At 67.6% G+C, this 115,343-nt stretch carries 93 protein-coding genes, 1 pseudogene and 1 riboswitch (2 of these 95 running past the window's edge); of the genes and pseudogenes, 47 read left to right on the top strand and 47 right to left on the bottom strand.

Features of this window, described 5'->3' with window-relative positions:
- On the top strand, nucleotides 1–131 hold the end of the coding sequence (locus AC6IW9_RS00860; protein ID WP_497767967.1) for an Hsp70 family protein. The gene continues 1,921 nt to the left of window position 1, outside the view; 131 of the gene's 2,052 nt are visible here — the last part of the coding sequence; the start codon falls outside the window, past its left edge; its stop codon occupies nucleotides 129–131.
- A gap of 49 nt (nucleotides 132–180) precedes the next feature.
- On the top strand, nucleotides 181–567 hold the full coding sequence (locus AC6IW9_RS00865; RefSeq protein WP_497772586.1) for a DUF423 domain-containing protein: 387 nt from the start codon (nucleotides 181–183) through the stop codon (nucleotides 565–567).
- A gap of 21 nt (nucleotides 568–588) precedes the next feature.
- On the opposite strand, the gene AC6IW9_RS00870 is transcribed toward AC6IW9_RS00865, so the two are convergent.
- Entirely contained in the window at nucleotides 589–1,890 is a 1,302-nt protein-coding gene (locus AC6IW9_RS00870; protein ID WP_497767970.1) for a DEAD/DEAH box helicase, read from the bottom strand.
- Between the two features lie 547 nt (nucleotides 1,891–2,437).
- Here AC6IW9_RS00870 and AC6IW9_RS00875 point away from each other — a divergent pair.
- Both AC6IW9_RS00875 and AC6IW9_RS00880 read left to right on the top strand, forming a co-directional pair.
- Nucleotides 2,438–2,683, top strand: a complete 246-nt coding sequence (locus tag AC6IW9_RS00875) for a hypothetical protein (RefSeq protein WP_497767973.1) — start codon at nucleotides 2,438–2,440, stop codon at nucleotides 2,681–2,683.
- An 84-nt stretch (nucleotides 2,684–2,767) separates the two neighbouring features.
- Complete coding sequence (locus AC6IW9_RS00880) at nucleotides 2,768–4,396, top strand: SulP family inorganic anion transporter (RefSeq protein WP_497767975.1); 1,629 nt, start codon at nucleotides 2,768–2,770, stop codon at nucleotides 4,394–4,396.
- Nucleotides 4,397–4,477: 81 nt separating this feature from the next.
- Here AC6IW9_RS00880 and AC6IW9_RS00885 read toward each other — a convergent pair whose 3' ends face one another.
- A complete protein-coding gene (locus tag AC6IW9_RS00885) occupies nucleotides 4,478–5,374 on the bottom strand; it encodes a LysR family transcriptional regulator (RefSeq protein WP_497767977.1) in 897 nt (298 codons plus the stop codon).
- Between the two features lie 442 nt (nucleotides 5,375–5,816).
- Here AC6IW9_RS00885 and AC6IW9_RS00890 point away from each other — a divergent pair, with 442 nt between their 5' ends.
- Nucleotides 5,817–6,221: a response regulator gene (locus AC6IW9_RS00890; RefSeq protein ID WP_497767980.1), complete on the top strand. Its 405-nt coding sequence runs from the start codon at nucleotides 5,817–5,819 to the stop codon at nucleotides 6,219–6,221.
- A gap of 103 nt (nucleotides 6,222–6,324) precedes the next feature.
- Nucleotides 6,325–7,212 carry a DUF2865 domain-containing protein gene (locus tag AC6IW9_RS00895; protein ID WP_497767982.1) on the top strand — a complete coding sequence of 296 codons (888 nt, stop codon included), beginning with the start codon at nucleotides 6,325–6,327 and terminating at the stop codon, nucleotides 7,210–7,212.
- A 6-nt stretch (nucleotides 7,213–7,218) separates the two neighbouring features.
- Here AC6IW9_RS00895 and AC6IW9_RS00900 read toward each other — a convergent pair whose 3' ends face one another.
- Nucleotides 7,219–9,426 (bottom strand): ComEC/Rec2 family competence protein, encoded by a 2,208-nt coding sequence (locus AC6IW9_RS00900; protein ID WP_497767985.1) that lies wholly within the window; start codon nucleotides 9,424–9,426, stop codon nucleotides 7,219–7,221.
- 876 nt (nucleotides 9,427–10,302) lie between these two features.
- Here AC6IW9_RS00900 and uvrA point away from each other — a divergent pair.
- The gene (gene uvrA, locus AC6IW9_RS00905; RefSeq protein WP_497767988.1) at nucleotides 10,303–13,317 is read left to right on the top strand and encodes an excinuclease ABC subunit UvrA; all 3,015 of its coding nucleotides are present in this window, start codon (nucleotides 10,303–10,305) and stop codon (nucleotides 13,315–13,317) included.
- A 5-nt stretch (nucleotides 13,318–13,322) separates the two neighbouring features.
- On the opposite strand, the gene AC6IW9_RS00910 is transcribed toward uvrA, so the two are convergent.
- The 3 genes from AC6IW9_RS00910 to clpS form a co-directional block, all read right to left on the bottom strand.
- Nucleotides 13,323–14,447: a glycosyltransferase gene (locus AC6IW9_RS00910; protein ID WP_497767991.1), complete on the bottom strand. Its 1,125-nt coding sequence runs from the start codon at nucleotides 14,445–14,447 to the stop codon at nucleotides 13,323–13,325.
- A 168-nt stretch (nucleotides 14,448–14,615) separates the two neighbouring features.
- Complete coding sequence (gene clpA, locus AC6IW9_RS00915; protein WP_497767994.1) at nucleotides 14,616–17,087, bottom strand: ATP-dependent Clp protease ATP-binding subunit ClpA; 2,472 nt, start codon at nucleotides 17,085–17,087, stop codon at nucleotides 14,616–14,618.
- Between the two features lie 15 nt (nucleotides 17,088–17,102).
- On the bottom strand, nucleotides 17,103–17,516 hold the full coding sequence (gene clpS / locus AC6IW9_RS00920; RefSeq protein ID WP_497772587.1) for an ATP-dependent Clp protease adapter ClpS: 414 nt from the start codon (nucleotides 17,514–17,516) through the stop codon (nucleotides 17,103–17,105).
- Between the two features lie 396 nt (nucleotides 17,517–17,912).
- On the opposite strand from clpS, the gene AC6IW9_RS00925 reads away from it, so the two are divergent.
- Together AC6IW9_RS00925 and AC6IW9_RS00930 are read left to right on the top strand one after the other, a co-directional pair.
- Entirely contained in the window at nucleotides 17,913–18,200 is a 288-nt protein-coding gene (locus AC6IW9_RS00925) for a hypothetical protein (RefSeq protein WP_497767997.1), read from the top strand.
- Nucleotides 18,201–18,448: 248 nt separating this feature from the next.
- Nucleotides 18,449–19,858, top strand: a complete 1,410-nt coding sequence (locus tag AC6IW9_RS00930; RefSeq protein WP_497767999.1) for a DEAD/DEAH box helicase — start codon at nucleotides 18,449–18,451, stop codon at nucleotides 19,856–19,858.
- A 7-nt stretch (nucleotides 19,859–19,865) separates the two neighbouring features.
- Here the strand turns inward: AC6IW9_RS00930 and AC6IW9_RS00935 are convergent, their stop codons facing one another.
- On the bottom strand, nucleotides 19,866–20,150 hold the full coding sequence (locus AC6IW9_RS00935; protein ID WP_497768002.1) for a (2Fe-2S) ferredoxin domain-containing protein: 285 nt from the start codon (nucleotides 20,148–20,150) through the stop codon (nucleotides 19,866–19,868).
- A gap of 279 nt (nucleotides 20,151–20,429) precedes the next feature.
- Here AC6IW9_RS00935 and AC6IW9_RS00940 point away from each other — a divergent pair, with 279 nt between their 5' ends.
- From AC6IW9_RS00940 to AC6IW9_RS00950, 3 genes are all read left to right on the top strand, one after another.
- Complete coding sequence (locus tag AC6IW9_RS00940) at nucleotides 20,430–20,606, top strand: hypothetical protein (RefSeq protein ID WP_497768004.1); 177 nt, start codon at nucleotides 20,430–20,432, stop codon at nucleotides 20,604–20,606.
- 113 nt (nucleotides 20,607–20,719) lie between these two features.
- Nucleotides 20,720–20,950 (top strand): hypothetical protein, encoded by a 231-nt coding sequence (locus AC6IW9_RS00945; RefSeq protein ID WP_497768007.1) that lies wholly within the window; start codon nucleotides 20,720–20,722, stop codon nucleotides 20,948–20,950.
- A gap of 88 nt (nucleotides 20,951–21,038) precedes the next feature.
- Nucleotides 21,039–22,619, top strand: a complete 1,581-nt coding sequence (locus AC6IW9_RS00950) for an OpgD/OpgG family glucan biosynthesis protein (protein WP_497768010.1) — start codon at nucleotides 21,039–21,041, stop codon at nucleotides 22,617–22,619.
- Between the two features lie 32 nt (nucleotides 22,620–22,651).
- Here the strand turns inward: AC6IW9_RS00950 and AC6IW9_RS00955 are convergent, their stop codons facing one another.
- The 3 genes and pseudogenes from AC6IW9_RS00955 to AC6IW9_RS00965 all read right to left on the bottom strand — a co-directional run bounded on the left by AC6IW9_RS00955 (nucleotide 22,652) and on the right by AC6IW9_RS00965 (nucleotide 26,458).
- Nucleotides 22,652–23,431, bottom strand: a complete 780-nt coding sequence (locus AC6IW9_RS00955) for a class I SAM-dependent methyltransferase (RefSeq protein WP_497772588.1) — start codon at nucleotides 23,429–23,431, stop codon at nucleotides 22,652–22,654.
- Between the two features lie 63 nt (nucleotides 23,432–23,494).
- A pseudogene (gene purD, locus AC6IW9_RS00960) lies at nucleotides 23,495–24,763 on the bottom strand (phosphoribosylamine--glycine ligase); the annotation flags it as partial.
- 108 nt (nucleotides 24,764–24,871) lie between these two features.
- Nucleotides 24,872–26,458, bottom strand: a complete 1,587-nt coding sequence (locus AC6IW9_RS00965) for a CYTH and CHAD domain-containing protein (RefSeq protein WP_497768013.1) — start codon at nucleotides 26,456–26,458, stop codon at nucleotides 24,872–24,874.
- A gap of 222 nt (nucleotides 26,459–26,680) precedes the next feature.
- On the opposite strand from AC6IW9_RS00965, the gene AC6IW9_RS00970 reads away from it, so the two are divergent.
- Nucleotides 26,681–27,511 carry a nickel/cobalt efflux transporter gene (locus AC6IW9_RS00970; RefSeq protein WP_497768016.1) on the top strand — a complete coding sequence of 277 codons (831 nt, stop codon included), beginning with the start codon at nucleotides 26,681–26,683 and terminating at the stop codon, nucleotides 27,509–27,511.
- Here the strand turns inward: AC6IW9_RS00970 and AC6IW9_RS00975 are convergent.
- From AC6IW9_RS00975 to AC6IW9_RS00990, 4 genes are all read right to left on the bottom strand, one after another.
- A complete protein-coding gene (locus tag AC6IW9_RS00975; RefSeq protein ID WP_497768019.1) occupies nucleotides 27,484–28,380 on the bottom strand; it encodes an SDR family oxidoreductase in 897 nt (298 codons plus the stop codon). The two genes, AC6IW9_RS00970 and AC6IW9_RS00975, sit on opposite strands and share 28 nt — an antisense overlap.
- Before the next feature lie 15 nt (nucleotides 28,381–28,395).
- Nucleotides 28,396–31,143, bottom strand: coding sequence for a heavy metal translocating P-type ATPase (locus AC6IW9_RS00980; RefSeq protein WP_497768022.1), 2,748 nt, complete (start codon nucleotides 31,141–31,143; stop codon nucleotides 28,396–28,398).
- A 28-nt stretch (nucleotides 31,144–31,171) separates the two neighbouring features.
- A complete protein-coding gene (locus AC6IW9_RS00985; RefSeq protein ID WP_497768025.1) occupies nucleotides 31,172–31,648 on the bottom strand; it encodes a methyltransferase family protein in 477 nt (158 codons plus the stop codon).
- 221 nt (nucleotides 31,649–31,869) lie between these two features.
- Nucleotides 31,870–32,139: a hypothetical protein gene (locus tag AC6IW9_RS00990; protein ID WP_497768028.1), complete on the bottom strand. Its 270-nt coding sequence runs from the start codon at nucleotides 32,137–32,139 to the stop codon at nucleotides 31,870–31,872.
- A 29-nt stretch (nucleotides 32,140–32,168) separates the two neighbouring features.
- Here AC6IW9_RS00990 and AC6IW9_RS00995 point away from each other — a divergent pair, with 29 nt between their 5' ends.
- The 5 genes from AC6IW9_RS00995 to AC6IW9_RS01015 all read left to right on the top strand — a co-directional run bounded on the left by AC6IW9_RS00995 (nucleotide 32,169) and on the right by AC6IW9_RS01015 (nucleotide 43,784).
- The gene (locus AC6IW9_RS00995; RefSeq protein ID WP_497768030.1) at nucleotides 32,169–32,405 is read left to right on the top strand and encodes a hypothetical protein; all 237 of its coding nucleotides are present in this window, start codon (nucleotides 32,169–32,171) and stop codon (nucleotides 32,403–32,405) included.
- A gap of 21 nt (nucleotides 32,406–32,426) precedes the next feature.
- Nucleotides 32,427–34,697, top strand: coding sequence for a TonB-dependent receptor (locus tag AC6IW9_RS01000; RefSeq protein WP_497768032.1), 2,271 nt, complete (start codon nucleotides 32,427–32,429; stop codon nucleotides 34,695–34,697).
- 17 nt (nucleotides 34,698–34,714) lie between these two features.
- Nucleotides 34,715–36,259, top strand: a complete 1,545-nt coding sequence (locus AC6IW9_RS01005) for a PepSY domain-containing protein (RefSeq protein ID WP_497768036.1) — start codon at nucleotides 34,715–34,717, stop codon at nucleotides 36,257–36,259.
- A gap of 127 nt (nucleotides 36,260–36,386) precedes the next feature.
- A riboswitch (TPP riboswitch) is annotated at nucleotides 36,387–36,486 on the top strand.
- 57 nt (nucleotides 36,487–36,543) lie between these two features.
- Complete coding sequence (gene thiC / locus AC6IW9_RS01010; protein WP_497768039.1) at nucleotides 36,544–38,376, top strand: phosphomethylpyrimidine synthase ThiC; 1,833 nt, start codon at nucleotides 36,544–36,546, stop codon at nucleotides 38,374–38,376.
- A 125-nt stretch (nucleotides 38,377–38,501) separates the two neighbouring features.
- Complete coding sequence (locus AC6IW9_RS01015) at nucleotides 38,502–43,784, top strand: beta strand repeat-containing protein (RefSeq protein ID WP_497768042.1); 5,283 nt, start codon at nucleotides 38,502–38,504, stop codon at nucleotides 43,782–43,784.
- Nucleotides 43,785–43,797: 13 nt separating this feature from the next.
- Here the strand turns inward: AC6IW9_RS01015 and AC6IW9_RS01020 are convergent, their stop codons facing one another.
- The 3 genes from AC6IW9_RS01020 to AC6IW9_RS01030 form a co-directional block, all read right to left on the bottom strand.
- Entirely contained in the window at nucleotides 43,798–44,790 is a 993-nt protein-coding gene (locus AC6IW9_RS01020) for a TonB family protein (protein WP_497768045.1), read from the bottom strand.
- Nucleotides 44,791–45,109: 319 nt separating this feature from the next.
- Entirely contained in the window at nucleotides 45,110–45,376 is a 267-nt protein-coding gene (locus AC6IW9_RS01025) for a hypothetical protein (RefSeq protein ID WP_497768049.1), read from the bottom strand.
- Complete coding sequence (locus AC6IW9_RS01030; RefSeq protein ID WP_497768052.1) at nucleotides 45,373–47,187, bottom strand: aminopeptidase P family protein; 1,815 nt, start codon at nucleotides 47,185–47,187, stop codon at nucleotides 45,373–45,375. The genes AC6IW9_RS01025 and AC6IW9_RS01030 overlap by 4 nt, the downstream gene beginning before the upstream one ends.
- Before the next feature lie 289 nt (nucleotides 47,188–47,476).
- Here AC6IW9_RS01030 and AC6IW9_RS01035 point away from each other — a divergent pair, with 289 nt between their 5' ends.
- The 5 genes from AC6IW9_RS01035 (at nucleotide 47,477) to AC6IW9_RS01055 (ending at nucleotide 56,291) form a co-directional block, all read left to right on the top strand.
- Nucleotides 47,477–48,946, top strand: a complete 1,470-nt coding sequence (locus AC6IW9_RS01035; RefSeq protein WP_497768054.1) for a L,D-transpeptidase family protein — start codon at nucleotides 47,477–47,479, stop codon at nucleotides 48,944–48,946.
- A gap of 409 nt (nucleotides 48,947–49,355) precedes the next feature.
- Nucleotides 49,356–51,260 carry a DNA primase gene (dnaG, locus tag AC6IW9_RS01040; protein WP_497768057.1) on the top strand — a complete coding sequence of 635 codons (1,905 nt, stop codon included), beginning with the start codon at nucleotides 49,356–49,358 and terminating at the stop codon, nucleotides 51,258–51,260.
- A 231-nt stretch (nucleotides 51,261–51,491) separates the two neighbouring features.
- Nucleotides 51,492–53,498 (top strand): RNA polymerase sigma factor RpoD, encoded by a 2,007-nt coding sequence (gene rpoD, locus AC6IW9_RS01045; RefSeq protein ID WP_497768060.1) that lies wholly within the window; start codon nucleotides 51,492–51,494, stop codon nucleotides 53,496–53,498.
- Between the two features lie 281 nt (nucleotides 53,499–53,779).
- On the top strand, nucleotides 53,780–55,630 hold the full coding sequence (locus AC6IW9_RS01050) for an Eco57I restriction-modification methylase domain-containing protein (RefSeq protein ID WP_497768063.1): 1,851 nt from the start codon (nucleotides 53,780–53,782) through the stop codon (nucleotides 55,628–55,630).
- 100 nt (nucleotides 55,631–55,730) lie between these two features.
- A complete protein-coding gene (locus AC6IW9_RS01055; RefSeq protein WP_497768065.1) occupies nucleotides 55,731–56,291 on the top strand; it encodes a hypothetical protein in 561 nt (186 codons plus the stop codon).
- On the opposite strand, the gene AC6IW9_RS01060 is transcribed toward AC6IW9_RS01055, so the two are convergent.
- The 4 genes from AC6IW9_RS01060 to AC6IW9_RS01075 all read right to left on the bottom strand — a co-directional run bounded on the left by AC6IW9_RS01060 (nucleotide 56,292) and on the right by AC6IW9_RS01075 (nucleotide 61,755).
- The gene (locus tag AC6IW9_RS01060) at nucleotides 56,292–56,891 is read right to left on the bottom strand and encodes a TetR/AcrR family transcriptional regulator (RefSeq protein WP_497768067.1); all 600 of its coding nucleotides are present in this window, start codon (nucleotides 56,889–56,891) and stop codon (nucleotides 56,292–56,294) included. It lies immediately after the preceding gene.
- Nucleotides 56,888–60,007 carry an efflux RND transporter permease subunit gene (locus AC6IW9_RS01065; RefSeq protein ID WP_497768070.1) on the bottom strand — a complete coding sequence of 1,040 codons (3,120 nt, stop codon included), beginning with the start codon at nucleotides 60,005–60,007 and terminating at the stop codon, nucleotides 56,888–56,890. The genes AC6IW9_RS01060 and AC6IW9_RS01065 overlap by 4 nt, the downstream gene beginning before the upstream one ends.
- Before the next feature lie 9 nt (nucleotides 60,008–60,016).
- Nucleotides 60,017–61,096, bottom strand: a complete 1,080-nt coding sequence (locus AC6IW9_RS01070; protein WP_497768073.1) for an efflux RND transporter periplasmic adaptor subunit — start codon at nucleotides 61,094–61,096, stop codon at nucleotides 60,017–60,019.
- Between the two features lie 74 nt (nucleotides 61,097–61,170).
- Nucleotides 61,171–61,755 (bottom strand): phosphatase PAP2 family protein, encoded by a 585-nt coding sequence (locus tag AC6IW9_RS01075; RefSeq protein ID WP_497768076.1) that lies wholly within the window; start codon nucleotides 61,753–61,755, stop codon nucleotides 61,171–61,173.
- A 260-nt stretch (nucleotides 61,756–62,015) separates the two neighbouring features.
- Between AC6IW9_RS01075 and dnaK the strand changes: the two genes are divergently transcribed.
- The 6 genes from dnaK (at nucleotide 62,016) to pyrF (ending at nucleotide 68,425) form a co-directional block, all read left to right on the top strand.
- Nucleotides 62,016–63,920, top strand: a complete 1,905-nt coding sequence (gene dnaK / locus AC6IW9_RS01080; protein ID WP_497768079.1) for a molecular chaperone DnaK — start codon at nucleotides 62,016–62,018, stop codon at nucleotides 63,918–63,920.
- 488 nt (nucleotides 63,921–64,408) lie between these two features.
- Nucleotides 64,409–65,215 (top strand): aminotransferase class III-fold pyridoxal phosphate-dependent enzyme, encoded by an 807-nt coding sequence (locus tag AC6IW9_RS01085; RefSeq protein WP_497772356.1) that lies wholly within the window; start codon nucleotides 64,409–64,411, stop codon nucleotides 65,213–65,215.
- Nucleotides 65,216–65,479: 264 nt separating this feature from the next.
- Nucleotides 65,480–66,595 (top strand): molecular chaperone DnaJ, encoded by a 1,116-nt coding sequence (gene dnaJ, locus AC6IW9_RS01090; protein WP_497768082.1) that lies wholly within the window; start codon nucleotides 65,480–65,482, stop codon nucleotides 66,593–66,595.
- 75 nt (nucleotides 66,596–66,670) lie between these two features.
- Nucleotides 66,671–67,273 (top strand): class I SAM-dependent methyltransferase, encoded by a 603-nt coding sequence (locus AC6IW9_RS01095; protein WP_497768086.1) that lies wholly within the window; start codon nucleotides 66,671–66,673, stop codon nucleotides 67,271–67,273.
- Entirely contained in the window at nucleotides 67,273–67,608 is a 336-nt protein-coding gene (locus AC6IW9_RS01100) for a cupredoxin domain-containing protein (protein ID WP_497768089.1), read from the top strand. The genes AC6IW9_RS01095 and AC6IW9_RS01100 overlap by 1 nt, the downstream gene beginning before the upstream one ends.
- 97 nt (nucleotides 67,609–67,705) lie before the next feature.
- Nucleotides 67,706–68,425, top strand: coding sequence for an orotidine-5'-phosphate decarboxylase (gene pyrF / locus AC6IW9_RS01105; protein ID WP_497768092.1), 720 nt, complete (start codon nucleotides 67,706–67,708; stop codon nucleotides 68,423–68,425).
- A 4-nt stretch (nucleotides 68,426–68,429) separates the two neighbouring features.
- On the opposite strand, the gene AC6IW9_RS01110 is transcribed toward pyrF, so the two are convergent.
- Complete coding sequence (locus AC6IW9_RS01110; protein ID WP_497768095.1) at nucleotides 68,430–69,314, bottom strand: LysR family transcriptional regulator; 885 nt, start codon at nucleotides 69,312–69,314, stop codon at nucleotides 68,430–68,432.
- A gap of 109 nt (nucleotides 69,315–69,423) precedes the next feature.
- Between AC6IW9_RS01110 and AC6IW9_RS01115 the strand changes: the two genes are divergently transcribed.
- The 7 genes from AC6IW9_RS01115 to AC6IW9_RS01145 all read left to right on the top strand — a co-directional run bounded on the left by AC6IW9_RS01115 (nucleotide 69,424) and on the right by AC6IW9_RS01145 (nucleotide 74,935).
- Nucleotides 69,424–69,990, top strand: coding sequence for a flavodoxin family protein (locus tag AC6IW9_RS01115; protein WP_497768098.1), 567 nt, complete (start codon nucleotides 69,424–69,426; stop codon nucleotides 69,988–69,990).
- A gap of 64 nt (nucleotides 69,991–70,054) precedes the next feature.
- Complete coding sequence (gene xth, locus AC6IW9_RS01120) at nucleotides 70,055–70,831, top strand: exodeoxyribonuclease III (protein ID WP_497768101.1); 777 nt, start codon at nucleotides 70,055–70,057, stop codon at nucleotides 70,829–70,831.
- Nucleotides 70,832–70,982: 151 nt separating this feature from the next.
- Nucleotides 70,983–71,450, top strand: a complete 468-nt coding sequence (locus AC6IW9_RS01125) for a DNA polymerase III subunit chi (protein WP_497768104.1) — start codon at nucleotides 70,983–70,985, stop codon at nucleotides 71,448–71,450.
- On the top strand, nucleotides 71,432–72,139 hold the full coding sequence (locus tag AC6IW9_RS01130; RefSeq protein ID WP_497768106.1) for a class I SAM-dependent methyltransferase: 708 nt from the start codon (nucleotides 71,432–71,434) through the stop codon (nucleotides 72,137–72,139). The genes AC6IW9_RS01125 and AC6IW9_RS01130 overlap by 19 nt, the downstream gene beginning before the upstream one ends.
- Nucleotides 72,140–72,174: 35 nt before the next feature.
- Nucleotides 72,175–73,230 carry an ABC transporter ATP-binding protein gene (locus AC6IW9_RS01135; protein WP_497768109.1) on the top strand — a complete coding sequence of 352 codons (1,056 nt, stop codon included), beginning with the start codon at nucleotides 72,175–72,177 and terminating at the stop codon, nucleotides 73,228–73,230.
- Entirely contained in the window at nucleotides 73,227–74,147 is a 921-nt protein-coding gene (locus tag AC6IW9_RS01140) for an ABC transporter permease subunit (protein WP_497768112.1), read from the top strand. Before AC6IW9_RS01135 ends, AC6IW9_RS01140 begins: the two co-directional genes overlap by 4 nt.
- Nucleotides 74,144–74,935, top strand: coding sequence for an ABC transporter permease (locus tag AC6IW9_RS01145; RefSeq protein ID WP_497768115.1), 792 nt, complete (start codon nucleotides 74,144–74,146; stop codon nucleotides 74,933–74,935). Before AC6IW9_RS01140 ends, AC6IW9_RS01145 begins: the two co-directional genes overlap by 4 nt.
- Before the next feature lie 8 nt (nucleotides 74,936–74,943).
- Here AC6IW9_RS01145 and AC6IW9_RS01150 read toward each other — a convergent pair whose 3' ends face one another.
- Nucleotides 74,944–76,275, bottom strand: a complete 1,332-nt coding sequence (locus tag AC6IW9_RS01150; protein ID WP_497768118.1) for a dihydroorotase — start codon at nucleotides 76,273–76,275, stop codon at nucleotides 74,944–74,946.
- Nucleotides 76,276–76,395: 120 nt separating this feature from the next.
- On the opposite strand from AC6IW9_RS01150, the gene ygfZ reads away from it, so the two are divergent.
- The gene (gene ygfZ / locus AC6IW9_RS01155; protein WP_497772360.1) at nucleotides 76,396–77,295 is read left to right on the top strand and encodes a CAF17-like 4Fe-4S cluster assembly/insertion protein YgfZ; all 900 of its coding nucleotides are present in this window, start codon (nucleotides 76,396–76,398) and stop codon (nucleotides 77,293–77,295) included.
- A gap of 145 nt (nucleotides 77,296–77,440) precedes the next feature.
- Entirely contained in the window at nucleotides 77,441–78,190 is a 750-nt protein-coding gene (locus AC6IW9_RS01160; protein ID WP_497768121.1) for an outer membrane protein, read from the top strand.
- Nucleotides 78,191–78,369: 179 nt separating this feature from the next.
- On the opposite strand, the gene AC6IW9_RS01165 is transcribed toward AC6IW9_RS01160, so the two are convergent.
- The 3 genes from AC6IW9_RS01165 to epmA form a co-directional block, all read right to left on the bottom strand.
- Nucleotides 78,370–78,948 carry a hypothetical protein gene (locus tag AC6IW9_RS01165; protein WP_497768124.1) on the bottom strand — a complete coding sequence of 193 codons (579 nt, stop codon included), beginning with the start codon at nucleotides 78,946–78,948 and terminating at the stop codon, nucleotides 78,370–78,372.
- Between the two features lie 98 nt (nucleotides 78,949–79,046).
- Nucleotides 79,047–79,745 carry an HAD family hydrolase gene (locus AC6IW9_RS01170; RefSeq protein WP_497768127.1) on the bottom strand — a complete coding sequence of 233 codons (699 nt, stop codon included), beginning with the start codon at nucleotides 79,743–79,745 and terminating at the stop codon, nucleotides 79,047–79,049.
- An 83-nt stretch (nucleotides 79,746–79,828) separates the two neighbouring features.
- Entirely contained in the window at nucleotides 79,829–80,875 is a 1,047-nt protein-coding gene (epmA, locus tag AC6IW9_RS01175; protein ID WP_497768131.1) for an EF-P lysine aminoacylase EpmA, read from the bottom strand.
- A gap of 110 nt (nucleotides 80,876–80,985) precedes the next feature.
- Here epmA and efp point away from each other — a divergent pair, with 110 nt between their 5' ends.
- On the top strand, nucleotides 80,986–81,558 hold the full coding sequence (gene efp, locus AC6IW9_RS01180) for an elongation factor P (protein WP_497772363.1): 573 nt from the start codon (nucleotides 80,986–80,988) through the stop codon (nucleotides 81,556–81,558).
- 200 nt (nucleotides 81,559–81,758) lie between these two features.
- Here the strand turns inward: efp and AC6IW9_RS01185 are convergent, their stop codons facing one another.
- A complete protein-coding gene (locus tag AC6IW9_RS01185; RefSeq protein ID WP_497768132.1) occupies nucleotides 81,759–84,080 on the bottom strand; it encodes a transporter substrate-binding protein in 2,322 nt (773 codons plus the stop codon).
- A gap of 217 nt (nucleotides 84,081–84,297) precedes the next feature.
- On the opposite strand from AC6IW9_RS01185, the gene AC6IW9_RS01190 reads away from it, so the two are divergent.
- On the top strand, nucleotides 84,298–85,521 hold the full coding sequence (locus tag AC6IW9_RS01190; protein WP_497768133.1) for an alpha/beta hydrolase: 1,224 nt from the start codon (nucleotides 84,298–84,300) through the stop codon (nucleotides 85,519–85,521).
- A 7-nt stretch (nucleotides 85,522–85,528) separates the two neighbouring features.
- On the opposite strand, the gene AC6IW9_RS01195 is transcribed toward AC6IW9_RS01190, so the two are convergent.
- Nucleotides 85,529–86,221 (bottom strand): SDR family oxidoreductase, encoded by a 693-nt coding sequence (locus AC6IW9_RS01195; protein ID WP_497768134.1) that lies wholly within the window; start codon nucleotides 86,219–86,221, stop codon nucleotides 85,529–85,531.
- A 160-nt stretch (nucleotides 86,222–86,381) separates the two neighbouring features.
- Between AC6IW9_RS01195 and AC6IW9_RS01200 the strand changes: the two genes are divergently transcribed.
- Together AC6IW9_RS01200 and AC6IW9_RS01205 are read left to right on the top strand one after the other, a co-directional pair.
- Nucleotides 86,382–87,581 carry a YjgN family protein gene (locus AC6IW9_RS01200; protein ID WP_497768135.1) on the top strand — a complete coding sequence of 400 codons (1,200 nt, stop codon included), beginning with the start codon at nucleotides 86,382–86,384 and terminating at the stop codon, nucleotides 87,579–87,581.
- Nucleotides 87,582–87,592: 11 nt separating this feature from the next.
- Nucleotides 87,593–88,684: a M48 family metallopeptidase gene (locus AC6IW9_RS01205; RefSeq protein WP_497768136.1), complete on the top strand. Its 1,092-nt coding sequence runs from the start codon at nucleotides 87,593–87,595 to the stop codon at nucleotides 88,682–88,684.
- A 150-nt stretch (nucleotides 88,685–88,834) separates the two neighbouring features.
- Here AC6IW9_RS01205 and AC6IW9_RS01210 read toward each other — a convergent pair whose 3' ends face one another.
- The gene (locus AC6IW9_RS01210; protein WP_497768137.1) at nucleotides 88,835–89,638 is read right to left on the bottom strand and encodes a DUF72 domain-containing protein; all 804 of its coding nucleotides are present in this window, start codon (nucleotides 89,636–89,638) and stop codon (nucleotides 88,835–88,837) included.
- Between the two features lie 54 nt (nucleotides 89,639–89,692).
- Nucleotides 89,693–90,955, bottom strand: a complete 1,263-nt coding sequence (locus tag AC6IW9_RS01215) for a GNAT family N-acetyltransferase (protein ID WP_497768138.1) — start codon at nucleotides 90,953–90,955, stop codon at nucleotides 89,693–89,695.
- A 329-nt stretch (nucleotides 90,956–91,284) separates the two neighbouring features.
- Between AC6IW9_RS01215 and dxs the strand changes: the two genes are divergently transcribed.
- The 5 genes from dxs (at nucleotide 91,285) to AC6IW9_RS01240 (ending at nucleotide 96,226) form a co-directional block, all read left to right on the top strand.
- The gene (gene dxs, locus AC6IW9_RS01220) at nucleotides 91,285–93,216 is read left to right on the top strand and encodes a 1-deoxy-D-xylulose-5-phosphate synthase (protein WP_497768139.1); all 1,932 of its coding nucleotides are present in this window, start codon (nucleotides 91,285–91,287) and stop codon (nucleotides 93,214–93,216) included.
- 648 nt (nucleotides 93,217–93,864) lie between these two features.
- Nucleotides 93,865–94,170, top strand: coding sequence for a DUF6156 family protein (locus AC6IW9_RS01225; protein ID WP_497768140.1), 306 nt, complete (start codon nucleotides 93,865–93,867; stop codon nucleotides 94,168–94,170).
- Between the two features lie 82 nt (nucleotides 94,171–94,252).
- Nucleotides 94,253–94,486, top strand: coding sequence for an FmdB family zinc ribbon protein (locus AC6IW9_RS01230; RefSeq protein WP_497768141.1), 234 nt, complete (start codon nucleotides 94,253–94,255; stop codon nucleotides 94,484–94,486).
- 295 nt (nucleotides 94,487–94,781) lie between these two features.
- Nucleotides 94,782–95,309, top strand: a complete 528-nt coding sequence (infC, locus tag AC6IW9_RS01235; RefSeq protein WP_497768142.1) for a translation initiation factor IF-3 — start codon at nucleotides 94,782–94,784, stop codon at nucleotides 95,307–95,309.
- A gap of 65 nt (nucleotides 95,310–95,374) precedes the next feature.
- On the top strand, nucleotides 95,375–96,226 hold the full coding sequence (locus AC6IW9_RS01240) for a hypothetical protein (RefSeq protein ID WP_497768143.1): 852 nt from the start codon (nucleotides 95,375–95,377) through the stop codon (nucleotides 96,224–96,226).
- 3 nt (nucleotides 96,227–96,229) lie between these two features.
- Here the strand turns inward: AC6IW9_RS01240 and AC6IW9_RS01245 are convergent, their stop codons facing one another.
- The 17 genes from AC6IW9_RS01245 to rfbB form a co-directional block, all read right to left on the bottom strand.
- Nucleotides 96,230–97,048, bottom strand: a complete 819-nt coding sequence (locus tag AC6IW9_RS01245; protein WP_497768144.1) for an ABC transporter permease — start codon at nucleotides 97,046–97,048, stop codon at nucleotides 96,230–96,232.
- On the bottom strand, nucleotides 97,045–97,797 hold the full coding sequence (locus AC6IW9_RS01250; RefSeq protein WP_497768145.1) for an ATP-binding cassette domain-containing protein: 753 nt from the start codon (nucleotides 97,795–97,797) through the stop codon (nucleotides 97,045–97,047). The genes AC6IW9_RS01245 and AC6IW9_RS01250 overlap by 4 nt, the downstream gene beginning before the upstream one ends.
- A complete protein-coding gene (locus AC6IW9_RS01255; protein ID WP_497772366.1) occupies nucleotides 97,794–98,810 on the bottom strand; it encodes a YVTN family beta-propeller repeat protein in 1,017 nt (338 codons plus the stop codon). Before AC6IW9_RS01255 ends, AC6IW9_RS01250 begins: the two co-directional genes overlap by 4 nt.
- Before the next feature lie 2 nt (nucleotides 98,811–98,812).
- The gene (locus AC6IW9_RS01260; protein ID WP_497768147.1) at nucleotides 98,813–99,997 is read right to left on the bottom strand and encodes an ABC transporter substrate-binding protein; all 1,185 of its coding nucleotides are present in this window, start codon (nucleotides 99,995–99,997) and stop codon (nucleotides 98,813–98,815) included.
- A gap of 27 nt (nucleotides 99,998–100,024) precedes the next feature.
- Nucleotides 100,025–100,417 (bottom strand): lanmodulin LanM, encoded by a 393-nt coding sequence (lanM, locus tag AC6IW9_RS01265; protein ID WP_497768150.1) that lies wholly within the window; start codon nucleotides 100,415–100,417, stop codon nucleotides 100,025–100,027.
- A 154-nt stretch (nucleotides 100,418–100,571) separates the two neighbouring features.
- Nucleotides 100,572–102,269 (bottom strand): bifunctional protein-serine/threonine kinase/phosphatase, encoded by a 1,698-nt coding sequence (locus AC6IW9_RS01270; protein ID WP_497768152.1) that lies wholly within the window; start codon nucleotides 102,267–102,269, stop codon nucleotides 100,572–100,574.
- 12 nt (nucleotides 102,270–102,281) lie between these two features.
- Nucleotides 102,282–103,538 (bottom strand): MFS transporter, encoded by a 1,257-nt coding sequence (locus AC6IW9_RS01275; protein ID WP_497768155.1) that lies wholly within the window; start codon nucleotides 103,536–103,538, stop codon nucleotides 102,282–102,284.
- Nucleotides 103,539–103,569: 31 nt separating this feature from the next.
- Nucleotides 103,570–106,239 (bottom strand): molybdopterin-dependent oxidoreductase, encoded by a 2,670-nt coding sequence (locus AC6IW9_RS01280; protein ID WP_497768158.1) that lies wholly within the window; start codon nucleotides 106,237–106,239, stop codon nucleotides 103,570–103,572.
- On the bottom strand, nucleotides 106,236–106,574 hold the full coding sequence (gene nirD / locus AC6IW9_RS01285; RefSeq protein WP_497768160.1) for a nitrite reductase small subunit NirD: 339 nt from the start codon (nucleotides 106,572–106,574) through the stop codon (nucleotides 106,236–106,238). The genes AC6IW9_RS01280 and nirD overlap by 4 nt, the downstream gene beginning before the upstream one ends.
- 8 nt (nucleotides 106,575–106,582) lie before the next feature.
- Nucleotides 106,583–109,051, bottom strand: coding sequence for a nitrite reductase large subunit NirB (nirB, locus tag AC6IW9_RS01290; RefSeq protein ID WP_497768163.1), 2,469 nt, complete (start codon nucleotides 109,049–109,051; stop codon nucleotides 106,583–106,585).
- A gap of 440 nt (nucleotides 109,052–109,491) precedes the next feature.
- Nucleotides 109,492–110,634 (bottom strand): CmpA/NrtA family ABC transporter substrate-binding protein, encoded by a 1,143-nt coding sequence (locus AC6IW9_RS01295; RefSeq protein WP_497768166.1) that lies wholly within the window; start codon nucleotides 110,632–110,634, stop codon nucleotides 109,492–109,494.
- Nucleotides 110,631–111,203: an ANTAR domain-containing response regulator gene (locus AC6IW9_RS01300; protein WP_497772368.1), complete on the bottom strand. Its 573-nt coding sequence runs from the start codon at nucleotides 111,201–111,203 to the stop codon at nucleotides 110,631–110,633. The genes AC6IW9_RS01295 and AC6IW9_RS01300 overlap by 4 nt, the downstream gene beginning before the upstream one ends.
- Before the next feature lie 78 nt (nucleotides 111,204–111,281).
- Entirely contained in the window at nucleotides 111,282–112,376 is a 1,095-nt protein-coding gene (locus tag AC6IW9_RS01305; protein WP_497768169.1) for an alpha-amylase, read from the bottom strand.
- 430 nt (nucleotides 112,377–112,806) lie between these two features.
- A complete protein-coding gene (rfbA, locus tag AC6IW9_RS01310; protein ID WP_497768173.1) occupies nucleotides 112,807–113,676 on the bottom strand; it encodes a glucose-1-phosphate thymidylyltransferase RfbA in 870 nt (289 codons plus the stop codon).
- A gap of 1 nt (nucleotide 113,677) precedes the next feature.
- Nucleotides 113,678–114,574, bottom strand: a complete 897-nt coding sequence (gene rfbD / locus AC6IW9_RS01315; protein ID WP_497772371.1) for a dTDP-4-dehydrorhamnose reductase — start codon at nucleotides 114,572–114,574, stop codon at nucleotides 113,678–113,680.
- 8 nt (nucleotides 114,575–114,582) lie between these two features.
- The gene (rfbC, locus tag AC6IW9_RS01320; protein WP_497768174.1) at nucleotides 114,583–115,137 is read right to left on the bottom strand and encodes a dTDP-4-dehydrorhamnose 3,5-epimerase; all 555 of its coding nucleotides are present in this window, start codon (nucleotides 115,135–115,137) and stop codon (nucleotides 114,583–114,585) included.
- Nucleotides 115,138–115,141: 4 nt separating this feature from the next.
- Nucleotides 115,142–115,343 carry the 3' portion of a dTDP-glucose 4,6-dehydratase gene (rfbB, locus tag AC6IW9_RS01325; protein ID WP_497768175.1) on the bottom strand. Its footprint extends 914 nt past the window's final position, so the window shows 202 of its 1,116 coding nt (coding positions 915–1,116); its start codon lies off the right edge, out of view; it ends in the stop codon at nucleotides 115,142–115,144.

Consider the following 115,343-nt stretch of genomic DNA (forward strand, 5'->3'; position numbering starts at 1 on the left):
AACGGCAATTCCGCGAAAAACTGCAGGCGACCATGCGGGAAAACCGCCAGTCCTATGTGCATTATGTCGACGAGGTGGCGAAGGAGGCGCTCCGCCAGCTCGGCCTGCTCGAGGCGATGGCGGAATGGTGAGGCGCTCCCGTCCGCGTTTCCGGCGCGATTTTCCGGTGTGCGGGGCATGATGCGACGCTCGATCTTCATCGTCATGCTCGTCGCCGCGCTGGAAGGCGCCGCGGGCGTCGTTCTGTCGGCGGCGGCCGCGCATGTCGAGGCGAGCCCGCTGCTCGAAACGGCGAGCCGCTTCCTCATGATCCATGCGGCGGCGGGCCTCGCCCTCGCCGCGCTCGCGGCGACGGTCGCGGCCTATCCGCGGTGGCTGCTCTCCGCGATCTTCGCGATGCAGGCCGGGGCGGCGCTGTTCTCCGGCGATCTCGCCGTCAGGGCCTTCGCCGGAGCGCGCCTCTTTCCCTTCGCGGCGCCGATCGGCGGGTCGCTGCTCATCGCGAGCTGGGCCGCGCTCGCCGCTTTCGCGCTCGTCGCCGCCATCCGCGGGCGCGGCGAGCGCTAGAGCTCGCCGCCGCACGCTCTCTCAGGGGCTCCGCCGGCGTGCGGATTTCGCGCCGCTCCATTGCGAGCGGCCCTCGCCGGACGGACGCGATGGACGAGCGCGACCGACCGGCTTGCGGCTCTCCTCCCGGCGCTCGTGCGCGCGCCGATTTTCGTGCTGGTCGCGCCGCGGAGCGCGCTCGTCCTGAGCGGGCTTCGCGCTGCGCCGATCGACGACGGCCAGCGACTGCCGCGTCGATTTTTCGATCGCCCGCAGCAAGGGCCGCTCGCTGTCGTCGCACAGCGAGATCGCCGCGCCGCCGGCGCCCGCGCGCGCCGTGCGGCCGATGCGATGCACATAGGCCTCGGGCGTCTCCGGCAGCTCGAAATTCACGACATGCGTCACGCCGTCGATGTCGATGCCTCGCGCGGCGATGTCGGTCGCCACCAGCGCGCGCGTGCGGCCGCGACGAAAATCGTCGAGCGCGCGCAGACGCTGGTTCTGGCTCTTGTTGCCGTGGATCGCCGCGGCGCCCACGCCATGCGCCTCGAGATGCTGCGACACGCGGTCCGCGCCGCGCTTCGTGCGCGTGAACACGATCGCGCAAGCGAGCGCCGGATCGGCGAAGAGCTCGACCAGCACGTCGCGCTTGGCGGCGCTGTCCACCAGCAGCACGCGCTGATCGACGCGCTCGGCCGTCGTCGCCGCCGGCGTGACCTGCACGGCGACGGGATCGTTCAGCATGTCGTCGGCGAGCCCGGCGATCTCCTTCGGCATGGTGGCGGAGAAAAACAGGTTCTGCCGGTCCTTGGGCAGGCGCGCGACGATCTTCCGGATCGGCGCCAGAAAGCCGAGATCGAGCATGTGATCGGCCTCGTCGAGCACGATCATCCGCGTGGCGTCGAGCCGCAGCGCGCCGCTCGCGATGTGATCGAGCAGGCGTCCCGGCGTCGCGACCAGCACGTCGAGGCCGCCGGCGAGCATCTTGATTTGCGGCCCATGGCCGACGCCGCCCACGATGACGCCGACGCCGATGCGGGCGAAGCGGCCATAGGCGCGGAAACTGTCGGCGATCTGCGCCGCGAGCTCGCGCGTCGGCGCGAGGACGAGCGCGCTCGCCCTATGCGGAGCCGGACGCCGCCGCTCGGCGAGCAGACGATGCAGGATCGGCAGCGCGAAGGCCGCGGTCTTGCCCGTGCCGGTTTGGGCGATGCCGAGCAGATCCCGTCCCGCGAGCAGCGAGGGGATCGCCTGCGCCTGGATCGGAGTGGGAGAGACATAACCTTCTTGCGCGAGCGCGCGCAAAATGACCTCGGCGAGGCCGAGATCGTCAAATTTCGTCACGTTGTGTCTTTCGAATGAATCGAACCTGCCGCGGAAGAGACCTCCGCCGGAGGCGATTCGAGTTGAGAGGGAGACTTGCCCCGCGTATCAGGCCGTCGGCTCGAAATGGATGCGCTCGACAGAACCTCGATCCGCAGGATCAATATACGCGACTGGAGCGTCTCATGCCGCATTGCAGCATGCCGCTTGATAAGGCAGGCCGCGACCTTTGTCAATCGGTCGATGGAACCGCACGCTGGCGAATCGCTCGAGCTCGGGGCAGAAGCACGGCTCGGCGCGCTCGAAGGCGCGACCGATCTCGGAAGCACGATTTTCGTGAGTGGCGAAGCCGAGAATCCGAGAGATGCGGCACAAATATAGAAAAAATAATAATCAGCCATAGAGCGAAGAGCAGACTGAATAATAATTCAGCGGAATAGCTGCATTCGATAATTTCTAATGTTTCGGCGCAGAGACGACGCTTATTTTTCATTTGAAAGAATCGTCCCGGCGACGTTCGTCGATCGGGTGTGGCGATTCTCTTGTTCGCCTCGGACAGGAGCGAGATATGCGCGACCTCTTCATCGTTTTCGCCCTGCTCGCAATTCTCGCGGGCGCGATCATTCCTGCGCGCGCCGAACCGTTTCTGGACGGGCCGCGCGGCAATTGCTTCCTCTGCGAATTCATCGGCCGCCACATGCTGAAAACGCAGCAGGGAGATGTTTGCGCCGAGCCCGTGGCGCGGACTCCCGACATGCGGGGCGCCGGCAGTCCGAAGCGCGAGGCGAGAAGCGACTCTCACCCGGCCAATTGAGCCGCGCGCCGAGCCCATGGGAATGAGCCGCGGGCCTCGCCCCGCGGGCGCGGGCGCTCTGCTTTCTGAAACGAGGTTATCCCTATGCTCATGAGCGGCGACACGTTCGGCTCGCGCCTCACGACCCTCAAGGACGACATTCTCGCATCGGTCGTCGTGCTGCTGGTCGCGCTTCCCTTGTCCATGGGCCTCGCGCTCGTCGCCGGCTATCCTTTCGAGAACGCCGCCGCTGTCGGTCTCATCAGCGCGGTGATCGGCGGCGTCGTCGTCGGCCTGCTCGCCGGTTGCCCCTTGCAGGTGAGCGGCGCGGCGAACGGCGCCGCCGTGATGGCGGCCGTGTTCATCAAGGACCTCGGCTTCGAGGTCTTCGGCCTCATCGTGATCCTCTCCGGGCTCGTGCAGATCGCCGCGGGCGCGCTGCGCTTCGGCCCGGCGTTCCGCGCCGTCTCGCCGGCGCTGGTGCAGGGAATGCTCGCCGGCATCGGCGTGCTCATCCTCGCCTCGCAGTTCCACATCATGGTCGACGACATGCCGCCCGGATCGGGCCTCGAGTTCGGCGGCGTCATCAATCTGTGGTCGCTTCCCGACGCCATGTGGAAGGGCGTGCTGATGGAGGCGCATCGTCCCGCCGCGCTGCTGGGGCTGCTCACGATCTTCGTCATCGTCGTGTGGCCCCGCATTGCGCCGCGCGGCCTCGCCTTCCTGCCCGCGCCCATGCTCGGCGTCGGCCTCGCGACGCTCTGCGCCCGGCTCTTCGCGCTCGACATCAAATATGTGCCCGCGCCCGACGATCTCATCGCGGCGATCAATCTTCCCACCGTCGGCGGCTTCTATCGGCTGGGCGAGGGCGCGGTCTGGGGCGCCGCGCTGTCGCTCGCCTTCGTGGCCGGCGCCGAGTCGCTGCTGACCGCGACGGCCGTCGACGCGATGCAGCGTCGCACGCCGCGCGCCAGATACAACAAGGAGCTGGTCGCGCAGGGCGTCGGCAATGTGCTCTGCGGCGCGCTCGGCGTGCTTCCCGTGTCGGGCGTCATCGTGCGCAGCGCGGCCAATGTTTCCGCCGGCGGACGCACGCGGCTCTCGGCCGTGCTGCACGGCGTATGGATCCTGCTCCTCATTACCGTCGCGCCGGACGCCTTGCGCATCATTCCTGTCTCGAGCCTCGCCGCCGTGCTCGTCTACGCGGGCGCGAGCCTCGTCAATCCGGGCTTCGTCCGCTTTCTCTGGGGACAGGATCGCGTGGAGTCGGGCATATACGCCGCAACTCTGGTGACGGTGGTGATGACCGACGTCCTGACCGGGATCGCCGTCGGCGTCGCTCTCGCGGTCGCCTATCTCCTCTACACATTCTCGCGTCTCGAGATCGAGACCGTGGAGAAGGACGGCGTGACTCATCTGCGCTTCGCCGGCGCCGCCACCTTCATCCGCCTCCCGACGCTCGCCGCGGCCTTCGAGGGGCTGCCGCGCGGCGCGAGCGTTCATGCGCATGTGAACGGGCTGAGCTATATCGATCACGCCTGTCTCGATCTCCTGTCCAATTGGGAGCAGACGCTGCGCGCCGACGGCGGCGAGCTGCGACTCGACTGGGACACGCTCCACGGGCTGTTCCACGAGCGCGCGCGCCCCGGGGTGGAGCCGGAGGCGGAGCTGCTCAGATCCGCCGTGCAGAAGCACGATCTCGTCGCGACTGGAACGCTGCGGCCGGCCGAGTGAATCGCTTCGCGCTACTGTGACCGGCGGAAAGATCGCCGACGCAATGGAAAAGATCGCCGACGCAATGGAGAGGCCGGCCGCCTATTTCTCTTGAGCGTGTTCTTTCAGGATCGCGGCGACGGCGTTGTTCCTCGACTTTCGCTGCTGCGTAGTTATCGCGTAGAACTCCTCGGTGACGCCGTCGATCTCGCCGACGAACTCCAGCCCGTATTGTCGCTCGACGGCGTCTCTGGCGATGGTCGCGACGACGATCAGTCCGATGCCTTCGGCCGCGAAGGTCTTCAGCAGAGCGCTATCCTCGATCTCGGCCTTGACGTCGGGACGAATCCGATGGTCGTCGAACCATTCGTCGAGCGATCTGCGGAGCTCGATATTGGAGGTCTGCAAGGCGAGAGGCGCATTGTCGAGCGAGGCGGGAAAATTGTCGCGATATAGCGCCGCCATTTCGGGCGCGCCGAATACGGAGATCGACGATTGGACGATCAAATGGTTGTAGACGCGCGATCCGTTCGCCGTCGTGGCCGGCGCGTCGGACAGCACCAGATCGACGCCGTGCAAGGCGAGCTCCGCTAGGAGCCGCTCGCGCTTGTCCTCGAAGCAGATCATCTGGATCGGCTCGTTGAGCTCGAGAGCCGGCTTGACGAGCTGATAGACGACGAGCTTCGGAAGCGAATTCATGATGCCGACGCTGAGCCGCGTCCGATTGACGGCGCCGCGATCCTGCAAGGAAGAGGAAAGCTCCTCGCCGAGCTTGAAGATCTGCTCGGCGTAATTGAACACCTGCCGGCCGACATCGGTCAGGGTGAGCTTGCGGCCGTCCTTGTGAAAGAGCAGCGAGCCGATCGTCTTCTCGAAGGACCCGAGCTGGCTGCTGATGGTCGGCTGCGCGAGCCTCAGCCGCTCGGACGCCCGGGTGATGCTCCCGTATTTCGCGACGGTCCAGAAGTAATAGAGATGCTGGTAATTCAATCGCGCCACTGGCGTCTCCTCTGCGTCGATCCGAACGCGCGCGCTCTCGCGCGAAGCGAGACGGCACAGGCCCCTGCGGAGGAACGCAGGCGCTATGTGGAGCGTGAGCGGGCCGACCTTCCCTCCTTCCCCGGCCAATTCCCGACCGCCATGGTTCATGACGGGCGGCGTATCCGTCGATCATGATCTACGACGCCACGCCCAGGGTTACCGATTCGCAGATAGGTTGGCAATCGAGCGACGACTATAGCAGCTATTTGTTTTCCCTCTTTTTGCCCTCTTTTTGGCCGAGGCGCCTCATGCTCGGGCGGAGCCTGCGCCGGCGCCTCTCTCGCCGCGTTCCGGGAGAGCGCTTGCGTTTCCACACGGAGCCATTCCAGCCTGGACAGGCGCCGCATTCGGCATCACCATGACGGCCATGACCGGGACGAAGGATGGACGAGACGCGATCGTGACCGACGATCGGCGCACGCAGGCGGCCGACGTTCTGGCGGGCCGTCGCGTCCTCGTCGTCGAGGACGATCCCTTCATCTCGTCCGCGCTCGAGGACATGCTGACGGAGCACGGATGCGTCGTCGTCGCCGCCGCGCGGACCGTGGCCTCGGCGCTGCATCTCGCCGCCAGCGAGCAGATCGACGTCGCTCTGCTCGACGTGAGCGTCGGGCCCGAGCGCGTCGATCCGGTCGCCGAGCTGCTGGCGGGACGCGGCTGTCCTTTCGTCTTCACCACCGGCTACGGCCGCGCCGGGCTGCCGGAGGCGCACGCCTCCCGCGCAATGGTCGAGAAACCCTTCTATGCCGACGAGGTGATCGACGCGCTGCGCAGCGTCTTGCGGCGGTCGACCGGAAAGGCGTGAACGAAACGCCCCTCGCCCGGGTTGCCGAACGCCGGGCTGCGCCATGTATGAGGGGGTCCTGGCCCAGGCGCATCCGCCCGGGTGCGTCAGCGTAGGTTGAGTCATGCGTTCGCGTTCGTTCCGAGCGCCGGCCGGTCCCGGCCGGCGCGGCATGGTCTTCGTCGCCGCCCTCGTCCTCGCCGCGATTTGCGCCGCCGCCGGCTTCTCCGCCTCCGACGCGCTCGCCCAAGGCTTCTTCCGGGACCTGTTCGGCTCCTTTCCGGAGCAGCGCTATGACCGGCCGCATGCGCGCGAAACTCGCGCGCGCCATGTGCGGCGCGGGCGGAGCGCGCCGGCGGCCGCGGTTCCTCGCGCCGAGGCGCCGCGTCCGCGCCGCGCTTCGTCCGAGCCGCAGGACCGCGGCGGCGCCGTCGACCAGCAGCCGGGCGGGCTCCAATCCTATTGCGTGCGCGATTGCGACGGCTATTTCTTCCCGGTCGGCGTCTATACGGGATCCGCCGACACGGCGAGCCATCAGCGCGCCTGCAGCAGCCTCTGCCCCGGCGCGCACACGACGCTGTTCGTTCTGCGGTCGGGCTCCGACAAGATCGAGGAGGCCGTCGCCGCGCGCGGCCGCGGCTCCTATTCGCGCTTCGCCGCCTCGCTGCGCCGGCGCGGCGAGGCGGAGAAGGACAAGAGCTGCTCCTGCCAGTCCGAGACGACGGAATCGCCGACCAGCGCGCTCTATCGGGATCCGACGCTTCGCCGCGGCGACGCGGTGATGACCAATCGCGGCGTCGAGGTGTTCCACGGCGGCAGGCGCTATCCCTATACGGCGAGCGATTTCCGGCCATTGTCGCAGACGCGCGACGTGCCGGAGGCCACGCGCCGCAAGCTCGCCGCGCTCGATCGCGCCTCCATGCGCGGACGCGCCGTCGAGCGCCGCGCCGCCCGTCCGCCGGGCGAGCATCGCAGCCAGAGCGGACGCGACGGACGGCGGCCGCGTCACTGAGATCTTCTATTCGATCCGCGCATCCTCCTCGGCGGGCGCCGCCGTCTCCCGCGCGGGCCGTCGAGCGGGAGCCTTCGACCACGGCCGGTCCTCGTTCGGTCCGCGCGCCAGGCGCCAGACGACGTCCCCCGCCTCGAAGCGCAGCGCGACGGCGCCGGTCTCGGCGAGCCTGCGGCGATCGAGGACGATCGCCGCGCCGCAGCCCGCGGGCGCGTCGAAGGGCGCGATCACGATCTGCGCGCGGGCGCAGTCCTCGACCAGCGCGCGACGGTCGGAGACCAGAGCGACCATGCGGCCGTCGATCGTCTTCGCCACACAGCCCAATTCGTCGCAGGAGACGCCCCGCGCATCGGCCGGCGCGCGCGGATCGGCGTCGGCGCGCAGCCATTGCTCGCCGATGAAGGAGAGCTTTCCGCGCCCGAGCAGCGCGAGCTCGCCGCTCGGCCGCCGCACCGCCGCCGCCTCGCCCGACGGCGCGACGGCCATGTCGAAGCCCTCGCCATTGGCCGCGCCATAGAGGCCGATCGCCGCAAAGGGGATGGCCGTCGCACGCAGCAGCCGGCTGCGCCAGATCACCAGCGACAGCACGGCGAGCGCCAGAAACACGATCGCGAATGGCGCGAAGCTCCGCACCGGCAGGCTGGCGCCGGGCGCGGCGGCGATGAGCCCCGCGATGCGCGTGACGAGATCGATGCCGAAGCCGAGGTAGATCCAGATCGGCGCGTCGAGCCCGAGCGGATAGAGCATCGCGCCGACGAGCGCCGCCGGCACGGCGAAGAATTCGATGATGGCGAGCGTCAGCGGATTGCCGATCAGCACATAGGGGCTGAGCTCGTGAAAATTCCCCGCCATGAAGGAGGCCGTCGCCGATGTCGCGCAGAAGGTCGCGAACAGCGGCGCGCCCGGCCCCCGCAGCAGCAGCTCCGACAGAGTCTCGCGCCATGGCTCCGCGCGCGGACGCGCCGCCGAAACCGGCGGCTCGCGCCGCGGCGCGATCATCGCGCCGCGCGCCTCATAGACGGCGACGAGCGCCGCCACCGCCGCGAAGGAGAGCTGAAAGCTCGCGCCCAGCAGCGCCTCGGGCTCGAAGGCGACGACGAAAAACACCGCGAAGGCGAGATTGCGCATCGACAGCGACGGCCGATCGAACAAGACGGCGATCAGCATCACCGAAGTCATCACCAGCGCGCGCTCCGTGCCGACGCGCGAGCCGGTGGCGAGATCGTAGAACACGGCGCCGAGGATCGCGAGCGCGGCCGACCATTTCTTGATCGGATAATTCAGAGCCAGAGTGCGCGAGAGCGCCAGCAGGCGCCTGAAGCCGACGAAGAAGATGCCGGCGACGAGAGTCATCTGCACGCCGGATATGGTGATGATGTGGAAGATGCCGGCGCGGCGGATCAGCTCTTTCGCCTCCTCGCTCAGAAAATCGCGCTTGCCCGTCACCATCGCCGCGGCGATGGCGCCCGTGTCGCCGCCGAGGCCGTTGTAGACGCGCCGCGCGAGGTCGTTGCGCAGACGGTCGATCGCGGCGAAAATTCGCAGCGACGGCGGCGGCGGATCGGGCGGCGGCAGGACCTCGACGCGGCCGAGCGCATTGCCGACGCCCCCCAGCCCGGCGAAATAAGCGTCGCGGGCGAAATCATAGCCGCCGGGGAGCGCCGCATGCGCGGGCGGCAGCACGCGCGCCTTCAGCGCGATGAAATCGCCGGCGGCGAATTTCGGATCGCCGCGCGTGGTCAGCCGCACGCGCTTCGGCCGCGCGTCGCCGGGCAGGCCTTCGGCGCTCTCGACGCGCAGAATGAAGCGCGCGCCGGCGCGGCGCGGATCGAGCTCCTCGACGAAGCCGGTGAGAAAGCCGACGCCGGCGCGCGAAACGATGGGCGCATCCACGCGCGCGGCGCGCCAGACGGCCGAGAAGAATCCGCCCGAGACGCAAGCGAGGACGAGACACAGCGCGCGCGCCGCGCGATGGCCGCGCAGAACGAGGGCGAGCGCGGCGAAGACGGCGAAGGCGCCCGCCGAGACGGCGAAGGAGGGTTCGCGGTCGGCGGCGAAATAGAGCAGCGCGCCGGCGCCGGCCGCGACCGGCAGCCACAGAAACGGACGCCGCAGGGCGATTTCCCGCTCGACCGCCGCGCGAAAGGCGTCGACGAGCGCGGCGCGCGCGCCGGAGAGCAGCGGCAGCGCCGCTCCCCTCGCCCGCTCGGCCACGTCCGCCGCTCTCGCGCCCCGACCCGCCACCGAGCCTCCGTCCGCATGAACGCGTATTCGAATGGCCGCATGCTAGACCGATCGCCGCGGCCGGGCGAGCGCCGCCTCCTCCCGAGGCGCTTTTTGCCCGCGGGCAACCTGCAACGCCGGAACGGCGAGCACGACGCCGATGATGATCATCATGAGCGCCGCGGGCTCATATCTTGAAGGAAAGGACGCTGCTCCCTTCTCCCACTCGTGGGAGAAGGTGGCCCCCGCGAAGCGGGGTCGGATGAGGGCCGACGACGGACAGCAATCTCGAATTATTTCCAGCATATCACGAACCGCAGTCCCCTCATCCGACCCGACTTCGTCGCGCTCCCTTGACATTTTCGGATTTTATTCCTACATTCCTCCCGCTTCCGCCGCATGGGGCGGCGCCCGAAGGGTCGGGCGGCGTCGGCGGGGCACGGTTCGCGAGGACGGGAGGCGACCCTCTCCCGCCCCCTCGCGACGCCACGCCGCCGGCGTCGGTCTTCCTTCGTGCGGAAGCCTCGCGAAAGCGAGGCGCGGACCGGGCCGAATATCCGAGGGTGGCGCGGGGATAGACTACCCGAAAGGGGAAAACAACCCTGGCCCCGGAGGCGGCGAACAGAAAAGGCGGCCGTGGTCCGGAACGCTCGAGGCTCCGACCAACCTTCCCTTTTCCGCGGCCGAAACGGCGCCGCGGCGTTCCGGACCTCCCATATCCCGCGCCGGAGACGGCGGCGGGGACGTCGGCGCGCGACCCTGTGGATTACTGCGGCGCAGCATGGCATGAACGGCGGGAGGGCGTAAGATCGCGGGGACCCGGGAAAATGGGCGCATTCCGCCCGCCGCTCCAGCTTGGTTGCGCACATGCGAAGCTCGAAGAAATCCGCTGCAGAGACTGTTCTCGACGATCTGTTCGACGGCAAGGTCATCGCCATTCGCGGCGCGCGCGAGCACAATCTCAAGAATGTCGATCTCGTCATTCCGCGCGACAAGCTCGTCGTCTTCACCGGCCTCTCGGGCTCGGGGAAATCCTCGCTCGCCTTCGACACGATCTATGCCGAAGGACAGCGCCGCTATGTCGAATCGCTCTCCGCCTATGCGCGGCAATTTCTGGAGATGATGCAGAAGCCCGACGTCGATCAGATCGACGGGCTCTCGCCGGCCATCTCCATCGAGCAGAAGACGACCTCGAAGAACCCGCGCTCCACCGTCGGCACGGTGACGGAGATTCACGATTATATGCGCTTGCTGTGGGCGCGCGCCGGCATTCCCTATTCGCCGGCGACGGGATTGCCGATCGAGAGCCAGACCGTCTCGCAAATGGTCGATCGCGTGCTGGCGCTGCCGCAGGGAAGCAGGCTCTATCTGCTCGCGCCCGTCGTGCGCGGCCGCAAGGGCGAATATAAAAAAGAGATCGCCGAATATACGAAGCGCGGCTTTCAGCGCCTGAAGATCGACGGCGTCTATCACGAGATCGCCGACACGCCGCCGCTCGACAAGAAATCGAAGCACGACATCGACATCGTCGTCGACCGCATCGTCGTGCGTTCCGATATCGGCGCGCGTCTTTCCGATAGTTTCGAGACGGCGCTGGAGCTCGCGAATGGACTGGCGGTCGTCGAATTCGCGGACCGGCAGTCGACTATCGCCAGTGACGCGCCGAATGTTCCGGCCGCTTACGCCTCGACGCATTATGCGCCCGATCATATCGTCTTCTCCTCCAAATTCGCCTGCCCCGTTTCCGGCTTCACCATTCCGGAGATCGAGCCGCGGCTCTTCTCGTTCAACAATCCCTTCGGCGCCTGTCCCGTCTGCAGCGGCCTCGGACAAGAGCAGATGATCGATCCCGATCTCGTCGTTCCCGACCCGAAGCTGTCGTTGCGCAAAGGCGCGATCGCGCCCTGGGCGAAGTCGTCGTCGCCCTATTATGCGCAGGCGCTGGAGTCGCTCGGGCGGCATTACAAATTCCGGCTCGACACGCCTTTCGAGAAGCTCGACAGGAAAGTGCGCGACGTGCTGCTGCACGGCTCGGGCGACGAGGAGATCCGCTTTTCCTATGACGATGGTGCGCGCGCCTATGATGTGAAGAAGCCGTTCGAGGGCGTCGTCGGCAATCTGCAGCGCCGCTTCCTCGAGACCGACAGCGAATGGGCGCGCGAGGAGATCGGCCGCTATATGTCGGCGGAGCCGTGCAAGGCCTGCCTCGGCTATCGGCTGAAGCCCGAGGCGCTGGCGGTGAAGATCGACGGCCGGCACATCGGCGAAGTGTCCGACCTCTCGGTGCGCGCCGCCCTCGACTGGTTCCGCGCCCTGCCGGAAAAGCTCGACGCCAAGCGCAACGAGATCGCCCACCGCATATTGAAGGAGATTCGCGAGCGCTTGACCTTCCTCGTCGATGTCGGCCTCGATTATCTCACCCTCGCGCGCGCCTCCGGCACTTTGTCCGGCGGCGAGAGCCAGCGCATTCGCCTCGCCTCGCAGATCGGCTCGGGCCTCACCGGCGTGCTCTATGTGCTCGACGAGCCGTCGATCGGCCTGCATCAGCGCGACAACGACCGTCTGCTCGATACGCTGCGGCGGCTGCGCGATCTCGGCAACAGCGTCATCGTCGTCGAGCATGACGAGGACGCGATCTTGTCCGCCGATTATGTCGTCGACGTCGGTCCCGGCGCCGGCGTGCATGGCGGCGAGATCGTCTCCAAGGGCGCGCCGCAGGAGATCATGGACGATCCCAATTCGCTCACCGGCCAATATCTGACCGGCGCGCGACAAGTGACTCTGCGCCATGCGCTGCGCAAACCCGATCCCGGACGCTGGCTGAAGATCGCCGGCGCGCGCGGCAATAATCTGAAGAATGTCGAGGCGAAGATTCCGCTCGGCCTGTTCACGGCGGTCACCGGCGTCTCGGGCGGCGGCAAGTCGACGCTCGTCATCGAGACGCTCTACAAGGCCGTGGCACGACGCCTCAACGGCGCCCATGAGCATCCGGCGCCCTTCGACGAGATCGAGGGGCTCGAGCATATCGACAAGATCATCGATATCGATCAATCGCCGATCGGCCGCACGCCGCGCTCCAATCCGGCGACCTATACGGGCGCCTTCACGCCGATCCGCGAATGGTTCGCCGGCCTGCCGGAGGCCAAGGCGCGCGGCTATGCGCCGGGGCGTTTCTCGTTCAATGTGAAGGGCGGCCGCTGCGAAGCCTGTCAGGGCGACGGCGTCATCAAGATCGAGATGCACTTCCTGCCCGACGTCTATGTCACTTGCGACGTGTGCAAGGGCGAGCGCTACGACCGCGAGACGCTCGAGGTGAAATATCGCGAGAAGTCGATCGCCGACGTGCTCGACATGACGGTCGAGGAGGCGGCGGATCTGTTCAAGGCGGTGCCGGCGATCCGCGAGAAGATGGAGACGCTGAAGCGCGTCGGCCTCGATTACATTCGCGTCGGCCAGCAGGCGACGACGCTCTCGGGCGGCGAGGCGCAACGTGTAAAACTCGCCAAGGAACTGGCGCGCCGCTCGACCGGGCGCACGCTTTATATTCTCGACGAGCCGACGACGGGCCTGCATTTCCACGACGTCGCGAAATTGCTCGAGGTGCTGCACGAGCTCGTCGATCAGGGCAATAGCGTCGTGGTCATCGAGCATAATCTCGAGGTGATCAAGACGGCCGATTGGATCATCGATCTCGGGCCCGAGGGCGGCGACGGCGGCGGCGAGATCGTCGCCTCGGGGCCGCCTGCGGCGATCGTCGCCGAGCCGCGCAGCCATACGGGGCGCTATCTCGCGGAGGTGCTGAAGCGCCGCCCGCCGCGCGCGGAGAAGGCGAAAGAGGCGCCGGCGCCACGCCGCAAGCGCGCCGCCGCGCAGGAGCAGTGATGCCGCTAGCGCGCTTCGGCGACGAGACTCTCGTAGAGCGCGCGCGTGCGCCGCGCCGTCTCGGCGAAGTCGAAGCGCCGCGCATGGGCGACGCACCGCTCGGCCATGCGCGCGCGCGCCTCGGCGTCGAGCGCCACGAGCTTCAGCACGCCGGCGGCGATGTCGCGCGCGTCGAAGCCCGTCACATATCCGGTCTCGCCCTCGATCGCCGCCTCCTGCGCGACGCCGACGGGCGGCGTGACAATCGGAACGCCGGCGGCGAGCGCCTCCGGAAAAATCAGGCCGTAGGATTCGTAATCGCTGGCGCAGACGAGGCAATCGAATCCCGGCATCAGCGCGCGCGCGTCGCGCTCTCCGACGAGACGGGCGCGATCGGCGACGCCGCGGCGATCGATATGGCCTTGCAGCTCGTCGCGCAGCGGCCCGTCGCCGACGACGACGAAACGCGCGCGCGGCTCGGCCGCCGCGACCCGCGCGAACACATCGGCGAGCCGCTCGGGATTCTTCTGCGGCACGAGGCGGCCGACAAAACCGACGAGGAAGACGCCCTCCTCCGCCTGCAGCGCGCTCCGCGCCTGGTCACGGTTCGTATGAAAGGAGAGATCGACGCCCATCGGCACGAGGCGCAGGCGGGAGGCGGATATGCGCAGAAAGCGGCAGGCGTGTTCGAGCTCCTGCTGCGAGCCCACGATGATCGCGTCGCAGAACCAGCTCGCCAGCCATTCGATGACGCCATAGATCGCCGGCGAATCCAGCGCCATGGTGATGAAGGCGTGCGGCGTATAGACCTGCACGACGCCCGGCAGAAAGAGTCCGGCCATGCGCGCGAGGGCGCCGGCCTTGGAGCTGTGCGAAGCGACGATATCGAAGGGACCGCGCGCGCGCAGAAGGCGCATCAGCCTCCAAGCCGCCGTGACGTCCCTCCAGCCGACGCGCCGCTGCATGTCGAGCGGATGGAGGTCGACACGCCCGCGCAGCGCCTCGAGCGACTGCAGAAAGCGCGGCTCGGCGCGAACGGGAGAGTAGATCAATGTCTGATCGTCGCCCGCCGTGAGTCCAGCGCGCAGCAGATCGAGGACGACCTGGGCGCTCCCACCGCTCGCGGATTCGATGACGTGACAGATTCGCATCGCAGAAGAGGTCGGACCGGCTCGGCGCAAGGTGACGCGACGCCTCGCGCCTCTCGCGCAAAGAGCGACGGTTTCACTCTAGATACTAGATACAGGATGGTTAACAGAAAGTATGAAAAAGGCGGCCCCGTGAAGGGCCGCCTCGTCGGATCCGCAGCCGCCGCCGGCTCAATTCTTGAGCGGCGTCTCGGGCACGCTGCGCGGGCGCGAACCTTCGCTCTTCTCCGGCGCGGCCGCTTCGGGGTCCTTCGACTTGCGCGCGCGGCGCGGCTCGCCGTCGGCGCTCGCGCGCTTCTTGCCGGCCTCGATGATGTCGCGCTCGGGACGCGGCAGCACGGGCCCCTCGGGGAAGACGAAGCCGAGCGTCTTGGCGCCGCTCTCGTCGGTCACCACCACGACGCGCACGGCGCCGCCATTCTTCAACCGGCCGAACAGAACCTCGTCGGCGAGCGGAGTCTTGATGTGCTGGTGAATGACGCGCGCCATCGGCCGCGCGCCCATCGCCTGGTCGTAGCCGTGCTCGACCAGCCAGGCGCGCGCCTCGTCGGTGAGCTCGATCGTCACATTGCGGTCGGCGAGCTGCGCCTCGAGCTGCATGACGAATTTGTCGACCACGCGGGCAATCACCTCCTCCGGCAGATGGCCGAAGGACACGATCGCGTCGAGACGATTGCGGAACTCCGGCGCGAACAGCCGGTTGATCGCCTCGTTGTGATCCGACGGATTGACCTTGGAGCGCGTGAATCCGATCGGCGTGCGCGCGAGATCGGCGGCGCCCGCATTGGTCGTCATGATGAGGATGACGTTGCGGAAGTCGATCTGCTTGCCGTTGTGATCGGTGAGCTTTCCGTGATCCATCACCTGCAGCAGGATGTTGTAGAGATCGGGATGCGCCTTCTCGATCTCGTCGAGCAGCAGCACGCAATGCGGATGCTGGTCGATGCTATCGGTGAGGAGGCCGCCCTGGTCGAAGCCGACATAGCCGGGCGGCGCGCCGATCAGACGGCTGACCGTGTGACGCTCCATATATTCGGACATGTCGAAGCGCACGAGCTCGATGCCGAGCGAGGTCGCGAGCTGGCGCGCCGCCTCCGTCTTGCCGACGCCGGTCGGGCCGGAGAACAGATAGCAGCCGATCGGCTTCTCGGGATCGCGCAGGCCGGCGCGGGCGAGCTTGATCGCCGAGGTCAGCGCCGTGATCGCCTTCTCCTGTCCATAGACGACGCGCTTCAAGGTCTCGTCGAGATGGGCGAGCACCTCGGCGTCGTCCTTGGAGACGGTCTTGGGCGGAATGCGCGCCATGGTCGAGATCGTCGTCTCGATCTCCTTCAGGCCGATCGTCTTCTTGCGCTTCGATTCGGGCAGCAGCATCTGCGCGGCACCGGTCTCGTCGATGACGTCGATCGCCTTGTCCGGCAGCTTGCGGTCATGAATGTAGCGCGCCGACAATTCCACCGCCGCCTTCACCGCCTCGGTGGTGTAGCGGATCTTGTGGAACTCCTCGAAATAGGGCTTCAGCCCCTTCATGATCTCGATCGCGTCCGGGATCGACGGCTCGTTGACGTCGATCTTCTGGAAGCGGCGCACCAGCGCGCGGTCCTTCTCGAAATATTGGCGGTATTCCTTGTAGGTCGTCGAGCCGATGCAGCGCAGCGTGCCCTGCGCCAGCGCCGGCTTCAGAAGGTTGGAGGCGTCCATCGCGCCGCCGGACGTGGCTCCGGCGCCGATCACCGTATGGATTTCGTCGATGAAGAGAATCGCGTTCTTGTGATTCTCGATCTCCTTGATGACCTGCTTCAGCCGCTCCTCGAAATCGCCGCGGTAGCGCGTGCCGGCGAGCAGCGTGCCCATGTCGAGCGCGAACACGGTCGCGGTCGACAGCACGTCCGGCACCTCGTTCTGCACGATCTTGCGGGCGAGGCCTTCGGCGATGGCGGTCTTGCCGACGCCCGGATCGCCGACGAGCAGGGGATTGTTCTTCTGCCGACGGCACAGCACCTGAATGGTGCGGAGCACCTCGGCCTCGCGGCCGATGAGCGGATCGATGCGACCATCGCGCGCCTTGCGATTGAGGTTCACGCAATAGGCTTCGAGCGCTCCTTCCTTCTTGCGCGGCTCGCCCTCGCGCGCCTCGCGCGCGTCGCCGCGCTCCGCCTCGTCCTCGACGCCGCGCGGCGTGCGCGAGGAGTCGGCGAGGCCCGGCCGCTTGGCGATGCCGTGGCTGATGTAATTGACCGCGTCATAGCGCGTCATGTCCTGCTCCTGCAGGAAATAGACGGCGTGGCTCTCGCGCTCGGCGAACAGCGCGACCAGCACATTGGCGCCGTTCACATCCTCGCGGCCGGAGGACTGCACGCTGATGATGGCGCGCTGCACGACGCGCTGGAAGCCGGCGGTCGGCTTGCAGTCGCCTGCCGATTCATTGACCAGATTGTCCAGTTCGCGGTCGATGTAGTCGCGCAGATTCTTGCCCAGAAGATCGAGATCGACCGAGCACGCGCGCAACACCGCGGCCGCGTCGGTGTCGTCGATGAGGCTGAGCAGGAGATGCTCGAGCGTCGCATATTCGTGATGACGCTCCCTGGCCGAGGCGAGGGCGCGATCGAGAGACTGCTTGAGGTTGCGCGAGAATGTCGGCATCGTTCTGGTCCGCCCTCATTTCTTTTCCATGATGCACTGCAGCGGGTGCTGATGCTTGCGCGCATAGTCCATCACTTGCGTCACCTTGGTCTCGGCGACCTCGTAGGTGTAGACCCCGCATTCGCCGACGCCGTGATTATGCACGTGCAGCATGATGCGTGTCGCCTCTTCCAGGGACTTGTTGAAATATTTGCGCAGCACGATCACCACGAACTCCTGGGTCGTGTAATCGTCGTTGAGCAGGAGGACGCGGTACATGTTCGGACGCCGCGTCTGGGTTCTGGTGCGGGTGATCAGCGCCGTGCCGGCGCCGCCCGAGCCGCCGTCGCCGCCGCCGGTCCTGCGAGGCTCCTTGCCGGCGCGAGCCGGCGCGCCGCGCCGCTTCGCGCGGGGCGGAACAGGGCTGTCGGGCGAAAATTCATCGATCACTGTCACCTCGGCCTTCCTTTTTCCCCTTTCCGATGAATGGCCCTCGACAGGCCCGCCGAACGAGTTCGTAGCATTCTCCGTACCGTCCGGGTTCGGCCGGCGATCGCGCGGAGGGCGAAGCGGGGACCTGATGAGTTTTCTTTCTCGAAGGGGCATTGGCAAGACCCAAAAGCGGAACGACGGAAAAAATCGGGGAGTTCCTCCCGGCCGGAAGGGCCGTCGACAAATCACGAGGGAGATAATGTGTCCTCGGCGCGGAACAAGTGAGGACGGCCGCGTCGCGCCGCGAGGCTTTCCAATCCGTTTCGAAGCCCGGCTGCCGCTCGGGCGCGCCCCGTCAACGCGTCCTTAACCTGAAAGCGCCAATCTCGAGCGCAGCTGGAATGCGAGGCGATCGTGTCGACGACCCCCAAATTTCTTCGTGACGAGGCGGGCTCCCTGGTCGAGAGAGTCGCGCTCTATTCCGCTCTGCTGGCGCTCGCGAGCGTGCTCGGCGCCGATTTTCTGTCGTCAAAGTTACAAAAAGGCGAGCTTCCCGCCATCGCCCTCCTGCCTCCCGACAAGCGTCCGGCCGGGCCGCGGGATATCCGCGGGGTGGGCGTCGACATGACGGCGACCGCCTCGATCCCGTCCGCCGAGCGCGGCGCCGCTCCCGTTTCGCCCTGCGAGAAGGGCCATAAATGAGCCGTTCCGCCGGCTCCGGCCGCGCCGGATCGGCAAAGGGCGGGCGCCGGCGGCGTCAAATTCATTGACTTTGAGCCCGTTCGGCTCCAAGCATGGCGCACGTCTTGCTCTCGGGTCGCCCGAGCAGAGCGTCAGCGGAACATTCGGTCGTCGAGTTGCGACGAAGCCGCTCGAGCGATACGCGCGCCCCGTCGCGGCCCGCGCGCGTTACACCGAAGTCACCAAAATCGCCGCGACCAGGACCATTGATGACATTCGACGAACTCGGCCTTTCGCAGAAGGTCCTCGCGGCCGTGGCGGCTTCGGGCTATACGCAGCCGACGCCCATTCAGGAGCAGGCGATTCCCCCTGCCCTGCAAGGACGCGACATTCTGGGCATCGCCCAGACCGGAACGGGCAAGACGGCGGCCTTCGTGCTGCCGATGCTCTGCCGCCTCGAGCAAGGCCGCGCCCGCGCGCGCATGCCGCGCACACTCATCCTCGAGCCGACGCGCGAGCTCGCCGCCCAGGTCGAGGCGAGCTTCGCCAAATACGGCGCGAATCACAAGCTCAATGTCGCGCTGCTGATCGGCGGCGTCGCCTTCGGCGACCAGGAGGCCAAGATCATGCGCGGCGCCGATGTGCTGATCGCGACGCCCGGCCGCCTGCTCGACTTCTTCGACCGCGGCAGGCTGCTGCTCACCAATATAGAGATCCTGGTCATCGACGAGGCCGACCGCATGCTCGACATGGGATTCATTCCCGATATCGAGCGCATCTGCAAGCTCGTGCCCTTCACGCGACAGACCTTGTTCTTCTCGGCGACCATGCCGCCCGAGATCACGCGGCTGACCGAGGCGTTCCTCCATAATCCGGTGCGGATCGAGGTGGCGCGCGCCTCCACCACGGCGGCGACCATCCGCCAGGCGCTGGTCGCGACCCACGGCCACGCCGAGAAGCGCGAGACGCTCCGCCGCCTGCTGCGCGACGTGGACAACCTCAAGAACGCGATCATTTTCTGCAACCGCAAGCGCGACGTCGCGATCCTGCATCGCTCGCTCGACAAGCACGGCTTCTCCGCCGGAGCGCTGCACGGGGACATGGACCAGCTCGCCCGCATGGCGTCGCTCGACGCCTTCAAGAACGGCGAGGTGACCTTCCTCGTCTGCTCGGACGTGGCGGCGCGCGGGCTCGACATTCCCGACGTGAGTCATGTGTTCAATTTCGACGTGCCGACCCACAGCGAGGATTATGTCCATCGCATCGGCCGCACGGGCCGCGCCGGCCGCTCCGGCACGGCCTTCACCCTCGTCACCGGCGAGGACCGCAAATATCTCGACCAGATCGAGACGCTGATCGGCAAGAAGATCGATTGGGAAGGGCCCGGCCTCGACGAGTTGCCGCCCGCGGAGGAGGCGCCGCGCCCGGCGCGCGGCCGCGCCGGCGAAAGATCGCGGCGCCCCACCGTCGCCGAGCGCGCCGAGCCGCCGGCCCGCGCCCGCCCGCGGCGTCCCTCCGACGCGGATGCGCGGCCGCCGACCTATGGCGATCGCCGCGATCGCCGGACGCCGCGACCGCGGGAGGACGACGGACCGCCGGTGATCGGTCTCGGCGACCATATTCCGTCCTTCCTGCTGCGCCCCGTGGTGCTGAAGCCTGCCAAGGTCGGAGAGGAATAGCCGGCGCTCACGCCGTCAGCGCGCGGGCGACGATCGCCAGGAGCTCGTCGATCCGGGGATTGGAGAAGACGTCGCCCGAGGGTTCGACGCGCGCTACCGGCTCGCGCGTGCAATGCCGCAGACAGTCGCGCGTCGAGAGGGAGACGCGCCCGGCGGCCAGATCGTCGGCGAAAGCCGCGTTCAGCGCGGCCCGGAGCGCCGCGAGCAACGCCTCGCCGCCGCCCTCGGCGTCGCAGCGCGGGCCGAGGCAGACGAGCAACCGCACGAGCGGCGGCGCGGCGCTCGCATCCATGCTTCCATTCTCCCTTTGCGATCCTCTGGCGCTTGTAGAGCGCGGGCGGCGGCGCGTCCATTTTTCTGGCCGCTGGAATCGATTTTTCGCGCTTTGGCGCCGGGCGAGAGCAATTTATGGTGTGGCGCGGCAATAAAGGCCATGAGCGTCCGGAGCGGAATATCCGCGGCGACCGCGTCCTGGTAAGGAGAGACGAGGGATCGCCGGACCGTCGCGCCCAGCTCCATGACCCCATGGACAGGCGGCGTGACGAGACCCGATCGGAAAGGAGTCTTCGGGGTGGAATTGTCGGCAACAGCGCTGGCTTTCGCGGGCGTCGGCGCGCTGATCGGCGCCTATGTGGGAAGCGCATTGGGCTTCAGCGTGGCGATCGCGGGAACCGTGGTCGGCGCGATCGGCGGCTGGAGCGTCGGATCGGCGATCATCAGATCGCGCCGCGCCCAAGAAAAAGAGTGAGACGCAGCCGTGCGTGCGAGACGAATGCGTCCCCTCGCGCCGCCACGCTTGCGCCGTTCCGATCGATCGTATAGCACCTCTGCATAGACGATGAGCGCGGAGTCCCCCGTCGCATGAGCAAGAAGCCTCTGAACCTCGTGCATCTGTCCACGCTGGTCGCCGTGGCGATCCTCGTCGGCACGGAGCTGGTCCTCGCCTCCTGGGCGGCGGGCTGGGCGCTCGGCGGCCTCTTTCAGCTCGATCCGGCGATCAGCCGCGGGATCGAGATCGTCTTCGCGCTCGCCGGATTCGTCGGCCTGTATTTCTTCATGCGCACCGCAGTCCGCCACGAGCCGATTCGCTGATCGCCCGCATCTCTTGACCGACCATCGGCCGGACGGCGGCCTTCACGGCGCTCGCCCGCACTCTTCGGCCTTCGTGAGGATCGATCGAATGACCGAGAAGATGGATCGCCGCTCCTTCCTCGAGGCCGCGGCGGCGACGACCGCCTTTCCCGCGCTCGGCGCCGCCGAGGCGAAGGCCGCGCCCCCGCCCGGCAAGCTGCAGTTCGGCCCCGCCGAGCCCTTTACCTTCGAGCGGCTGAAGGAGACCGCCCGCCGGCGCGTCGCCGAACCCTATCATCCGCCCTTGCAGCCAGATCCCGAGATCACGGGCAAGATCGACTACGAGGCCTGGGGCAAGATCCATTACGACACCGATTACGCGCTGAGGATCGGCCCCGGCCGCTATCCGGTCGAATTCTTCCACCTCGGCATGTTCTTCCGCAAATCGGTGCGGATGTACAAGGTCGAGAACGGCGAGGCGCGCGAGATCTTCTACAGCCCGACCTATTTCGAGATGCCCGCCGATTCGGTCGCCCATCAGCTGCCGAAGGGCGCGGGCTTCGCGGGCTTCCGCATCCAGGAGCCGGTCGACGGCCCGCTCGACTGGCGCAAGAACGACTGGGCGGCTTTCCTCGGCGCCTCTTATTTCCGCGCGATCGGCGCCCTGCGCCAATATGGGCTCTCGGCGCGCGGCGTCGCGCTCGACACCTGGCAGGCGGGACGATCGGAAGAATTTCCCGACTTCACCAATGTCTATATCGGCCCCGAGACCGCGGACGGATTGCACCTCCATCTGCTGCTCGAGGGTCCGTCGATCGTCGGCGCCTTCCGCATCGTCGCCAAGCGCGACGGCGCGGTGACCATGGATGTGGACTGCGCGCTGCATCTGCGCGGCCACTTCATCCGCTTCGGCGTCGCGCCGCTCACCTCCATGTTCTGGTTCTCGGAGACCGTGAAGCCGACCGCGATCGACTGGCGGCCGGAGGTGCATGATTCCGACGGGCTCTCCATGTGGACCGGCGCCGGCGAGCGTCTGTGGCGCCCTCTCAACAATCCCTCACGGGTGATGGCCTCCGCCTTCGGCGACGAAAATCCGAAAGGCTTCGGGCTGATGCAGCGCGACCGCAATTTCGACCATTATCTCGACGGCGTGTTCTACGACCGCCGCCCGAGCGTCTGGATCGAGCCGAAGGGCAATTGGGGCAAGGGCGCGGTGCAACTCGTCGAGATTCCGACCGACGACGAGATCCACGACAATATCGTCGCCATGTGGGTCCCGCAGACGCCGGCGGTCGCGGGCTCCTCCTTCGAATTCTCCTATCGGCTGCATTGGCTCGCCGACGAGCCCTATCCGACGCCGCTCGCCCGCTGCGTCGCGACCAGGCTCGGCAATGGCGGCCAGCCGGGCAAGCCGCGCCCCAAGGGCGTGCGCAAATTCATGGTGGAATTTCTCGGCGGCCCGCTCGAGAAGCTGCCCTTCGGCGTGAAACCCGAGGCCGTCCTCTGGGCCTCGCGCGGGACTTTTTCTTATGTCTTCACCGAGGCTGTGTCGGATGGCGTGCCCGGCCATTGGCGCGCGCAATTCGATCTGACGGTCGACGGTCCCGAGCCGGTGGAGATGCGCCTCTTCCTGCGCAATGGGGACGAGGTTCTGTCGGAGAACTGGCTCTACCAATACCATCCGTTCTGACCCGCCTCCCGCCGTTGCGGCAAGGGAAATCGTCACGGCTGTCCCTCTCGCGGGAACACGACGCGGGTGACGGCGGGAAGGCGCTCGCGCGCCCAGGGCAGCTGCGACAGCCAGCCGAAGATGAGCCCGCGCCATCCGCGATAGAGCCGATAGTCGAAGGTTTCGACCTGCTCGACGCCGGCCCATTCGCGCAGCGTCGGCGCGATCTCGCTGCGGTCGATCCCCCAGGGCATGGGCGGGACGGTGAAATTCGGCCCGGGATTATATCCTTCGAGCGTGCGCTTCGAGAGCCATCGCGGAACATGGTCGAAGCAGAAACGCGCGCCGGGAAAACGTTTCGCCATATCCGCGATCAGCGACGCCACCTCCTGCGGCGGAAGATACATGAGCAGCCCTTGGGCCGTGATGTAGACGGGCCGTCCCGGCGGAGCCTCGTCGAACCAGCGGCGGTCGAGCGCGCTCGTCGCGACATGGCGATGCGTCTCGTCGGGCGCGATGAAGCGCTCACGGATGGCGATCGATTCGGGGAGATCGACGGTGATCCACAGCGCGCCTTCGCCGCCGACGCGGTAGCGATGTGTCTCCAGGCCTTCGCCGAGATTGACGATGACGCCGTCCGGATGCGCGGCGAGAAAGGCGCGCAGCTCCTCGTCGAAGACGACGGCGCGCGCGGCGTGCGACGGCTCCGCCTTTCCGAAGCTGCCTTCGTAGTCGTAGTCGAGCGCGCGATAGATCGCGAGCGTCTTCGGATCCGTCAGCACGCCGTCCGCCCGCATCGCTTCGCCCGCGCGATTGTGCAAGGTCCACAGCATGGTTTCCGGCACGCCGGTCAGATTCGGAGCGATCTTGCCGGAGCCCGCGCGATCTCGCGCCGCTTCGCGCGCCACGGCCCGCCAGCCGATGTCGCGGCGGCAGAAGCCCTCCGGCCAGTCGATCGCGTCGACGGCTCTGTAGGCGAGGCGTTGCGCCTCGCTCACCGTATCCGCGAGAGCGGTGATATTCAGCACGCGGCCGCCGGCGGCGAGGAGACGCGCGCCGTCGCGGCGCGCGCCCGCATGGGTGACGACGACATCCACAATGGCGGATGCGCGTTCGACGCCGCGAATCTCCGTTCCGGCGAGCGGCGCTCCCGGATAGCCCTGCGCCGCCAGCACCACGGTGAGCGCGACGCGCGGCGAGAAGCGGGGCCTCTGCTCCGGGAGCGCGCCCTGCGCGGCGGCGATCATCAGAGCGAGGAGATCGTCCTCGAGACGCGGCAGCATCGCCTGCGTCTCCGGATCGCCGAAACGCACATTGAACTCGATGAGCTTCGGCCCGTCGCTCGTCAGCATCAGACCGGCGAACAGCACGCCCTGAAACGGCGCGCCGAGCTCGCGCATCGCCGCGAGCGTCGGCTCGACGATGCGGCTCATGATCTGCGCTTCGACCTCCTTCGTCACCGCCGGCGCCGGCGAATAGGCGCCCATGCCGCCGGTGTTGGGGCCCGTGTCCCCCTCGCCGACACGCTTGTGATCCTGCGCCGAGGCGAAGGGAAGCGCGCGCGTCCCGTCGCAGAGCGCGAAGAAGGAAACCTCTTCGCCTTCGAGCTTCTCCTCGATCACGACTTCGGCGCCCGATCGGCCGAAAGCGCCGGAGAACATCGCGTCGACGGCGCGCTCGGCCTCCGCGAGCGTCTCGGCGACGACGACGCCCTTGCCCGCGGCGAGCCCATCCGCCTTGACGACGATCGGCGCGCCTTTCGCGCGAATATGGGCGAGCGCCGCATCCTCGTCCGAGAAGCGTGCGTAATCGGCGGTCGGTATCGCATGGGCGCGGCAGAGATCCTTGACGAAGCCCTTGGAGCCTTCGAGCCGCGCCGCCGCCTTCGACGGCCCGAACACGGCGACGCCCGCCGCGCGCAGCGCATCGGCGAGGCCGTCGACGAGCGGCTGCTCGGGCCCGACGACGACGAGGCCGATCTCCTTCTCCGCGCAAAAGCGCACGACCCCTTCATGATCGGCCGCGTCGAGCGCGACGATCTCGCCGAGCTCGGCCATTCCCGTATTTCCGGGCGCCATGAACAGGCGTCTGAGCCGAGGGCTGGGCGCCAGCGCCATCGCGATCGCATGCTCGCGCCCGCCGGAGCCGATGAGGAGAACATTCATGAGTCATGTCCCGGAAAGAAAGAGCCTATCGCTGAATAGGACGTCGCGCGCCGCCGTGAAAGCGCCCATCGCGACCGACGCGTCCGGGAGCGCGAGACGTGCCGCGCGTCACCGCCAGAACGGCTCGAGCTTCTTCAGCGATTTCTCGATTCGGCGCCAGTCGCCCGCGCAGGCCTCCTGCGCATGCGCGCACCAGCCGATGGCGAAGGCGCTCGCCGGCGCCGCCGCTCGCCGCTCCTCGCCGATCCGGCGCAGCAGATCGGCGGCGACAGCCATATCGTTGGCGGCGCCGAGCGCGTCCTGCAGCGCCGCCGACCGCCGCAGATATTTGCGCGCGCGCGAGGGCGCGTCGAACAGCGACTCGAAGAATTCGCCGGCGTAGCGCGCCTTTTTGAAAGCGATGCGCGCCTCGTGACGCTGCGTCGGCGTGAGCTCGGCGAGGCTGCGAGACTTCTTCATCGCCTTGCGATGCAGACGCTCGAGCGAGCGGATCGCAAAGGCGCGCGCCGAGCCCGGAGCGGCGGGATCGATCACGGGCGCGCCGTCGGCTTCGGCCGGGCGCCAGTCGCGCGCGGCGAGAGTCGCGCGCAGATCGAGCACGAATTGCGTCGTCTCGGGCGCCGCGATCAGCGCCTGCGCCGCCGCATGACGCTCCGCCCTGCGGCATTCGACGGCGTCGAGCAGCGCATAGAAGCTCGGCTCGCCATTCGCCTGCGCGAGCGCGCCGTCGGCGAGCATGTCCTTCAGCACGTCGAGATTGCGCGCCTCGCCCAAAGTCGCGGCAATGTCTTTTGCGCGCGCGCCGGCGCGCTCCAGCCCCTCGCCGGCGACGCCGCGGCGCAGCAGGCCGACGCCGGCGCGCAGGCGCCTGAGCGCCACGCGCAGCTGGTGGATGGCCTCCTCCGGCGCCGGCGAATGCGCGAGCGCGGGCCAATTGGCGAGGAAGTGGTCGAGACAGGACCCGGCCATTGCGACGACGGCCTCGTCGAGCGAGGCCTTTGGATCGAGCGTCACACGACGCGCTTTGACCGAGCGAATCTCCTGTCCCGCCGCCTCGCGCAGCGCCTGCTCGGCCGCGCTCATCGGCAGGCAGCGCAGCGGCGCGCGGCGCGACAGCTCCGCGGCGAGCCGCCACAAGCGCGGCTCCTCGCCCGCGACGAGCCGCAGCTCGATCTCGTGGAAGGGCGCGCGTCTTCCACAATATTCGAGGAAGCCGTCGTCGAAGCGGACGGCGAGGCGCGCGTCGGACTGCTCGATCATCCATTCGCGGCGTTCGGTCTCGGCGACGCAGCGCGCCTCGAGCGGCCGATCGGCGATCTGTCGCCGCAATTCCTCAGAGAAGCCGAGCAATTTGCCGACGTCGAGCGACGGCACACGCAATTCGATCGAGCTGCGCGCGCCGCCGCCGGCCAGGCGGCTCCAGCTCAGCTCGACGAAGGAGGCGCCGCGCATCTCATAGCCGCGCAGCAGAATGTCCTGCTTGCCGAGATCGTTGATGGCGGTGTCGAAGATGATGGAGCGCAGGCGCCGCGCGGGGCGTGCGGCCGCGCCGAGCGACAGGCAATCGCTGCGCATGGCCGCGTTCATGCCGGCGCGGTCGACGCCGAAGCGCACATGAGGTCTGTCGTTCCGACGCGCACGCGAGCCGCGCGCTGCGTTCGGCGCGGGCGCGTTGGAGGCGGACAGGCGATCCATGATAACCGTGGGGGCCTCTTCGGCAGGACGGAGGGAAGTGTCGGCCGCCTCGGCGCGCGGGTCAAGAGACGCCGACGCGGACACTTTAGCACGCTTCCGGAAAATCGTCAGTTATCATTAACTTCGATTTCCCCGGCGGCGCGGGGCGCGGGGCTCTTACGCGGGCGCGCGAAAGCCGATATATGCCGGGCGCGGGCGCGGGCGCGGAGATTTGGCGGGTGAATGGCGAACATAGCGGATCTCTTTCGTGACGGCGCGGCCAATGCGTGGCTGTTCGCGCCGACTGCAGTGGCGCTCGGCGCGCTGCACGGGCTGGAGCCGGGCCATTCCAAGACGATGATGGCCGCCTTCATCGTCGCCGTGCGCGGCACGGTGGCGCAGGCCGTGCTGCTCGGCCTCGCCGCCACGGTCTCGCATACCGCGATCGTATGGCTGGTGGCGCTGACCGGACTCTATTTCGGCTCGTATTGGAACACAGAGGCGAACGAGCCTTATCTGCAGATCGTCTCCGGCGTCCTCATACTGGCGGTCGCGGCGTGGATGGCGTGGCGGACCTGGGCGGACCATTCGCATCATGATCATGACCATGCTCACGGCCACGACCGTCGCCATCACGACGATCATGAGCATGACGATGGCCATTCGCATGACGCGCTGCTCGCGCTCGACGACGAGGAGCTCGGCGCTCACGAGCGCGCCCATGCCGAGGAGATCGAGCGGCGTTTCGCCAACCGCCATGTGACGACCGGGCAGATCGTGCTGTTCGGCCTGACCGGCGGGCTCATTCCCTGTCCGGCCTCGATCACCGTTCTGCTGCTGTGCCTGCAGCTCGGCCAGATGGCGCTCGGCGCCGCGCTGGTGCTCGCCTTCAGCATCGGCCTCGCGCTGACCATGATCGCCGTCGGCGTCGCGGCGGCGATCGGCGTGCGCCACGCCTCGGCGCGCTTCTCCGGCTTTCGGGAGATCGCCGCCAGGGCTCCCTATTTCTCCGGCGCGCTGGTCTCGCTCGTCGGCCTCTATACGCTCTATTCGGGCTTCGCCGCGCTCGCCTGAGGGGGCGCGAAGGAGAGAGCGCGCACGCCACGAGTGATCGGCGCGTCGAGGAAGAAGTCCAATATGGCGTCGACTTTCGGATCGACCGCATATTTCGCGAAATCCGTCTCGCCTTCCTCCGTCAGCACATTCACGTCGATGAAGAAATTGCCGGTGCAGGCGCGCGAGTCGCGCGTCAGGATCGCATGGGCGGCCTCGGCGACGATCTCGGGCTTGCGCGCGCAGCGTAGCGCCTCTTCTCCGCCGAGGAGATTGCCGACCGCCGCCGTGGCGATCGCCGTCTCCGGCCACAGCGAATTGACGGCGATCCCTTTGCGCGCGAGATCGCGCGCGAGGCCGAGCGTGACGAGGCTCATGCCATATTTCGCCATCGTATAAGCGAGATTGGGGGCGAACCAGCGCGGATCGAGATCGAGCGGCGGCGACAGCGTGAGAATATGCGGGTTCGAAGCCTTCTCGAGATGCGGCAGAGCGAGCCTGGCGCAGAGGAAAGTCCCGCGCGCATTGATCTGATGCATCAGATCGAAGCGCTTCATCTCGAGCGTTTCGATCCCGCGCAGATCGATGGCGCTGGCGTTGTTGACGAGAATGTCGAGTGCGCCGAACACGCCGACCGTCTTCTCGATCGCGTCCTCGACCTGCGCGTCGAAGCGGATGTCGCAGGGCAGCGCCAGCGCGCGTCCGCCCGCCGCCTCGATCTCCGCCGCGGCGGTGAACACAGTGCCCGGAATTTTCGGGTTGTCCGTCACGCTCTTGGCGGCGACGGCGACATTGGCGCCGTCACGCGCAGCGCGCAGCGCGATGGCGAGACCGATGCCGCGACTGGCGCCGGTGATGAACAGGGTCTTGCCGGCCAGCGATCCCGCCATGACGCGCCCCTTCGCTCAGGCCGCGACGCGCGCGGGATAGCCGGCCTCGGTGATGACCTTGGCCAGCGCTTCCGGGTCTTTGGGCGAGGGGGAAACCTGCACCTTGCCGGTCGCGAGATCGACCGCGACCTGCGCGTCGGGCTCCACCGACTGCACCGCCTGGGTCACATGCTTCACGCATTTGCCGCAGGACATTTCCCGAACCTCGAATGTCGTCGTCATATCAGCCTCCTCATGGTTGCTTGCTGTGGAATGCGCGCCTTCGGGCTCGCTCCTCGCCGCCGCGTCTCCGGGCGGCCGGAAGCGTCGCAACCGCAGCGCATTGGTCAGAACGAACACGCTGGAGAGCGACATGGCGCCGGCGCCGAGCATGGGCGAGAGCAGCATTCCATTCACCGGATAGAGCGCGCCGGCGGCGACGGGAATGAGCACGACATTATAGGCGAAGGCCCAGAACAGATTTTGTGCGATGTTGCGCAAGGTGGCGCGCGAGAGCGCCAGCGCCGCCGGGACCTTCGACACATGGCCGGACATCAGCACGACGTCGGCGGCCTCGATGGCGATATCGGCTCCCGTGCCGATGGCGATGCCGACGTCGGCGGCGGCGAGAGCCGGAGCGTCGTTCACGCCGTCGCCCACGAAGGCGATTTTTCGCGTCCCGCGCAGTCGTTGCAACGCCTCGACCTTGCCCTGCGGCATCACGCCGGCGATCACTTCGTCTATGCCGAGCCTGCGCGCGATGGCGCGCGCCGTGCGCTCGTCGTCGCCGGTGATCATCGCCGTGGCGACGCCTTGCGCATGAAGAGCCGCGATGGCGGAGACGCTCGTCTCCTCGAGCGGATCGGCGACGGAGAGAACGGCGGCGAGCCTTCCGTCGATCGCGACATAGAGCGGCGTCTTGCCCTCGTCCGCGAGCCGCGCCGCGGTCTCGTCGAACTCACTCGCATCGAGCCCGAGCGAAGTCATGAAGCGCAATGCGCCGACGGCGACGTCGCGCTCGTCGACATGCGCGGCGACGCCCATGCCGGGCGTGGCGTTGAAATTCTCCGCGGGGCCGAGCGCGAGGCCGCGCGACCTCGCGGCTGCGACCAGGGCTCCGGCGATCGGATGCTCGGACTGCGCCTCCACGCTCGCGGCAAAGCGCAGCGCCTCGTTCGGATCGCCGCCGGGCGCCGTCTCGAGATCGGTGAGCGCCGGCTTGCCGCGCGTCAGAGTGCCGGTCTTGTCGAAGGCGATCAGCGTCACGTCGCGCAGGCTCTGCAGCGCCTCGCCCTTGCGGAACAATATGCCGAGCTCCGCGGCGCGGCCCGTGCCGGTCATGATCGCGGCGGGAGTGGCGAGGCCCATGGCGCAGGGGCAGGCGATGATGAGCACGGCGACCGCGGTGACGAGCGCATAGGAGACGTCCTGGTGCGGACCGAAAGCGAGCCAGACGATGCAGGTCAGCGCGGCGATCGCCAGCACGGCGGGAACGAAAACGGCGATGACGCGATCGGCCAGCGCCTGGATGGGGAGCTTCGCGCCCTGCGCCTGCTCCACCATGCGGATGATGCCGGCGAGCGCCGTATCGGCGCCGACGCGCGTCGCGCGGAACACGAAGGCGCCAGTGGTGTTGACCGTACCGCCGGTGACCTCGTCGCCGACGCGCTTTCCGACGGGCAGAGGCTCGCCGCTGATCATCGATTCGTCGACGTGCGACGCGCCCTCGACGACGATTCCGTCGGTCGCGATGCGCTCGCCGGGGCGAATCACGACGAGATCGCCGACGACCACCTCGTCGATCGGCGTATCGACCTCCTCGCCGCCCTTCTTCACGCGGGCCGTCTTGGGCTGCAAACGCGCCAGCGCGCGGATCGCCTCTGATGTGCGTCCTTTGGCGCGCGCTTCGAGCGTGCGGCCGAACAGGATCAGCGTGACGATCACGCAGGCCGATTCGTAATAGACGTCGGCCGCGCCGCTCGGCAGCAGCGAGGGCGCGAAAGTCGCGACGACCGAATAGAGATAGGCGGCCGCGGTGCCGAGCGCGACCAGCGAGTTCATGTCCGGACGGCCGCGCCACAGCGAGGGGAATCCCTTCGCGTAAAAGGGCCTGCCGGGCCCCGCCAGCACCAGCGTCGTGAGCACGAAAGCAATATAGCGCGGGAGCCGATGGCCGAATTGCGCCATGATCCAGTCGTGCACGCCGGGGATCACATGCGCACCCATCTCGAGGACCAGCACGGGCGCGGTCAAAGCGGCGGCGAGAAGCAAGCGCCGGCGCAATTCGCTCGCCTCGGCGTCGCGCGCCTCGCTCTGGCGTTCGGCCGCGGCGCCGACGATCTCGCGCGGCTCATAGCCGGCCTCCGCGACGGCGCGCTTCAGCGCCGGCGCGATGTCGCCCGCCGCGAGCGCGCGCACGCGGGCCCGCTCCGTCGCGAGATTGACGTCGGCGGAGAGGACGCCCGGCACGGCGCGCAACGCCGTCTCGACATGGGCGACGCAGGAAGCGCAGGTCATGCCGCCGACGCCGAGCTCGATCGTGCGGACGGCCGGCTCATAGCCGGCTTCGCTCACTGCCCGCGCGACGCTCTCGAGATCGGCGCGGGGCGCAAGCGCGACATCGGCGCGCTCCGTCGCCAGATCGACCGAAGCCTCGAGCACGCCCGGCGCGGCGCGCAGCGCCTTCTCGACATGAGAGACGCACGAAGCGCAGGTCATGCCGCCGACTCCGAAGGAGAGACGGCGGGAGGCGCTCTCGTTCTCGGCGACGCTCGCATCGGGCATAGGGCTCACTCCTCGAGACCGCGGCGTCTTATAGCCAACGGCGGGTGCGCGCGACATAGACCTCATAGTCGCGGCCGAAGCGGCGCGCCAGATGGCGCTCTTCCGGCTCGATGGCGAGCTTGACCAAGGCGAGCGCCATCGCCGGCACCGACAGGAGCATCCCCGGCGCGGCGAAGGCGAGGCCGAGGCCCGCGACCAGCGCGACATTCGCGACATAGATAGGATTGCGCGACCAGCGGAACGGGCCCTCGGTGACGAGGCTGGAGGCTGCGCGATCCGGCCGCACGGTGGCGCCGCGCCGCCACATCAGCCGCACGCACCAGACGTCGATCGAAAGGGCGAGGACGACGAGCAGGACGCCGATGGTCCGCGCCCAGTCCGGCCAGGCCGCCGGACCGGACAATAGCGAATCGACGAGCGCCCCGCCGCCGATGGAGGCGACGAGCAGCAGCGGCGGCCAGGGAATTCGGGAGGGCGGCTGCGTCCCCGTGTCGTCTGCGGTCATGGCGCGCGTTCCTTTCGCTGTGGAGATTGCGATGGAGGCGGCGATTTGCAAGCGGCGGGTCGGACGGCTGCGATTTTCTCACTCGCGGCGCTCGCGAGAAATGGCCGAGCGAGTCACGCCGCCTCGTCGATCATCTCGAGCGTGGACCCGCGCCGCCCCCCGCGAAACGCGAGGGCGTTCCCTCCCCCGACGCGATCCATTCACCTGAAACTGTCGCCTGTTCAGCCGATTGCGATCGGCCTTTCGCCGTGAGCGGCGTTCTGCGCTCCGCCTTGACCGTGGTGTTGCGCCGTACTAGAGTTCTCGTCATGCGGGGCATCAAACGAAAAATGCGGCTTTCTGCGCGCGCGATGGCGCCGTTCGTCGTGTTTTGTCTCGCATTCCAGAGCCTCTTCTTCTCCGCCGGTCTCCGCCTCGGCGAGCTCTCGCCCGGCGGCTCGGCGTGGAACGCAGTCGAGGAACTCTGCGCGGCGCAACGCGACGACGCGCACGCGCCGCCTCATTCCCACGACCATCAGCAGTGCGTGTTCTGCTCCTGCTCCACCGATGGCAGATGCGCGTCGACGATCCTCTGCGCGGCCGCACCATCGTGGGACTCGGCGAAGGCACGACCACGTCCCCGGGAACCGGAAAATCCGGGCCGGCCGCCGACCGGCTGGGCCAGCTCCTGGTCCTCGCGCTCACCTCCATTTTTCTCCTGACGGATCGAGCCGCGGCCAGACGCCGCAACATCCTCACTCGGCCAGCGCGCACATAGCGTCGCGCCAGGAGAAATCTCATGTACTCTTTCGCTTTGACGCGCGGCGTCTCCGCCGGCGCGCTCACACTCGTCGTGTTTTCTTCGGCGGCCGCGCAGGAAGCGCTGCCCACGATCGACATTGGAAGCGCAAACCGGCGGCCGTCCCAGGGAACGGGCAAGACCGGCTTGCAGCCGCCCAACGGCAAGCTGCAGCTCGACATTCTGTCCACCGCCGGCAGCCGCCTCGGCCTGACGGCGCGCGAGACGCCCTCCTCCGTCAGCATCGTCGATCGCGCCACCATCGAATCGCGCGGCGCGCAGACGACACAGGAGGTCATCCAGCGCATGCCCGGCGTGATCGCCTCGGACCCGCCGGGCTCGGCCGGCTCCATCAGCCTGCGCGGCTTCGGCGCGTCTTCCGTCACGCAGATGTTCAACGGCATCACCGTGCAATATGACGCGATCGCCGCGCGCCCGGTCGACAGCTGGCTCGTCGACCGCGTGGAGCTGCTCGGCGGCGCCTCCTCTTATCTCTACGGCCAGGGCGCGGTCGGCGGAGCGGTCAATTATGTCAGCAAGATCGCGACGCGGGGGCAGGATCGCAACGAGGCGATGCTGATGGGCGGCATGTGGTTCGACCGCCGCGCCTCCTATGGGATCAACAAGCAGATCGACCCGAACAACTGGCTGCAGCTCGACGTGAGCTACAAGGGCTCGGACGGCTGGATGCAGAACTCGCATCACAATTCCGGCGTCGGCTCCGTGTCCTGGCTGACCGACATCGCGCCGGGACTTTCGAACACGATCGCCGTCGAGTTTCAGGGCGAGCAGCGCAATTCCTATTGGGGAACGCCGGTTCCGCGCCCTTGGATCGGAAACGGCACGATCGCCTGGGGAACCTTCGGCCTGCCGGCGCTCGACCTGACATTCGATCCGGCCATTCGGTTCAAGAACTACAATGCCCGCTCGCCCGTCTTCGACCAGCAGGTGCTGTGGGTGCGCGACATCGCCGAATATGAGCTCGACGGCGAGACGCGCTTCAAGAACACCTTCTATCTCTATCGCGCCGACCGCCAGTATCAGAATGTCGAGAGCTACCGCTACGATGTGACGAACACGCTGCTCGACCGCAGCTCCTCGCTCGCGACGCGGCATATTCAGAGCCTCGTCGGCGACCGTCTCGAGGCGTTCGACGAGACCCGTCTGTTCGGCCTCACGTCCAGGACCGTCGCGGGCATAGATTATTCGCTCAATCAGCAGACGCGCAATCCGAGCCTCGAATCGGGGACCGTCGACACGGTCGACCCTTATGGATATGTCCCGATCAAGAGCTATGAGGACAATCCCGCCGCGACGGGCTATGTGGGCGGCGCACGCAGCAAGCTCTACACGCTGGCGCTCTTCGCCGAGAACCGTCTTTCGCTGACGCCGCAGCTCCATCTCGTGACCGGCCTGCGCTGGGAGAAAATCAGCCTGGAGCGCTTCAACTTCCGCCTTCCCACCGCCGCCTCCGCCGCCAATCCCTTCGGCGATCCGGCCTATTTGGGGAGGGGCTACGAGCCCTTCACCTGGCGCGCCGCGCTGATGTACGACCTGACGAAAGAGACGAACGTCTATGTCTCCTACAGCACGGCCGCCGATCCGCCGTCCGGCATATTGCTCACCAACAACGCCGGCGGCGTGCGCAATTTCGATCTGACGACGGGCTGGCAGATCGAGGCGGGCCTGAAGACGGATTTCTGGGACGGCAAGGGATCGGCGACGATCGCGGGCTATTTCATCGAGCGCGACAACATCACCACCTCGGACCCCGCCAATCCGAGCAATGTCATCAATGTCGGCAAGCAGTCATCGAACGGCATTGAGGTGAATGTCGGCGTCCAGCCGCTCGAGACTTTGCACCTGCAGGCCAACGCCGCCTGGATCGATCCGCAATTCGAGAAGTTCGAAGAATCGGTGTCGATCAACGGCGTGGCGACACGAATCTCGCGCGCGGGGAACCGTCCGACGAACATGGCGCGCTGGATCGCCAACGGCTGGATCAACTGGGATTTCCTGCCCGACTGGCAATGGACTTTCGCGACGCGCTTCGTCGGCGTCCGATTCGCCGACAACGCCAATACGATGCGAATGCCGGCCTACACCGTCTTCGACACGGGCGTTTCCTGGCAGATTCTCCCGCAGGCGCGGCTGACGGCGATGGTGAAGAACTTCACCGACGCGACCTATGCCGAATGGGGCGGCTCGGCGCCGCTGCTGCGGCTCGCCCAGCCGCGCACATTCGAGATGTCCTTGAAGGTGACATTCTGAATCGGGAGGAGGCGGACATGAAGAGATATCTCTATCTCGTCCATCGCTGGCTCGGCGTCGCGCTCTGCCTGTTCATGGCGATGTGGTTCTTCTCGGGGGTCGTCATGATGTATGTCGGCTATCCGAAGCTCACGCCGGCGGAGCGCCTGTCGGCGTTGCCGTCGCTCGATCCGGCGCGCTGCTGCGTCGATCTCGCGACGGCGCTCGCCGCCGCAGGGGAGCGCGAGAGCCCGCAATCGATCCGCCTCACGACGATCGGCGACGAGCCCGCCTATGTGCTCGGATGGCGCGCGCGCGCCGTCGAGCCCGCCAGATCGATCGCCGTGCGCGCCCGCGACGGGAGACGCCTGACCAATGTGTCGGCCGAGGAGGCGCTCGCGACGGCGCGCGCTTTCCTCGGCGTCGAAGGCCGTCATGACGGAGTCGTCGACGAGGACCAGTGGACGCATTCGAAAGCGCTCGACGGGCTGCGTCCGCTGCACCGCGTCCATATGTCCGATCCGGATTCGACGCTGCTCTATGTTTCGGCCGTCACGGGCGAGGTCGTGCGTGACGCGACGCGCGTCGAGCGGATCTGGAACTGGGTCGGCGCATGGATCCATTGGCTCTATCCGCTGCGCGGCGGCTGGGTCGACGCCTATTGGCGCGACATCGTCGTCTACGGCTCGCTCGTCGGCACGGCGCTCGCGATCACCGGCCTCGCCGTCGGAGTCATGCGCTGGCGCTTCCGCGCGCCATACAAGACCGGCGCGCGCACGCCTTATCGCGAGGGCGTGATGAAATGGCATCACCTCGTCGGGCTCGTGGGCGGCGCGACGGCGATCACCTTCGTGTTCAGCGGCATGATGTCGATGAACCCGTGGAAGATATTCGACCTGCCGGGATCGGCCTTCGATCCGAAGCCCTATTACGGCGGCGCGCTCGCCGCCGAGCGATTCCGTCTCGAGCCGGCGCAGGCGCTCACGCGATTCTCGGCGGACGGCCTCGCGGCGCGCGAGATCGAGCTGCGCGTCATCGACGGCGAGGGATACTTCGTCGGCTTCGGGGCGGGCGGCGCGACGCGCATATTGCGCGCGGCGCCGGACGCGGCGCCTTTGGCGATGCTGCCGTTCGACGAGTTGAAGCGGCTCAGCGCGCGGCTCGTTCCCGGCGCGAAAGTGACGGCCGCGACCGTGATGGAGTCCTACGACTTCTATTATTTCGCGCGCGCGCCGCATACGATGCACGGCGATGTCGACAAGCGCCTTCCCGTGCTGCGGCTCGAGTTCGACGACCCCGCCTCGACCTGGGCGCATATCGACCCCCATACGGGCGCGGCGCTCGGCCGGCTCGATTCCGGCCGGCGCGCGAGCCGCTGGCTGTTCGCCTTCCTTCACAGCTGGGACGCTCCGGCTCTTCTCGAGGCGCGGCCGGTCTGGGACATCCTCATGCTCACGCTCAATGGCGCAGGCTTCGCGCTCAGCGTGACGGGCGTCGTCATCGGCTGGCGGCGCCTGCGGCGTAAGATCGAGCAGCGCCGACTTGTCGCCGCGCCGATGCGATCTCCGTCGCCGGCCGAGTAGGGAGGGCGCCGCGCGGGAACAATCGATTTGCGAAACGAACCTCCTGCGACGGCGCGAAGGGCTCACGCCGGGGCGGCCCTGTCGGCCGTTCGCCCTTGCCGCGCCCCTCCGCGGGGGCTAACATTCTGATAATGGCGAGGGGCGCCGCTCTGGCTGAGCGGCTGAGAAGCACCCGTCGAACCTGATCCGGGTAATGCCGGCGCGAGGGAAGGCCAGATCGACGTCGCCCGATTGTTCGGGCCGGCGTCTCTCCTCCTCGGCGCGCCGTCTCGAGGAGAGCGACGATGAACCATCACGACAAACGGCCGACGACCCCGCAAAGCGTCACGACCGGCCCTATCGGCGCCTCCCGAAAACTCTATTCCGCGCCGCGCGGCCGCTCCGACATCAATGTGCCCATCCGCGAGATCGCGCTGCATCCGTCGTCCGGCGAGCCGCCGCTGCGCGCCTATGATTCCTCCGGCCCCTATAGCTGCGCGGAGTTTTCCCCCGATCTCTCGGCCGGCCTGCCGGCGGCGCGGCCATGGCTCGCGACCCGCGCCGGGCTCGAGACCTATCAGGGCCGCGCGGTGAAGGCAGAGGATAATGGCTTTGTCGGCGAGGATCGGCTGGTCTCGCCTTGTCCGGCGCCGCGCGCCATTCGCCGTGCGAGCGGAACGGCGCCGGTGACGCAGCTCGAATGCGCCCGCGCGGGAATCATCACGGAAGAGATGATCTATGTCGCCCACCGCGAAAACCTCTGCCGCGAGCACGCCTTCGCTCGAGGCCCCGAGCGCATTGCGGCGGGCGAGAGCTTCGGCGCCGCCATTCCCGAATATGTGACGCCGGAATTCGTGCGCGAGGAGGTCGCGCGCGGTCGCGCCATCATCCCCGCCAACATCAACCATCCGGAAGCCGAGCCGATGATCATCGGCCGCAATTTCCTCGTGAAGGTCAACGCCAATATCGGCAATTCCGCCGTCGCCTCCTCGGTCGCCGAGGAGGTGGAGAAGATGGTGTGGGCGATCCGCTGGGGCGCCGACACGGTGATGGACCTCTCCACCGGGCGCAACATCCACAATATCCGCGACTGGATCATCCGCAATGCGCCCGTGCCGATCGGCACGGTGCCGATCTATCAGGCGCTGGAAAAAGTCGGCGGCGACGCCACCAAGCTCGATTGGGAGGTATTCGAGGACACGCTGATCGAGCAGGCCGAGCAGGGCGTCGATTATTTCACCATTCACGCTGGCGTGCGCCTCGCCCATGTGCCGCTCACGGCGGATCGCGTCACCGGCATCGTCTCGCGCGGCGGCTCGATCATGGCGCGCTGGTGCCTCTCGCGGCATCGCGAGAGCTTCCTCTACGAACGCTTCGAAGACATCTGCGACATCATGCGCCGCTACGACGTCTCCTTCTCGCTCGGCGACGGACTGCGCCCGGGCTCGATCGCCGACGCCAACGACGCGGCGCAATTCGCCGAGCTGGAGACGCTCGGCGAATTGACGAAGATCGCCTGGAACAAGGGCTGTCAGGTTATGATCGAGGGGCCCGGCCATGTGCCGATGCACAAGATCAAAGTGAACATGGATAAGCAGCTGCGCGAATGCGGCGAGGCGCCGTTCTATACGCTCGGCCCGCTCGTCACCGATATCGCGCCGGGCTACGACCACATCACTTCGGGCATCGGTGCGGCGATGATCGGCTGGTTCGGCACGGCGATGCTCTGTTATGTGACGCCCAAGGAGCATCTGGGCCTTCCCGATCGCGACGATGTGAAGACCGGCGTGATCACCTATCGAATCGCCGCCCACGCCGCCGATCTCGCCAAGGGTCATCCGGCGGCGCAGGAGCGCGATGACGCCATGAGCAGAGCGCGCTTCGACTTCCGCTGGGAAGATCAATTCGATCTGGGGCTCGATCCCGACACCGCGCGGCGATATCACGACGAGACCTTGCCCAAGGAGGCGCACAAGCTCGCGCATTTCTGTTCCATGTGCGGCCCGAAATTCTGCTCGATGCAGATCACCCGCGACCTGCGCGAGGAGGCCGTGGCGATCGCCGAGCGTGAGAAGGGATTTGCCGAAAAGAGCGTGGAATTCTTGGAGAAAGGCGCGAAAATCTACGTCGAAGGGTGAGCGCGCGGTTCCGCGTCCAGAGCAAGAGCATCCGATCAGCCTCGCGCAAGCGTCGCGTCCCTAGGCTGCGGCCGTCCGCGCTGCCCTGTCGTCGCGCGCGCCGACGCCCGACCAGCGGGGCTCCCATGTCGATCATCTCCTCCCTCACCACCTGGCAGGTCGCTCGTCTCACGACGACTATCATGCGCCAGCTCGACACGACCGACATCGAGGCGTTCTCCACGTCGCAGATCGCCGCGCTGACGGCGACGCAGCTCAACAGCCTCTCGACCACCAATCTCGAGGCGCTGGCCTCGACGCAAGTCGCCGCTTTGTCCCGAGCCGCGCTGATGGGGCTCGGCCTCCCGCAATTCGAGGTCCTCGTGCAGGACGATCTCGCCGCCTTCACGACGACGCAGATCGCCGCGCTGACGTCGACGGAGATCAATAATCTCACCTCGACCGAGATTCAGGCGCTGAGCGGAACGCAGCTCCTCGCGCTCGCGGCCTCGCAGATCGCCACGCTGACGACGACGCAGCTCGCCAATCTCACGACGACGCAACTCGGCGCGCTGACGACGACACAAGTGCGCAGCCTCACCGCGACGCAGCTCAATGCGATGACTCTCGATCAGATCATCGCCTTGACGGTCGCCAATCTCTCGGTCGGGCAGATCGCCAAGCTCGCCGCGACCGAGGTCGATAATCTGACGACGACGCAGCTCGCTTCGCTCGGCGCGACGCAGATCGGAGCCCTGTCCACGACCGCGCTCAACAGCCTCTCCGCCGACGATCTGCAGTCGCTGACGGCGACGCAGATGGCCGGCGTCGCGGCGACGCAGATCGCCGCGCTCACCGCGACGGCGCTCGGCAATCTCACCACGACGCAGCTCGCCGGGCTGACGACGACACAGGTGCGCAGCTTCACGCAGACGCAGTTCACGGGCATGACGTCGACGCAGATGCAGGCGCTGTCCGTCGCCGCCTTCTCCTTCGCGCAGATCGCCAATCTCTCGACCACCGCATTCGCCAATCTCTCGTCCGATCAGTTCGCCGCTTTCGCGGCGACGCAGATCGCCGCGCTGTCGACGACCTCTCTCAACAGTCTCGACGCGACGGCGCTGCAATCGCTGACGACGACGCAGGCGGCAGCGCTCACCGCGGCGCAGATCGCCGGGCTCGCCTCGACGCAGATCGACGATCTCACGACGGCGCAGCTCGGCGCCCTCACGACCACGCAGGCGCGCGGGCTCACAACGACGCAGCTCGGCGCCATGACGGCGACGCAGATCCAGGCCCTGCCGGTCGCGCGGCTCTCGGCCGCGCAAGTGTCCGCTCTCACCGCCGGCGGGCGCGGCGATCTCTCCTCGACCCAGCTCGCCGAGCTCGTCGCGACTCAGATCGCCGCGCTGTCGACCACGTTCCTCGACGCGCTCTCGACGACGGAAATCCAGGCTTTCACGACCACGCAGGCCGCCGCATTGACAGCCGCGCAGATCGGCCGATTGAATTCGGACTCGCTCCACAGGTTCACGACGACCCAGCTCGCCGCGCTGACGACGACGCAGACTCGCGCGCTCACCGCGACGCAGCTCGGCGCCCTGACGACGGCGGAGCTGCAAGCGCTGCCCGCGGAGCGCCTCTCCGCGGCGCAGATCGCCGCCGTGAGCGCAGAGACGCTCTCGCGCCTCTCCACGACGCAATTCGCCGCTCTCGTCTCGACGCAGATCGCCGCGCTGACGACGACGCAGCTCGATTTCTTCACGACGACGCAGATCGCCGCTCTGAACTCGACGCAGATCGCCGGGCTCGGCTCGCTGGCGCTCGCTTCGCTCGACGCGGCGCAGATCGGCGCGCTCTCCGCGACGCAAGTCGCCGCTCTGACGTCGCGCGCGCTCTCGGGCCTCGCCGACACGCAAGTAGAGGCGCTGACGCAGACCCAATTGGCGGCGCTCTCGCAGACGCAGATCGCCGGCCTCTCGATCGGCGGAATCGGCGGCCTCGCCAGCGGACAGATCGCCGGGCTCGCCTCGAGCCAGCTCGACGCGCTGACGGCCGCGCAGCTGCGCGCGCTGAACGAGACGCAGATCGCCGCCTTCGGCCCCGATCGACTCGCCGCGCTCACGGCCACCGACCTCACCGCCTTCTCCTCGACGCAGATCGCGCATTTCTCGGCGACGCAGCTCGACGCGCTGACGACGGCGCAATTCGCGGCGCTCGCCTCTTCCGCGCTCGCCGGCTTGTCGACGATGCGGATCGCGAGCCTCGCCACGACGCAGATCGTAGCGATGACGACGACGCAGCTCAAGAGCCTTTCGGCCGATCAGATCGGCGCGCTGACCGCCTCGCAGCTCGCCGTTCTGCAGACGAGCCAGATCGCCGCGCTCTCGGCGGCCGCCGTCTCCGGGCTCTCGACCGGCGAAGTCGCCGGCCTCTCGACGCAGCAAATCCGATCGCTGACGCAGACGCAGCTCGCGGCCATGGCGGACACACAGATCGCCGCGCTCTCGGCGACGCAGATCGGCGCCCTGTCGACGACGGCGCTCGCCGGGATCGGCGTGACGCAGATCCGCGCGCTCGCGGCGACGCAGATCGGGGCGCTCGCCACGACGCAGATCGCCGCGATCGGGGCGGCCGCCTTCGGCGCGCTGTCGACGAGCGACGTCGCGGCGCTGTCCGCGACACAGATCGGCGCTCTCACCGCCGCGCAGTTGCGCGCGCTCGCGGACACGCAGATCGCCGCTCTCGACACGACGCAGCTCGCCGCGCTCACGACGACGCAGATTTCGGCGCTCTCGGCGGCCGGCGTCGGCGGATTGTCGAGCGCGGATATCGCCGTGCTGAGCGTGACGCAGATCGCCGCCTTGGCGACGACGCAGATGACGGCTCTCGTCGACACGCAGTTCGCCGCGCTCTCCTCGACCCAGCTCGCCGCGCTCACGTCGCGCCAGCTGTCCGGCCTTTCCTCCGACACGCTGTCGCGCTTTTCGACGTCCGCGCTCGCAACGCTCACGACGACGCAGCTGCGCGGGCTCACCGCCGCGCAGATCGGCGCGCTCACCATCTCGCAGATCGACGCGCTCTCGACGACGCAGCTCGCCGCGCTGACGACGACGGAGATCGGCGGCCTCACCTCTACCCAGGCGGCGGCGCTGACCGCGACCGAACTCGGCGCGCTCTCGGCGACGCAGATTTCGGCGCTCGCCTACAACGCTGTCGGCGCGCTGAGCGCGACCGGGATCGCCAGTCTGGCGACGACGCAGATCCGCGCGCTGACGGCCAATCAGATGAACGCGCTCGGCGCGGCGCAGATCGCCGCGCTCGGCGTCGATCAGCTCGCGGTTCTGACGAGCGCGCAGATCGCGGGGCTGTCGACCACCGCCGTCGCCGCCTTGACGACGAGCGCGCTCGACGCGCTGACCACGACGCAGCTGCGCGCGTTCACCGCGACGCAGATCGGCGCCTTGACGACGACCGAGCTTTCGATCCTCACCGCGACGGATGTCGCGGCGCTGACGACGACCGGACTCGCCGGCCTGACGCGCACGCAGATGGAGAGCCTCGCCGCGACGCAATTCGACGCTCTCGCCACGACGCAGATCGCGGCGCTCTCCACCACGGCGATCGGCGGCCTGACGACGACACGGCTCGCCGCGCTCGTCGAGACGCAGATCGGAGCGCTCGCGGCGACTCAGATCGCCGTGCTCGCCACGACACAGATCGACGCGCTGACCACGACGCAGATCGCTTCGCTCACCGCGACGCAGGCGCGGGGCCTCGTCTCGACGCAGGCGGCGGAGCTCGGCGCGACGCAAATCGCCGCTTTGACGACCACCTCGATCCGCGCGCTCACGACGACGGCGATCACCGGCCTCACCGCGACGCAGATCGGACTCTTCTCCACGACTCAGCTCGCGGCCGTCGCCGCGACGCAGATCGCGGCGCTGTCGACGACCGCCGTCGCCGGACTGACGCCGGCAGAGATCGGCGCGCTGACGACGACGCAATTCCGCAGCCTCGCTTCGACCGGCGTAGCGGCGCTGACGACGACGCAGATCGCGGCACTCACGGCGACGCAGATCGGCGAGCTCATCGCCACGCAGCTCGCGGGGCTGACGGCGACGCAGGCAGGCGCCCTGTCGACGACGCAGCTCGCGCTGCTGACGGCGACGCAGATCGGCGCCCTGACGAGCTCCGCGGTCGGCGGCCTCACGCAGACCGAGGTCGCGGCGCTCACCACGACGCAATTCTCCGCGCTCTCCGCCGCGCAGATCGCAGGCTTCGCCACGACCGGCGTCGCGGGCCTCACGACGACGCGCCTCGCCGCGCTCGCCAGCACGCAGCTCGCCGCCTTCTCGCCGACGGCGATCGGCGCCTTCGACGCCACGCAATTTTCGGCGCTGACGACGACGCAGATTTCGCAGCTCACCTCGACCGAGCTCGGCGGTCTCACGTCGACGCAGGTCGCCGCGCTCGACGTCGATGATCTGCGCGCGCTCGTCCCGACGCAGATCGCCGCTCTGTCCTCGACCGGCGTCTCCGGCTTCGGCGCGACGCAGATCGCCGCGCTCTCCCCGGCGCAGGCCGCCGCGCTGACCGCGACGCAGATCGCCGCGCTCTCGGCGACGGCGATCGCCGGCCTCGATCCGTCCGAGCTCGCCGCTCTGACCACGACGCAATTCTCCAACCTCTCCGCCTCGGCCGTCGCGGCGCTGACGACGACGCAATTGGCGAGCCTCGCCACGACGCAGATCGCTCTGCTCTCGACGACCGAGATGAGCGGATTGACGCCGACGCAGGCGGCCGCTCTCTCCTCTACGCAATTCGCCGCTCTCTCGGCGACGCAGATCGGCGCCTTCTCGAGCGATGGAATAGCCGGGCTGACGACGACGCAGATCGCGACCCTCACCGAAACGCAATTCGCCGGGCTGCAGGCGACGCAACTCGGCGCGCTGACGGCGACGCAGGCGCAAGCGCTCACGACGACCGAGATCGGCGCATTGACGACGGCACAGATTTCGGGGCTGATCCGCGCGCAGCTGCGCGCGCTGACCACGACCCAGCTCGGCGCGCTCACGACGACGCAGGTCGCGTCGTTCGCGACAACGCAGATCGTCGATCTGACCACGACGGAGCTTTCCTCGCTCTCTGCGGCTCAATTCGCCGCACTCACTTCGACGCAGATCGGCGCGCTCACGACGCAGCAGCTCAATCATCTCGAACCCGCGACGCTGTCGTCCTTCTCCGGCCGCCAGCTCGCCGGGCTGACGACGACGCAGATCGCCGCCTTCTCCGCGACGGCGATCGCGGCGCTGACGACCACCGAGCTCGAGGCGTTGAACGGCAATCAGATCGCCGCCTTCTCCACGACGCAGCTCGCCGGCATGACCACGGCTCAGATCGACGCGCTGACGCGGGCGGTGTCTTGAGGCGGGCGCCTCATCACCGAGAGTAGTGAAAGCTGACGGGATACATGTGATTGCCGGGCGGGGCGGGAAACGGCGCGGCGCGACGCACCGCGGCGATCGCCGCGGCGTCCAGATCCGCAAAACCGCTCGACCGCCTGACGGCCTGATGCACGAGATGGCCGGCGGCGTCGATATAGAAGACGACCTCGCCGGTGTTGGGCGCATGCTTGCCGCGCAGGTGAGGCGGAATTTGAAAACGCGGCATGATCAGAGCGTGCAGGAGGGACAGATAGCCCGGATCGGCCGTGCCGCCGCTCGCCGGCGACGGCTTGGAGGCGCCGCCGAATTTGAAATCGGGCACGGGCTCAAGCGAAGCGAGCTGCTCGGCGATCGACTTCGGCTTGGGCTCGGGCGAAGCTTTGATGTCGACCTGCCCGCGCGCGTCCTCCGGCTGCGCCTGCGGCTCGGGCTTCGCCTCCTCGACCACTTCCGCGTCTTTCTTGTCCTCCGCCGCCTCGGGCCGTTCGGGAGCGAACTCGGCCGCCGCCTCCCTCTGCCGCTGCGGGTCGGCGCTCGTCTCGGGCGAGGGCCTGGCTGCGCGCGCGGCGTCGGGCGGCGCCTGCCGCTGCGCCTTGGTCTCCGGATCGGGCGCCTCGCGCCAGGCGGTCTCCTGGTTCGGCGCGCGCGGCGCGTCGTATGCAGGCTTCTCGTCGAGAATGATCTTCTGCTGCGGCGGCTTTTCCTTGGGCTTCGGCTGTTCCTTCTCCAGCTCCGGGGGCGGCTCGGGCTCCGGCTCCGGGGGAGCAGGCTGCGACGGCGGCTCCGCGATCACTTCGACCGGAACCTCCTGCTCCTGCGTCGACATCTCGAACGAGTGCAACGCCTGTTCATAGAGAATGATCGCCAGCAGGACGAAGTGGACGATGAACGAGACGACGACCGGCGCGAGCGGACGGCGCTCGGGAGCCTCGACGATCTCATCGGGTTCGGGCGCGCGCGACTGGGCCGGATCCGCCTCTGTGGTCATGGAAAGAGACGGCCTTTCGCCGCGCCCTTCGGGCGCCGCGACGAGGCGCGGCGAAACGCGACGATGCGGAAGGCAAGGTGTCATCGGCCAGCACGACCCATTGTCGACGAGAGAATTCACAGAAAAGCAGCGGAGGTTCAACCCCTGCGGACCGGGATTTGGGAGGCGGCCTGAAATCCGCGCGCCCTCTGTCGCTGGAATGCGCCTTTTTTCGGGAGCGCCGATGCGGAGCCTCCACGAAATGCGCAGCGACGGCGCACTCGAGAAGCCGCGCGCCGACTTATCGATTGCTCCGCCGCGCGCGCGATGACGGCGCGCCTCACGGACAATGGATGTAATAGCCGCCGGAGATTTCTTCGACGCGGCCCGTCGCATCCGACGACCGGCGCGCCGAGCCGCCGCGCCGGCAATGATCCTCGAAATCGGCGGCGCGGTCGACGGCCGCCTGCTTGCGCGCGGAATCGATATGAAATCCCTGCTCCTGCGGCGCGCGGACGAGGACTGCCCCGGTCGAGCCGGGCGGAAAGCGCTCGCGCGAGCGGCGCTCGAACGCGCCGGCGAGCTTCGACGTCGACGAGTTGGTCATAGGCGGCGCGTCGCCCCCGCGAGCCATTTGCGCGTCGGCGCATCGAGATGCGGCGACAGCTCCTTGCGCACGCGCGCGTGATAGGCGTTCAGCCAGCGCGTTTCGTCCAGCGTCAGCAGCGAAAGGTCGATCGACGCGAGATCGAAAGGCGCGAGCGTCAAGGTCTCGAAGCCGAGCGTCTCGCGCTCGGCCCCGGCGATCGTCCGCTTCTCCACGACGATGAGATTTTCGAGACGAATCCCATATTCGCCGGCGCGGTAATAGCCTGGTTCGTCCGAGAGGATCATGCCCGGCCGCAGCACCGTCGTCCCGAGCTTGGAGATGCGCTGCGGCCCCTCGTGCACCGAGAGATAGGCGCCGACGCCATGGCCCGTGCCATGATCGAAATCGAGGCCCGCCTCCCACAGGCTGCGTCGCGCGAAGCCGTCGAGCTGCGCGCCGGAGACGCCCGCCGGAAACACCGCGCTCGCCACCGCGATATGCCCCTTCAGCACGCGGGTGAAATGCTCGCGAAACTGCTTCGATGGCCGGCCGACCGCGATCGTGCGCGTCACATCCGTCGTGCCGTCGATATATTGCGCGCCAGAATCGACGAGATAGACGCCGCGGCCGATCCGCAGATCGCTCGCCTCGGTGACGCGATAATGCGGAATGGCCGCGTGAGGGCCGAAGGCGGAGATGGTCGGAAAGGAGAGATCGCGCAATTCGCCGGTCTCGCGCCGGAACGTCTCCAGCGCCTGCGCCGCGGAAATCTCGGTGAGCTCGCCCTTGGGCGCGACGCCCGCGAACCAGGCGAGGAAGCGCGTCAGCGCCATGCCGTCGCGCAAATGAGCCGCCCGCGCGCCGCCGAGCTCGGTCTCGTTCTTGACCGCCTTCAGCAGAGCGATCGGATCGTCGCCGATGCGCGGGCGCCCGCCCGCCGCGCGGAACAGGTCGACGAGCCGCGCCGGCGCGGTCGCCGCATCGAACATCACGGTCTCGCCGCGCCGGCCCGCCTGCTCGAGATCCTCGACGAGCCGCTCGGCCGGCTCCACATCGGCGAGGCGCACGAGCGCCGCGCGGGTCTTCGGCGACAGTTTCGCTTCGTCGAAATAGAGGCGCGGCCTGCTCTCCTTCGGCAGCAGTGCGAAGCCGAGCGCGATCGGCGTATGCGCGACATCGGCGCCGCGCAGATTGAAGGTCCAGCAGAGCGCATGCGGATCGGAGACGAGCAGCGCGTCGGCTCCGGCCATGGCCTTGCGCGCCCGAGCGATCTTGGACTTGATCGACAAGCCGGCGAGGCGCGGCGGATAGAGCGCTATGGCGCCCCGCGGCGGCGGCGGGCGATCGCTCCAGACCGCGTCGACCGGATTGCCGTCGAGCGGAACGAGTTCGACAGTCTTGCCCTCGAGCGCCTTCGCATAGCGTTCGATCTGTGCGGGCGTATGCACCCAGGGGTCGAAACCGATGCGCGCGCCGCTCTTTGCGTGATCGGCGAGCCAGCGCGCGGGCGTCGTCTCGCCGATGTCGATCACGGCGAAACATTTCGCGTCGACCTGCTCGGGCGCCTGCAACGTGTAACGTCCGTCGACGAACAGGGCCGCCTCTTCCGGCAGCACGACGGCGACGCCGGCCGAGCCCGTGAAGCCGGTGAGCCAAGCGAGGCGCTCGGCGGATTTCGGCACATATTCGTTCTGATGCTCGTCCGCGCGCGGGACGATCAGCCCATCCACGCCGCGCCGGGCCAATTCGGCGCGCAGCCTGGCGAGCCGCAAGGCGCCGTCCTCGGATGCGGCGTCGTCGGCGAAGCTCTGGAATCTGCTCTCGAACATCGTTCGAGCCTATGCCCTTTGCACGAGGACGGCAATAAGCGCCTGCGCTGCGGACGATCGCGCGACCGCCTATGGCGCCCACATTTCAGGAATATTCCGTGGAAATATCCCGGAGAGCGCGCCCCTTCGTCGCCCTTTTCGGCGGCTCCCGCCCCCTGCGGTCACGCTCTGGCCACGCGAAGCGTCTTGCGTTAGAAGGTTATTGGGAATTTCGGGTCCAGTGTCGTGATAGGGTCTTGCGGGATGTGATTCGCGTCGCGCAGATCCGGGTCGGAAAAGCGGGGCGAGAATGACTCTCATCCGGAAGATCGGGCGCATCGCCCCTTACGGCTTGGCCGCCGGCGGGGCGCTCGCGTTGAGCGCCTGCAACGACTCCGGTCTCTCGCAGCGCTCGCTGCAGCCGATCCCGCCCGAGACGCTCGCGCTGATGGAGCAGGCCGGCGTCAGCAAGGAATCGCCGACGCTCATTCGCAGCTACAAGAAAGAAGCCGAGTTCGAAATCTGGAAGCAGCGGCCCGACGGCCGCTATGTTTATCTGAAGACATTTCCGATGTGCCGCTGGTCGGGCCAGCTCGGCCCGAAGGTCCGCGAAGGCGACCGCCAGGCACCGGAGGGCTTCTATTCGATCACTCCGGGACAGATGAACCCCAATTCGGCTTATTATCTCTCCTTCAACGTCGGCTATCCCAACGCCTACGATCGCGCGCTCGGGCACGGCGGCGGCTCGATCATGGTGCACGGCGCCTGCTCTTCGGCCGGCTGCTTCTCCATGACCGATCACCAGATCTCGGAGATTTACGCGATCCTGCGCACGTCCTTCAACAACGGCCAGCGCGCCATTCAAATGCAGTCCTATCCGTTCCGAATGACGGCGGAAAATCTCGCCAAGCACCGGCTCGACCCCAATATCGGCTTCTGGAAGCAGCTCAAGAACGGTTCGGATCATTTCGAGGCCGCCTGGCGCGAGCCGACGGTCGGCGTCTGCGGCCGCCATTACGTGTTCGACGCGGCGCCCGCGGGCGGCCATTCGCTGGACGCCGGCGCGCCCTGCCCCACGCTGAAACAAGACCCGCAGATCGAGTCGCTGGTCGCGGAAAAGGCCGCCAGGGACGACGCCAAGATCGCGGAGCTGGTCGCCGGCGGCATGAAGGCGGTGCGCGTGGTCTATCAGGACGGTGGCCAGCATCCGGCTTTTTACGCCCGCGTCGCCGAGGTCAGCCGGCCGGAGGCGCTGGCCGCCCCGCCGACCGAGATTCTGATCGAGGAGAAGCCGGCCAAGGCGCCGGTCAGAATCGCCGCCAAATCTCCGGTGGACGCGGTCGCGGCGGCGAAGGCCGCGCAAGCGGCCGCCGAGAGCGTCGCCGCGGCGCAGCAGCCGCCGGCCGCATCCACTGCGCCCGCCGCCGAGCTGGCGCTCGAATCGACCAGACTCGCCGCGCTCGCGGCCGGCGCCGGCGCGATCGGTGGTTGGCTCGGCTTGCGCAAGGAGGCCGAGACGGCGCCGGCCGCGACCGAGGTCGTGAAATCGGAGGCCGAGCAGCCGGCGAGGCAGGAGCCGGCGTCCGTCGTCAAAGCGGTTACGACGCCGCGCCGCGCGGACACGGCGAAGAAACCGCAGACGCCGATCGGAAAGAAGCCGGAGGCTTCGCTCGAGACGAAGACGCCACGAAGCGTTTCCGCGGCGGCCGCTTCCTCCTCCGGCGTCGCGACCGCCAGTCTGCGCGACGGGTCCCTACAGCCGGCGCCGGCGCGGCCCTGATCCGCAAAACGGGCGTGAAACGCCCGCTCGCCGGCACGGGTCCCCGGCCGACGCGAATCGTTCCCCGAAAAAATCCGCCCCCTTTTGGTGCGGCGAAGCGTCGCGCCCTGCGAAAAACGCCGGAAAAGCCGCAGAATCATGGCCCAATGCGCAAGCGCGGCCGTGTATCGAACTTTTACGCTTGACACTTGTGCGCCGCAGCAATACAACAGTGCGACGCAGCGAGATTGGTCTCGCTCCGTAGCCCTCCTTGGGCGTTTCCTCCCTTGACTTGGGCCGCTGGCTTCCGGCGGCCCTTTTTTTTTCGCAGCGCTCCCGGCGCTGTGATTTACGGTGACGACGCCGCTTTTTCGGGCGCCGGCGCGTGGCGGCGGTGCTAAAAAAGCCTCATCCGCGACACTGGGCGTCCATGCGATTTCCTCCGTCTTTCCTCGACGAGATCAGAGCCCGGGTGCCGGTTTCGGCCGTCGTGTCGCAGAAGGTCAAGCTCAAGAAGCAGGGCCGCGAATGGCGCGGCCTCTCGCCGTTCAACGCCGAGAAGACGCCCTCCTTCTATGTCAACGACCAGAAGGGGTTCTTTCATGATTTCTCCTCCGGCAAGCATGGCGACGGCTTCACGTTCCTGATGGAGACCGAAGGACTCTCCTTTCCCGAGGCGGTCGAAAAGCTCGCCGGAATAGCCGGCCTGCCCATGCCGGTCGAAACCAAGGAAGCGCGCGAGGCGGAAGAGAAGCGCGCGACGCTCGGCGACGTGCTGGAATGGGCGGCGCAATTCTTCGAGGCGCAGCTGCGGGGGGCGGCGGGAAGCGCGGCGCGCGCCTATCTCGCGGGCCGCGCCATCGGCGAGGGGGATCGCGCGCGCTTTCGGCTCGGCTTCGCGCCGCCCGAGCGCCATGCGCTGCGCGATCATCTCGCCGGCAAGGGCGCGAGCGTCGAGGCCATGATCGAGGTCGGGCTGCTCGTTCATGGCGAGGGGATCGTCGTCCCCTATGACCGCTTCCGCGATCGGATCATGTTTCCGATCGCGGACCGCTCCGGGCGCGTCATCGCCTTCGGCGGCCGGGCGATGGAGAAGGACGCGCCGGCCAAATATCTCAATTCGCCGGAGACGCCGCTCTTCCACAAGGGCGCGACGCTCTACAATCATCACAACGCGCGCAAGCCCGCGCATGAGGCGGGCTATGTCGTGGCCGTCGAGGGCTATGTCGACGTCATCGCCATGACGGCGGCCGGCTTCGCGCAGACGGTCGCGCCGCTCGGCACGGCGCTGACGGCCGAGCAATGCGCCTTGCTGTGGACCATGGCCGAGGAGCCGATCCTGTGCTTCGACGGCGACAAGGCCGGGCGCAAGGCCGCCGACCGGGCGATCGACGTCGCTCTGCCGCTCATCGGACCCGGCCGGAGCTTCCGCTTCGCTCTGCTGCCCGACGGCCAGGATCCGGACGAACTGTTCCGCGCCGGCGGCGGCGCGGCCATCGACGAGGCGATCGCCGCGGCGCGGCCGCTCGTCGACCTGCTCTGGGCGCGCGAGACCGAGGGCGTGCGGCTCGACACGCCCGAGCGGCGCGCGGCGCTGGAGCGCCGCTTCGCCGAGCTCAGCCGAACCATCGCCGACGAAGCGCTGCGCCGCCATTATGGACAGGAGCTCGCCGAGCGCTGCGCGACCCTGTTCGGCCGCTCGCGGGGCCATGCGCAGCGGCGCGACGGCCGAGCGCCCCTGCGCCGGTTCGGGGGGAACGAGCCCTCTTTGCGCGGGCCACTGACGATCGGCGCCTCGCTCGCCCGCTCGCCGCTCTATCGCGGCCAAGCCGCCGCCATCGCCCCGCGCGAGGCGCTGATCTTGCTGATCCTGCTCAATCATCCGCAGCTGCTGCAGGCGCGTCTCGAGGAGATCGCGGCGCTCGACCTCGACTCGACGGAAGCGCGGGAACTGCGCGCGGCGCTGATCCGCAGCGCCGGCGACGGAACGCCGAACCGCGAGGCGATCGAGCGCGAGATCGCCGCGGCCGGGCTCGAGGCGTTCTGCGCGCGCCTCTCGGGAATGGCCGCGCACGCCTCGCTCTGGAACGTGCGCTCGGAGGCGGCGGCGGCCGACGCCGCCGAAAGCCTACGTCAAGCTTTGGTCTTGCAACACCGCGTGCGGGCGCTACATAAAGAACTACGAAAAATCGAGTCCAGGCTGGCGGACGCGCCTAGCGATCATGATTTCGCCCGCCTGAGCGATATTCAAGCGCAATTGAACGCGATCGAGGGAACCGAAGCCATGGTCGAAGGGTTCGGTTCCTTGTCCGGTCGAGCGTCCCGTACGGTTTGAATCGCCGGGGCCTGCGGGGCTCGGACGAAAGCGGGGCTTTCGGTTAACGGAGTGTCAAGCCGGCGCTCCGACTGTGAGGCGACCGGCGAATCGCCGCGGCGGCAGGGCCGTCCGCGGCTTGTTTTGCGCTTGCTCCTGTGGTTTTCGTAAGGCGGCGAGCAGAATGGCGACGGACCTGGGGCGCGGCCGCGGCGGGAGGCCGAGCCGCGACGGCGGGCTTTGGAGCGAGGAATGGCGAAAAAAGACGACGAGAAAGTCGAAACCGAGGGCGCAGTCGCGGTCGAAACCGCAGACGGTCCTCTGCTCGACCTCAACGACGCCGCCGTCAAGCGGATGATCAAGCTCGCCAAGAAGCGCGGCTTCGTCACCTATACCGAGCTCAACGCGGTCCTGCCGTCGGAGGAGGTCTCCTCCGACCAGATCGAGGACGTCTACGCCATGCTGCAGGAGATGGGCATCACCGTCTCCGAGGGCGAGGATCCCGACGACGCGGAGGGCGAGGAGCAGGCCGAGGAGGAGGAGGCCGAGACCGGCGGAGAACTCGTCGAATCGAGCCGTTCGACCGCCGTCGCCACGCGCAGCTCCGAGCCGGCCGACCGCACCGACGATCCCGTGCGCATGTATCTGCGCGAAATGGGCTCGGTCGAATTGCTCTCGCGCGAGGGCGAGATCGCCATCGCCAAGCGCATCGAGGCCGGCCGCGAGGCGATGATCGCCGGACTCTGCGAGAGCCCGCTCACCTTCCAGGCCATCATCATCTGGCGCGAGGAGCTCGAGGCCGGAAAGGTCCTGCTGCGCGACATCATCGATCTCGAGGCGACCTACGCCGGGCCCGAGGGCAAGAACGCCAAGCCTCCGACCCAGGAGGAGCTCGCGCCGGCGACCGCGCCGCGCACGCCGCCCGCCGCACTCGGCGAGGCGGGAGCGCCCGCCGAGGAGAGCTTCGAGGAGGAGGACGATCTCGAGAATTCGGTCTCGCTCTCGGCCATGGAGGCCGAGCTGAAGCCGCGCGTGCTCGAAACCTTCGCCCGCGTCGCCGACGCCTATAAGAAGCTGCGCCGGCTGCAGGACCAGAATGTCGAGAACAAGCTCAAGAACGAGACGCTGACCCCGGCTCAGGAGCGCAAATACAAGCAGCTCAAGAAAGAGATCGTCACGGACGTGAAGTCTCTCTCGCTGAACCAGAACCGCATCGAGGCGCTCGTCGAGCAGCTCTACGACATCAACAAGCGCCTCGTCGGCTATGAGCGCAAGCTCTTCATGCTCGCGGACGCGCAGGGCGTCGGGCGCGAGGACTTCCTCGACAAGTTCCAGGGCTCCGAGCTCGATCCCAAATGGATCAACCGCGTGTCCAAGCTCGGCTCGCGCGGCTGGAAGGAGTTCGTCGCCAACGAGAAGGACAGGATCAAGGAGCTGCGCGGCGATATCCATGCGCTCGCCACCGAGACGGGTCTCGAGATCGCCGAATTCCGCAAGATCGTCCAGATGGTGCAGAAGGGCGAGCGCGAGGCGCGGCAGGCGAAGAAGGAGATGGTGGAAGCGAATCTCCGCCTCGTGATCTCCATCGCCAAGAAATACACCAATCGCGGCCTGCAATTCCTCGACCTCATCCAGGAAGGCAACATCGGCCTCATGAAGGCGGTCGACAAATTCGAATATCGCCGCGGCTACAAATTCTCGACCTACGCCACTTGGTGGATTCGCCAGGCGATCACGCGCTCCATTGCGGATCAGGCGCGCACGATCCGCATCCCGGTGCATATGATCGAGACGATCAACAAGATCGTGCGCACTTCGCGCCAGATGCTGCACGAGATCGGCCGCGAGCCGACGCCGGAGGAGCTCTCCGAGAAGCTCGCCATGCCGCTCGAGAAAGTGCGCAAGGTGCTGAAGATCGCCAAGGAGCCGATCAGCCTCGAGACGCCGATCGGCGACGAGGAGGATTCGCATCTCGGCGATTTCATCGAGGACAAGAATGCGGTCCTGCCGATCGAGGCGGCGATCCAGTCGAACCTGCGCGAGACCACGACTCGCGTTCTGGCCTCGCTGACGCCGCGCGAGGAGCGCGTGCTGCGCATGCGCTTCGGCATCGGCATGAACACCGACCATACGCTGGAGGAAGTCGGCCAGCAGTTCTCGGTGACGCGCGAGCGCATCCGCCAGATCGAGGCGAAGGCGCTGAGGAAGCTCAAGCACCCGAGCCGGTCGAGGAAGCTCCGGAGCTTCTTGGACAATTGAGCGCCGCGCTGCTTCGGCGCATGTGACGACTTCCGCCTGGGGGCTTACCGTCCAGACCCGCGTTTGGACCGCTCGCCTTCAGGCTCCGCGGTTGCGGCGGAGCGAACGGAAAGCCTGTGGCCGCTCTGCATGAATTCTCCCTGCACTGTGGAACGCATAGCCGACCGAATCTCGAAGCCGGCGCGTCGCCGGCTCCCTCCCCGAACGGGCCGATGATATGATGGTCTCTCGCGAGATGGCCCGCGCGATGATTCGCCGGCGGAGATGATCGACGAGACGGGATGGATGAAGCGGCCGCGGGCGGACGATTTCTCACGCGACGCAAGCGCGAGGGGATCGTCTACACGCGCGCGCCGATCGCCCGCTTCCTCGTCGAGCGCACGCTCGCCCGATCGCTGGACGAAACCCGCGCCGCGCTCGCGAAAGCGCACCGCGGCTGCGAGACCATCGCGTTCTGGCGTGATTGGATCGCGGCGCTGCGGTCTTTCTCCATCGTCGATCCCGGCTGCGGCGAAGGCGCCCTGCTCATCGCCGCCGCGGAGGAAATGACGCGGCGCTATCGTGAAGCGTCCCACGGCCTGACGGCGCTCGGCGTCGACGCTACGTTCGATCCCGCGCGGGAGGCGATCCTTCACAATCTCTTCGGCGTCGACATAGATCCACAGGCGGCCGCTCGCGCTCGCCGCGCGCTGGCGCGGCTTTCACCGTCCGACGAAATTGCGCGGCGTCTCGAAGAGACGATCCGGGTAGGCGACAGCCTCGTCGACGACGTTTCGGCGAGCGAACATGGCTTCGATTGGCGCGCGGCCTTTCCGAGCGTGATCCCGCGCGGCTTCGACGTCGTCATCGGCAATCCGCCCTATGTGCGGATGGAATATCTGAAACCGCTGAAGCCCTGGCTCGCGCAGCGCTATGAAGTGGCGGCCGAGCGCGCCGACCTCTACGCCTATTTCTTCGAGAAGAGCCTCGCGCTGCTGAAGCAGGGCGGGCGCCTCGGCTTCATCTGCTCCTCCACCTTCTTTCGCACCGGGGCCGGCGAGAAGCTGCGCGGCTTTCTCGCGCGCAGCGGCGCGATCGAATGCGTCGTCGATTTCGGCGACCTGCGCGTTTTCGACGATGTCGTCGCCTATCCCGCGATTCTCGCGCTGCGCAAAGGCGCGCCGAATGGCGGCGATCTCGCTTTTCTTCGCCTTCGCACGGAGCCCGAGGATCTCGGCGCGGCCTTCCGCGAGCGGGCGCGTCCCATGGCGCGCGCGCGGCTCGGCGCGGGCTTCTGGCGCTTCGAGGAGGAGGCGTTGGCGCGGCTGCGCGACAAGATCGCTGCGGGACGCCGAACGCTGGCCGACACCTACGGATCGCCGCTCTGGGGCGTGAAGACCGGGCTCAACGACGCGTTTCTGATCGACGGCGCGGCGCGCGACCGAATCGTCGCCGATGATCCGCACGGCGCGGAGCTATTGAAGCCCTATCTGCGCGGCGCGCATATCGGCCGCTGGCGCGTCGCCGCGCGGCGGCTCTGGCTCGTCGATCTGCCGAAGGGCGGCGGCGTCGACATCGCGCGCTATCCCGCCGTCGCGGCGCATCTCGCGCCATTCCGCCCGCGGCTCGAGGCGCGCGCGACGCGCCAGGCATGGTTCGAACTGCAGCAGCCGCAGCGCGCCTATCGCGCCGCTTTCACGCGGCCGAAGATCGTCTTCCCCGATATTTCCCAGGGGCCGAAATTCGCTTTCGACGAGAGCGGAACGCTGATCGACGCCACCGCCTTCGCCCTGCCCTGCGCCGATCTCTCGCTGCTCGCATTTCTCAACTCGCGCCTCGTCTGGTTCTTTCTGCATTCCGTGTCGAACCCGCTGCGCGGCGGCAAATGGCGTCTGCGGCTGAAGGCGCAATATGTCGGGCTCGTTCCGATCCCCGCAGCCGCGCCGCCGGTGCGGGAGCGGCTTGCGGCGGCGGCCCGCGCCAATGGCGAGGCCGCGCGGCGACAGGCGAGCGCCGGCCCGGCCGAGGCCATGCAAATCGCCGCGGCGATCGACGCGCGGGAGCGCGAGATCGACGCAAACGTCTATGCGCTCTTCGACCTTTCGGCCGAGGAGGTCGCCGCGATCGAATCCTCGCTCGCGGGGCAATATTGACCTATTGTTCTCGCAATGTGCGTTGGCGCACATCGGGCGGCCGGCGCGCGGGCTAGAGAGAGAGCCGGTCCGCTCCTTCATTTCGAAGAGGAACAGAAACATGGTCTCCTTGCGCGCTCTCCTGATGCCCATCGCCGCCGTGACAGTCGTTCTCGCCGCGCCCGCTCATGCGGGAGGAACGGCCGAGCAACGCTCGGCCTGCATGGGCGACGCCTTCAAATTCTGCTCCGGCGACATTCCCGACGAAACCGCGATCGAATCGTGTCTGCGCCGCAACGGCCGCCGCCTGTCGTCGGCCTGCCAGGTCGTGATGGGAGTCCCCGCGCCCGGCGAAGCGACGACGCGCCGCGCCAGCCGCTCCATCACCGAGCCTGCGCAGCACGAAGCGGTCGACCAGCCGGTCACGGCCGTCGCCTCTGCAGGCGGCGATGCTTATGTCGCGGACGACGAGCGGCCTGCGCGCCAGCGCCATTATCGCCATCATCGCCGGCACGTCGCCCATGTGCATCACCGACGGCATCGTCATGGCTCCGGCTTCGGGGGCTTCGGCGGCTTCGGCGGCGGCGACCTCGCCAGCATGGCCGGCCCGGCGATGGCCTTCATGCCGATGCTCACCAAGCTGTTCCAGGACGGCGGCCCGAGCCTCGACGACGACGATTGATCAGCGGCCCGCACGCAGCGCCGCGAGGCAGAAGGCGACCATCTCCTCGCGGCTCGGGCCGGGCTCGTCGGCGCATTCGACCATGAGCCGCGGATGGCAGAAGCGGATGCAGGCGGCATGCGCCAGCCGCGCCGCCTGCCGCGCGTCGCCGCGCGGAAACTCGCCCGCCTCCATGCCGCTCGCGACGACGCGCTCCAGCGCCGCGTCGATATGCGCGATATGGTCGGAGACGATCGGCCAGTGCTCGGCGATCGCCGCCTCCACCATGTCGTGGAGCTTGCGGTCGGCGATATAGCGCTCGCGGTTCATCGTCTCATTGGTCTCGACGAGACGGGCGAAGCGCTCGGCCGCCGATCCGGGCCCGTCCGCCACCGCGTCGATCGCCGCCTCCACCTCGCCCATCAACAGGCGGGCGACGGCGGCGTTGATCTCCGATTTGGCGCCGAAGAAACGGTAGACATTGGCCGGCGACATGCGCAGCTCGCGGGCGATGTCGGCGACCGTCGTCTTCTGGAAGCCCATCTGACGGAACAAACGCTCCGCCGTCGCGACGATGCGCGTCCGCGTCTCGCTCTCGCGCGTCGCCGCCTCTGCGCTCATTCCGCTGCTCCCTCGGCGAGCCGAAAGCCCGGCTGCGGCGCCGCCGGCGTCTCCTCGGGCCGCGCGTCGAGCCGGCGCCGGAACCATAGCGCGTAGAGCGCCGGCAGGAACAGGACGGTCAGGAAGGTGGCGACGAACAATCCGCCCATGATGGTGAGCGCCATCGGCCCCCAGAAGGACGAATGCGACAGCGGGATCATGGCGAGGATCGCGGCGAGCGCGGTGAGCGCCACGGGCCGCGTGCGGCGCACCGTCGCGCCGATGATCGCCTCGCGATAATTGGCGCCGCGCTCCAGATCCTGGCGCACCTGATCGACGAGGATGATCGAGTTGCGCATGTCCATGCCCGACAGAGCGATGAGCCCGAGCAGCGCGACGAAGCCGAAGGGCGCGCCGGCGAGATTGAGCGCGAGCGAGGCGCCGATGAGCCCGAGCGGCGCGCTCATCATCACCAGGCCGAGCCGCGTGAAGTCCTGCAGCTGGATCATCACGATGACCAGCATGAGGAGGATCATCATCGGAAAGACGGCGGCGATGGAGGCGTTGGCCTTGGTCGATTCCTCGATCGCGCCGCCCATTTCGATCCGATAGCCCTCGGGGAGCGACGCGCGCAGATCTGCGAGGCGCGGCCAGATGCGGCTCGTCACATCGGGCGCCTGCGCGCCGTCGCGCACGTCGGCGCGCACTGTGATGAGCATGTCGCGATTGCGCCGCCAGAAGATCGGCTCCTCGTGCTCATAGACGATGCGCGCGATCTGCGAGACGGGAACGCTCGCGCCATTGTTGGAGAAGATCACCATATCGGCGAGCCGTCCGAGATCGCCGCGCTCGTCGGGCGTCGCGCGCGCGATCACGTCGACGCGGTCGATGCCGTCGCGCAGGCTGGTGACGGTAAGGCCGGAGATCATCATCTGCAGACGACTCGCGACCTCCTGCGGCGTCAGCCCCATCAGCCGCGCGCGGTCCTGATCGATGACGAGACGCACGGCGGGCGCCCGCTCGTTCCATTGCAGATGGGGCTCGATGATCGCTTCGTCCTCGCGCATCACGTCGCGGACTTTATAAGCGACGGCGCGGACCTCGGCCGGATCGCGGCCGATAACGCGGAACTGCGCCGGAAAGCCGACCGGCGGACCGAAGTTGAAGCGATCGACGCGCGTGCGCGCCTGCGGCAGCGCGCCTGCCGCCAGCGCCGCGTCGAGCCGCCGCTTGACGCGCTCGCGCGCCGCGACGTCCTCGGCGACGATGACGATCTCCGCATAGGCCTCGTTGGGCAGGGCGGGGCTGAGGCCGAGCCAGAAGCGCGGCGGACCCTGGCCGATATAAGTCGTGAATTCGGCGGCGTCTGGATCGCCTTTCAGCAGCGCCTCGGCCTGCTCGGCGGCGGCCTTGGTCTCGAAGATCGACGAGCCTTCGGCCAAGCGCATCTGGAAGAACAGCTCGGGCCGCTCGGAGATCGGGAAGAACTGCTTCTGCACATGGCCGAAGCCCAGCGCGGCGGCGACGAATACGCCGGCCGTCGAAGCGACCACCAGACGGCGATTGTCGACGCTCCAGGCGACGAGGCGCCGCAGCGCGCGATAGGGCGGCGTCTCGTAAATGGCGTCCGGGTCGTGACGCGCCTCGGCGCGGACCATGTCGGGCAGGAGCTTCACGCCGAGAAAAGGCGTGAAGATCACGGCGACGAACCAGGAGGCGACGAGCGCGACGCCGAGCACCCAAAACAGCGAGCCCGTATATTCGCCGGTCGACGAGGCGGCGAAGCCGACCGGCATGAAGCCCGCCGCCGTGACCAGCGTTCCGGTCAGCATGGGAAAGGCCGTCGAGCTCCAGGCGAAGGTCGCGGCGGCGATGCGGTCATAGCCCTGCTCCATCTTCACCGTCATCATCTCGACGGCGATGATCGCGTCGTCGACGAGGAGGCCGAGCGCGATGATCAGCGCGCCGAGCGAGATGCGCTGGAGATCGATCCCCATCGCATACATGAAGACGAAGACGACGGCGAGCACCAGAGGCACGGAGAGCGCGACGATTATGCCGGTGCGAAAGCCGAGCGAGACGAAGCTGACGACGAGCACGATGCCGAGCGCCTCGACGAAGGAGCGGGTGAATTCGCCGACCGCCGCGGCGACGACTTTCGGCTGATCGGCGATCTGCTCGATCTCCATGCCGACCGGCGTATCGGCGCGCGCCGCCGCGAGCGTCGCCTCGATCGCCCGGCCGAAGCTCAGCACATTGCCGCCCTTCGCCATCACGGCGCCGACGACGACGGCCGGCGCGCCCTTGTGGCGCACGAGAAAGCTCGGCGGATCCTCGAAGCCCGGAACCACATCCGCCACATCGCCGAGACGGAACACCTGTCCATTGGCCTCGACCGGCGTCGCGGCGATGGCGTCGGCGCCTTCGAGCGCGCCGGTGACGCGCACCGGCACGCGCGTCGTCGTCTCGAACACGCCGGCGGCGTTCACCGCGTTCTGCTTGGCGAGCGAATCGAACAGAGGCTGCGGCGCGAGGCCCAGATTGGCGAGCTTCGCCTGGCTGAACTCGACGAAAATCTTGCGGTCCTGCGTTCCGTAGACGTCGACCTTCACCACGTCCGGCGTCGCCAGCAGGCGCTGGCGGAACATCTCCACGACTTGGTCCAGCCGATGATAATCGGCGCTCTCGCCAGTGACGGCGAACAGGACTGAATCGACGTCGCCATATTCGTCGTTCACATTGGGACCGATCACGCCCTGCGGCAGGTCGCCGCGAATGTCGTTGAGCTTCTTGCGCAGCAGATAGAAGAGATAGGGAACCTGTCCGGGCGGAGTCGTATCCTTGAACGTGACCTGCATCGCGAGGAAGCCGGGCTTCGAATAGGTCTCGATCTTCTCGAGATAGGGTAATTCCTGCAGCTTTTTCTCGAGCCGGTCGGAGACCTGATCGCGCATCTCCGACGCGTCGGCGCCGGGCCAGAGCGTCGTGATATTGGCGACCTTGATGGTGAAGGAGGGATCCTCGGCGCGCCCGAGCCGCAGATAGGAGTAGAGGCCGGCGACGGCGAGAGCGAGCATCAAGGCGAGCGTCAGCGTCTGCCGGCGCACCGCCCAGGCGGAGAGATTGAAGCCGGTCATGGCCGGGCCTCACAGCGCGTCGGCGGCGACGGGCCGCACTTTTTCGCCGGCGCCGAGCTTGTGCGCGCCGAGCGCGACGATCTTGTCGCCCTCGGCGACGCCGCGCGCGAGCAGCGCCGTCTTCGCCTCGTAGCGCACCACTTCGACGGGCGTGAGCTTCAAGCTTCCGTCTTGTTCGACCTTCCACACGCTCGGCCCGAGGCCCTGGTCGAAGAGGGCGGCGAGCGGCACGCTCGCCGCCGATCTCGCGTCGCGGCTCTCGATCGAGAGGGTCGCGCTCATGCCGATGGCGACGGCCGCATCGGCGCCCTCGATCGCGAAACGCGCCGAAAAAGTCTTGGTCGCCGGATCTGCCGCAGCGCCGAGCTCGCGCAGGCGCGCCGGATAGGTCTTGTCCGGAGCCGACCAGAGCGTCAGCCGCGCCTCGCCGGCGCCGGCTAGGCCGGCGAAAGCCTCCGGCAGCGCGATCACTGCTTCGAGCTCGCCCGAGCGGGCGATGCGCAGCGCCGGCTGTCCGGCCGCGACCACCTGGCCCGGCTCGACCAGCGCCGCGGTCACGATTCCGTCGGTTTCGGCGCGCAGCAAAGCGTAATCGAGCGCATTGGCGGCGAGCTCGACGGCGCGCCGGGCGCGCGTCTCGCGTCCGCGCGCCTCCTCGGCCGCCGCCCGCTGGCGGTCGAGCATGGCCTGCGGCGTCCAGCCCTCCTTGCGCAGCTTCTGGGCGCGGCGCTCGTCGGCCGCGGCCTGCTCCAGCGCCATGCGCGCCGCGGCGAGCTCGGCGTCGGCCTGCTCCTTCTGCAAGCGCAGGTCGGTCTCGTCCAGCGCGGCGAGCAGATCGCCGCCGCGCACGCGCTGGCCGTTCTCGACGAGGCGACGCATCACCTTGCCGGCGACGCGAAACCCCTGGTCGGTCTCGATCCGCGGCCGAACCGTCGCGACGAAACGACGCGGCGGCGCGAGCGGCGCAAAACGCACCGGCGCGACCAGCACGACGCGCGGTGGCGGCGAGGAGCGACCGGAGGAATCGTCGCAGCCGGCGAGCGCGCCGGCCAGTAGGCAACCAATAGGGAGAAAGGAAATGTCACGCATCCCGCCGCATCTCCGCGCGAGTCGACGATGCAGCTATAGTTTGATCAGTGACGAAAATCAATATTCGTCACCCGTCAGCGCGCCATCCCCCCGATCGCGGCGGCGATATGCTCCAGCGGCCCCTCGAAAACGAGGCTCTCGCCGATGAGCGCGTGCATGCACAGCGCCGCCGCCACGCAGGCGGCGGCCGGTACCCGGCCGATGGCGGTCCGTGGCGCCGCCAGCCGCCGAAACAGGGCGAAGGCGCAAAGGCCGATCGCGACGCCGACCACGGCTTCCCCGGGGCTGTGGACGCCGAGAACGACGCGGCTCACGGCCACGGCCAGAGCGAAGACCGCGCAGAGAGCCGCCGCCGCCCTCGCCGGCTGTCGCGCCGTGGCGATTGCGCCGAGGCAGAGAAAGAAGGTCGTCGCCGAGGCCGCATGGCCGCTCGGGCTGTGCAAGCCCGCGACGCCCGACGCCATGAAACCGATCTTGGCCGCCGCGGTGACGGCCGCGCTGGTCGCGACCGCGACAACGAGGGCCGCGGCGGTGCGGCGCTCGCCGACCGAGAGCAGCGCCGCGACGAGCCCGCCCGACGCCGCCAGAACGAAACCAGGATCGCCGAGCGATGTTATCGCAGCGAGAAACGGAACGGGCGTCCCCACTTGCAGCCCCACGAGTCGGCGCGAATCACTCGTGCAAAATAGGCGAAAGCAGAACCGGAATGGAATTCGCTTCGCGGCGGCGGCGCTTGCCGCCGCGAAGAGCTTCATTCTATATGCGCCTCGCTCTTGCGCCGATCGAGACCCAATACAATCTGAAGGGACGGTGAACGGCCGACGGGCCGGCGGGCCGATTGCATGAGCCGCCGCGCGACCGGCCGTTCTGCCGGGCCGCTTCGGGACCCGGCGAAATTTGGAACGAAAGGAACGGCGATATGGCTAAAATCATCGGCATCGACCTCGGCACGACCAATTCCTGCGTGGCCGTCATGGAAGGGTCGAGCCCCAAGGTCATCGAGAACGCCGAGGGCGCCCGCACGACGCCGTCGATCGTCGCTTTCACCGAGGACGGAGAGCGTCTCGTCGGCCAGCCGGCCAAGCGTCAGGCGGTCACCAATCCGGAGCGCACATTCTTCGCGATCAAGCGCCTGATCGGCCGCTCCTTCGAGGATCCGATGACCAAGAAGGACATCGGCCTCGTTCCCTACAAGATCGTCAAGGCGCCGAACGGCGACGCCTGGGTGCAGGCCGACGGCAAGCAATATTCGCCCTCGCAGATTTCCGCCTTCGTTCTGCAGAAGATGAAGGAGACGGCCGAGGCCTATCTCGGCCAGACGGTCACGCAAGCGGTCATCACCGTCCCCGCCTATTTCAACGACGCCCAGCGTCAGGCGACCAAGGACGCCGGCAAGATCGCCGGCCTCGAGGTGCTGCGCATCATCAACGAGCCGACGGCGGCGGCGCTCGCCTACGGCCTCGACAAGAAGGGCTCCGGCACGATCGCGGTCTATGACCTCGGCGGCGGCACCTTCGACGTGTCGATCCTCGAGATCGGCGACGGCGTGTTCGAGGTGAAGTCGACCAATGGCGACACCTTCCTCGGCGGCGAGGACTTCGACAGCCGTCTCGTCGAATATCTCGCAGGCGAGTTCAAGAAAGAGCAGGGCATCGACCTGACGAAGGACAAGCTCGCCCTTCAGCGCCTGAAGGAAGCTTCCGAAAAGGCGAAGATCGAGCTTTCGTCCGCGACGCAGACGGAGATCAACCTGCCCTATATCACCGCCGACGCCACGGGTCCGAAGCATCTGACGCTGAAGCTGACGCGCGCCAAATTCGAAGCGCTGGTGGACGATCTCATCCAGCGCACCATCGAGCCCTGCCGCAAGGCGCTCAAGGACGCCGGACTCTCGGCGGCCGAGATCGGCGAAGTGGTGCTCGTCGGCGGCATGACCCGCATGCCGAAAGTGCAGGAGGTCGTGAAGCAGTTCTTCGGCAAGGAGCCGCACAAGGGCGTGAACCCGGATGAAGTCGTCGCCATCGGCGCGGCGGTGCAGGCCGGCGTTCTGCAGGGCGATGTGAAGGACGTCCTGCTGCTCGATGTGACGCCTCTGTCGCTCGGCATCGAGACCCTGGGCGGCGTGTTCACCCGCCTCATCGACCGCAACACGACCATCCCGACCAAGAAGAGCCAGGTGTTCTCCACGGCCGAGGATAATCAGACCGCGGTCACCATCCGCGTCTTCCAGGGCGAGCGCGAGATGGCGGCGGACAATAAGCTGCTCGGCCAGTTCGATCTCGTCGGGATTCCGCCGGCGCCGCGCGGCATGCCGCAGATCGAGGTGACCTTCGACATCGACGCCAACGGCATCGTCAATGTGACGGCGAAGGACAAGGCCACCAACAAAGAACAACAGATCCGCATCCAGGCGTCGGGCGGCCTCTCCGAGGCCGACATCGACAAGATGGTCAAGGACGCCGAGGCGCATGCCGCCGAGGACAAGGCGCGCCGCGAGCTGGTCGATGTGAAGAACCATGGCGAGGCGGCCGTGCATGCAGCCGAGAAGTCGGTGGCGGAGTTCGGCGACAAGGTCTCTTCCGCCGACAAGAGCGCGATCGAGTCGGCGATCGCCGCGCTGAAGACCGCTCTCGAAGGCGAGAATGTGGAGACGATCCGCGCCAAGACCAATGAGCTGACGCAGGCGTCGATGAAGCTCGGCGAGGCGATGTACAAGGCGCAAGCGGAAGGCGGGGCCACGCCCGGCGCCGGCGAGACGCATGCGCAGGACGATGTGATCGACGCAGACTTCAAGGAAGTCGGCGGCGACGACAAGAAGAAGTAAGCGACGACTGCCGCCATCTGTTGTTCGATGACGACCTCCCCCTGAGGGGGAGGTCGCTTTATTTGAAGACCGGGCCTCGGCCGACTTCGCCCGCCATGCGCCCATATGGCTCCATCCTTGCTTGTCAATTCGCAACAGGAGCGAGGCGCCGTGCTCGACGCCGCATTGCTCTCGAACAGCGGAACATGTCAGGCGCATCGTCAGATTCGGCCAACGAGCCCAATGACCAAATCGAGCCCGTCATCGCCGCCGGCGACGGGTCTGCGGTGACGGGTCCGCTCGACTTTTCAGGTTCGTCCCTCTGCTTTCCGGAAAATTCGGCGGGATCGGCGCAGCTGATGGACGAGCCATTTCGCGCGCCGGAATTAGCGCTCGAGGCAGCCGGCCTCTCCGACGCGCTCTGCGCCAAAATCACGCCCATTTCTTTTGGCGACCGCGTCTTCTTGTTTCATTCCGAGGCCGAGGCTTGGCGCTATGCAGTCGAGACGATGCGGCGTCACCATCGGATCGTCGGCCGTCCCAAGCGGCGCCGGCTCATCGTCTGCGCCGGAGCTTCGAATGGAGCGGGAGGCTTGCCCCCCGGCTTGGAAGGCGATGGCGAAGTCACGCTGCTCCAAACCGACGATCCGGGCGCATTGGCCACGGAAATCGACAATAAGACTGCCGGAATTCTGATCGCTCCGGTGAGGACGAAAACCGGTTTCGAGGTTGTCCCGCGAGAGCTGCTCGTCCGACTGCGCGAGACCGCGGACGAATATGGACTCGTCCTCGCTTTCGACGAGAGCTTTTGTGGCCTCGGTCGCACAGGCATGCTGTGGGCGCATGAATGGGCGGGCGCGCCCCCGGACGTGATGGTCGCCCTTCATCAGGACGGAAACAGCCCGCCGCTGGCCGCGCTGGTCGTCACGCAAAAATTGGCGCGCGGGGCGCCGGGGCGCCCGCCCGCCGTCGATCATGCGGCGGTCGTGAGCGGACACGCAATCGTGGATGCGCTGGCGGCCCCGGGCTTTCTGGAACGCGTGCAGAATCGAAGCTGGCGTCTCGAAGACCGGCTCGCAGCGTTGTTCTATAAACGCCCCGGAGCGTTCACCGCGCTGGGCGGCATCGGCCTGATACAGGGTCTGGCATGCCCCGGAGAGGCGGAGCCGATGCGCGCGATGCTGGCCGAATGCGGGCTCCTCACCCGCGCCATGGGATCGTTCCTCGGCCTAATTCCTCGGCTCACGGTCGAGGAAAGCGAAATCGACGCGGCGGTCTCCATCATCGACGCGGTTTGCGCGCGGGAAACGCAATGAGAGCCGCGATGCGTTTGTCAGCACGCAAAGCCGCCGGACGCCGGTTTCTGTTTCGCCCGCTATCCGGCGGCGAGCCGCCGTCGCGACGTTCCGCGCGTCGCGTCCTGTCGTCGGTTCGAGCGATCGCCCTGCCCGCCCCAACTCGGCTTTGGCGTCGTCGGGGAACCGTGGTAACAGATTTTTCGAGACTTCTTATATCGACTGTCCGTAATCCTCGACGCCCGACGTCGACAGGACAGATCCCCAACTTCTATCGACCGGCCCATGTCCAAACGCGACTTCTACGAAATCCTCGGCGTTTCCAAGACCTCGACCGATGTCGAGCTGAAGATCGCCTTTCGCAAGGCCGCGATGCAATATCATCCGGACCGCAATCCGGGCGACGCCGAGGCCGAGGCCCGCTTCAAGGAGATCAACGAGGCCTATCAGTGCCTCTCCGACGCGCAGAAGCGCGCCGCCTATGACCGCTTCGGCCATGCCGCCTTCGAGCAGGGCGGCGGCTTCGGCGCCGGCGACGGCTTCGCCGCCTCCATGGCCGATATTTTCGACGATCTGTTCGGCGAGGTCATGGGCCGGCGCGGCGGACGCGGCTCGGGGCGCGAGCGCGGCTCGGACCTGCGATACAATATGGAGATCACGCTCGAGGAGGCCTATAACGGCAAGGCGGCGACGCTGAAGCTGCCGACGTCGGTCTCCTGCCAGGCCTGCGAGGGCACGGGCGCCAAGAAGGGCTCCAAGCCCAAGACCTGCCCGACCTGCGCCGGCCATGGCCGAGTGCGCGCGCAGCAGGGCTTCTTCGCCATAGAGCGGACCTGCCCGACCTGCCAGGGCCGCGGCGAGGTCATCGACAATCCTTGCTCCGTCTGCTCGGGCACGGGCCGCACCACCATCGAGCGCACGCTCTCGGTCAATGTGCCGGCCGGCGTCGAGGACGGCACCCGCATCCGTCTCGCCGGCGAGGGCGAGGCCGGCATGCGCGGCGGGCCGCCGGGCGACCTCTATATTTTCCTTTCGGTGAAGCCGCACACTTTCTTCCAGCGCGACGGCGCTGATCTCTACTGCCGCGTGCCGATCTCGATGGTGCGCGCCGCGCTCGGCGGCAAGATCACCGTCCATACGATCGACGGGGGCGAGACCGAGATCAAAATCCCCGAAGGGACGCAAACCGGCAGGCAGATCAAGGTGAAAGCGAAAGGCATGCCGGTGCTGCGCGGCCGCGACTTCGGCGATCTCTATGCGCAGATCAGCGTCGAGACCCCGCAGAATCTGAACAAGCGCCAGCGCGAGCTGCTCACCGAGTTCGAGGAGGAATCCTCGCATCACACTCACCCCGAGGCGACCGGCTTCTTTGCGAAGATGAAGGAGCTGTTCGGCAAATGAGCGGACGCCATTGACCGATCGGGCGACCTCATACATGTTCGCGCGCGATTTAATCGATCGAGGGGCTGTCTCAGCGTGTCACAGAACATCGCGCCACTGAAATCCGCTCTCGCCGACAATGCGCGTTTCCTACGGTCTTGGATGGAAAATCCCCGCGGCGTCGGCGCCGTCTCGCCCTCGGGGCCCGCGCTCGCCCGCGCCATGGCGAGCTATGTCGACCTCTCCCGAGAGGGGCCGGTCGTCGAGCTCGGCCCCGGCACCGGGCCGGTCACCCAGGCGCTTCTGGAGCATGGCGTGCCGGCGTCGCGCCTGCTGCTCATCGAATACGAGACCCGATTCTGCGATCTGCTGCGGCAGCGCTTTCCGGGCGTCGAGGTGGTCCAGGGCGACGCCTATTCGCTGAAAAGGACGCTCGACGGCGCGCTCTCCGGGCCGGTCTCCGCGGTCGTCTCCAGCCTGCCGCTGCTGAACCAGCCCGAATCGGACCGGCTGCGCCTGCTCGACCAGGCCTTCGACATGATGGGGCCGGGCGGCGTGCTCATTCAGTTCACCTATGGCCTGTTCTCGCCCATGCCGCTGAAGAGGCATCCGAACCGCTCCGCCTTTTCGGCCGAGGGCTCACGGGTGTGGGCGAACATTCCGCCGGCGCGCGTGTGGCGCTATCGCCGGGGCGGCTGATGGCCGCCCGCGCGCTTCGCGCCGCCGCGGCGCTATTCGCGGCGCTCGCCGCAGGCGGAGCGCGGGGCGAAGACGTCGAGATCCGCAATTACGCCTTTTCTCCAACCGAGCTGGTCGTGAAGGCGGGGGCCCGAATCGTCTTCGTCAACCGCGACCAGGTCCCACATTCGGTCATCGGCTCGGCCGGACCGAAGGAAGTGTTCCGTTCGGCCGAGCAGATCGACGAGGACGAGTCTTTTTCGATCGTCGTCTCCGAGCCGGGATCGATCGAGTTCCGCTGCGGTCTGCATTCGAACATGCGAGGCGTGATTCGAGTGGCGCCGGGAGAGGGCTGAGCGATCTCCGCCGTGATTTCGGAGGCGCCTCATGACGCTGACCATTCGCAGCAAATGGCTGACGCCATCCGCAGGCCTCGCCGACAAGGATGCGTGAATGACGAGCCCGCAGGAGAGCGAAATCGCGCGCGACCGTCTCATCGTCGCGCTGGACGTAGAGGACGCGGACGCGGCGCGGGCGCTGGTCGCGACGCTCGGCGATTCCGTCTCCTTCTATAAGGTCGGCATGGAGCTGGCCTACGGCGGAGGCCTCTCCCTGGTCGAGGAGCTGAAGGCGGGGGGCCGAAAGGTCTTCGTCGATCTGAAGCTCCATGACATCGGCCAGACGGTCGAGCGGGCGACGCGGCGGATCGCGCGGCTCGGCGCGGATTTTCTCACCGTCCACGGTTTTCCGCAGACGATGCGCGCCGCCCGGCAGGGCGCGGGCGAGAGCGGGTTGCGGCTGCTCGCCGTCACTGTGATGACCTCTTATGACGACGCCGATCTCGCGGAAGCGGGTTATGCGATGAGCGTCGCCGATCTCGTCGCCCGCCGCGCCGGGCAGGCCCGCGATATCGGCATAGACGGCCTGATCCTGTCGCCGCAGGAGGTCGCGCCGATCCGCGCCCTCGTCGGCCCGCGGATGGCGCTGGTGACGCCGGGCGTGCGGCCTCTGGGCGCGGCGCTCGGCGATCAGAAGCGCGTGATGACGCCGGCCGAAGCGATCGCGGCGGGCGCCGATCATCTCGTCGTCGGCCGCCCGGTGACGCAGGCCGCCGATCCGCGCGCAGCGGCGGAAGCGATCGTCGAAGAGATCGCGGGCGCGCGAGATGCGTGAGCCGTCAGATGCCGCAGGGCGGGCGCCGCGAGAATTCCCGCGTCACGAATTCGATGAAGGCCCTCACCTTGGAGGGCACGTGACGGCGGCTCGGATGAACGATGAAAACCCCGAGCGGCTCGATCATATGCTCGGCGAGCACCTGCTCGAGCTCGCCCGCGCGCAGAAGATCGGCGACGTAGAAATCCGGCGCGCAGAGGAGGCCGAGGCCGGCGGCCGCCATGGCGCACAGAGATTCGGTGCTGTTGCTGGCGAAGCGGCTCGACAGGCGCAAGAGCCGTGGACCGTCGGGCCCGTCGAACGGCCAGGCGGCGCCGATGGCCGCATGGCTGTAGCGAAGACACTCGTGACCGGCGAGATCGGCCGGCCGGCGCGGCCGACCGCGCCTTTCGAAATAGGAGGGCGCGCCGCAGATCATCAGCCTCGTCGAGGCGATGCGGCTCGCGACCAGCGAACTGTCCTCGAGCCGGCCGATGCGGATGGCGAGATCATAGCCCTCCTCGACGAGATCGACGAATTTGTCGTCGAGGACCAGCTCGACTCCGACCCGCTGATGGCGCTCCGCGAATTCGACGACGAGCGGCGCGATGAATTTCGAGCCGAAGAAGGAGGGCGCGCTCACCCGCAGGCGCCCGACCGGCTCGGCGGCGCAGCTCGTCGCCTCCTGCTCGGCCGCCGCGATCGCGTCGATGATCTCGCGGCAGCGCGCCGCATAGATGGCGCCCGCCTCGGTGAGGCCGACCGATCGCGTCGTACGGTCGAGCAGCCGCAGGCCGAGACGGGCCTCGAGGTCCATCACATGCTTGCTCGCCATGGCGCGGGACAGGTCGAGCCGCGCGGCGGCGGCGGTAAAGCTGCCGGCCTCCGCGACGGCGAGAAAAGCTCTCATGGCCTCGAGCAGATCCATTGTCCGAGATCATAGAACAATGAATTCGATTTTTGGCGAATTATCCGGGACCGCGCTTCGGCTAGGCTTTTCGCGTTCGAAGGAGGCCGGCATGGCTCACATCGCAATCGTCTATCACAGCGGTTTTGGACACACGGCGAAACAGGCGGAGGCCGTCGCGCGCGGCGCGGGCGCCGTTCCGGGCGCGACCGCCCAGTTGGTGAAAGTGGAAGAGGTCGACGCCCATTGGGACGATCTGGCGCGCGCCGACGCGATCGTGTTCGGCTCGCCGACCTATATGGGCGGCGTCGCCGCGCCGTTCAAAACCTTCATGGACGCGAGCTCGAAAGTCTGGGCGTCGCAGGGCTGGAAGGACAAGATCGCCGCCGGCTTCACCAATTCGGCGAGCCAGAGCGGCGACAAGCTCGCCACCCTCCAGCATCTCGCCGTCTATGCCGCGCAGCAGGGCATGATCTGGGTCGGGCTCGGCCTGCTTCCGGGCAATAATTCGAGCCGGGGAAGCATCGAGGATGTGAACCGGCTCGGCAGCTTTCTCGGCGCGATGGCGCAGTCCAACGCCGATCAGGGCCCCGAGTTCGGTCCGCCGCCCGCCGATCTGAAGACCGCCGAACTGCTCGGCGAGCGCGTGGCGAAAGCGGCGATCCGCTGGCGCGGCTGAGCGTTTCATTCGCGGCGCGCGCGCGCTATGACGAGGGCCGGTCCCCCGACCGGAGATCAGGCCCTTGCGCATCGCCACTTGGAACGTCAATTCCGTCCGCCAGCGGCTGGAGCCGCTTCTCGCCTATCTGCGCGAGGTCGCGCCCGACGTCCTCTGCCTGCAGGAGATCAAATGCGAGGACGCGGCGTTTCCGCGCAGGGAGGTCGAGGATCTCGGCTATAACGTCGAAACGCATGGGCAGAAGACGTTCAACGGCGTCGCCATTCTCTCCAAGAGCCCCATCGAGGTCGTGCGCGGCCTGCCGAAATTCGAGCACGACCCGCAGGCCCGCTGCATAGAGGCCGTCGTCTCGACCGATCGCGGCGCGCTGCGCGTCGCCAGCATCTATCTGCCCAACGGCAATCCGCCCGACACGGAGAAATACGCCTATAAGCTCGCCTTCATGGATTGCCTCATCGCCCATGCGGCGAGCTTGCTCGCGCTGGAAGAACCGGTCGTGCTCGCGGGCGACTACAATGTCATTCCGGCCGCGCGCGACGTCTATGACCCGGTCGGCTGGGCGGGCGACGCGCTGTTCCTGCCGCAGACGCGCGCCAAATTCCAAGAGCTGCTGAACCTCGGCTATGCGGAGGCGCTGCGCGCGACGACCGACGCCGCCGGCCTCTACACTTTCTGGGATTATCAGGCGGGCGCCTGGCAGAAGAACAAGGGGCTGCGCATCGACCATCTGCTGCTCTCGCCGCAGGCGACCGACCGGCTGAAAAGCGTGGCGATCGACAAGGAACTGCGCGCCGGCGCCAAGCCCTCCGACCATGTGCCGATCCGATGCGAGCTCGACTGAAGCGCCGCGTCGCGCAATCCGGCCTCCTCGCCCTGAGGAGGCGCGAAGCGCCGTCTCGAAGGGCGCTCCGGGCGGCCCATCCTTCGAGACGCCGGCTGCGCCGGCTCCTCAGGATGAAGGCCGTGGGCGTCCTCGCATTGGCGAGCGCCGCATGACCGAGGTCTGGTTCTACCATCTGCAGCGGCGTCCGCTGGAGAGCGCCCTGCCCAAGCTGATCGAGCTGTCGCTCGCGCGGGGCTGGCGCGCCGTGGTGCAGGCGGTGAGCGAGCGGCGGCGAGCGGCGCTGGACGAACTCTTGTGGTCCTACGACCCCGAGAGCTTCCTGCCGCACGGGACGCAGCGCGACGGCGACGGCGAGACGCAGCCGGTCTTTCTGACGCTCGGGCCGGACAATCCCAATCGCGCCGATGTCCGCTTCTTCGTCGAGAATGCGGAAGCCGCGCCCGTCCTCGCCGATCCGGCGGCGGCGCCGTCGCAACGCGCGATCCTGATGTTCGACGGCAATGACGAAGCAGCCGTGCTGGCGGCGAGGGCGCAATGGCGGACCCTGAAAGAGGCCGGCCGCCGGCTCTCCTACTGGCGACAGAGCGAGGACGGCAAATGGGAGAAGCAGGCGTGAACGAAGAATTCTACGCGCGCCGCGCCGCCGCCAGGGCGCGGCTCGACGCGATCGATCCGCACAAGCGGCCGGGCGGCGAGACGGCCGATCCGCAGCGCAAGGACTGGTTCGAGACGGTCTATCGCCTCGCCGAGGGGGACGCCGCCGGCGTGCCCTGGGCCAATCTCGCGCCCCATCCCCTGCTCGCCTCCTGGCTCGCCGCGCGCGGCCGGCTCGACGGCCGCGCGCTCGACGTCGGCTGCGGGCTCGGCGACAACGCCGAGGCGATCGCCGCCGCCGGCGCGAGCGTCTGCGCCTTCGATCTCGTCGAGGAGGCCGTCGCCTGGGCGAAGCGCCGCTTTCCCGAGGGCTCCGTCGACTATCGCGCCGCGGACCTGTTTGCGCCGCCGCCGGCATGGCGCGGCGCTTTCGACCTCGTCCACGAATGCTACACGCTGCAGGCGCTGCCGGACGCGCTGCTCGACGCGGCGGCGCACGCCCTCGCCGCATTCGTCGCGCCGGGCGGAACGCTGCTCGTCATCGCGCGGGCGCGCGACCAGGGACAGGAGATCGCCGGGCCGCCCTGGCCGCTGACACGAAACCGGATCGAAGCGCTCGCCGTCGACGGCTTGCGTCTCGGGACGCTCGAGGATATTCCCGCGACCGACGCCATGGTCCGGCACTGGCGGGCGGCTTTCGTGCGAGCCTGAAGGCGCGCCCCGCACGCGACGAAGACGGGAGCAGGATGACCGACGCGCCGCTTCTCTCGATCAAAGGCGTGTCGAAGCGCTTCGGCGCCGTCGCGGCGCTCGAGCATGTGTCGCTCGAGGTGGCGCGAGGCGAGTTCTTCGCTCTGCTCGGTCCGTCCGGCTGCGGCAAGACGACATTGATGCGGCTCATCGCCGGCTTCGAGACGCCAGACCAGGGGGGCATCGAGATCGCGGGCGAGGACGTGAGCGGCGCGCCGCCCCACCGGCGTCCGGTCAATCTGATGTTCCAATCCTATGCGCTGTTCCCGCATCTCTCGGTTTTCGAGAACGTCGCCTTCGGCCTGCGGCGGCAGGGCAAGAACAAGGCCGCGATCGTCGCCCGCGTCGCGGAGCTTCTGGACATCGTCAAGCTCACCGGCGTCGAGAAACGGCGCCCCGACCAGCTCTCCGGCGGACAGAAGCAACGCGTCGCTCTCGCGCGCGCTCTCGCGCCGGACCCGCGCCTGCTGCTGCTCGACGAGCCCTTGGGCGCGCTCGACCGGCAATTGCGCGAGGAGACGCAATTCCAGCTCAAGGAAATACAACGGAAGCTGAAGACGAGCTTCGTGGTCGTCACCCACGACCAGGACGAAGCGCTGGTCATGGCCGACCGCATCGCCGTGATGCGCGCCGGGCGCGTCGAGCAGATCGGCGCGCCGGCCGAGGTCTATGAACATCCGGCGACGCGCTTCGTCGCCTCCTTCATCGGCCAGATGAATTTCCTCGCCGGCGGGCTCGAGGACGGCGCCTTCATCGGCGCCTTCGGCCGCATTCCGGCGCCGCGGTCGGACCTCGCCGATGGCGCGAAGGCCGTGCTGGCCGTGCGGCCGGAGCGCGTCGCCATCGCGCCGCAGGAGAGCGACGATGCGCTCGACGGAATCGTCGAGGACGTCGCCTTTCGCGGCGAAACGATCCATATCCGCTTGCGCCTCGCCGGCGGCGAGACCTTGCGCGTCTCGCGGAGCGCGAATGGCGGGCCGGCCGTTTCCATCGGTGAAACGGCGCGGCTCGCGATCGTCCCCGGCGCGGCGCGGCTGTTCGCGGACGAATGATGAAGCAGCGCGACAAAGGACGCCGGCTCACGCGCGGCGAACTCTTCGTCATAGCCGCGCCCTATGCGTGGATCGCGCTGTTCGTCCTCGCGCCCTTCGCGTTGATCGTCAAAATCTCGCTGTCGCGGCCGGCTCAGGCGCGCCCGCCCTATGAGCCGGTCTTCGATCTTTCGCACGGCGTCTCGGGTCTGATCGAAAAACTCTCGCAGCTCGGCTTCGACGCCTATCGCGCACTCGCCGAGGACACGCTCTATCTCGACTCCTATCTCTCCTCGCTGACGATCGCCGGGACGGCGACGCTCGTCGCGCTCCTCGTCGCCTATCCTTTCGCGCTGGCCATCGCGCGAGCGCCGCAGAAATGGCGGCCGATCCTCATCGGCTTCGCCGTGGCGCCGTTCTGGACGAGCTTCCTCATCCGCGTCTACGCCTGGATCGCCCTGCTCAAGGACGAAGGGATCATCAATCATGCTTTGATGTCGCTCGGCCTGATCGATGCGCCTCTGCCCATGTTCGCGACGCGCGGCGCCGTCGTCGCCGGAATCGTCTATTCCTATCTGCCCTTCATGCTGCTGCCGCTCTATGCGGCGATCGAGGGCCAGGACCCGTCCTTGCGCGAGGCGGCGGCCGATCTCGGCGCCTCGGCCGCGCAGGTCTTCCTGCGCGTCACACTCCCTCTGTCACGGCGCGGGATCGTCGCCGGCGCCCTGCTCGTCTTCATTCCGGCGGTCGGCGAATTCGTCATTCCCGATCTTCTGGGCGGCTCCGACACTCTGATGATCGGCCGCACCTTGTGGAACGATTTCTTCGCCAATCGCGACTGGCCCGCGGCCTCCGCCGCCGCCGTGGCGCTGCTCGCGCTGCTGCTCGTTCCGATCCTCCTCTATGAGCGAGCGCAGATGCGCGAGGGGGAGCGATGAGCGTGCGCGCCCTTCGCGCGGCGACGCTCGTCGCGGGTTTCGCCTTTCTCTACGGGCCGATCGCGATCCTGACGGCGATGAGCTTCAACGCCTCGCGGCTGGCGACGGTCTGGGGCGGCTTCTCGACCAAATGGTACGCCGCCCTCGTCAATGACGAGCGCATGCTGCAGGCGGCTGGAATCAGCCTCTCGGCCGCAGCGCTTTCGGCGCTGATCGCGACGGTCAACGGGCTTCTGGCGGCGTTGGCGCTGGCGCGCTTTCGCGCCTTTCGCGGCCGCGCGCTCTTCGCGGGCTCTCTCTATGCGCCCTTGGTGTTGCCGGAAGTGGTGTTCGGCCTCGGGCTGCTGCTCGGCTTCGTCGCGCTCGACGTCGAGCGCGGCTTCGTGACCCTGGTGCTGGCGCATGCGGCCTTCACCATGTGTTTCGCGACAGTGATGATCCACGCCGCGCTGAAGGACTGCGATCCCACTTTGGAAGAAGCGGCGACGGATCTCGGCGCGACGCCCTTTCGCGCCTTTCTCCTCGTCACTCTGCCGCTGATCGCCCCGAGCGTCGTCAGCGCCTATCTGCTCGCCTTCACCCTGTCGCTCGATGATTTCGTCATCGCGAGCTTCACGACCGGGCCGGGCGCGACGACGCTGCCGATGAGGATCTATTCGCAGGTGCGGCTCGGCGTCTCGCCCGAGGTCAATGCGATCTCGACCCTGCTGCTCGGCTTCGTCGCGCTGGTTCTGGCGACATCCGCCCTGCTGACGCGCGGCCGCGCCAAGGGCGGCGGCGCCGGCTGAGCCGCGTCCTATCGCGGCAGCGCCTGCTGGAAGCGGATCGGCTCGCCGGTCGCCGGCGTGACCAATTCGCCCTCCCACATCACCCGCGCGCCACGCACGAAGGTCCCGACCGGCCAGCCAGTCACTTCCACTCCGTCATAGGGCGTCCAGCCGCAGCGCGAGGCGATCCAGCCGTTGCGGATCGTCTCGCGGCGCTTCAGATCGACGATGGTGAGATCGGCGTCATAGCCGACCGCCGCTCGCCCCTTGCCGGCGAGGCCGAACAGGCGCGCCGGCCCGGCGCTGGTGAGATCGACGAAGCGCTGGAGCGTGAGCCGGCCGGCGTTCACATGATCGAGCATCAGCGGCACGAGAGTCTGAACCCCGGTCATGCCGGACGGGCTCGCCGGATAGGGCTCGGCCTTTTCTTCCAGCGTATGCGGCGCATGATCGGAGCCGAGCACGTCGACGATCCCTTGCGCCACGCCCCGCCACAGCCCGTCGCGATGGCGCGCGTCGCGCACCGGCGGATTCATCTGCGCGAGCGTCCCGAGCCGCACATAGGCTTCGCTGTCGAGCGTGAGGTGATGCGGCGTCACCTCGACGCTGGCGATGTCCTTGTGCCCGGCGAGGAATTCGATCTCCTCGGCGGTCGAGACATGGAGTACGTGGACGAGCGCGCTCTTTTCCCGGGCGATGCGCAGCAGCCGCTCGGTCGAGCGCAGCGCGACGATCTCGTCGCGCCAGACGGGATGTGAGTTCGGGTCGCCCGGGACCCGCAGCGGCTTGCGCTCCTCGAGCCGATATTCGTCCTCGCTGTGAAAGGCGGCGCGCCGCCGCGTCTGCGAGAGGATGGCGCCGACGCCGGCGTCGTCGGCGACGAGCAGCGAGCCGGTCGAGGAGCCCATGAACACTTTGATTCCCGCCGCGCCCGGCAGGCGCTCGAGCTCGGCGATATCCTTTATGTTGTCGTGCGTGCCGCCGACCCAGAAGGCGAAGTCGCAATGCGCCCGCCCCTTTGCCCGCGCGACCTTGTCCGCGAGCTCGGCCGCGCCGGTCGTCAAGGGCTTGGTGTTGGGCATTTCGAAAACGGCGACGACCCCGCCGAGGACAGCGCCGCGCGCGCCCGTCTCCAGATCTTCCTTGTGCGTCGCTCCGGGCTCGCGGAAATGCACCTGCGTGTCGATGACGCCCGGCAATATATGAAGTCCCGCGCAATCGACGCGCTCCGCCGCCGAGGCTCCCGATAGATCGCCGATCTCGGCGATCTTGCCGCCACAAAGGGCGATGTCGCGCGCCCCGACGCCGTCGTGATTGACGAGCACGCCGCCGCTCAGAATGATGTCATAGGTCTTCGGCATGGCTGGCGCCTCGCTTGCACGCCTCTCTCGCAGCGAACATATCTTCGACGCGAACGAAGGCGATCCCGCCTCGCGAACGATCTAGCGCACTATGACGCCGGCCGGAACCCGCCATGGAGCCTGGAGGCCGCGACGCGGGCCCCGTCGGTTCGCCGACAGTTTGGAGCACATCGGACAATGGCCAGCGCAACTCTTCTATCGGATCGCGGCGTCGTCGAGGTCGCAGGCCCCGACGCGGCGAAATTCCTGCACGGCATCCTCACCAATGACGTCAAATCGCTCGCCGCGGGCGAAGCGCGCTTCGCCGCGCTGCTGACGCCGCAGGGCAAGATCATCGTCGATTTCATGATCTTCGCCGAGGCGGCGGAGGACGGCCTCGTCTTCCTGCTCGACTGCCCGGCGGCGCTGAAAGAGACGCTGCTCGACCGGCTGAAATTCTACAAGCTGCGCGCCGCCGTGACCCTGACCGACCGAAGCGCCGAGTTTTCCAGCGTCGCCTTTCCCGAGGCGACGGAAAAGCCCGAGCTCGACGCCATCGCCCTCGCCGCGGACCCACGCGCGCCGACGCTCGGCTGGCGCGGCCTCGTCACGCGGAAAATCGCGGCGACCGTCGCCATGGCGCCGCGCGACATTTATGACGCGCGGCGCATCGCCGCCGCCGCGCCGGACGGCGGGGTCGATTTCGACTATGGCGACGCCTTCCCGCACGAGGCCAATATGGACCGGCTGGCCGGCGTCGATTTCAAGAAGGGCTGCTTCCTCGGCCAGGAGGTGGTCTCGCGCATGAAGCACCGCGGCCCGGTGCGAAAGCGAGTCACCGCTTTCCACGCGCAGGGCGCCGCCCCTGCCCCCGGCACGCCGGTGAAGGCGGGCGAAGTCGAGATCGGCGTCACCGGCTCCGCCGTCGGCGGCGAGGGACTCGCGCTGATCCGGCTCGACCGGCTCGCCGACGCCAAGGCCGGCGGCGCGGTTCCGCTGGCCGGCGGCGTGGCGCTCGACTTTCTCGTGCCGGAGGGCTGATGTACAACCTCGAACGACTGTCCCGAGTGTGGCCAAATTGTCGCGCTCTCCCGAAATTGCGCCGAATAGGCGACAATGCCTAGGTCGAAATCCTTAGGGTCTGCTATAAGCGGGAACGGGGCAGTCGAATCGTGAGGTTGAAAAAATGAAGAGGTTTTTGCTCGGCGCATTGCTCGCGACCACGGCGCATGCCGCGATCGCCGCCGACCTTCCCAGCCGCAAGGCTCCGCCAGTATTGCCGCCGCCGCCGCCGCCGCCCGTTTGGACGGGATTCTACCTCGGCGCCAATGTCGGCGGCGGATGGCTCGATAATTATACGCGCAAGAACGCCGTTACGGGGTGGAACGGCGCCGGCTGGGTTCAGGGCGCGCCCAATGTGGCCGATATCGGCAACTCGAGCGGCGGCGTCGTCGGCGGCGGTCAGGTCGGCTATAACTACCAGCTCACGCCTCTGTTCGTTGTCGGCGTCGAGGCCGATATTCAGGCCGCCAACATCGGCGACAACGAACCGGCCTTCCTCGGCGTCACGCGCGCGGTGGACTGGTTCGGAACGGTGCGCGCCCGCGCCGGCGTGACGCTGTTGAGCCCGAGCCTGCTCGTCTACGGCACCGGCGGCTTCGCCTATGGCGACATTCGCCTGAAGCACCCGATCATCGGCGGCGGCACGCTCGGCCAGACCGGCACCGGCTGGACCGCCGGCGGCGGCCTCGAATGGCTGTTCGCGCCCAGCTGGTCGGCGAAGGTCGAGTATCTCTTCACCAACATCGGCGCCAACGACTGGGGTGGATTCAACACGTTCGAGCAGCGCGTGCATATCCACACGGTCCGCGCGGGCGTGAACTACCACTTCAATCTGTTCGCTCCGCCGCCGGCGCCGGTCGTGGCGAAATACTGACGACGTCAGGGGACCGCGGCGTCTTTTGCGGGCCCCGGCGTCGACTACTCACGACGCTTCCGAATGGGGGAAGTCCACGCCGCCGCGTCGGAGATTGCGCTCAGGTCGCAGCTCCGATGCGGCGGCGTTGAATTTTCAGGATGTCGCGCGCCGATCGCGACTCAGGATTTTAGCGCGGACTACTCAGCCCCGGCCTTGCGCAGGCGCAGATAGGCGAAACGGCCGCCGAGGGCGGCGACGAGGCCGGCAAAAAACAGATAAGCATAGAGTTCTGTATTATCGAGCAGGCCGACCGTGAAGTGGTGCCGCCCGACGAATTCCCGTGCGCCGTCGTCGCTGAAAAAGCGCGCGTAGAGAATATATTTGCCGGCGCCGACGATGTTCACATCGAAATTCACCATGCCGTTCCGGTATTTCTGTTGCGGCAGGCGCATCACCGCGTCGGCCTGCGACGGCTCGTCGCCGAGGATCCCGCTGTCACGAAGGACGCGAATATCCCAGTTCATCTCGCGCAGTTCGGCGTCCGGCGCGTCGAGCGCGATGACCGTCGCCCCCGTGTCCGGCAGAGCGTCGCAGACCCGATCGATGTTCTTCTTCGGCTGCATGGCGACGAATTTCATCGTTTTGGAGCCGCCGAGCGCGATGGGGCACTCTGGATCGTAATAATGCCACCCGGCCGCGAGCGCCTGCGGCGCGCAGAGGACGGCGAGGGCGAAAGAGGCGAGCCGAAGCGGGCTCGAAAGACGACGCGCGACCAATTCCCGGATTCTCCCGAAACATCATGCGGGCCAAAACTGCGATGTTTCGTGTTTTTTTGCAATTGGCGAGCGCGGGTCCGCTTCGTCGGAAGCCCGCGTCAGGGCGACGGAGCCGCGAGGGCGAGCCGCCGGCCGCGCTCTTGCGCCCGCAAGAGCGCGAGCGCCTCGCTCAGGCTGCCCACCACGGCGAGGCAGAGCGCCAGATCCTCGGGCGAAGGTTCGAGCAGATCGGGGGCGAGAATGGTCATGGCGCCGGCGGCGGCGGCGGAACGCAGGCCGGTCGGCGAATCCTCGATCGCCAGGCAGCTCTGCGGCGGCGCGCCGAGCGCCCGCGCCGCCAGCAGATAGGAATCTGGGTGCGGCTTGCCGCGCGCCACGTCGTCCCGCGTCACCAGCGCCGAGAAATGGGCGAGCAGGCCGCAGCGGCCGAGATGATATTCGGCGGTCGAGCGGCGCGAGGAGGTGGCGATGGCGAGCGGAATGTTCAACGCGGTGAGATATTCGACCAGCTCGCGCGCCCCTCGCTTCAGCGGAACGCCGGCGCGCGACGCGCGCCCCACCACGACGCCGCAAGCCTCTACGCAGGCGTCGAGCGGGAAATCGGGCCCGAAGCGATCGAGCATCATCGCCTCGCAATCCTGCAGCGGCCGACCGATCATCTCGAGACAAAAGGCGCGGCCGATGTCGACGCCGACGATCCTTCCGGCTTCGATCCAGGCGTCGACATAGAGCCGCTCCGTGTCGAGCAGCGTGCCGTCCATATCGAAGACGACCGCCTCCACCGGATGAGGGAACATGTCCGCTTCCTCTCGCCTCTCCCGACGCGAGAAAGAAGCCGATTCGCAACGCGTTCCGATGACGAACAGGTCTCGAGGGCGTGTCAGCCCCGCGGCGTCCCCGCCTCCGCCACGGGCGTCCACATCACCTGCTCGATTCGCTCCGCCCCAGCCGCCAGCATCACGAGGCGGTCGAAGCCGAGCGCCACGCCGCTCGCCGGCGGCATAGAACCGAGCGCGGCGAGGAAATCCTCGTCGATCGGATGAGGGTCGCCATAAATTCGGGCGCGCGCGTCCATCTGCGCCGTAAAGCGCCGCCGCTGCTCGACCGGATCGGTCAGCTCGCCGAAGCCATTGGCGAGCTCCACGCCGCACGCGAACAGCTCGAATCGCTCGGCGAAGCGCGGATCCTCCGGCTTGGGTCGCGCGAGCGCCGCCTCGCTCAGCGGATAATCGCAGAGCAGGGTCGCGCGCGAACGGCCGAGCTCCGGCTCCACCTTCTCCGACAGGAGCTTGCTGAACAGATCCGACCAGCAATCGTCCGGCGCGACGCGAATGCCGTCGCGGGCGGCGGCGCGGGCGAGGCCGTCGCAGTCGCCGATCAGCGCGGAAAGGTCGATCCCCGCATAGCGGTCGAAGGCCTCGCGGCAGGAGATCGCTTCGGGCTCTTCGAAAGGGTCCACGCTCGCGACGCCGTAGACGAAGCGCTCGGCGCCCACAGCCTCCGCCGCAGCGGCGAGGAGGCCCGCGCAATCCTCCATCATCCGCTCCGGCGGCTCGCCGGCGCGATACCATTCCAGCATGGTGAATTCCGGATGGTGCAACGGCCCACGCTCGCGGTTGCGAAACACGCGGGCGAAGGTGAAAATGCGTTCCTCGCCGGCCGCCAGCAGCTTCTTGCAGGAAAATTCGGGAGACGTATGCAAATAGAGCCGGCTCGCCTCGCCCGAGGCGGAGACGAGTTCCGTGGCGAAGGCCGAGATGTGCGTCTCATTGCCCGGCGAAACCTGGAGCGCCGCCGTCTCGACCTCGCAAAAACCTTCACGCGCGAAAAACTGGCGCAGAGCGGCGGCAATTTTGGCGCGAGCCTTGAGAAAAGGCTTGCGATCGGCGTAAACATCGCGGGCCCACCAGGGCGACACTCGCGTCATTCGTCGGCCTCGAGAGGTTCGAGAGCGATAGGTTCGAGCGCGGCGCGCGCGGCTCGACCCCTCCGGCGTTCATAGACCCGCCGAGCGCGGCCAGCAATCGAGGATGGAAAATCGTGAAAGTCATCGCCAGTTCGATCCGCAAGGGCAATATCATCGAGAAGGAGGACGGAAACCTCTACGTCGTGCTGAAGGCCGAGAGCTTCTTCCCCGGCAAGGGCACGCCGACGACGCAGATCGACATGCGCCGCCTCTCGGACGGCGTGAAGGTCGCCGACCGCTACAAGACCACCGAGCAGGTCGAGCGCGCCTTCGTCGAGGACCAGAATTTCAGCTATCTGTTCGGCGACGACGACGGCTTCACCTTCATGAACACCGAGACCTATGATCAGGTCGTGGTGCCGAAGGACGTGATCGGCGACCAGGCGCAATGGCTGCAGGAGGGCATGGTCTGCATCCTCTCGCTGTTCAATGGAACGGCGGTGGCGATCCAGCTTCCGGCGCGCGTGACGCTCGAGATCACCGAGACCGAGCCGGCGATGAAGGGCCAGACCGCCTCCTCCTCCTACAAGCCCGCGATCGCCTCCAACGGCGCGCGCGTGATGGTGCCGCCGCACATCCAGCCGGGCACGCGTGTCGTCATCCAGACGGAAGACGGAACCTACGTCGAGCGTGCGAAGGATTGACGCGCGCCGCCGTCATTGCGAGCCGAAGGCGAAGCAATCGGGACGCCGCGGGGCGGCGGATTCGTTTCGCTGCGCTCGCAGCGACGGCTCGGGACGCGCCTCACCTTCGAGGAGGCGTCTCCGAGATCGGCCGTGGCGGCTGGACGGACGTCTGGAAGAAGGGCATCCCCTATTCATGCCCGACGACATCTCTCTCAATTCTATGCGGCCGCGCCGTTCCGGCGCTGCACGAGCCATCGGCTCCAGGGCTCCGGCGCGATGAGTCCGGCGCTCGCCCAAACGGGAAGGATGCGCCCCTGATCGATGCGGCCGACGAAGGCGGGCTTGAAGAGATGCTGCGTCGCCTCGTCGACCCGCGCGGTGACGCCGCTCGGGGCGCGAATGCTGCGTCCGCCGAGCGCCGCGCGCGCCTTCTCCGCCGCCGACGAGCCGGCGGCGGCGACGGCGGCGCTCCACAGGTTGAACCCGAGCCAGGTCGCCTCCATGGCGTCATTGGTCACGGCGTCCGGCGCGCCTTTGAAGCGCCGCCAATCGGCGATGAAGCGGCGGTTCTCCTCGGCGTCGATCGCATGGAGATAGTTCCATGCGACGAAGACGCCGTCGACGCCGCAATGGGCGAGCGCCGGCAGCTCGGCCTCGCCGATGGAGAGCGACAGGATCGGCGTCGACGCGCGCCCGCGGCCGCGGCGCGCGAGCTCGGCGAAGAAGCGCAGATTGGCGTCGCCGCTCACCGTCGAGACGATCGCTGCGCCGGGACGCGCGCCGAAAGCGCGAATCTCGTCGCCGATCTCGCGCCAGTTCTCGCGGCCGGGCGGCGCATAGCGCTCGACGACGTCGCCTGCGGCGAGTCCTCGCGACGCCAGATAGGCGCGCAGGATCGAATTGGTGACGCGTGGATAGACGCCGTCGACGCCCACAAGGAAGAACCGCCGCGCCCCGCGGGTGCGCAGAAAATCCACGGCCGGAATCGCCGTCTGGCTGGGCGTGCCGCCGGCATAGACGATATTGGGCGAGCGCTCTTCGCCCTCGTATTGGCTCGGATAGAACAAGAGTCCGCCGAGCCGCTCCACGACCGGCAGCGTCGCCTTGCGCGAGGCGGAGGTCCAGCAGCCGAAGATGACGTCGACCTTGCGCTCCTCGATCAGAACGCGCGCCTGCTCCGCATAGAGGCTCGGAAGCGAGCGCGGGTCCATGATGACCGCTTCGATGGGCCGGCCGAGCAGCCCGCCGCAGGCGTTGCGCTGCTCGATCAGCATCACGAGCAGCTCCTGCAGCGGCCGCTCGCTGCTCGTCATGGTGCCGGACAAGGAATGCAGAATCCCGACGCGGATCGCGCCGCCTGCTATGTCGGACAAGAAACGGCCGACCGTCTCGGCGAGGACATGAGAGCGGCCGAGCAGATCCTCTGTCGTCGTCAGCACCGAGCGGCCGGCCGATTCCGCCTCGGCGGCGACGCCGCTCATATCGGGAAGCGCTCCGCTCACGTCGCGTGCGACGAGCGTGGCGCGGCTTCCGATGCGGCCGAGTTCGCCGGCCTCGCGATCGAGCGTCTCGGCGAGGCCGAGATTGACCCGCGCCATGGCCCCGACGCTTTCCGAGACGTCGGCGATCGCCCCGACCGTCTCCTCCACCACGCGTCGGATCGCGCTGATCTGGGCCTCGATGTCGGACGCGGCGGTCGAGGCCTGATTGGCGAGCGTCTTCACCTCTCCCGCCACGACCGCGAAGCCGCGTCCCAACTCGCCGGCGCGCGCCGCCTCTATGGTCGCGTTCAGCGCCAGCATGGAGGTCTGGGCGGCGATCGCCTGGATGAGCCGGCTCACCTCGCCGATATGTCCAGTCGCCTCGGAGAGGCTGCGCACGATGCGGTCGGCGCGCGCCAGCTCTTCGGCGGTGCGTTCCGCCACCCCGCGCGCGTCGGCGACCTGCCGCGCGGATCCGGCGATGAGGGCGATCGCCGCCCGCGCCGCCCCGGCGAGGCCGTCCACGTCGCGCGCCGCGGTCTGCGCCGCGGCGGTCGCTGTCGACGCCCGCCGCCGCATCTCGCCGTTGCGCTCCCCGAGATCGGCGACCGTCGTACGGATCGCGGCGCCGGCGGCGTCGAATGCGGACACGGCGTCGTCCACCCTTTCGCGGAAGCGGCGGGTGAAGAAGGCGCGCCCTGCATTGCGGATCTCCAGCTCCGCCTCGCGGCTGCGCTGCGCGACCGAAAGAGCGTCGGCCGCGACGAGCGCGTCGCGCATCCGCTCCGCGACCGTGTCGAGGCGCGCGGACAGGCGGTCGCTCGCGCCGGGCAGGGCGGCGTAGCGGTCGCCGGCGGCGATCATCTCCATCGCCTCCACATGCGGCGTGAGTCGGCGCTCGATATGGGCCGCCGCCGCGAGCGCGGCGACGAGCGCGGATGCGCAAGCGAGCGCGGCGCTCCCCGTCGTCGTCGCGACGAGCGCCGGCGCCGACGCCGCGAGAAGGGCGGCGGTCGTGAGCGTGCGTGAGGGAAGCTTCGCGCGAAAGGTCCGCGCCATTCGTCTGAGGCTCCAGAATATTTGGAAAATCGAAGTGAATGTCGTCTGGCGGAGTTACCGATTTCTTTAAGAAAGGGCGGAGCCGCGCCTCAATTCTCCGCAATCGGCGCCGTAAATTTGTGCGGCGCCGCATGCCACGAATCGACTCGCGCGGCGCGAAGGTCTATCGAGAACGTCGAGAGCTTCGCTGATCGGTGGGGGCGAGTTGCGCTATTCCTTGCTGTTTCACCTCGCCGGCGCGCTCGTCGTCGCCGCGCTCGCCGCCTGCGCGAGCCGTCCGCACGGGGTGTTGGTCGCACAGCCGCAGGCGCCGGGCACGAGCCGCGTCGACATGCTGGTCGCCACGACGCGTAGCGCGCAAGGCGCGCCGCCGGGCGATCTCTTCACCGGCGAGCGCGGCGCACGGCTCGCATTCGCCGACGTCGCCGTCTCCATTCCGCCCGACTCGTCGCGCCGCATCGGCGAGGTGCAATGGCCGGACTCTCTGCCCGCCGATCCCTATCGGGATTTCGTCACGCTGCGCGCCGAGCCGCTGACGCGCGAAGAGGCGCTGCGCGATTTCGACCGCCGCATCGCCGGCGCGTCCAAGCGGCAGGCGCTGGTCTTCGTCCACGGTTTCAACACGCTCTTCGCCGAGGCGGTCTATCGCTTCGCGCAGATCGTCCATGATTCGGGAACGAACGCTCTGCCGGTGCTGTTCACCTGGCCCTCGCGCGGACGCCTCGTCGATTACGGCTATGACCACGAGAGCGCGAGCTATTCGCGCGATGCGCTGGAGGCGGTGCTGCGCGCTCTCGCCCGCGATCCTGCCGTCGGCGAGATATCGATCCTCGCGCACTCCATGGGCAATTGGGTCACGCTCGAAGCACTGCGCCAGATGGCCATCCGCGACAAACGACTGCCGGGCAAGCTCGAGAACGTCATGCTCGCCGCGCCGGACGTCGATTTCGACGTGTTCACGCGCCAGATCGCCGAGATCGGCGAGCGCCGCGCGCTGTTCTCGCTGTTCGTCTCGCGCAACGACGAGGCGCTCGCCGCTTCGCGTCATGTATGGGGCGACAAGGTCCGGCTCGGCGGAATCGATCCGGACGTCGAGCCCTATCGCACGCTGCTCGCCGAGCGCCGCATCTTCGTCGTCGATCTCGCCGATGTGGCGTCGAGCGATCCGCTCGGCCATGGCACATTCGCGCAATCGCCGGAGGTGGTGCGCGCCATCGGCCGGCGCCTGGCCGCCGGTCAGCAGCTCGCCGATTCGCAGGCGAGCGTCGGCGAGAGCGTCGGCCAGATGGCGACCGGCGCCGCCTCGGCGGTGGGAACGGCCGCGGGCGCCGCGGTCACGGCGCCCTTCGCCGTCGTCGATCCCCGCGCGAGAGAGAATCTCGGCGACAGGCTGGAGCAGCTCGGCGCTCACATGACCGACACGTTCCAGCCCCTGCGGTGAGCGGCGCTCACCAGGGCGTGTCCTTGCCCCGATAATCGAGAAAGCGCCCGCTGTCGTCCGGCGTCAGCGCGTCGATGGTCGCGATGATTCCGCCCGCGCTCTCCTCGATCGAGAGTTCCGCGTTCACGCCGCCCATGTCGGTGCGCACCCAGCCGGGATTGAGCGCGACGACGATGATCCCGTCCCGCTGCAGATCCTGCGCCAGGCCTTGCGCGATCTTGTTCAGCGCCGCTTTGGCGGCGCGATAGGCGATATTGGTCGAACCCGGCGTCGCCATGGAGCCGAGGCCGCTGGAGACGAGAATGACGCGCGGATTCTGCGCTTTTCGCAGATGCGGAAGAAAGGCCTGGACGAGGCGCAAGGGCCCGAGCGTATTGATGTCGAAGAGATCGAGCGCGCCGCTGAAATCCATGTCGAGCGTCGACTGGCGCTGCGGCCCATAGGCGCCGGCGTTGCAGACGAGCACGTCGATCGGCTCCTCGACTTGCCTCGCCGCGGCGCGGATCGCTTCTTCGTCGCGCGTGTCGAAATCGACGATGGCGAAGCGGGCGCGATGGCGCGCGACCTCGCGCTGCAGCTCCTCTCTCGCACGCTCGCCGCGCACGGAGGCGGTGACGTCGTCGCCGCGCGCGGCGATCAGCGTCGCGAGCCCATGGCCAATGCCCCTGTTCGCGCCGGAAATGAACCAATGCTCCGCCATCGGACCGCTCCCTCGTGTGAGGAGCGCGAATATAGCGCGCCGTGCGGCGCCGTCAGCGGGATGCCGCCGATTTCGCGCTCGCGAATTGGGCTTGCTCCACTCCGCACACGCACGTAACGTGAGCAGGTTCAATCAGGTGTTTGCTCGAAAGGCGGGTTGCGTGTCCGATGTCGTCATTGCCGCGCGCGACGAGACCGTCGCCGCGCCGAAGCCCTCCCATGCGGCGCCCGAACCCGTTCTCTTCACCGGCGACAATCGCGCATTCCGCCGCCTCGTCATGCGCGGCGCTCTGCTCGAGATCGTGACGGCGGGTTTCTACCGATTCTGGCTGGCGACGAAAATGCGGCGCTATCTCTGGTCGAACACGATCGTCGGCGGCGATGCGCTCGAATATGTCGGCGAGGCCCGGGAGCTGTTGTTCGGCTTCTTCTTCTCGCTCGTCATTTTGACGCCGGCCTATCTCCTCTATTTCCTGGCCACTGTGGAGGCGGAGCGCCATTCGGCTTTCGCCTCGCTTCCCTTGTTCCTCTTCTTCGTCGCCTTCGGCCAATACGCCAATTATGGCGCACGGCGCTACCGGCTGCACAAGACGATGTGGCGCGGATTGCGTTTCGGCATGGGGGGCTCCCGCCTCGCCTATATGGCGCGCGCGATCGGCTGGGGCGTCGTGATCGCGCTCAGCCTCGGGCTCGCGCTGCCCTGGGCGCAGGCGGCGCTCGAGCGCTACAAGATGCGCAACACTTTCTATGGCGATCTGCGCGGCGATTTTGTCGCCCGCGGAGGGAAGTTCTTCAAACGCGGCTGGTGGATATGGGCGGCGACCCTCGCGGTCGCCGCGGCTCCGATCCTGTTCAGAGCGGCCCTGTGGTTCAACGAGCCGCTGTTCATCTTGTCGATATTCGCCATCTTCTTCTTCTCGCCGGCGCTCTACGCCGCCTATAAGACGCAGCAGTGGCGGTGGTGGCTCGAGGGATTGCGGCTCGGCGACGTCAGGCTCGAGACCCGCCTCACGACACGCGCCTTTCTCGGCAATTTTTATGTCTATTTCGGCATTGTCGCCGGCTTCGTCCTGCTTTTCGGGATCGCGGTCGCGATCTTCGGCGCCGTGATCCACCACCGCCAGGGCGCTCAGCCGCCGGCGGCGCCGACGACGATCATGATCGTCCTTTATGTCGCGACTTTCGTCGCGATCGGCATCGCGACGCGAATTTATTTCGTCCAGCGCGTCTGGAAGATCGTCGCGACCTCGCTGGAGGTCCATGCGCTCGACGCCGCGGAGAATGTCTCGGCGGGTGAGGGACCCTCGGCGAGCGCGATCAACGAAGGTTTCGTCGACAGTCTCGATGTCGTCGGTTTTTGAGGGAGGCGTCGTTGAGCGAATCTTCGGCGAACGCGATGGCGTGTGAACGACCCGAGGCGATCTTCTTCGACGGCGTCGTCGGCAAGCGGCGCCTCGTCGCGCCGCGCTTCGGCGCGGAGGCGCTCGAAATCGCCGCCGAGGGCGAGGCGCTCGCGCACTGGCCTTACGACGAGATTCGCCGCGTCGATCGTCCGGGCTTCGTGCTGCGCCGCGAGGCGCGAGGAGCGCCCGAGCTCGCGCGGCTCGAATTGCGCGACGCGCGCCACCAGGAAGACGCGCTCGCGCGCTGCCGTTTTCTGCGCGGCCGCGAGTCGCCGGGCGCCATGCGCAAGATCATCGCCTGGTCGGTCGCCGCGACGGTGAGCGTCGCAGCGCTGATCTGGTTCGGCGTTCCGCTCGCCGCCGACCGGCTCGCGCCGCTCGTGCCCGCGGCCTTCGAGCAGCGGCTCGGCGAAGCGGTCGACACGCAATTGCGCGCGATCTTCCCGCAAGAGGTTTGCCGTGGCGAGACGGGCGTCGCCGCGCTCTCCGAAATGTCGTGGAATCTGCAGCAAGCGGCGACGCTCGATTTGGAGGCGACCGTCGAGGTCCTCGACTCGGGAGTTCCGAACGCGCTCGCGCTGCCCGGCGGCAAGATCTATGTATTCTCGGGGCTGCTGGAGAAGGCGCGATCGTCGGACGAGATCGCCGGCGTGATCGCGCATGAGCTCGGGCATCTCGCGCGTCGCGACGCCTTGCGCAGGATCATCGCCATAGGCGGAACCTCCTATCTCGTCGGACTCTTGTTCGGCGACGTCACGGGCGCGAGCGCGCTCGTCTTCGCGAGCAAGGCGCTCGTCGGCGCGGCGCATTCGCGCGAGCAGGAGGAGCAGGCCGATCAATTCGCCGCCGAGCTTCTCGCGCGCCTCGGCCGGCCGGCGAGGCCCTTGGGCGAACTACTCACGCGCGTCGTGGGCTCGGAGGACGCCGCCTTGGGCCTTTTGCACGATCATCCGCTGACCGCCGAACGCCTCGCCGCCTTTTCCGCCGCGGACCGGGGCGAGCGGGGGCCGCCGCTGCTCGACGCCGAGCAATGGGCCGCGCTGAAGGCGATCTGCGATTGATGGGGTTTTCGGGCGATCCGTTCCGATGCGGAACCCTCTCGATTTTCGCTCCCCTCATCCGAGGCGCTTGTTACGAAATGCAGGAAGCCTCGAAGGATGCTCCAGCGGGCGCGCCCTTCGCCCCTTCGAGACGCCCGCTTCGCTGGCTCTTCAGCGTGAGGGCCCGTCCTTTCGCTCGAGCCGCTCGATGAGGGCCATGGCCGCGGCGGGCGCCCTGACCTTGGCGCCGTCGATCATGAACATGAAGACGTCCCGGGCTCGTTTCTCGGCGGATGCTGCGAGGAGAGGGAGATCGGCGGGCGTCTCGCCGCGCTCCCAGCTCCGCGCGCGCTCCGCCCAGAGGCCGAGCGTTTTCGACTCGTAGCCGGTCGCGCAGTCTTCGCGCGTGCGGCGCAGGCGGGCGTAGACGAAATCCGCCGTCGCGTCGGCGATCGCCGGATGGCCCTCGCCGTCGACGAAGACGGCCGCGACATTTTCGTCGCGCAACTGCGAGACAAATCTCGCGTCGAGAAAGCTCTCGTGGCGAATCTCGAGCGCGTGACGCAGCTGTCGGCCGCCCTTTTTCTCCGGCAGCAGATTCAGGAACGCGCCGATCTCCTCGGCGTCGAAACGCTTGTGCGGCGGCAATTGCCAGAGAATCGGACCGAGGCTCTCGGCGAGCCCGAGCACGCCGCTCGACAGGAAATGCTCGACCTTGTCGCCCGCCTCCGCGAGCGCGCGCGCCGTGACCGCCGCGCGATGCGCCTTGACGCAGAAGACGAAGCCTTCGGGCGCCGTCTCGCGCCATTTCACGAAACTGTCGGGCGATTGCGTGCGATAGAAAGTGGCGTTGATCTCGATCGCCGTCACATGGCGGCTGGCGTAGGCGAGCTCCCTTCCGTGCGGCAGGCCTTCGGGATAGAAGGCCCCCCGCCACGGCTCATAGCTCCAGCCGCCGATGCCGACGCGAATCATCACGAGCCTCCTCGCTCGGGGGAAACGCGTCGGCGGCCGAATCGATTCGTCCGCTCAGCGTTCCTTGCGGCTCATCGCCCGATAGAACGCCTTCTTGGCTGTCGCGCGCAGGCGCCGCCGCAGCTTCTCGACGGCGCAGGCGGCGGAAAAGCGCGAGGGGGCGCGCGGATCGGCCTGGATCATCAGATCGCAGACCGTGACCCGCGCCGGCCAGGCGCGCTCGATCATCGCATGGCCGGGAATGGCGCAGGAGTCGGTGGTCTCGATCTCGGCGCGCTTCGTCTGCGCCTCGGTCAGCGCATAGACGAGCTGAACGCCCGGCGCCTGGGCGCGCAACGCTTCGTCATAGGCGATCTTCCAGAAATAGGCGCGGGCGCCACTCTCGATGACGACGCCCATGGCGATCGGCTTTCCATCGAGCTCGAGGCTGTGAATCTCGCACTTGCCCTCCCGCGCCAGGAGGCGCGTCGCGCTGCGCATGAAGGTCGCGAGCGAGGGATGGCCGAGCAGCGCGCCGCGCTTCGCCTTCCATCCGCTGGCCTCGAGCGCGAGAAAGGCCTCCGCGGCGCCGGCGATCTCGGCCGGCTCGGAATATATCCGATGCGTCAACTCTCCTGCTTCCTCGAGGCGGCGGCGCCGGCGGCGCAGTTCGCTCAGCGCCTTGCCCGATCCGTTGCGCGTCCATAGTTCGCGCGGATCGCCGCCCGGCTGCAGCACGGCGCGTTCGCGCGGCTCCAGCACGCGGCAGCCTCGGCCCGTCGCCTGCGCGGCGCGCGTCAGAGCGGCGAAGGCGGGGCCGGAAATCGGCAAAGTCGGAAAGAGGAGCGCGCCGCTCCCCGGCGAATGAGACGCGAGCCAGTCGATCAGCGCCGTCGCCGCCTCGTCGACATGATCGCGATCGAGAAGCGGCGTCGCCAGCGCGGCCTGTTTGTGCAGCCAGCCGCGCGTCACGACGCCCGCGAGCACCGGCCCCGGCGCGACGATCGGAAACAGCGCGATCAGCCGACGCGCGCCATTGGCCGCCCGCTTCCAGACGGCGACGAACAGAGGACGCGAGCGTGCGGGAAAATGGCGCGCCAACTCGAGGGCGAAGCCCGGCTCGAGAAAGCCGTTGGGCTCGACGGCGCGCGCGGCGAGATCGGCCCAATCCTGCGTGAAGGGCGCCATCTGCTCGGCGCCCAGCGCTTCCGCGGCGACGCCGGCGGACGATCCGGCCTCGACGCCGGCGACGACGCGAAGGCTCGCGGCCGGACGGGGAAGCGCGCCGCCCGCGCGGAGGAATGTCTGTCTGCTGATCCAAAACGGCGCTGTCGCCATGGCCTCCCCCACAATGGTCTCGCTTTCGTCCGACGAGCCGCCCAGAGCGAAACGACTTCCCGCGGCCGGCGCATGGACTTCAAGACGAGGGCCAGACCGGGACGGCGGGCGCCGGAGGATCGGACCGGCGGGCACTCTTTCACGAAAAAGGTTACGATCGATGTTCCAGAGAAGAGAATAATCTCTGCGCCGCGCGCGGTTGCGCCGAGACCGCCATCCGTGCCAGGATGAAACTGCCGAGGTCCGGCATTTGCCGGCTTCGCCGAACCCGCTATATGAGTTCACCTGCGGTCGAAGCTTCTCGGCCCGTCCAGAACAGAGTTGGCGCTTTGACGACATCGAAGACCCCCCTGCTCGACAGGATCGACACGCCGCAGGATCTGCGCAAGCTCCATCCGAACCAGCTGCCGCAGCTCGCCGACGAATTGCGTCGCGAGACGATCGACGCCGTCTCGGTCACCGGCGGACATCTCGGCGCGGGGCTCGGGGTGGTCGAGCTGACCGTAGCGCTGCATTATGTGTTCGACACGCCCAGCGACCGGATCGTCTGGGACGTCGGCCATCAGACCTATCCACACAAAATTCTGACCGGCCGCCGCGACCGCATCCGCACGCTGCGCCAGGGCGGGGGGCTCTCCGGCTTCAGCAAGCGCGCCGAGAGCGAATACGACGCCTTCGGCGCCGGCCATTCCTCCACCTCCATCTCCGCCGGGCTCGGCATGGCGCTCGCCCGCGACCTTTCCGGCGGCAATAATCATGTGGTGGCAGTGATCGGCGACAGCGCGCTCTCCGCCGGCATGGCCTATGAGGCGATGAACAACGCCGGGGCGCTCGATTCGCGGCTCATCGTCATCCTCAACGACAACGACATGTCGATCGCCCCGCCGACCGGGGCCATGTCCGCCTATCTCGCGCGCCTCGTCTCCGGCGGAGCCTATCGCACGCTGCGCGAGACGGCCAAGCAGCTCGCCCGCCACCTGCCGCACTTCCTCTACGACAAGGCGCGCAAGGCCGAGGAGTTCTCGCGCAGCTTCATCACCGGCGGCGGCACCCTGTTCGAGGAGCTCGGCTTCTATTACGTCGGGCCGATCGACGGGCATAATCTCGAGCATCTGCTGCCGGTGCTGACCAATGTCCGCGACAAGGACGACGGCCCCGTGCTCGTCCATGTAGTGACGCAGAAGGGCAAGGGCTACGGCCCGGCCGAGGCGGCGGCCGACCGTTATCACGGCGTCAACCGTTTCGACGTGCTCACCGGGGCGCAGGACAAGCCGAAGGCCAATGCGCCTTCCTATACGAGCGTCTTCGCCAAGAGCCTCGTCGCCGAGGCCGAGCGAGACGACAAGATCGTCGCCATCACCGCCGCAATGCCGGGCGGCACCGGCCTCGACCTCTTCGAAAAAGCCTTTCCCGAGCGCGTGTTCGACGTGGCGATCGCCGAGCAGCACGCGGTCACTTTCGCCGCCGGCCTCGCCTGCGAGGGCTACAAGCCTTTCTGCGCGCTCTATTCCACCTTCCTGCAGCGCGCCTATGACCAGCTGGTGCATGATGTGGCGATCCAGCATCTGCCGGTGCGCTTCGCCATCGACCGCGCCGGCCTCGTCGGCGCGGACGGGCCGACGCACGCCGGGGCGTTCGATATCGCTTATCTCGGCTGCATTCCCGGCATGGTGATCATGGCGGCGGCCGACGAGGCGGAACTCGTTCATATGGTGGCCACCGCCGCGCGATATGACGAAGGTCCGATCGCCTTCCGCTATCCGCGCGGCGAGGGCGTCGGCCTCGATCTGCCGGAACGCGGCGAGGCGCTGGAGATCGGCCGCGGCCGCATTTTGCGCGAGGGTTCGCAGGTCGCGCTGCTGTCTCTCGGCACACGGCTCGCGGATGCGCTGAAGGCGGCCCAGGACCTCGCCGCCCGGGGCGTTTCCGTCACCGTGGCCGACGCGCGCTTCGCCAAGCCGATCGACCGCGACCTCCTGCGCCGGCTCGCCGCCCATCACGAGGCGCTGATCACGATCGAGGAAGGATCGATCGGCGGCTTCGGCGCGCAGGCGTTCCAGTTCCTGTCCGAGGAGGGAGCGCTCGACGGGACGCGCGGGGTGTTCAAATTCCGCAGCATGATCCTGCCCGACGTCTATCTCGATCACGACAAGCAGGATCTGATGCTGGCGAAAGCGAGCCTCGACGCCCGCGCCATCGTCGCCAAGGCGCTGGAGACGCTCGGCGACGAGCGCGCCGCCGCCCGCGCGATGATCGCCTGATCCCTCGTCCGACGCCGCTTCGCGGGGCTATTCCCGCAAGCGGGAGAAGGAGGATCTTGTTTTCGAGGGCGAGGTTTTCTCGACATGTGAAGGCCCCGGAGCGCGAGGGCTCGCGGGGCCTGTTGTTTTCGCCTATAGCGAAATAGTCTGGGAAGCTCCAGAAGGGAATCACGGGAAGCGTTGCGCTTGGCCTTCGCGTATTCTCCCCGTTGGATGTCGAGTATGTCGGCGCGCTCGGAAATCAGCGCTCGATCTCGTCGCGGCGCCCATGACCTCTCGTGAGGTCAAACAATCTGACCCGGTGGCGTCATGCTCCTCTCGCAAGTCAAGTATCGCATGAATCGATCGGCGTGATTTGCTCGCGTCGATCCGCACCATCGCGTTCTCCCGAGGTCCCGCTCGGTCGGTTCGCCTCAAGGCCGGCGTCATTCGCCTTCAGCCTTCGGCCCGTTCAGTCGCGACAGGAGAATGCTGATCTCGATTCGAGGATTCGTCAAGCGCGTTTCGTGAAAGAGCGGCGAGGCGCCGCATCCCCGGCTCCCGAGCGCGACGACGCGGCGCTCGCACAAAAACATTTTCTTCGCTCGCGCGCCGCGCTAGCGAAGGCGACGCCGCCGCCGTGAGGAGAGCGGTCCGAGGGAGAAACGCATGAGCTCCGACGACAGCGATTATCGCTATTTTCTCACCTATAGCGGGGTGGGCCTGCCGCTCAATCTGGTGTCGCCGCTCGCGGCGGACGATCTGCAGAACCGCAACACCTATTTCCGCGCGCGCTATGACGCCGGCGACCGGCTGCTGCTGTGCGAAAAGGTCGTCTATGGCGAAGTCGAACTGCGGCACGCTTATGAATATCGCGCCGAGGGCGGCCTCGCCCGCGCGCTGATCGCCATGGGCGACGACGACGAGACCGAGGTGCTGTTCGACGAGAACGGCAAGCAGACGACGAGGGCGTGATCGCGTCGGTTCGTCGTCTTGCGTTTCTTCGGCGCTCGCCGCATGTACGGGTCCATATCCCTTCCACCAGAGAGGATTTCCCATGCCGCTCTACGCCTATGCCTGCGATTCCTGTGGCCGCGCCTTCGAGACGCTGGTGCGCTCGGGCGACGTTCCGCAATGCCCCTCTTGCGGCGGCGTCGAATTGACGCGCCAGCTTTCGCTCATCGCCAAGCCCGCGTCGGGCGGAGACGCGGCGGCCGAGGCGCCCTGCGCCGCAATGGACGGCCCCGGCGGCTGCGGCGCGGGCTGCCCCGCCTTTTCCGAGTGCGGCTGAGCGCCATGATCTCGGCCGTTCCCGCCCGAACGGGGCGAATTCTCGTTCTGCGGGCCCGATCGGCGAGGGCGATCGCGGCCATCCGCCGCGGGATTTCCGGAACTCCGGCCATTTCGGCTGTTGACTTCGCCGAAGAGAGTGAGATTCTTTTGGTCACACTGATCCGCTGCCGGGGGGCTCCTTCGGGGCGCGAGCGGTTTTTGCCGCTCGCTCTACGGCGCTGATCGCGTCTCGTCTGTCCGGTTCCGCCACTTTCACCGGTTTTCGCCAAAGGAGAACATCCATTCGCCGTCCAATGAAGAGCACCGCGGCCCCGCAAAAGGAAGGCCCGCGCATCAACAAGGAGATTCGTGCGCGCGATGTGCAACTGATCGACGCCGAAGGCAAGAATCACGGAGCGGTTCCGCTTCTGGATGCGCTGTCGCGCGCCGAGGCGGCGGGACTGGATCTCGTCGAGATCGCGCCCAACTCCGAGCCCCCGGTGTGCAAAATCCTCGATTATGGAAAATTTCGATTTCTCGAGCAGAAGAAGGCCGCCGAGGCGCGCAAGAAGCAGAAGATCGTCGAGGTCAAGGAGATCAAGCTGCGCCCCGGCATCGACGAGCACGACTATGACGTCAAGATGAAGGCCGTCCATCGCTTCTTCGAGGAGGGGGACAAGGTCAAGGTGACGTTGCGCTTCCGCGGTCGCGAGATCGCCCATCAGGACATCGGCTACCGCCTGCTGACCCGCGTCAAGGCGGAGACCGCCAATGTCGCCAAGGTCGAGCTCGAACCGTCGATGGAAGGCCGCCAGATGATCATGGTCCTCGCGCCGAGGTGAGCGTTGCGGCGGGAAGGTCTCGGTACGCTCTTGCCGAGACCGCATGTTTCGGCTTTGTTGCTTTCATGTCCAGACTGCTTCTACGCGCGATCGGCCTGTGGGGGCTCGCGTCCGCCTTCGCCGTTTCCGGCGCCCGCGCGCAGCTCGCTCTGCCGGGGGCGATCGCGCCTGCGCCGGCGGGCTCCATCGCCGCGCCGGCGGAAGGAGCAAAACCGCGCCTGCGCGTCTCGGGTCCGGTGACGCCCGTCGCTCCCAAATTGCCGAGCGAAGACACGATCATCGGCCGCGCGCTCTATCTCGACGGCTCGCAAAGCTCGATCGAGCTGCAGCGGCAGGGCGACGGCCTGGAGGTCGCTCGCCTCGCGCTCGCAGGCGATCGCCTGTCGCGATCGGGCGAGACCTGCCGTATCGAGGTCTCCGAGCCGTTGCGGCTCACCGTGCAGCGCACAGAGAGCGGGCTGCGGCGCTACGAAGTGGATTTTCCGGCCTGTCCGTTCATTTTCGATGCGCTCGACGGCGCGATCCTGGTGAGCAACGACGGCAAGGCCTGCGTGCTGAAGCAGGCCGACTGCCGCGCCGATCCCAACGGGCTGTGGGGCATGGGCGAGAGCGAATTCGATCCCAAGAAGGCGAACGAGATGCTGACTCTGCGCGCGCGCGTCGAGCAGAAGGTGCGCAACGACTTCAAGGCGCTCTATGACAAGATCAAATCCGACAAGGCGCTGCGCAAGGATCTGGTGCGCGAGCAGGCGGGATTTTCCGCGCGCCGCGAGGAGATCTGCCGCGCCTATGTCTCGGAGGCGGATTTCGGCTATTGTGCGTTGCGCGTGACCGAGGCGCGGGCGCTGGCGCTCGGCTCCCAGCTCGCGAACAGCTTCAAGAAGACCGCGGAAACGAGCGGGAAGAAAAAGCGGTGAGCCTCACCCGCCCTTGCGCATCATCATGCCTTTGGCCGGGTCGTAGGCCAACAGCGCGCCGGCGGCGAAGACGGTCGTGAAGGCGACGACGAGGCCGAGCGATTCCCAAGTGATTTTTTCATAGAAGGCGAAGCGGATCAGCTCCACCGCATGGGTGAAGGGATTGGCCTGACAGAGCCGATAGAGCAGCGGACTCGATTCCTGCACGCGCCACAGCGGATAGAGCGCCGAAGAGGCGAAGAACATCGGGAAGATGACGAAATTCATCACGCCGGCGAAGTTCTCGAGCTGCTTGATCGCCGAGGACAGCAGCATGCCCAGCGCGCCGAACATCAGCCCGGAGAGAGCGAGCGCCGGCAGCACGGTCAAATAGCCGAGCGGCGTCGGCGGTTCGATCTCCCAAAAGTAAGCGATCAGCAGATAGGCGTAGACCTGCAGGATCGATATGGCGACGCCGGCGACGAGCTTCGATCCGAGCAGGAACCAGCGCGGGAAGGGCGAGACGAGCAGCGTGCGCATATTGCCCATCTCACGGTCGTAGACCATCGACAGCGACGATTGCATGCCGTTGAACAGCTGGATCATCGCCATCAGCCCCGGCGTGATATACACATCATAGAGCACGTAAGTCTCATAGGGCGGGATGATCGAGACTCCGAGGACCTGGCGAAAGCCCGCGGCGAAGATGAACAGCCAGACCAGCGGGCGCACCAGCGCCGAGACGAAACGCTCGCGCTGATGCAGGAAACGCAGAGCCTCGCGCCAGACGACGCCGGCGAGGCAGATCGCATATTGGCGCGCCGTGAAGCCCCCTTCCGTCATGCCGCGTCCCGCATCTCGGCGCCGGTCAGCCGCTCGAAAGCCGCGCCGATCGTCTCGGCGCCGGTCGCCGCCGTGATCGCCGCCGCCTTGTCGAAAGCGAGCGCCTCGCCCCGATGCAGCACGACCACATCGTCGGCAGGCGTGACCTCGTCGATGAGATGCGTCGTCCATAGAACGGCGAGCTGGCGCTCCGCGACGAGCGCGCGCACATGGGCGAGGATGTCGGCGCGGGCCTTTATGTCGAGTCCGACCGTCGGCTCGTCGAGCAGCAGCAGGCGCGGCTCGTGCAGAAGGGCGCGGACGATCTCGACGCGCCGCATCTGCCCGCCCGAGAGGCTGCGCGCCTTGTCGCCGGCGCGATCGGCGAGGCCCGCGCGGGCGAGCGCCGCCGCGCCGCGTCGCTTCGCCTCGCCCGGGCCGATGCCGTGCAAAGCGGCGTGATAGACGAGGTTCTGCATCACGCTCAATTCGAGATCGAGCGTGCGCGCCTGGAACACGACGCCGAGCCGGCGCAGCGCCGCGCCGCTCTCGCGCGCGACATCATGGCCGAAGATTTCGATTCTTCCCTCGTGCGCGGCGTAGAGCCGCGTGATCAGCGAGAACAAAGTGCTCTTGCCGGCGCCGTTCAGCCCGAGCAGCACGGTGAAGCTGCCCGGCGCGACGGTGAAGCTCACATCGTCGAGCGCGCGCCGCGCGCCATAGGAATGGCCGACATGCGCGACATCGAGCGCGAGCGGGTCGGCGCTCATTTCGGCGCCACGGCGATGCCCCAGGGAAAGGCGCCGACGGGAATCGACTTCAGCACCTTGAGGCTCGCGACATCGATCACCGAGACGTCATTGGAGACGCCATTGGCGGTCAGGAGATATTTCTCGTCCGGCGTGAAGGCGAGATGCCAGACGCGCTGGCCGACGAGCAGATATTTTTCGATTCTTTTCGTCGCCGTATCGATGACGGCGACGCGATTGGCCGGCCCGAGCGCGACGAATGCGCGCTTGCCGTCGCCGCTGAAGGAAATGCCGATCGGCTGGATCGCCTCTTTCGACAGGCCGGGAATCTCGAAGCGGATCTTCTCCGCCACCTTGTGGCTCGCCGGATCGATGACCGAGACCGTGCCGCCGATCTCGGATGACACCCAGAGCTCGGAGGCGTCCGGCTTGAAGGCGGCGAAGCGGGGCCGCGCGTCGACCAGCACATTGGCGATGATCTGCTTCGTCTGCGTGTCGATCAGATGCGCCATATTGGTCGTTTCGGACGTGTTCACGATGACGCGTCCGTCCGGGCTCACCGCCATGCCTTCCGGCTCGACGCCGACCGGCACGTCGCCGATGCGGCGCTTCGTCTGCGCATCGATCATGGTGACGAGATTGTCGTTCTCGTTCGACACATAGACCGTCTTGCCGTCGGGACTGAGGATCATCAGCTCCGGATCTGGGCCGGAGGGCAGATTGCCGGTCACCTGCAGCGTCTTCGTGTCGATCACCTGGATCGTGTCGTCGTCGCCGGCGCAGACATAGAGCTCGGCGCCGTCCTTGGAGATCTCGACGCCGCGCGGCCGGCGCCCGACCTTCACCGTCTTCACCGCGGTCATCTTGTCCGTGTCGATGACGGTGATGGAATTGCCTTTCTCGTTGGTGACATAAGCGAGAAAAGCGTGGGCGGGCGAGGCGAGAAGGGCCAGGGCGCAGCATAAGACCAGCGCGCGCCCCTTCTCCCCGGAGGGGAGAAGGGGCCGCGCACACGGATTCTGGCTAGCCTTCATCATCACTGCAGCCTGCATTTGGTTTCGGGCTTGTCGACGCCCAGCGTGTCGAGCTCGGTCGTCTGGTGCAGGAAGCCCTCCTGCGGCGACACGGAAACCGTCATGCGGCCGTCGGTCAACAGAATAGGCTGGCGAAGCTGCAGGTTCCAGGGGCGGAGCGACAGGCGCACGCCCTTGAAGGCGGCGATCGAGAAATCCGGGCCGACGAGAAAGCCGCGCAGCGCTTTCGGATCGGCGGAGCCGACGCGGGTCGCCGCCTCGCCGATCATGCGCGCGGCGAGCCAGGCCTGATGATCGCGCGCGTTCATCCCGCGGTGGAACTGGCGGAAGAATCTGTTCTGCAACTGCGTCGCGCCCCATTGCTCGTGCGAGGGGTCCCAGCCCGTGGGCCGCAGGCCCCCGGCGCCGGCGACGGGACGCGGATCGAATGTGCGATAGGGCAGATAGCCGCCGAACACCTCGCTCTCGTCGGCCGCGATCAGCACGTCATAGGCGGGCGCGTTCTGCGTCAGCGGCGGAATGAGGCGCTGCGTCTGCACGCTGCCCGAATCGGAGCGCCGTCCGCCCTCGGTGTCGACATAGACGCGCTCGTCGACGATTCTGGCGCCGAATTTCTTCGCGCTGGCGCGGAACGCCGCGGCCAGGAGTTCGTCGGCGGGATGCGAGCCCTCGAGCAGGAGCCAGCGCCGCCATTGCTTCCACACGAGATATTGGGCGAGGCCGTCGGCGAGCATGGAGCGCGTCGGCGCCACATGGATCACATTGGCCCGGCAGCTCTCCTCGCGCAGCGCGTCGTCCGGCGCGGAGATGTTGAAGAGGAATGCGTCGCGCGGCTTCAGCGCATCGGAAACGCGCAACAAGTCCTCGGGGGAAAGATCGGCGACGAGCAGGCTCGCGCCCTCGTCGACGAGCTTCGTCGCGGCGGCGACGGCATCCTCGCCGGGCGAAAGCTTCGCGTCGATCGCGTCGAAGCTCTGCCCGGTGAAACGGCCGGTGGTGTTGTCGTCGTCCGCGCCGAGCAGCGCGCCGGCGAGCGCGTCATCCTCGGCCGGCAGGTCGAGGATCGACAAAGTCTCGCTCGAATGCGTCTGCCGCAGCACGCCGAATTTTATGCGCAGCGTGTCGGCGGAGGCGGGAAGGAGAGAGAGGGCGGCGATCAGGGCGCCGATCACGCAACGCTTTTTCATGGCGCGAGAGAGCCGCTCCTCGAGACGTCAGCGCATCAGCTGCAGCAGCGCCTTGCCCGGCTTCGACTTCAGCTCCTTGGCGTCGAGCGTGCCCTCATTGTCCTTGTCCGCCTCTTTGAACAGCGAGGCGACGAGGGCGAGATACTCCGTCTTGGAAATCGTGCCGTCATCGTCGGGATCGGCGGCGGCGAAGTCCTTCTTGCCGATGCGCTTGCCGATCTCCTTGCGGTCGAGCGTCTGATCATTGTCCTTCTCGAGCTTGGCGAATGTCGCCTCGGCGGCCTTGTTGACCTCGGCGAGATCGAGCGTGCCGTCATTGTCGGTGTCGAAGGCCTTGATCGGCGAGGGAGCCGCCTGGGCCGAAACCGCAACGCCGGCGAGGCCGGCGCAGAGTGCGAGGGCGATGAGCTTACGATCCATGATCCGTCTCCAGCAAAGGCGTTTCGCGCCGAGCGCCGCTCGGCGTCCGATCGGGGATATATAGGCAATCCGATGCGATCGCACAAATTTGGCGCGCTCGAACGCAGGCTGCGGCGACGCCGGAGCCCGAAACGGCTCGCCCCGCGCCCCAGCGTCAACGACGGCCCAGAAAGATCGCCAGCAGAATGGCGAGCGCCAGGCTGACCCCCTGCCAGAACAATACGGGATTACGCTCATAGAGCGGCTTGGCGCGAGGGGGCGGCGCGGTCCTCGCCGCGCCGTTCTCGAGTTCGAAGGCGAATTCCAGCACGTCGCCGAAACGCTCGCGCGGGTCGACGGCGACGGCGCGCTGCAAAGCGGCGTCGAGCCAGGCGGGCAGATCGGGACGCTTGGCGGACAGCGGCCGCGGCCTGCCGAAGCGCGGCCGGCTGAAGGGCTCGATCTCGCCGTAAGGATAGGCGCCGGAGAACATGCGATAGAGGGTGACGCCGAGCGCGTAGAGATCCGAGGCCTCGTCGCCGGGCGCTCCGGCGAAGAGCTCCGGCGCCATATAGCTCGGCGTGCCGGGGGCGTCCCGCGGCGAGAAATCTTCGAGATTGGGCGCGCGGCAGACGCCGAGATCGACGAGCCGCAGCCCGCCGTCGGCGGTGAGGATCACATTGTCGGGCTTCACGTCGCGATGGACGATCCCGCTGCGATGCAGCGCTGTGAGCCCGCGCGCGAGGCGGATCGCGACACCGATCCCTTCTTCGAGCCCCATGGGCGCGCGTCGCAGGCGCTGCTCCAAAGTCTCGCCTTCATAGAACGGCATGGCGGAATAGAGTCGGCTCTGGCGCCCCGGCGGCAGCTCGACGACCTCGCCGACGAAGGGACTGCGCACGCGCGCCGCGGCCCAGGCCTCGCGCACGAAGGCGAGCCTGTAGCTCGAATCGTCCGCGATGCGCGGATGCGGAAATTTCAGCGCCAGCGCGGCCCCGGTCTCTTCGTCGCACGCGCGCATGAGAATGCTGTAGCGGCCGTCCGACAGGCGATCCTCGATGCGAAAGCCGTCGACGCTCTCGCCGGTCTTCGGCGGCTCGCGGATCGGCAGAGAGTCGAAGACGCGCGCGAGCGCGCTCTCGTCCGCCGGCGGCAGATCGACGACGTCGATGACGAGGGCGGTGGCGTTGTCGCCGCCGCCCGCGGCGAGCGCGGCTTCGACGAGCCGCTCGGCAGTCTCCTGCGGCGATCGGCGCTCGGCCATGATCGCGCGCAGATCGGCGTCGCGCAGAGCGCCGTGGACGCCATCCGAACACAGCAGAAAGCGGTCGTGCGGGGCGACGGCGCAAGACGCCTGATCGAAAGGCAGCGCATCCTCGAGGCCGACCGCGCGGCGCAGTACATGGCGCAGATCGCGGCCGCCGAGCACATGGTCGCGCGTCAGAAGCTCGAAGCCTCCGGCGCCGAGGCGATAGATGCGCGTGTCGCCGATATGGAAAATATAGGCCGCGCGGCGCGAGAGGATCAGCGCGCTGAAGGTCGTCGCCATGCCTTCGAGCGCTGAATCGACGCGCGCCTGCGCGGCGATCCAGCGGTTCGCCGCCTCGAGCGCGCGCGCAGCCGCGCGGGCGACGCCGAGCGTCTCGGGCTGCGCGAGATAGCCGTCGATGAAAGAGCGCACGCAAATCTCGGCGGCGACGCGTCCGCCCTTGTGGCCGCCGACGCCATCCGCGACGGCGCCGACGACGCCCTGCAGCGAGCCGGCGCCGCCCGGACCGGTGCAGACGGCGACATAGTCCTGATTGTCGGGGCGCCGGCCCGTCTCGGACGCAAAGCCCGCTTCGACGCGCAGATCATGATCGGAGCGGGCCAAGCCCTCCACCCTTCAGATGCGCGCGCCGGAGACGGCGCCCCAGGTCGTGCGCCAGCGCGTCTTCACGAACACGAGGCCGACGAGGCCGAGCAGCGCGAGGACGCTGAAGAAGGCGAAGCCCATGGTGAAGCCTCCCGTCATGCCCTTGGAGACGGCGAGCGCCTTGGCGAGGAAATAGCCGCCCAGTCCGCCAGCCGCGCCGACCAGTCCCGTCATCGCGCCGATCTCGGCGCGAAAGCGCTGCGGCAGCAGCTGGAACACCGCGCCATTGCCCATGCCGAGCGCCAGCACGCCGAGCGAGAACAGAGCGACCGCGGCGAAGGCGATGGGCGGGAGCTGCACGAGCGTCCAGCCGCCCGCGGCCGGCGCCGGCCCTTCCGGCAGCAGAGCGATGGCGAAATAGCAGGCGGAGACGACGACGAACAGCACGGACAACGTGCGTACGCCACCGATGCGGTCGGCGATATAGCCGCCGACTGGGCGGAAGCCCGAGCCGAAGGCCACGATGAGCGCCACGACGAGGCCCGCCGCGACGCCGGTCGCGTGATATTGCGTGGTGAAATAGAGCGGCAGCGCCGAGGCGAGCCCGACGAAGCCGCCGAAGGTGATGAAGTAGAAGAACATGAACCAGCGGCTGTCGGCGTCGGTGAGCAGCCTGCCGTAATCGGCGAGCGCGATCGCCTTCTTCGCGACCGGCGCCTCCTTGGCGGCGACGCAATAGATGACGAACACGAGAACCATCAGCGCCAGCAGCACGCCATAGACGGCGCGCCAGCCATAGACTTCCGCGATCGAGGGCGCGAACAGCGTGTCGAGCACGACGCCCATATTGCCGGCGCCGGCGATGCCCATCACCACGCCCTGATAGTGCGGCGGATACCAGCGGCCGGCCTGCGGCAGCGCGACGGCGAAGGAGGCGCCGGCGACGCCGAGCGAAATGCCGAACAGCGCGACGGCGAGCGGCCCGGTGAGGCCGAAGACGCAGACCAGCGCAACCGCGAACATCACGATCGCCTGCGCCATGACGCCGGTGATCTTCGCGCCGACGACGTCGGCGAGGAGACCGAGCGGGAGGCGGAAGAAGGCGCCGCCGAGCACTGGAATGGCGACGAGCGACAGCTTGTCCTCCACCGTCAGCCCCATGTCCTTGGCGATGTAGATCATCAGCGGCCCGAGCGAGACCCAGGCCATGAAGCTGACGTCGAAATAGAGAAAGGCGGCGAGCAGAGTCGGCCAATGGCCGGCTTTCTTGAAGTCGTCGAATTTCATGGATGCTCCCTTCTTTTTAAAAAAGCGGCGGTCAGACGGCGTTCGCCGGTTCGGCCCGACGCTCGGCGGCGGCTTTCACGAGGCGATGAATCTCCGGCCGGCACGAGCCGCATCCGGTTCCGGCGCGCGTCGCGCGGCCGATCTGCTCGACGCTCGGCGACGCCTCGCGCGCGATCTCCGCCTCGATCTCTTTCGCGCCGACGCCGTGGCAGACGCAGATCGCGCTTCCACGATCGGCGCGCGCCGTCGGGCCTCCCGCGAGAAGGCGGGAGAGCGGCGCGCCGTCGAAGCCGTCGACGAGAAATTCGCGCGACGCCGCCACGGGCTCCCGCGCCATGATGATGAGCCCCCGCGGGCGCCCGTCGCGCTCGGCGACATAGCGACAGGCGCCGCGCGCGCGATCTTCGACGCTGGCGATGTCGTCGCCCTCGCGCCAGCCGAGCAGGGCTTGCGCGAAGCCGCGCATGCACGGCGGCGGCGTCAGCCCCGCGAGCTCGATGCGCCAGCCGAAGCTCGTGCGCGCGAGCGCCCAATAATCGGCGCCGATAGGCGCGGGCTTCTCGCGCGTGAGCGCAAAGGCGAACCATTGCGCCGGAAACGGCTCGACCGCGACGCGTGCGTCCTTCAGGCCCGGCTGTCCGGAGACGGGATCGGTCGCCGGACCGACCAGCGCGTCGACGCGCGCCGCGCTCGCGAGCAGGCCCGTCCAATGAAAGGGCGCGAAGACCGCGCCACGGCGCTGGCGCTGCGTGACCAGCGCGCGCAGCACCGCCGATCCGCGCGCGTTCGAGAGGCGCACGAGACCCGCCGGCGCAATGCCGAGCGTCTCCGCGTCCGAAGGATTGATCTCGACGAAGGGCTCGGCGATATGGCGCGAGAGCCTCGGCGAGACGCCCGTGCGCGTCATCGTGTGCCATTGATCGCGAATGCGTCCCGTGTTGAGGACGAAGGGCGCCGCCTCCTCGCGCGGCGCCGGCGCGACATAGGGCGTCGCGACGAAGCGCGCGCGCCGATCCGGCGTGAAGAAGCCGCCTCGCGCGAAGAAGCGCTTCGCTTCGCCGGTCTCGCGCGCGCCCTTGCGGCTCGGCCATTGAAAGGGCTCGAGACGGTCATAAGCCGCCTGCGTCAGATCCTCGTGCGCGGAGATGTCGAAGTCGCGCGCGCCGTCGTTGAGACGGCCCGACAGCGCGGCATATTCGCGGAAGATCTCCGCCGGCGACTCATAAGCGAAGCCTTCGAATCCCATCAGCGTCGCGACGCGGCAGATGATGCGCCAGTCGGGAAGAGAGTCGCCGGCGCCCTTGCGCAGCGCGCGCTGGCGCGAGATACGCCGCTCGGAATTGGTGACGGTGCCCTCCTTCTCGCCCCAGGCCCGGGCCGGCAGCACCACGGATGCGACCGCGGTGGTGTCGGTGTGCTCCATCACATCGGAGACGACGACGAAGGGACAGTCGGCGAGCGCCGCGCGGACGACATCGGCCTGCGGCAGGCTGACGGCCGGATTGGCTCCGATGATCCACAAGGCGCGCACACGGCCGTCGCGCACGGCCTCGAACAGATCGACGGCCTTGAGGCCCGGCTCGGCGGCGATGGTCGGCGAGCGCCAATGGCTCTGCACGATCGCGCGATGATCGGCGTTGTCGAGCTCCATATGGCAGGCGAGCTGATTGGCGAGACCGCCGACCTCGCGTCCGCCCATCGCATTGGGCTGGCCGGTGACGGAGAAGGGCCCGGAGCCCGGTCTGCCGATGCGTCCGGTGAAGAGATGGCAATTGAGAATGGCGTTGACCTTGTCGGTCCCGTGAACGGATTGATTGACGCCCTGCGAATAGACGGTGACGACGCGCTCATGCGCCGCGAACAGCGCATGGAGCCGCTCGATCTCGATTTCCATCAGTCCTGTCGCGGCGGAGACATTGCGGACGCTCCACTCCTGCGCGACGGAGAGCGCCGCCTCGGCGCCACGCGTGTGGCGCGCGACATAGGCGCGATCGCATGCGCCGGCGCGCTCGAGATGGCGCAGGAGCCCGAGGAACAGCGCCACGTCCGAGCCCGGCGCGAGCGCGAGATGCGCGTCGCAGATCTCGCTCGTCGCGGTGCGGCGCGGGTCGATGTCGACGATGCGCATGTCCGGGCGCCGCGCCTTGGCCGCTTCGAGACGCTGATAGAGCACTGGGTGGCACCAGGCGAGATTGGAGCCGACGAGCAGGACGAGATCGGCGGTTTCGATATCTTCATAGACATTGGGCACGACATCGGCGCCGAAGGCGCGCTTGTGCCCCGCGACGGAAGAGGCCATGCAGAGGCGCGAATTGGTGTCGATATTGGCCGAGCCGATGAAGCCCTTCATCAGCTTGTTGGCGACGTAATAATCCTCCGTCAGCATCTGGCCCGACACATAGAAGGCGACCGAATGCGGACCATGCGCGTCGATCGTCTCGCGAAAACGGCGCGCGACGAGGCCGAGCGCCGTGTCCCAATCGACGCGCGCGCCGTTCACTTTGGGATGGAGCAGACGCCCTTCCTCGGTGAGCGTGTCGGCGAGGGCCGCGCCCTTCACACAGAGCCTGCCGAAATTCGCAGGATGCTCGTCGTCGCCGGAAATGTCGATCGCGCCGGAGGGCGAGACGAGCGCCTTCACGCCGCAGCCGGTGCCGCAATAGGGGCAGGCGGTGCGAATGATTTTCGATTGCGCATTCATGGAACGACCGCGACGCCCATTTCGAGATAGATGCGACCTTTCACGAGTTTGACCGGAAAGCGCCGCGCGCAGCCGTGATCGGCGCCCGTCGCTTCGCCGCTCTCGAGGTCGATGACCCAATTGTGCAGCGGACAAGCGACCTTGCGTCCATGCACGATGCCTTCGCTCAAAGGTCCGCCCCGATGCGGGCAACGGTTCTCCAAAGCGAAGACCTCGTCGCCCGCGGTGCGGAACACCGCAATGTCGCGTCGCGGCGTGCGCACGATGCGCGCGCCGCGCTGAGGGATCTGCTCGAGCGGTCCGATGTCGAACCAATTCGCCGATCGATCGATCATGGCGCGCCTCATTCCGCGGCAATCTGGGCGATCGGCGCGACGACGGCGATCGGCGCGAACTCCTTGGCGTCGAGCCCCGCGACACGCTCGGCCCAGGGGTCCTTGCGCACGGCGCGCTGCGAAAGGAGAAAGCGCTCGTAGAGCGCCTTGCGCGTCGCATGATCCTCCATGATCAGCTTGCGCACGCGCTCGAGCCCGGTCTTCTCGACCCATTTGTAGAGTCGGTCGAGATAAGCGGCCTCTTCGCGATAGAGCTGCATCACCGCGGCGACATGCTCCAGCGCCTCCTCTTCCGTATCGACATGTCCGAGCAGGTCGGTGGCGCGCACATGCAGGCCGGCGGCGCCGGCGATGTGAATGTCATAGCCCGACTCGACGCAGACGACGCCGATGTCCTTCACCGTCGCTTCCGCGCAATTGCGCGGACAGCCGGAGACGGCGAGCTTCATTTTCGCCGGCGTCCAGGAGCCGCATAGGAGCCGCTCGAGCTTGACGCCGAGCGCGGTCGAGTCCTGCGTGCCGAAGCGGCACCATTCCTTGCCGACGCAAGTCTTCACCGTGCGCAGGCCTTTGGCGTAGGCGTGTCCCGAGACGAGCCCGGCGGCATTGAGCTGCGCCCAGACGGCGGGAAGATCCTCCTTCCGCACGCCGAGAAGGTCGATGCGCTGGCCGCCCGTGACCTTCACGGTCGGAATCTCGAAGCGCTCCGCGACATCGGCGATGGCGCGCAGCTCGGCCGGCGTCGTCAGCCCGCCCCACATGCGCGGCACGACCGAGAAGGTTCCGTCCTTCTGAATATTGGCGTGCACGCGCTCATTGACGAAGCGCGACTGCGCGTCGTCGCGATAGTCGAGCGGAAAAGCGCAGAGCAGATAATAATTGAGCGCCGGCCGGCAGGAGGGACAGCCGCAGGACGTCTTCCAGCCGAGCTCCTGCATCACCGCCGGCATGGACTTCAGCTGCTTGGAGAAGATGAATCCGCGCACTTCCTCGTGCGTGAGATCGGTGCATTTGCACATGGGCTTGCGCGTCGCGCCGCGATAGGCGTCGCCGAGAGTCGCGGCGATCAGCGTCTCGACCTTCGACGTGCATTGTCCACACGATGCGGAGGCCTTGGTCTCGATCCTCACCTCCTCGAGCGAGGAGACGCCGCGCGCGATCGCCGCGACGATCGCTCCCTTGCTCACGCCGTTGCAGCCGCAGATTTCCACATCATCCGGCAAGGCTGCAACGGCCGCCATAGGGTCCGCCTGGGCGCCTCCGGAATAGGCCTCGCCGAAGATCAGCGTGTCGCGCATGGCCGTGATATCCGTCTCTTTCTTCAAGAGATCGAACAGCCAGGCGCCGTCCTCGGCATCGCCATAGAGCACGGCGCCCTTGACGCGATTGTCGCGCAGCACGATGCGCTTGTAGACGCCGCGCGCGGGATCGCGCAGCACGATCTCGTCGTCGTCCTCGCCCTGCGCGAAATCGCCGGCCGAGAAGAGGTCGATCCCCGAGACCTTCAGCTTGGTCGATGTCACCGAGCCGCGATAGACGGCCGTCTCGTCTCCGCAGAGCCGCGCCGCGACGACCTTCGCCATTTCGAACAGCGGCGCGACGAGCCCGTAGCAAATTCCGCGATGCTCGACGCATTCGCCGACCGCGAAGACATCCGGATCGCTGGTCGACATGGCGTCGCCGACCGTGACGCCGCGCTCGACGGCGAGGCCTGCCGCTCTCGCGAGGCGCGCGTTCGGCCTGATGCCGACCGCCATCACCACCATGTCGCAAGCGATAACGCGCTCGCCCGCGAGCGCGACGCCTTCGACCTTGGTCTCGCCGAGGATCGCTTCGGTCTTCGCGCTCGTCAGCACCTCTATGCCGCGCTTCTCGATCGCCTTCTGCAGGAGATAGCCGGCGGACGGATCGAGCTGGCGCTCCATCAGCGTCGGCATGAGATGCACGACGGTGACTTCGAGCCCCTTGGCCCGCAGGCCCGCTGCGGCCTCGAGCCCCAGCAGGCCGCCGCCGATCACCACGGCGCGCCCGCCCTTTTCCGCCTGCCGCAGCATGGCGTCGACGTCGTCGAGATCGCGAAAGGCGACGACGCCAGGCAGATTTGTGCCGGGAATGGGGATCACGACAGGCGTGGAGCCCGTCGCGATCAGCAGCTTGTCGTAGGATTCGCACACGCCCGAGGCGGTCGTGACGGTCTTGGCGGCGCGATCGATCGCTGCGACCGTCTCGCCCTTGTGCAGTGTCACGCCATTGCGGCGATACCACTCCTCGTCATGAATGATGATCTCTTCATAGTCTTTCTCGCCGGCGAGCACCGACGAGAGCAGGATGCGATTGTAGTTTACGCGCGGCTCTGCGCCGAACGTCACGATCCGAAATCGTTCCGCGTCGCGCTCGAGCAATTCCTCCAGCACGCGGCCTGCGGCCATGCCGTTGCCGATGACGACGAGTTTGTCCCTGTCCTGAAATTCAGCCATGATCCGACTCTGTTGAACAGCCTGTCGGCTCCGTCACAGGTCGCATCGCGTCTTTGGAGTGGGGGACGTCAAGACGACCGAAGCGTCGCGCATGAGGCGGAGGCGCTTCTGTGACAGAGCCCGGCTCTGGGCTCGTTCCGGCGAACCGGCGGTCGTCGTTGACCGCGCCTATCGTTGCAGCTTTCGGGCCAGATCACGCGGCGAGCGAATTGTCTTGCGAACCCAGAGATCTGACGACTTCTGGTCGGGGGATGCGTCGCGCTCCTGGCGCCGATCGGCTAGGCGCCTCTGCCCAGCGCCTGGCTCATTCGCGCAAGGAATGAGCGCGCGTCTGAAGGCTTCGCCTTCGGTGGGCCGTCATTGCGAGGAGCGCAGCGACGAAGCAATCCAGGAGTCGCCCCACGACTCTGGATCGCTTCGCTGCGCTCATGATGACGAAATCAGATGCGCCGGCCGATGGCGAAGCTCGCGAGATAATCCGCGATGTCGCGCCCTTCGAGCGATGCGCCGGCGAAAGCGCCGATGTCGCCCGGCGTCGCCGCGCCGCCGACGGCCGCGTCGAACAAATCGGGACGCCACACGCTTTTCGCCTGCGCTTCGACGCTCGGCGAGTGGCGCGTCTGCCCCCAGCGCAGCATTTGCGCGTAGATCCATTCGGCCTGCCAAGGCTGCGGCCGCATGGCGTCGCCGACGACGAGATAATCGTCGGCGGCGCGTTCGCGGGCCGCGCCGACGCGCAGCCGGCCTTCCAGCACGCGGCGGATCATCGCGGCGTCGACGCCGACGTATTCGGGCCGCGCCAATATTTGCGCCGCTTCGTCACGACCGTCCGCTGCTTCGATATGTCTCGCGCCTTTGACGACGGCGCGGATCAGCGCTGCGGCGATCTCCGCGTTCGTCTCGGCCGCGCTCTCGCGCAAGGCCAGAACCTTCTCCGGCGCGCGTCGAAAAATATCGCAGCCGAAATGCAGAATGACTCCGATCCCGGCCTCGACCGCGACCGAGCTCCAGGGCGCGCCGACACAGAAGCCGTCGAGCTGGCCGCGCGCGAGATTTTCGACCATGTAAGGCGGCGGCAGCACCACGAGCCGCACATCCTCGTCGGGATCGAGACCGCCCTCCGCCAGCCAGTAGCGCAGCTGATAATTGTGCATGGAGAAGGGGAAGGTCATGCCGAAGGTCAAAGGCTCGAGACCTTCGCGCTTGCGTTGCGCGACGACCTCGGCGAGCGCGCGCGCGCTGCCGGCCGGGTCCGCGATCTCGCCTCGAGCGGCGAGCTCCGCGTGAAGCGAGGGCGAGACGGTGATCGCATTGCCGTTCGTCGCCATCACGAGTGGCGCGACGAGCGGCATGCGCACATGGCCGAGACCGAGGCTCGAGGCCACCGCCATCGGCGAGAGAAGGTGCGCCGCGTCGAACAGGCCGATGGCGAGCTTGTCGCGGATATTCGCCCAGGAGACCTCGCGCACGAGCTCGACGTCGAGCCTCTCGGCCGCCGTGAAGCCCTTCTCGACCGCGACGAGCAGAGCGGCCGCGTCGACGAGGGGGATGAAGCCTATTCTCACGCGCGCCGCCTCGTTCATTTGAATATCTCCGCCGCCGTGATGATCGAGCGCGCGATGTCGACGAGCTTCTTGTTCTCGCGCATCGCGGCGCTCCGCATCGTCTTGTAGGCCTCGTCCTCCGTGAGTTTTTTCGCCTTCATCAATATGCCCTTGGCGCGTTCGATCGCCTTGCGCTCGTCGAGATCGGACTTGGCGCGCTCCAGCTCCTCGCGCAATTTGCTGAAGGCGCGAAAGCGCGAGACGCAGAGCTCGAGGATCGGCTTGATGCGTTCCTTCTTCAACCCGTCGACGATATAGGCGGAGACGCCGGCCTCGACCGAGGCTTCGATCGAGGCCGTGTCGCTCTGGTCGACGAACATGGCGATGGGCCGGCGCACGACGCGGCTCACCTGGAACATCTGCTCCAGCGTGTCGCGCGACGGATTCTCGAGATCGATGAGAATGACGTCGGGGTCGAGCGCATAGATGCGCTTGAGCAGATTATGCGTTTCGCCGATGCGCTCGACATCGGTGAAGCCGGCCTCGCGCAATCCTTCGTCGAGGACGACGGCGCGAACCGGATTTTCGTCGACGATGACGATCTTCAATTGCGAGGCGTCCGATTCTGCGGCGGCGTTCACGGTCGGCTCAGCCGCGAGCGGGTCGCGCTCGCGGCGCCACGGCCGCTATATCTTGAAGCGCAGCGCCATGCCAGCCTGCCAGTTCTTCGATAATTGCGGACCATTGAGATTCTGATAGACGGCCGGGCCGCCCTCGATCGCGACGCTCACATTGTCGAGACCGACGAATTTCCCGCTGATCGTCGCGCCGCCGAAGATCTCGACGCGCTGACCGCCGTAGAATTCCGGATTGGCGGCCGGCGCCTTGCCAGCGATGAGCGGATCATATCCGCGAATCGGCCCTTGCAGAGAGGCGTTCACGCGCAAGGTGGTGGTGAGGCCGGGAATCCATGTATAGCCGCCCCATCCGTCGAATGTGTGCAGATCGCCGTAGAGATAGCCCTCCGGATTGGCGGCGAGCGGCAGGCGGGCGCGATAGGAGACGCCCCACGACCATTTGTCGATATGGCCGGCGTAGACGGCGCCGGGCATGACGTCGAATGTGCCGGAGCCGATCTGCATCGCATAGAAGGCCCGGCTCGTGAGATAGGTCCCATCCGCTTGCAGCAAGGTGAAGCTGTTGTGATTGCTCCCGCTCGGAAAGGACATTCCGAGATTGACCTGTATGCGATGGACGCCGTCCGAATAGAGGCGATAGATCGCCGAGAGGGTCGCGTCGGAGAGGCTGCCCGTTCCCGTGTCGCTCGGACCGAGACGGATCGCTCCGCTCGGTCCATTGAAGGTCAGAAAGTCGAGATTCTTCTCGACCATGCCGATCGTCGCCACCAAGGCGAGCTCCGCCGTGACGCCATAGGCGAGCGCGACCGTTTGTGCAGCGATGAACGCATTCTGCGGCACACCGCGCAATTTCTTCGTGCGATCGAGATGCCAGGGCGTCGTCGTCACCACCTCTTCGGGCGAGACGGCGCGCGTTCCTTTGAGCAGCGTCGAGGCGTTGGCGAATTGCGGGATGATGGACAGAACGAGCTTGCCGGCCGGCGGCATGTCCGCTCCGAACACGCCGAGCGGCGCAGGCGGCGGCGCAGGCTCGAGGCTCGCGGATGTCGCGTCGGCCGCGCGGGCGGCGCCGACGGAGAACGCCAAGAAGGCGCAGATCGACGGATTTCGGATGAGGCGTTTCGGGGTCCTCGGCTTGTTCATTCTTCTCGACGCTCGTTTGCGAGGCCCTGTGATCGGGGCTCGGAAAACAAAAAAAGCCGCTGCCTGGAGGGGCGCGGACTGCGCCATCCAGATCAGCGGCGTTGCGAAAGGCCCCTCGTTGGGCCGGGCGGGCGCGAAATGCGCCTTTGGATGAGAGCGTCGTAGCAAAGATCACGCCATAAGCGCGAGCAGAGCGGATCGGCTTCGAAAACAAGGAGACGACGCGACTGCGCGGCGGCGCGCTCTCCGGCGCATGCGAGAGCCTGGGCGCCGGGCGCCTAGAAATGGAGCGGAATGCTCGCGGTCTCGCGTCGTCCGCCAGCGGCGAGACCGCGGCTCACGCTTCCCGGGACAATGCCGCGCAAGGCGATCGAGGCGAAGACGCGCGGTCCGAGGTTCGGCATCGAGAACGCCTGCCGCGCTCAGCCCGTCATCTCTCGCTCAAGACCTGCAGCAGATAGGCGCCATATTGGCTCTTGGCGAACTTCTGCGCGGCGGCGCGCAGCGCGGCCGCGTCGATCCAGCCTTGATGAAAGGCGATCTCCTCGAGACAGGCGACGCGCTGTCCCTGCCGCAACTCGATGGCGCGCACATATTCGGCGGCCTCGATCAGCGAGGCCGGCGTTCCCGTGTCGAGCCAGGCGAAGCCGCGCCCGAGCCGCTGCACGTTCAGCGCGCCGAGCGAGAGATAGACATTGTTGAGATCGGTGATCTCGAGCTCGCCGCGCGGCGAGGGCTTCAGTTCGGCGGCGAAGCGCGGCGCGCGCTCGTCGTAGAAATAGAGGCCAGTCACCGCCCAATTGGACTTGGGCGCCGTCGGCTTCTCCTCGAGGGAGAGAGCGCGTCCCTGCGCGTCGAACTCGACGACGCCGTAACGCTCGGGATCGCTGACGTGATAGGCGAAGACGGTCGCGCCGTTCCCGTCGCCCTTCGCATCCGTCAGCGCGTGGATGAGCCCATGGCCGTAGAAGATGTTGTCGCCGAGCACGAGCACGGAGTTGCGCCCTTCGACGAAGCTCGCCCCGATGATGAAGGCTTGCGCGAGTCCGTCCGGGCTCGGCTGCACGGCATAGGAGAGCGAGATGCCCCATTGCTCGCCGGTTCCGAGCAGCTTCTTGAACGCCGGCATGTCGTCCGGCGTCGTGATGAGCAGGATTTCCCGCACGCCCGCGAGCATCAGCGTGCTCAACGGGTAATAGATCATCGGCTTGTCGTAGACCGGCAGCAATTGCTTGGAGGTCGCGAGCGTCACCGGATGGAGACGCGTGCCGCTGCCGCCGGCGAGAACGATACCGCGCATGTCAGGCTCCTCGGGGAGACGGCGCCGCCAGCAGGCGGTCGACGCAGGCGGCGAGAGAGGCCCGCCAATCGGGAAGCGCGACGCCATAGAGCCGCGCCAGCTTGCTGTTGTCGAGGCGGGAGTTCGCCGGGCGCTTCGCCGGCGTCGGATAATCGGCCGTCGTGATGCGGCGCACGCGCACCGGCGCGCGGCCATGCTCGGCGGCGCGCGCGAAGATCGCCTCGGCGACATCCGCCCAGCTCGCTTCGCCGGAGCCGGTCATGTGGAACACGCCGCGCAGCGCCGGATCAGCGTCATGCGTGAGCCGTGCGACGACGGCGAGCGTGGCGTCGGCGATGTCGAGCGCGCTGGTCGGATTGCCGAGCTGATCGGCGACGACGCCGACCTCTTCGCGCGTCTCGCCGAGCCGCAGCATGGTGCGCACGAAATTCGCGCCGAAGGGGCTGTAGACCCAAGCCGTGCGCAGGATCGTCGCGCTCGGGCAGGCGGCGAGAACGCGCGTCTCGCCTTCGAGCTTGGAGCGGCCATAGGCGCCGAGCGGCGCGGTCGGATCCTCTTCGCGATAGGGGCGCGCGACGCTGCCGTCGAATACATAATCGGTCGAGATCTGCACCAGCGGAACGCCGAGCTCCGTCGCCGCCTCCGCGACAAAGCCGGCGCCCTCGCCATTGACGCGCAGGGCGATCTCCGGCTCCTGCTCGGATTTGTCGACGGCCGTGTAAGCGGCGGCGTTGACGATCGCGTCGCAGCCGGACGCACGCAGCGCCGAGAAAATGCTGTCACGGTCCATGAGATCGAGCTCAGGGCGACCGAGCGCCACGATCTCCGCCGCGCCGGACGCGCGCTCCAGCAGAGAGGTGACGACCTGGCCCTGCGCTCCGGTGACGGCGATGCGCATGGCGGCCATCAGTCGAAAGTCTCCGCGAGGTCGCGCAGGCGCGGCCAGCGGCGATCCTTGTCGGAGAGGATGGCGCGCTCGGGCGCGACCGGCCATTCGATGCCGAGATCGGGGTCGTCGAAAGCGAGCCCGCGGTCATTGGCGCCGGAATAGAAATTCGTCACCTTGTAGAAGACTTCCGTGTCCGACTCCAAGGTGCAGAAGGCGTGCGCGAAGCCGATCGGCACGAGAAGCTGGCGCCAATTTTCGGCGGAGAGCTCCACCGCCACATGGCGTCCGAAGGTCGGAGACGAGCGGCGGATGTCGACGGCGACGTCGAGAATGCGGCCCCGCGTCACGCGCACGAGCTTGTCCTGCGCGAAAGGCGCTGTCTGGAAGTGCAGGCCGCGGATCACGCCGACCTCGCGCGAGAGCGAGTGATTGTCCTGCACGAATCGATAGTGCAGGCCCTGCGCCTCCCATTTGCTCTGATTATGCGTCTCGGAGAAGAAGCCGCGCTCGTCTCCGAATTTTCTGGGCGTGACGATCTTGACGCCCGTCAGCGCCGTGTCTTCGACGATCATTCCTTCACTCTCCGGCCACGACGGCCATATTCGACAGCCGCTCCGCCGGCGCAGGGGCCTCCGCCGCCGCCGGGAACTGGCCGAGCCGCTCGCCACGGTATTTTCCTGAGCGGATCGCCTGCCACCAGTCCTCATTGTCGAGATACCAGCGGATCGTCTTGCGAATGCCGGTCTCGAAGGTCTCCGACGCACGCCAACCGAGTTCC

This window comes from Methylosinus sp. shoA, from assembly GCF_059718125.1.

Excerpts from the sequence above, each read along its gene's own strand:
- rfbA (WP_497768173.1), bottom strand. The coding sequence starts at position 113,676 with ATGCGCGGTATCGTTCTCGCCGGCGGCAGCGGCACGCGTCTCCATCCG.
- AC6IW9_RS01145 (WP_497768115.1), top strand. The coding sequence starts at position 74,144 with ATGAGCGTGCGCGCCCTTCGCGCGGCGACGCTCGTCGCGGGTTTCGCC.
- AC6IW9_RS01005 (WP_497768036.1), top strand. The coding sequence starts at position 34,715 with ATGAAGAGATATCTCTATCTCGTCCATCGCTGGCTCGGCGTCGCGCTC.
- AC6IW9_RS00865 (WP_497772586.1), top strand. The coding sequence starts at position 181 with ATGCGACGCTCGATCTTCATCGTCATGCTCGTCGCCGCGCTGGAAGGC.
- AC6IW9_RS01130 (WP_497768106.1), top strand. The coding sequence starts at position 71,432 with ATGGGAGAAGCAGGCGTGAACGAAGAATTCTACGCGCGCCGCGCCGCC.
- AC6IW9_RS01055 (WP_497768065.1), top strand. The coding sequence starts at position 55,731 with ATGGTCTCCTTGCGCGCTCTCCTGATGCCCATCGCCGCCGTGACAGTC.
- rfbD (WP_497772371.1), bottom strand. The coding sequence starts at position 114,574 with ATGCGCATCGCCGTCACCGGAGCGCAGGGCCAGGTCGTCACCTCTCTG.
- dnaK (WP_497768079.1), top strand. The coding sequence starts at position 62,016 with ATGGCTAAAATCATCGGCATCGACCTCGGCACGACCAATTCCTGCGTG.
- AC6IW9_RS00875 (WP_497767973.1), top strand. The coding sequence starts at position 2,438 with ATGCGCGACCTCTTCATCGTTTTCGCCCTGCTCGCAATTCTCGCGGGC.
- AC6IW9_RS01125 (WP_497768104.1), top strand. The coding sequence starts at position 70,983 with ATGACCGAGGTCTGGTTCTACCATCTGCAGCGGCGTCCGCTGGAGAGC.
- AC6IW9_RS00970 (WP_497768016.1), top strand. The coding sequence starts at position 26,681 with ATGGCGAACATAGCGGATCTCTTTCGTGACGGCGCGGCCAATGCGTGG.
- AC6IW9_RS01085 (WP_497772356.1), top strand. The coding sequence starts at position 64,409 with ATGCGGCGTCACCATCGGATCGTCGGCCGTCCCAAGCGGCGCCGGCTC.
- AC6IW9_RS00930 (WP_497767999.1), top strand. The coding sequence starts at position 18,449 with ATGACATTCGACGAACTCGGCCTTTCGCAGAAGGTCCTCGCGGCCGTG.
- AC6IW9_RS00985 (WP_497768025.1), bottom strand. The coding sequence starts at position 31,648 with ATGACCGCAGACGACACGGGGACGCAGCCGCCCTCCCGAATTCCCTGG.
- AC6IW9_RS01050 (WP_497768063.1), top strand. The coding sequence starts at position 53,780 with ATGGATGAAGCGGCCGCGGGCGGACGATTTCTCACGCGACGCAAGCGC.
- AC6IW9_RS00980 (WP_497768022.1), bottom strand. The coding sequence starts at position 31,143 with ATGCCCGATGCGAGCGTCGCCGAGAACGAGAGCGCCTCCCGCCGTCTC.
- AC6IW9_RS01115 (WP_497768098.1), top strand. The coding sequence starts at position 69,424 with ATGGCTCACATCGCAATCGTCTATCACAGCGGTTTTGGACACACGGCG.
- AC6IW9_RS01195 (WP_497768134.1), bottom strand. The coding sequence starts at position 86,221 with ATGGCGGAGCATTGGTTCATTTCCGGCGCGAACAGGGGCATTGGCCAT.
- AC6IW9_RS01170 (WP_497768127.1), bottom strand. The coding sequence starts at position 79,745 with ATGTTCCCTCATCCGGTGGAGGCGGTCGTCTTCGATATGGACGGCACG.
- AC6IW9_RS01030 (WP_497768052.1), bottom strand. The coding sequence starts at position 47,187 with ATGTTCGAGAGCAGATTCCAGAGCTTCGCCGACGACGCCGCATCCGAG.
- AC6IW9_RS01150 (WP_497768118.1), bottom strand. The coding sequence starts at position 76,275 with ATGCCGAAGACCTATGACATCATTCTGAGCGGCGGCGTGCTCGTCAAT.
- rfbC (WP_497768174.1), bottom strand. The coding sequence starts at position 115,137 with ATGATCGTCGAAGACACGGCGCTGACGGGCGTCAAGATCGTCACGCCC.
- AC6IW9_RS01015 (WP_497768042.1), top strand. The coding sequence starts at position 38,502 with ATGTCGATCATCTCCTCCCTCACCACCTGGCAGGTCGCTCGTCTCACG.
- AC6IW9_RS01100 (WP_497768089.1), top strand. The coding sequence starts at position 67,273 with ATGGCCGCCCGCGCGCTTCGCGCCGCCGCGGCGCTATTCGCGGCGCTC.
- pyrF (WP_497768092.1), top strand. The coding sequence starts at position 67,706 with ATGACGAGCCCGCAGGAGAGCGAAATCGCGCGCGACCGTCTCATCGTC.
- dnaG (WP_497768057.1), top strand. The coding sequence starts at position 49,356 with ATGCGATTTCCTCCGTCTTTCCTCGACGAGATCAGAGCCCGGGTGCCG.
- AC6IW9_RS00910 (WP_497767991.1), bottom strand. The coding sequence starts at position 14,447 with ATGCGAATCTGTCACGTCATCGAATCCGCGAGCGGTGGGAGCGCCCAG.
- AC6IW9_RS01070 (WP_497768073.1), bottom strand. The coding sequence starts at position 61,096 with ATGCGTGACATTTCCTTTCTCCCTATTGGTTGCCTACTGGCCGGCGCG.
- AC6IW9_RS01275 (WP_497768155.1), bottom strand. The coding sequence starts at position 103,538 with ATGAAATTCGACGACTTCAAGAAAGCCGGCCATTGGCCGACTCTGCTC.
- AC6IW9_RS01260 (WP_497768147.1), bottom strand. The coding sequence starts at position 99,997 with ATGAAAAAGCGTTGCGTGATCGGCGCCCTGATCGCCGCCCTCTCTCTC.
- clpA (WP_497767994.1), bottom strand. The coding sequence starts at position 17,087 with ATGCCGACATTCTCGCGCAACCTCAAGCAGTCTCTCGATCGCGCCCTC.
- AC6IW9_RS01000 (WP_497768032.1), top strand. The coding sequence starts at position 32,427 with ATGTACTCTTTCGCTTTGACGCGCGGCGTCTCCGCCGGCGCGCTCACA.
- rpoD (WP_497768060.1), top strand. The coding sequence starts at position 51,492 with ATGGCGAAAAAAGACGACGAGAAAGTCGAAACCGAGGGCGCAGTCGCG.
- AC6IW9_RS01305 (WP_497768169.1), bottom strand. The coding sequence starts at position 112,376 with ATGAACAAGCCGAGGACCCCGAAACGCCTCATCCGAAATCCGTCGATC.
- AC6IW9_RS00955 (WP_497772588.1), bottom strand. The coding sequence starts at position 23,431 with ATGCTGTGGACCTTGCACAATCGCGCGGGCGAAGCGATGCGGGCGGAC.
- AC6IW9_RS01210 (WP_497768137.1), bottom strand. The coding sequence starts at position 89,638 with ATGATTCGCGTCGGCATCGGCGGCTGGAGCTATGAGCCGTGGCGGGGG.
- AC6IW9_RS01065 (WP_497768070.1), bottom strand. The coding sequence starts at position 60,007 with ATGACCGGCTTCAATCTCTCCGCCTGGGCGGTGCGCCGGCAGACGCTG.
- AC6IW9_RS01240 (WP_497768143.1), top strand. The coding sequence starts at position 95,375 with ATGTCCAGACTGCTTCTACGCGCGATCGGCCTGTGGGGGCTCGCGTCC.
- AC6IW9_RS00945 (WP_497768007.1), top strand. The coding sequence starts at position 20,720 with ATGAGCAAGAAGCCTCTGAACCTCGTGCATCTGTCCACGCTGGTCGCC.
- AC6IW9_RS01295 (WP_497768166.1), bottom strand. The coding sequence starts at position 110,634 with ATGAACGAGGCGGCGCGCGTGAGAATAGGCTTCATCCCCCTCGTCGAC.
- AC6IW9_RS00935 (WP_497768002.1), bottom strand. The coding sequence starts at position 20,150 with ATGGATGCGAGCGCCGCGCCGCCGCTCGTGCGGTTGCTCGTCTGCCTC.
- AC6IW9_RS00880 (WP_497767975.1), top strand. The coding sequence starts at position 2,768 with ATGCTCATGAGCGGCGACACGTTCGGCTCGCGCCTCACGACCCTCAAG.
- dnaJ (WP_497768082.1), top strand. The coding sequence starts at position 65,480 with ATGTCCAAACGCGACTTCTACGAAATCCTCGGCGTTTCCAAGACCTCG.
- AC6IW9_RS01245 (WP_497768144.1), bottom strand. The coding sequence starts at position 97,048 with ATGACGGAAGGGGGCTTCACGGCGCGCCAATATGCGATCTGCCTCGCC.
- AC6IW9_RS01060 (WP_497768067.1), bottom strand. The coding sequence starts at position 56,891 with ATGAGCGCAGAGGCGGCGACGCGCGAGAGCGAGACGCGGACGCGCATC.
- AC6IW9_RS01280 (WP_497768158.1), bottom strand. The coding sequence starts at position 106,239 with ATGAATGCGCAATCGAAAATCATTCGCACCGCCTGCCCCTATTGCGGC.
- AC6IW9_RS01035 (WP_497768054.1), top strand. The coding sequence starts at position 47,477 with ATGACTCTCATCCGGAAGATCGGGCGCATCGCCCCTTACGGCTTGGCC.
- AC6IW9_RS00950 (WP_497768010.1), top strand. The coding sequence starts at position 21,039 with ATGACCGAGAAGATGGATCGCCGCTCCTTCCTCGAGGCCGCGGCGGCG.
- AC6IW9_RS01110 (WP_497768095.1), bottom strand. The coding sequence starts at position 69,314 with ATGAGAGCTTTTCTCGCCGTCGCGGAGGCCGGCAGCTTTACCGCCGCC.
- AC6IW9_RS00895 (WP_497767982.1), top strand. The coding sequence starts at position 6,325 with ATGCGTTCGCGTTCGTTCCGAGCGCCGGCCGGTCCCGGCCGGCGCGGC.
- AC6IW9_RS01135 (WP_497768109.1), top strand. The coding sequence starts at position 72,175 with ATGACCGACGCGCCGCTTCTCTCGATCAAAGGCGTGTCGAAGCGCTTC.
- AC6IW9_RS01250 (WP_497768145.1), bottom strand. The coding sequence starts at position 97,797 with ATGAGCGCCGACCCGCTCGCGCTCGATGTCGCGCATGTCGGCCATTCC.
- AC6IW9_RS01225 (WP_497768140.1), top strand. The coding sequence starts at position 93,865 with ATGAGCTCCGACGACAGCGATTATCGCTATTTTCTCACCTATAGCGGG.
- AC6IW9_RS01020 (WP_497768045.1), bottom strand. The coding sequence starts at position 44,790 with ATGACCACAGAGGCGGATCCGGCCCAGTCGCGCGCGCCCGAACCCGAT.
- thiC (WP_497768039.1), top strand. The coding sequence starts at position 36,544 with ATGAACCATCACGACAAACGGCCGACGACCCCGCAAAGCGTCACGACC.
- AC6IW9_RS00975 (WP_497768019.1), bottom strand. The coding sequence starts at position 28,380 with ATGGCGGGATCGCTGGCCGGCAAGACCCTGTTCATCACCGGCGCCAGT.
- AC6IW9_RS01255 (WP_497772366.1), bottom strand. The coding sequence starts at position 98,810 with ATGAAGGCTAGCCAGAATCCGTGTGCGCGGCCCCTTCTCCCCTCCGGG.
- AC6IW9_RS01185 (WP_497768132.1), bottom strand. The coding sequence starts at position 84,080 with ATGGCGCGGACCTTTCGCGCGAAGCTTCCCTCACGCACGCTCACGACC.
- epmA (WP_497768131.1), bottom strand. The coding sequence starts at position 80,875 with ATGACGCGAGTGTCGCCCTGGTGGGCCCGCGATGTTTACGCCGATCGC.
- AC6IW9_RS01230 (WP_497768141.1), top strand. The coding sequence starts at position 94,253 with ATGCCGCTCTACGCCTATGCCTGCGATTCCTGTGGCCGCGCCTTCGAG.
- infC (WP_497768142.1), top strand. The coding sequence starts at position 94,782 with ATGAAGAGCACCGCGGCCCCGCAAAAGGAAGGCCCGCGCATCAACAAG.
- AC6IW9_RS00965 (WP_497768013.1), bottom strand. The coding sequence starts at position 26,458 with ATGGATCGCCTGTCCGCCTCCAACGCGCCCGCGCCGAACGCAGCGCGC.
- nirB (WP_497768163.1), bottom strand. The coding sequence starts at position 109,051 with ATGGCTGAATTTCAGGACAGGGACAAACTCGTCGTCATCGGCAACGGC.
- AC6IW9_RS01215 (WP_497768138.1), bottom strand. The coding sequence starts at position 90,955 with ATGGCGACAGCGCCGTTTTGGATCAGCAGACAGACATTCCTCCGCGCG.
- lanM (WP_497768150.1), bottom strand. The coding sequence starts at position 100,417 with ATGGATCGTAAGCTCATCGCCCTCGCACTCTGCGCCGGCCTCGCCGGC.
- nirD (WP_497768160.1), bottom strand. The coding sequence starts at position 106,574 with ATGATCGATCGATCGGCGAATTGGTTCGACATCGGACCGCTCGAGCAG.
- AC6IW9_RS01160 (WP_497768121.1), top strand. The coding sequence starts at position 77,441 with ATGAAGAGGTTTTTGCTCGGCGCATTGCTCGCGACCACGGCGCATGCC.
- AC6IW9_RS01025 (WP_497768049.1), bottom strand. The coding sequence starts at position 45,376 with ATGACCAACTCGTCGACGTCGAAGCTCGCCGGCGCGTTCGAGCGCCGC.
- AC6IW9_RS01140 (WP_497768112.1), top strand. The coding sequence starts at position 73,227 with ATGATGAAGCAGCGCGACAAAGGACGCCGGCTCACGCGCGGCGAACTC.
- uvrA (WP_497767988.1), top strand. The coding sequence starts at position 10,303 with ATGCGAAGCTCGAAGAAATCCGCTGCAGAGACTGTTCTCGACGATCTG.